Source organism: Winogradskyella maritima (assembly GCF_042650215.1).
Lineage (GTDB): Bacteria > Bacteroidota > Bacteroidia > Flavobacteriales > Flavobacteriaceae > Winogradskyella > Winogradskyella maritima.
In genome coordinates this window covers 1-115,343 of record NZ_JBHSAT010000022.1, presented here as the reverse complement: position 1 = coordinate 115,343, position 115,343 = coordinate 1, and the positions used below count along the sequence as shown (strand labels likewise).

Genomic DNA, 115,343 nt, shown 5'->3' with positions numbered 1-115,343 from the left:
TTGAAGGTCAAAAGTTACTTCATCACCTTCTCTAATCTCATCGATTAATCCAGAAAAATGTACGAAGTGGTCTTTTCCAACGCCTTCTTCAGTGATGAATCCGTAGCCTTTGCTGTCGTTGAAAAATTTTACTGTTCCTTTACTCATTGTAATTGTATTAAATTATTTATTTACTAAGTGCAAAGGTGGTGCCATTAATTGAATTGTCACTGATTTAATTCACTTATTTTCATGAAATTAGAAACTATTAGCGCTATCACTCGTTTAAAACCCTATTCGTAATTCCAAAATTTTGTTAAAATCGAAGGAATTCAAGCTGTTTTCAAGCATTCAAATGGAATAAAAGACCTCCAAAACGTCAAATTCACCTCATGCGTTACTTTATTACCAAATTTTAATCCGCTCCTCCTCTGTTCTATAATTAGCTTCACCTTCATTAACATCGAAGGCGTTGTAAAATGGTGTAAAGTTCATCAACGGACCATTGACACGCCATTGTGGTGGTGAATGTGGGTCAGTAGCCACATAGTTTCTTAAAAATTCATCACGCATCTTTACCCGCCAAATATTGGCAATAGATAAAAAGAAGCGTTGGTCTGGCGTGTAGCCATCAATCTTAGTGCTATCCTGCCCTTGTTCTGTTAATTTGAAAGCGTCATAAGCAATAGCTATACCGCCGTTGTCAGCGGTATTTTCGCCAACAGTCAATGCGCCTTTAAGTTTTACAGAATCTAAAACGGTAAACTGTCCATACTGTTCAATAATCTGATTAGTTTTTGCTTTAAATTTTTCATAGTCTTCTTCCGTCCACCAATTGGTCACATTTCCATCTTTATCATACTGTGCGCCTTGGTCATCAAAGGCATGCGTAAATTCGTGACCGATTACCATACCAATACCACCGTAATTCACGGCATCATCGGCATATAAATCAAAATATGGTGCTTGTAGAATCCCAGCAGGAAATACAATTTCATTTAACGACGGATTATAATAGGCCGTTACCGTAGAAGGCGTTGTCCCCCACTCGTCTCTGTTTGGGGCTTTACCGAGCTGTTGCAGTTCGTATTCGTAGTCATTTTTACGAAGTGCGACGACGTTTTCAAAGAATTGGTCGCGCAAAATATCAACATCGTACTCACGCCACACATCCGGATAACCTATCTTTTTATTAATCGCCCATAGTTTTTCTTTGGCTTTTACTTTGGTGCTATCGCTCATCCAAGTAAGATTCCCGATGCGCTTATCCAACGTCTTCTGAAAATTCTCCACCAAATCCAACGCACGTTTTTTGGCATCTTCTTTAAAATGGCGTTTAACATACAATTGACCAAGGGCAAAACCTAATTGACGGTCTACTCGCCTTGCCATCTGCTGTGCGCGCGACTGTTGTTCGGATTGACCCGATAAGACTTTGGAATATTCAAAGGCCACATCTTGCAACTCCTGACTCAGAATCCCATCATGAGAACCGATACTGTTGGCTTTAAGATAGAGTTTCCAATCGTCTAAAGGCACCGAAGTTATCATGCCATTCAAAGCATCATAATACGCAGGTTGTCTCACATCAATAGAATCCACATCAGTTTTTAAAATGCTTAACATCGTTGTCCAATCTAGATTTGGCTGACGCTCAGTTAAATCTGAAACAGCCATTTTATTGTAATTTTCTTTAACATTGCGTCGCTCAATTCGCGTTTTATGGGACTTAGCGAGTTGTTCTTCAATACTGTAAACCGTTTCCGCTTTTGCAGATGCATTCTCCTCGCCTGCCATTTCAAAAATTTTGGTCAAGTAGGTTTTATAGGCATTTTGAATCTCAGTCACAGCAGGATTATCACTAAAATAGTAGTCACGGTCTGGCAAGCCCAAGCCCGTTTGTACCACATGCAGAATATTTAATTGGCTATTCTTTTGGTCTGGAGAGATATATGGTCCAATCATGGAGCCGTCACCAGCAGTCAATTGTTCAGCCACAAAATTCATCATGGACGCTGTATTGTCAATGGCATCAATTCGATTTAAAATAGGTTGGATTGGCGTCATCCCTCTTTTATTGATACTTATGGTGTCCATACCAGAAGCGTAAAATTCGCCAACGAGTTGCTCAACTGAACCTTTGTCATGCTCACTTTGAGAAACCTCTTCCAATATATTTTGAAGTAGCTTTTGCTGTGGAATATTTAAAAACCGATAAGCTCCTACACCGACTTGGTCATCGGCAATAACGGCTTCTTCAAACCATTGTTTGTTGACGTGGTTAAAGAAATCATCACCAGGCTTTATGGACTCGGTAATGCCTGTGAATTTTGGCGGGTCTAATTCTAGTGTAGCTGTATCAGACGGCGACGTCTCATTTTTACAGCAGAAACAAAAGGCAATGAGGGCCGATAAAAGGATTGATTTTTTCATGATGACTTAGATTTATCATCAAATATAAGCGAAAATTTAATTGAAAAAATTTAGTGCCAAAAGCAAGACAAAAGTACTATACATAAAAATTAGAAACCACTCTAAGCGATATTTTTTAATGTTCAAAATTATTGCTTTAATCAACTTATTGAAATTTAAAACGCATGCATAGATTGACTGTTTGAAAATGTCGTTCAATGATCTTTGGAAATGCACGAGCAAAAATTACAATTAGAATGGTTACAAATAAAATAAACTTAATGAAAGCCTAGATTTTTTTAGTGAATACTAGGACGTTAAAAAGAAAAATAACGAATCTTTAGTTGATTTCCAACTTATACCCAACACCATGGATATTCCTTATTTTAATGGACGGGTCAGTACTCAGTTTTTTCCGAAGTTTTGCGATATAGGTATCCAAACTTCGGCCTACTACAACACCGTGGTCTTCCCAAACGCGTTTTACCAATTCTTCTCGCTTTACAATGCTATTGACGGACTCAGATAGAATATTAAGTAATTCCACCTCTTTATTGGATAATTGAATTTCCTGTGCTTCACGAATGAGCTTATTTTCATTCTGAAAATTGAGGAACTCACCTAAATAGAAACTTTAGTCTTCATCGACGCTGTGTTGTCTAAGGCATCACTGCAGTTTATTATGTTTTTATAAGATAGTATAATCAAGAAAACAAAAATCATATACGGCAATAATCATATATAATGCGCTAATAAAGATCTTATAGTAAAAGTAACTTTGATAAAAACAAAAAAATATGAATGAGAATTTAAAAAACCGATCAATTTTAATTACAGGTGCTTCTAGCGGCATTGGCAAGGCAACTGCTAAAAAATTGTCTAGCCATGGGGCTAATGTTACCTTAATGGCTCGGAGCGAAGACGAACTTAACACACTAAAAGGTGAGATAGAAAAATCAGGGGGACATGCTATAGTCGCCATTGGAGATGTCACTAAAAGAGAAGATTTTAAGTCTGCTGTAGATAAAGCGGTAGATACATTTGGAAAAGTAGATGGATTGATTAATAATGCTGGATTAATGCCATTATCCTTTGTGGAAAAACTTAAGACCGATGAATGGGATAAAATGGTGGATGTAAACATTAAAGGTGTGTTAAATGGTGTTTCTGCTGTACTACCCGAACTTAAAAAATATGATGACGGAGATATAATTAATGTGTCGTCTATGGCTGCACATAGATACTTCCCAGGAGGCGCAGTTTATTGTGCTACTAAATCTGCTGTTAAAATGTTTTCTGAAGGCTTGCGTCAGGAATTGGCCCCTAAATATAATATTAACGTCACATCCATTGAGCCTGGTGCAGTAGATACGAATCTCATGAGCACTATTACGGATGAAGATATTAAAGAGCAATTATCAGAAATGAAAGAAATGACAATGTTACAATCCGAAGATATTGCTGAGGCTATATATTATGCGTTATCGCAACCGAGACGGGTAAATATTAATGATGTGTACATCGTTCCTAGCGAACAAAAATAAAATTAAAAATATGGAAACTGAAACTAAAAAGGACAGTATTAAAACGGTAAATCCAAGGAATGGAGAAACTATTAGTGAATACCACTATATGACGGATAATAAAGTCGATGCGATTTTAAATAAATCTCATGAAGCATATTTACAATGGCGATTTAAAACCCCTGAGGAAAGAGGAGAGATTATTAGAGCCATTGGTAGAGAACTTAAAAACTATAAAAAAGAGCTCGCGCAACTCATGACTGACGAAATGGGTAAACTTATAAAACAAAGTCATCATGAGGTGGAATTGTGTGTAGCCATTTGCAATTATTCAGCAGATAAAGCGGTAGAAAGTTTAAAGGATGAAGAACGAGAATTGGAAGATGGTTCAAAAGGAATTATATCTTTCAGGCCTATTGGCATTGTCTATGGCATACAGCCATGGAATTATCCATCATACCAAGTCATAAGATATGCTATTACCAACCTTATGGCTGGGAATAGTGTCCTTTTAAAACATGCATCTAATGTAACAGGGACAGCAAAACTATTAGAATCTATTTTTAAAGTAGCAGGTCTCCCCGATGGTCTATTTACCACATTGGTTATCACCCATGAGCAGTCTGATGAAATCATAAAGCACAAACACGTTAGGGGCATTACATTTACAGGAAGTTCTGACGCCGGCCGAGGAATTGGCGAAAAAGCAGGTAAAGCTCTCAAAAAAACCGTTTTAGAACTTGGAAGTAATGATGCCTATCTCATTTTGGAAGATGCTAATCTAGAAGAAGCTATTAAAAAATGTGTACAAGGTAGAATATATAATAATGGTGAAACTTGCATTGCGGCCAAGCGGTTCATTGCAGTAGAAGCTATCTACGATGAATTTAGGGACGGATTTGTCAAAGCTATGAAAGATTTAACCCTAGGTGATCCAAATAAAGACGATACAGATTTAGGGCCGATGGCTAGAAAAGATCTGCTTGAAACTCTAGATGAGCAAGTTAAAGAGAGTGTAAAAAAGGGAGCTAGAATTGCCTGTGGTGGAGAACCACGATCTGGTGATGGATTTTATTATCCTGCCACTGTATTAGAAAATGTTACTCCAGGACAACCAGCTTATGAGGATGAGCTTTTTGGTCCCGTAGCTTCTCTAATTAAAGCAAAAGACGAAAATGACGCCATCCGCATTGCTAATGATAGTAGATTTGGATTAGGTGGTGGAATCTTTACTGAAAATATTGAAAGAGCAAAAGATATTGCTAAGAATCATTTTGATACTGGTATGATATTTATAAACTCCTTTGGTCTAGCAAAACCTAATATGCCCTTTGGAGGCGTAAAAAATTCTGGCTATGGCCGTGAACATGGTGGTTTTGGATTAAAAGAATTTGTAAATATAAAATCTACTTTAATCGGTTAATTCCTTACTTAATTCAATATAAGAACCACAACTTCTGTTGTGGTTTTTTTATGAAATTTCCAGCTTATACCCGACCCCATGCACATTGGAAATCTTAATGGAAGGGTCTGTACTCAGTTTTTTTCTAAGTTTTGAAATATAGGTGTCCAAACTTCGACCTACCACAACACCGTGGTCTTCCCAAACTCGTTTTACCAATTCTTCGCGCTTTACAATGCTATTGATAGACTCAGTAAAAATATTCAGCAGTTCTACCTCTTTATTGGACAATTGAATTTCCTGTGCTTCACGAATAAGCTTGTTTTCATTAGGAAGAAACATGAATTCACCCAAATAGAAACTTTCGTCATCATGATGGTGGTGATTATGGCGATCTAAATAACGACTGATATACACAAAGGCCAAGAAACCGATTTGCAGTAGCACCAAAATATAGAACCAGATAGTGTCTGATGCTTTCTCCATTGAACCCTGAAACAAAACCTGAATGGTATAGCAGGCTTTCGGCACAATGCGACCACCGCAAGGCACTATATTTTCAGAGGTTTCTGCCTTTATTAGGAAGCTATAGGCGATGATATCCGTATCGCACTCCACAACTTCGAGCAGATAATCTTGCGGTACATTGCTTTTTGAAATGACTGAGCTTGCAATGGTTTCAAGATTCGCCGGGTCAAAGGCCAAAGAGTTTTCAAATTGAATTTCAAACCTCGTATCGGTAAGTTGTACTACTTCTTTAACTCTGGAAATACTGTCATTTTCAGATAACAACAGCTCATGCCCTACTTGCCGAAGGACTACTTTTGCAGTTGGTGCGTCTACAAAGGATTCAGATGATTTGGCACAGCCCACGACAAGGCCTATAAGTATTGAACAGACGAAAATTTTAAACTTCAAGTGATTCGGATTTATGAACTACAAAGAAGCACTAATTTACTGAGATTTTACAGCCCTTGACAGTTCTTTTACATTCTTTTGACACTTTTAAAAGTTTCAGATTCTAGTTTTATCAAAAAATCTAAAATCATGAAAACATTATTGTATTGCCTCACATTTCTATGCAGTTTATCGGTCATTGACGCACAGACTAATTCTGACGAAACAACAAAAACCTACACGCTTAATTTAGATAAAAGTGTCATTAATTGGCGCGGATACTATCTCTTTCAAGTGGGAGAACACAAAGGGACTGTCAATTTTTCCAAAGGTGAACTTACTGCAAAAAATGGTAAAATTACTGGCGGAAGATTTACCATTGATATGACCAGTATCACCAATCCTGATTATGAGAAAAGTGGAAACGGCCCTGTTGCTCACTTAAAAAATGCGGACTTCTTTGACGTGGAAACACACCATACAGCTAACTTAGTTATTACTAAAGTGGTGTACCATCCTAATGAAAATCTACATCAGTGTTTTGCAGACCTCACCATTAAAGGCGTAACACTACAGACTGAATTTTGGGCGAATGCAAATTCGAAAACTAAAACCATGACAACAGATTTCAAAATTGACCGCACACGCTGGGGCATTGTTTATAATAACAAGGCAAAAGACCACGCCATATCTGATGGAATTGACTTTAATGTCATTTTAAAGTTCGATTAAATTGAGGCAAAAAGAAACCCACAAGTGTTAGGGACTTGTGGGTTTTTCTCGTCTTAGTAGTAAGATTGTTATTGCCTTGCTGAAGGCAAAATAATATTTTGTTGTGCCTCCAACACATCACCTTTCAATTCAGGCTTTAAAATGGAGTTGTAGTTTTTCTTCATCAAACGTTTTTTGCAACGCTTGGTCATATTTGGGTCACCTTCAAACAAAAAGCTATCGTAATCATAGGCAAAGTCATCAGACTCCACTATGACAGGATGAATGTGCTTTAGGCCTCTATCACGAGGATTTAATTCTTTTTCCGCAGGCCCAGGTACAAATGTATACAAGGTATAGTTTCCGTTAGCGTCGGTTTTTACCCAAGCGCGGTGATAGATTTCGTCATCTCTATCTTTATTAGGACGCAAAATTTTACCGGTTTCATCAGCTTGGTCAAAATAAACAATAACACCATCTGCAGGTGTGACGCCGTCCGCTTCATAAACCGTCCCGCTGATTTTTAATTTTTCTGGCTTGGATTCGTAATCCGGAATGTAAGCCGTACTACTTAAATTAGCTTCGTTATAATCGAAAATAGGATGTTGGTCTTCGTTCTGCGCGTAACCTAAAAAGCTACTACTTAAAAAAGCGAGAAGAACTGCTGTGTGAATAATCTGTTTCATGGGGCGTCATTTAAACTGAGTTAAAGTTAATTTCACTAAGCGCTTGATTCACAAAAAACTATATAAACCGAATTGTTTTTCCGACAAAACGATGAGCAATGCAAAAATCTTGGATAAACAACGGCAACGAAGAAGGTCCAAACAGAGTTTGAGCCTTTCAAAACAAATATTATATGAAGGTTAAGCTTCTCCTCTAGCAGGATACTCTTCTTTAAGTATATAATCTATTCCTGCCAATATATCGCTAAACCCAGGCCTTGCAAACGGCATGCTTTGCAATGACACCCAATATAAAGCCTGCTCTGGCGTGATTAGAAATAAACCCGGCTCCGCAAAATGGTCAGGCTCTTCTTTAATGCCTTCAGAAATGTAAAGTCCCCAATTTCTGGCTTCTTCTATGGACAAGCCATATCCGACAGGAATATCAGAAATGTCCCATTCATCGTAAGTTGCTTTCGCTACAGCTTCAGTATCTGTACTTACGGCAATAACGTTGACGCCTCGCTCTGTGAATTTGTGTAATTGCTTCTGAAGACTTTCCAATTGCTTTTTGCATAATGGACAATGCTTACCGCGATACACCAGAAGCATGGTAAAATGCTCTGGACTTTGCTCACTGAGTGTCCATTGGGTATCGTTGACTAGGTTTATGTTAAAGTCTGGTGTTTTTTCTCTTGGTTTCATGTTTTTAATTTTTTAAGCTTTCCATATCAATCACAAAACGATACTTTACATCGTTATCAGTGACACGGTCGAAAGCGTCGTTTATCTCTTGCATTTTTATCATTTCTACATCGCAGGTGATATTATTTTCCCCACAAAAATGAAGCATCTCCTGTGTTTCTTTAATACCTCCAATTAAGGAACCTGCAACGCGTTTTCTGCCCATAATAATATTACCACCGTTCATGGGCTCTAAAGGTTCAATGGCACCAACCATACACATTGTGGCATCACGTTTTAATAACTGTAAATAGGGATTTATATCGTGTTTTACTGGGACAGTATTCAGAAGAAAATCAAAAGACCCAGTATGTTCTTTCATAGCGTCTTCGTCTTTGGAAATAAGCACAGAATCCGCACCAAGGCGTTTGGCATCTTCTGCCTTACCTGGCGATGTAGTTATCATTACTGTTTCAGCGCCCATCACATGCGCAAACTTAATACCCATATGACCTAATCCGCCCAAGCCTATGACACCAACTTTGTCACCTTTTTTTACATTCCAGTGATTTAAAGGTGAAAATGTAGTGATTCCTGCACATAATAATGGTGCAACTGCTTTGGTTTCCAAATTTTCTGGAATTCGAAGCACAAAGTTTTCTGTGACTACAATTTCGGTACTGTAACCACCATAAGTAGTTTTTCCTAAATCTTTGTCTTTACTATTATAGGTCGCGGTCATACCTTTTTCACAGAATTGTTCTAAATCCTCATCGCAAGCAGAACAGGTTTGGCAAGAATCAACCATACATCCCACGCCAACTAAGTCGCCTTTACTGAATTTGGAAACTCCATCACCAACAGCTGTGACTTTTCCGACAATCTCATGACCTGGCACTAAAGGGTATTTAGCATTGCCCCAATCGTTTCTGGCGGCATGGATATCACTGTGGCAAACACCACAATATAATATATCGATTTGCACATCATTTTCTTTTAAATCCCTACGCTCAATATCTAGTTGTTCTAATTTGGCATCGGCCGCTTCGGTTCCGAATGCCTTTATGGTTTTTGTCATAATATTTTTTTTGAGTGAATTCAAAATTAAGGCGAAACAGTTCCAAAATTGACCCGATACGATTTGATTATTGATGGCATCGCACAAGACCTAAAAGCAATAATGTTTTCAGATAATGATTGAAGCATATCCGTCAACAGAACCGCACCTATTATCCTAATTTTATATCAAACAAATTATTATGAAAGACAAAAAAGAAAAATACAACCCTGAAGTTACAATGGATGATGTCAATGATTTGGGTGACCGAATTATTAATCAGAAAGAGGATGGTCAAGGAGACGATTCACAACTACAAAACAGAGTTCACGACGTAGATTTTACAGGAAAAGATTTAGATGTTCCTGGGCGCGATTTACCGAAAAACAGAACGGCACAACAACTTAAAGACGAAGAAAACCAACTTTATAGTCAAGGAAGCGGTCACAATGACCATCTTGAAGATGCAGAAAACCATTCAAAATAACAGCTATGCCATTTTTAACAAACGAAACTAAAGATCAAAATATAGACCTCTATTTTCAAGACTATGGTGAAGGTCAGCCTGTGATTTTAATTCACGGATGGCCATTGAGTCATAAAGCTTGGGAACAGCAAGTTTGGGCCATTGTTCAGGCGGGATATCGCTGTATTTCTTATGACAGACGCGGTTTTGGAGATTCTTCCGCACCATATAGGTCATATGATTACTCAGCTTTGGCATCGGATTTAAATGCTATTATAGACCAATTAGAGTTGAAAGATGTAGTACTCGTAGGATTTTCAATGGGCGGTGGAGAAATTGTTCGCTACTGTACCGATTACGGCACTAGTAACCTAGATAAGGTTGCTTTGGTGAGTTCTATAATTCCTCTAGTCGCTAAGAAGGACGACAATCCAGATGGCGTGCCTCAAGAAGATTTACAAGATATAATGGATGCTCTTGAAACAGACCGTGTTGGATTTTTACAAAATTTCCATAAGAACTTCTATAATTATAGTGAAGACAATAAAACGGTTAGCGACGCACAACTGCATTACGATTGGAGTATTGCCTCTTGGGCCTCTCCTATTGCCACGATTCAGGCGGCCAAGGCTTGGGCGGAAACAGATTTTCGACCAGAATTAAAAAATGTTGACATTCCTACATTGATTGTTCACGGGGATGCTGATAATATTGTACCCAAAGAGACATCTGGTGACCAGGCTTCGGAAGGTATAAAGCATTCAACTTATAAAGTTATTGCCAATGGACCTCATGGGTTGAATATCACCCATGCTAAAGAATTTAATGAAATTCTATTGGATTTTCTCAAATCCTAATAGAGTGTTTGATTGATTGATGAGAGAAAGCGATGCGAAAGTGTCGCTTTTTTTATGCAAATACAAGCCAGGTTACAATGATGAGAATAACAAACATAAAACTCAAGGCAAAAAACTGAATGGATTTTTGTACGCTTTTAAATTTACCATCAATAATCTTGCTTTCTGCATGAATCTGCTCGGCCAATTGTTCGTACAAAGCTTGCTCAGAACCGCAAATGGATATAAGATGTTTTACATAGTCTTCTACTGAACCAAAATCACGAGAGGCATTTCTAAAGAAAAAGACATTTGGTTTGTATTTCATTTCAATTTGTGGTTGAAAGCACTTAAAGCAGAAGTAAATAGAAATTAGCACAGAAATTAACCAGGAACTCAGTAATACCATTAACGCAGCGTTACCTAAGAAAATATCCTTGAAATTTTCAAGCCTATCAATAAAGAGACCTAAGATTAAACTATGGAAGGAAAACACTACCCCGGCTTTAAGTTCGGAAGCACGAATGAGTTTTTCGAGCCGTTCTAGTTGCTCCCAATAATTATTAGGATCTTGTCGCATGTATAGTTGGTTTTGTCTCAGCAATTTACAAAATTCAAATTAAGACCAAATAAAAAAGGATGCTCAAAAATGAACAACCTTTTTATATTTTCAAACTATTCAATTCTAATAATCGATATACCCTTTTGGTCCGGGTGTATAAAATAAGTCTGGATTAGGCGCTGTTAAATCCGCACCTTTCTTAAGCTTCTCTACCAAATCTGGGTTGGAGATAAAAGGTCGCCCTATATATGCTAAGTCAAACCCATCATCTATGACTTGCTCTCCTTTCTCTTTGCTATCAATATCACCACCTGTAATTACGGTTCCGACAAAAGCTCCTTTTATTGTGGCTTTAATATCTGTCTTAAATTCTGGTGCACCCATGGAACCCGTATGGTCTACGATATGAATGTAAGCAATGCCCAATTCTTTCAATTTTAAAGCGAGATAAGCATACATTTCCACTAAATCGTCATAATTATGCGACACGTCATTCATAGCACCGTATGGCGAAATTCTTATACCCACCTTACCGCTACCAACTGCATCGACGACTTTTTCAGCAGTTTCCAAAACAAATCGGGCTCTGTTTTCAAAGTTACCTCCGTATTCATCCTCACGTAAGTTTGAATTCGGATTTAGAAACTGATCCAATAAGTAACCATTTGCTGCATGAAGCTCCACACCGTCTACATTGGCATTGATAAGTAAACGTGCAGCGTTTACGAATTCATCCTGAGCTAAATCCAAATCACCTCTTGTCATTGCTCTTGGAGTCACGTGCGGTTGCATGCCATTTTCATCAGTGTACATTTCACCAGATGCCTGAGCCACACTTGGGGCAACAACTTCACCTCCATCAGGAAGGTTTTCGGCTGCGGCAATTCGTCCACAATGCATCAGCTGTACAAAAAGTAAACCATCATTTTCATGAACTTTATTCGCAATTTGTCGCCAGCCTACAATCTGCGCCGGACTATAAGCCCCAGGAATTCTGGCATAGCCAATACCATTGACCGAAGGTGAAGTGCCTTCAGAAATGATAAGTCCAGCTCCAGCGCGTTGCGCGTAATACTCTTCCATAAGTTCGTTGGGAATATTATCAATGGCTCTACATCTAGTCATAGGAGCCATTACAATTCTGTTTTTGAGGGTATAATCACCCAGTACATAGGGTTTAAATAATTCCATAGTATGTCTTTTTTTTATGATTCTTGAAGGTACTGGTTTGGCATAGTATTAACGTGCTTAAAACCATTATAAATGGATGCAAAACATAGACATCCAAATGCCTAAGTATTAACGTATGTTAAAGTTGTGCTCATACACACTATTTTTAACCCAAAACCGTTTTATTTGCGTTTTATCGATTTAAATTAAATATGAAATACCCCGTAATCACAGGCTTATTATATATGCTAAGCCTTATTGGATTTGCCCAATCCACGCCTACTAAAGACTCGCTTAAAATTGAAATACCAACAACGATTTTAGACAGTAAAGTCACTAACGACGTTATTATTCCTATCGTAGAAACGGATACTGTCCCTGTAATAGACATAAAGTCTGAGCATTGGGATACTACGGTATATAATCCGTATAAGAACGATTTAAACAAGTTCCCGTTACAGATTACTTTTAAGGATACCACATACGCTTCGCCAATCAAAAAGAAAAAGGTAATCACGTCACGTTATGGTTGGCGAAGAGGTCGACCACATCAGGGCATTGATATAGACTTAGTCACTGGTGATAGCGTGGTCTCCATGTTGCCTGGAATTGTTCGTTTTGCGAAGTACAGTTCTGGTCATGGAAAAACTGTAGTTGTAAGGCATTTTAATGGTTTGGAAACGACTTATGCGCACCTCTCCGCTTACGCTGTAAAACCAAATGATACGGTTGCGAAAGGCCAATACATTGGTAAAGGTGGTAATACTGGGCGGTCAACAGGAAGTCATCTGCACCTTGTGGTTGGCTATAAAGGTCAGTACATCCATCCTGAATATTTGTTTACGTTTGATGACGATAATGCCATAAGAGGTGACGAAGTATGGATTACTAAAAAACATACAACGGCTCGATTTCATAGTGCTTATCGTTTAAGTAAGCTCGATTTACTGTTAAATGAAGACGAAGCGCTCGCCCAGCAAGTTCCAAAATTGACCTATTATGTAGTAAAGCGTGGTGATACCTTATCCCGAATTTCACAACGTAACAATGTCTCAATTGCGAGTCTCCGTAAAACGAATAAGCTAAATAAAAGTGGCCTTATAAAAGTGGGGCAGAAATTGATGATTGTCAACTAAATGGTTTTTAATTTTACTGGAATATAAAAGTCCTCCTCAGAGTCTGGATGATTATTTTTATACGCTTTTCCCATAACCTGAAAATGGGGTCTGCTCGTATCGAGTTGAAAGTTTGATGCTGGCAACCACTCGCCCATAACATAATTCATTAGCTTTTCTACGCCTGTGCCTTTTAAAAGAAAAATAGCATAGTCGCCTTCTGGAATTCTATAGTTTGAAAGACCTTCTGGTTGATTTTCAAAAGAATCCACTTCAGCCAATGCCCACATATCAAATTCTGTTGTAGGATTTTCAGGATTAGATGTACTGTAATCTTGAAGCGCTATCAGTTCGTCAGAGTTTCTCGCTTTAATGGTTTTCAGTTGAGGCATAAAACTCCCCCAAAGCTTCCCGATAGCTTCAGGACGCATTGCTGTTCGTGTTTTCATACCGACCAAACGCTTTTCAGAAATAGTTTGTATAGATTTAAACATGGTGTAAAATACACAAATCTGAATGTGTTGCGAGATAACTTCAAAATTAATTCATATTAAAAAAAGATTAACTCAAAGACTGAATTGCTCCTAAACTTCTATTAAAATATTGGAAACAGATTGGTTTGTCCGTATCTTTAAGTAAACCCAAAAAATTAATCAAATGAACAATGTAATATACGAATACCACGATGTATCGGCGAGTGAACGCTTGGAGCAATATACAGAGAAGAAACTTCAGAAAATTTTTGACAGAAATGAGTTTGTCATTAGAGCGGACGTCTTCTTTAAGACTGAAAATACTTCATCTGATGAAACCGGAATGAAATGCGGTATCCGCTTAAGTGCTCCTGGCCCACGTTTGTTTGCGGAATCATCGCACGATACTTTTGAGGAAGCTGTAGATGAAACCATAAACGAACTATCGCGTCAATTATCTAAGCGCAAGGAAAAAATGAAATCATATTAAGATGGGAGTAATAAGTAGAGACGAAAATCAAGTTAATTTAATATTTGCAGGGTCTAGCACAACAGGTGGACAACTTAAAGGATTTTCAGAATCGTTTGAAAAACCATTACTCGCTATAGATATTGAAAAAACCATGCCGAGTAGTACGCAATGGCAAGAACTAGCTACCACCCTAAATAAAAGCGTGGCAGACTTTATAAACAGGTCTGAAGTTGAAGGTGCCAACGATGATGAAAATTATGATGAAGACGATTGGCTAAAGGTGTTGGAAAATAATCCTAAGGCCATGAAAGGCGCTATTTTAATTGAAGGCGATAAAACGACGTATCTCAATTCAGCCACCGATGTGTTTAAACATTTTAATGTGGATTCTTCGGGATTGGAAAAAACCATGCATACAGAACAGCCCAATATTGAAAAAACGTCGGGCAATGACCGATTTGTTGAAGAGTAAATCTTCATCACCTAATAATCAAAAAATCACCTTCTGAAAATTCAAAAGGTGATTTTTTATGTCCAAAATTAATATCTTTTATTGTTTTATCGGAAGACGTATTTGCGAAGGGAATTCTTTAGAATGATGAACCTTATTGTGGGCCACAACGGCTTCTGACTCATCATAATTGTTACCTCCCGTATTCAGATTGCGTGCAAAACGCGGAAAATTACTGCTAGAAATCTCCACTCTAATACGATGCCCTTTTTTGAAATAATTACTAGTAGACATAGGTGTTAAATCCACTTTGTAAACTTTTCCTTCCTCCATAAAAACTTCTTTGTCATAGCCTTCTCGATAGCGCACACGCTGTATAGTCTCATCTAAGTTGTAAGCTTTTCCGTCTGGATGCACATCAATAAGTTTAATTGTGAAATCTGTATCCTTCACGTCGGATGAAACGTAGAGTGTAGATTCTATAAACCCAGAAACTTCTACTCCTTCCTCCAAAATATCACTTGTATAGACCAAAATATCATTACGGGTTTCCATAACACGCTGGTCAAAGGAACCGCCTTTAACTGCATTTCCTGTACAACAGACATTTCCGCCGTAAGAAGTTACAGGATTCATTGGGTCATAGGTAAATGCATCAGGATTATCAGAAGATGGTTTTTTCGTGGTCAAATTTCCTTTTCCGAATAGACTATTTGCATTTCCATCACTGTTTAAATAATAGGTCACCATTGATGTATTCTCTGGAGGCCAAGTTTCTGATGATTGCCAAGTATTGCTTCCCATGGTGTAATATTGAACCCGTGGCGTCTTTTCCTTAAAGTCATTGGACTCACCTTTCAACCACATATCAAACCAGTCGTAAATCTGTTCGTCATAATTTAGACGAGCATAACCAATCTCGCGCTCACCAACAATTAAATTCTCTGTTGCCCTTGTATAACCACAGTGCAACGTTGGTGCAATAACTAGATACTGATTGTCTCGGATTTCATCATCTTCAGCATTTTCACGTACATGATTGAACAACGCCAAATTTGGGCTGATGGACACATCATACCATGAGGCAAACCAAAAACTCGGTACACCAAATCCCATATCATCGTGGTAAAGTCCACCTTTATACCAATCAGGGTCATTTGGTTTTCGTCGTACCATTTTATCAAATATTTCCTTCTTTCCGTTGATGTTTTTTAAAATATCCTGAATTGGAAGATGTTGCAAGGCTTCTGACATATCCACTCTTGGATTTTCAGGTGCCAAGTCATAAAAACGGGAGATACGGATTAAATCCTCTTGTGTGGCGTCTTTTGGAATTCTTGGTTTGAATTTATCATGCTCAACACCATATAGCCATGAAAAAAACAGAAGTTGCTCTACACCACCGCGATACCAATTGCCTTGTTCCATATAATCTCCAACACGACCAACACCAGCACCGTAGCCTTGTGGCACCATAGCGGCATGTGCAGGATGGTCTAAAGCGGCAACGGCCATCTGCCATTCTGCAGTGGAAGAACATCCTAAAGTGCCTATTTTTCCATTAGACCACGATTGGTCTTTCATCCAAGAAAACGCATCATACCCGTCAGTTAAAGGTACGCCCAAAATATCCCATTCACCTTCTGAAAAATACCGTCCGCGTTCATTCTGAACCACATAGGCGTACCCGCGTTTTACGGCTTCGTAAGCACGCTGTGCTGTACGCGTGCGTTGCTCTCCATCTCCCCAAGAATTGAAATTATATGGTGTCCGGGAAAATATAATCGGAACTTTCTTATCGGTTTTTGGTCGATAAATGTCAGTTGCCAAGCGGATACCATCACGCATGGGCATCATGACCTTTTGGTCAACAATTGCGATTTCAGATAGTTTTTCAAGAATGTCATCTTGTGCAAGAGCGCCTTGTAGGGGCATTAGCAGAAGAATGATTAATAGCGCTACGACGTGTCTAGACTTCATCAGTTTCAATTGGTTTGATTAGTAATGATTAAAGGTAACTAAAATTGCTGATACATTTTAAAGTGCCATTTTTAGGAATTCCGTTGAGATACATTTAAATTCACACAGATAAACCAATTACCATGAAATATTTTTCAATTCTATTCCTGTTGTTATGTCTCTCTTGTGACTCAGAAAACCTGAATAATTCTGAAGCCGACCAATGGCAAAAGCAAGCTGAAAACATCACCATTATTCGCGATAATTTCGGTGTGCCACACATCTACGGAAAAACAGATGCTGATGCCGTATTTGGATTACTGTATGCACAATGTGAAGACGATTTTAACCGTGTAGAACAAAACTATATTTGGGCGACAGGCAGATTGGCTGAAGTTGAAGGCGAAGAGGCCATTTATAGTGACTTACGCGCTAAATTATTCATGACTGAAGAAGAGGCAAAAGCGAATTATGATAAAAGTCCGGATTGGTTAAAAAAACTATGTGATGCCTTTGCCGATGGCATTAATTACTATCTATACACACATCCTGAAGTAAAGCCAAAACTCCTCACTCGATTTGAACCTTGGATGCCCATGTACTTTTCTGAAGGGTCTATCGGTGGCGATATTGAACGTATTAGAACCAGTAAAATCAAAGCCTTTTATGAATCGGATATGGAAATCCCACAATCCGATTTGATAGAACTCCAAGAGAAAGAAGCCATGGAAGAACCACAGGGTTCCAACGGTATTGCGATTTCGGGCGAATTGACGAAGTCTGGTGCTCCTATCCTACTCATAAATCCGCATACCTCCTTTTATTTTCGTGGTGAAGTCCATGCTGTTAGCGAAGAGGGTCTTAATGCCTACGGTGCCGTAACCTGGGGGCAGTTTTTTATCTATCAAGGCTTCAATGAAAAAACGGGTTGGATGCACACCTCCACTTATACGGACATCATCGATGAGTTCAAGGAAAATATCACAAGGCTAGATGATAACATCATGTACCAATATGGTGAGGAATTACGCCCTGTGACGTCTTATGAGGTAGAGCTTAAGTACAAGGATGGCGATAGTTTAAAATCGAAATCATTCCCAGCCTACAGAACGCATCACGGCCCTATTACTCATATCGAAGATGAAATGTGGACCGCCTCAGCCATGATGTGGGACCCAGTTAAGGCTTTAGAACAATCTTTTATTAGAACAAAGCAGTCGGGTTATAAAGGCTTTCGAGATATGATGGACATCCGAACCAACTCAAGTAACAATACGGTTTATGCCGATGCGGAAGGAAATATCGCCTATTTTCACGGGAATTTTATTCCGAAGCGCGATACAAAATTCGATTATACCAAACCTGTAGATGGTTTTAATCCTGAAACCGATTGGCAAGGCCTACACACCGTTGATGAAAATATATTGGTTTTAAATCCTGAAAACGGCTGGATTCAAAATTGTAACTCTACGCCCTATACTTCGGCTATGGAATTCAGTCCGAAGCGTGAAGACTATCCAAATTACATGTCTATAGACCAAGAGAATTTTAGAGGCGTGCATGCAATTTCGCTTTTGAAAGATGGTAAAGATTATACCATTGATTCCGTTATAGAATTGGCACATGACCCATTTTTACCAGCCTTTGAATCTTTGATTCCAGGGTTGGTAAAGGCTTATGATAAGAGTACAGATAAAGATGACAAACTTTCCGAACCCATTGAAGTTTTACGAAACTGGGACTATAAAACCTCAAAAGAATCAGTAGCTATGACTTTGGCACATTATTATGGAGAAGCCATGATGCGCAACAGAAACTACCCTGATGGACTTGATTTTATGGAACGCTTTGCCTTTTTCGGTACCGATGCTCCAAATAGTGAACTCTTAAAGGAATTCTCAAAAGTAGTTGAATATTTAAACGACACTTTTGGTAGCTGGAAGCAACCATGGGGTGAAGTGAATCGCTATCAGCGTTTAAATGGTGATATCCGTCAAGAATTTGATGATGCTAAGCCTAGTATTGCTGTTGGCCTTGCTTCAGGGCGCTGGGGTGCTCTGGCCGCCTACGGCGCTAGATATAGCAGTAAGAAGGCTAATAAACTTTACGGGACACGTGGTAACAGCTTTGTAGCTGTTGTCGAATTTGGAGACAAAGTAAAAGCCAAGTCTATGTTGGCTGGAGGCCAAAGTGGTGACCCAGATTCCCCACATTTTAACGACCAAGCTCAACGTTATGCGAACGTGGAGTTTAAAGATGTGCCATATTACAAGGAAGATGTAGATAAAGTTGCTGAAGAAACCTATAAGCCAGGACAACGGAATAAATAACTAACAGAATACAACTGTAAATACAGTCGCTTTTTTTTAGTTTGAATCATCAGTTCCCTCCTCCAAAGGACTTATAGTGCCTTGGTAGGTTATCGACTGTCTATTTGTAGTATTTACCGTTAACGTTGCATAATTTAAAGACCCTACACTTAAGGTATATTGCATAAAATCATGTTTGTTGTCTGCATCAAAATTAATGATAATCATGCCTTTACGTTCCTTAAGCTTTACTTTATAGTCTTCATATTCACCTTTAAATTCAATACCATTTGCTGTTCCATAAGTACCGACGGTTCTAAACACACGACCAAAAAATGGTAAGGCCACAGATAATGAATCATCTTGCATTTTAAGATAATTAGGATTAGACGTTAAATCCACAACATTACCTTGAAACACATTATTAGGCATTAAATTAAGACGCGAGATATCATTGCCCAATGGCAGGGCACGTCTTGCAACAAATTGATAGTTTCCAGAATCTATTAGGTCTTTCAGTTCTTTAAAAGCCTTTTCTCTTTTCTCCTTTTTTAAAGCTTTGCGTTCTGATCGAGTCTGTCCCGTAGCATAATTCACACTTAATGCTAATGCAAATACTAAAATCATAATCCTTTTCATAGCTTACTTTTTTAATTATGGAATACAAATTTTATACCGAAATAAATGTGGTTTTATTAAAGATACGAAATAATAAAATGCCATTTTTTATATGGGTGTTTATGATGTTACATTGTATGATAAAATATCAAACCTTGCATGTTTAAATTTTTCAATAGTAATCGACTACTTTTGAGATTATGGATGCCAAAACACAAATTGAACATCAGTTTTCAGGATTTCTAAAAACACCAAATCTTTGGTTGAATACTGCTCCTATTGGTGTACAACCATTTATTATTGAAGATTCCAATTTAAATTTTGAAGAAGATTTAAAACCACTAAACCAGCGTTTAGGCAAACGTATAGAAGAGTTCGTAGAATTTTGCTTGAATGGGTCCGACGTTATTTCACACCTAAAAAAAAGCCTTCAAATTAAATCTGGAAAGCAGACTATTGGCGAATTGGATTTCCTGTTTATTGAAAACAATAATCCCATTCACCTTGAAGTTGCCTATAAATTCTACCTGCATGACCCTAATCTTGGTGATTTGAAGACTATCGAAAGTTGGGTCGGCCCAAATAAAAAGGACAATCTCTATTTAAAATCAGAAAAGCTAAGGCTTAAGCAGTTACCATTGCTTTATCATAAAGAGTCTGCTCGTATTCTGGAAACTTTCCAGATGAATCCATCAAATATTACACAACGTCTTTCCTTTAAGGCTCAGTTATATGTGCCATACAACTCGGAAGTCAATGATTTTGGAGTGCTCAATCCAGATTGTGTTGCAGGTTATTATCTGCATCAGCATCAACTTTCGGTTTTGCAAGATTCAAACATTTATATCCCTAAGAAGTTAAATTGGGGGTCGGAGCCTCAAGCGACTGCTGACTATCGTTCGTTTCAAATTGTAATAGAAGAATTATTGGTAATGCTACAAAGCCAACGTTCCCCTCTACTTTGGTTAAAATCAAGTAATGGAGACTATTCTAGATGTTTTGTGGTTTGGTGGTAGACTTATTCTGCGCTTGTTTTTCTGTTATTAATCTTTTTATCTTTCGGGTTTAATACCAAACCATGACTAAACCAATCTTTGCTACCATATTGCTTTTCTGTTTTATGCTGTCCGTACATGCACAGCTGAAGAAAGGAGAAACACCGAACTGGGTAGCGTTTCAAGACTATTCCAAGACTCCAGATATTGATAGTGACGATATCTCTTACGGCCTATTGCAATTGCTACGTGATGAACAATTGCACGCGCAAAGACAAGAACGCTACATACGAAGTGTCATCCATATCTTAGAACAAGTCGGTGTGCAAGATGCTTCGTCCATTTCCATCAATTATGACCCAACGTATCAGACATTGATTCTTCATGATATTACAGTAATTAGAAATGAAGAACGAATTGATAAATTAAATCTGAATGATTTTCAAACCCTAAGAAAAGAATCCAACGCCGAGAACTACATCTACGATGGAAGTTTAGACGCCATGGTTAATCTCGCTGACATCCGTAAAGGCGATATCATTGATTTTAGCTACACGATTAAAGGCTTCAACCCTATGCATGGTGGTTCGTTTTCTGGTGGTTTTTCCATGGATGAATATCAACCTTTAGGACGTATCCATGCCAGAATATTATCCCAAACACCATTGAATTATAAGCTGGTGAATTCAAAATTGGCAACTCATGAAAGCCAGGTTAACGGCATGTACGAATATGCTTGGGAAGCGACAAACGTCCCAGCAGTTAATTTCGAATTCAATACTCCGGCTTCCGATTTTGTGTATCAGAATATTTTCTTTTCTAGCTATAACAATTGGGCAGAAGTTGCCAAATGGGCAATGCCAATCTATAAACCCGTAAAGCCTGATACAAAGCTTCAAAATAAAATAAATTCTATTAAAGCCACTTATGAAGAGGATTATGACCGCGTGTCTTCAGCTTTAAAATTTGTTCAAAATGAAGTACGCTATTTGGGTCTTGAAGATGGTATTGGCAGTTACAAACCGTTTTCGCCCAATAAAGTGTTTTCACAACGTTTCGGTGATTGCAAGGATAAAAGTTATTTGCTGATTACCATGCTTAAAGGAATGGGAATTAATGCCTATCCGGTTTTAATAAATTCAACCTATGGCAAGGCCTTGGATAAGTTTTTACCAAGTCCAAGAATTTTTGACCACGTCACTGTAAAAGTCGTATTTGACGATGAAATAGAAGTTTTTTACGACCCAACTATATCCAATCAAGGTGGATTGGCAGACAATGTGTATTTCCCCGATTACGGTTATGGATTAGTCATTCAGGAGGATACCGTAGCCTTGGAGAACATTGAGAATACCAGCACTAATATGGTAGAAGTATATGACACCTTTGCGGTTGATAATATTGGTGGTGGAGGTACTTTAAACATCTATACTGTCTATCACCAACAGGAAGCAGATGCGATGAGAGCGTCTTTGCAGTCTAATAGCCTCACCTCTGTATCTGAAGAGTTTTTGAGTTTTTATAATGGACTATACGACGATGTAGAAGTTTTGGAAAAACCCACCTTTGAGGATGATACTTTAAGCAATAAAATCACGATATACGAATCCTACAAAATCGGAAAACTTTGGACACCGATGGAAAATAGCGAGAATAATATCACTATGGTATTCACGCCGTATAACATCAGTAACATTATGATGGTACCAGAGTCAGAAGACCGAAAAACCAGTTACGACTTGGTCTATCCGTCAACACGTCAACATAATATTACGGTTAAATTACCTGAGCGTTGGAGTATTAGAACTGAAGAGTCCTCTATAAATTCTAAGAGTTTTTATTACACTTTGGAAATAAAAACCAATCCTGCTAAAAACATCCTCTACCTAAATCACTATTATAAAAACCAAAATACCTCAGTAGCACCAGAAGATTTTTCGGAATATTATTCCAATATCATGCAGTTGCAAAATAACCTATCTTACTTGGTGTATATAGATAAACGCAAAGCGGATGTTACAGTCGGGGATTCATCTTCAAACACGAGTTTGGGAACGACGAAATCCAAATCATGGATTCCTATGGTCTTGGCATTGTTGATTATTGGTGCTGTGATTGGTATTTATGTGGTACGCGCCAAACGTGCTTAGGATGTCGGAGCAAAGCCACCGTCACTACAAATTTTATAAGCCATATGGCTATTTAAGTCAATTCATCAACAACCAGAATAAGCGACGCTCTAAAAAGTTGTTGTCTGATTTGATTGATTTAGAAGACGTCATGGCTGTTGGCCGATTAGACGAGAAGTCCGAAGGCTTATTGCTTTTAACCACGGATGGTAAGTTCAGTCAGAATATCACCAGTTCTAAATTTGAAAAGGAATACCATGTGATGATTGATGGATTGATTTCTGAAGATGCTTTAGTACAATTACGAAACGGTGTAGCGATTAAAGTCAATTCGAAACCTTATACTACAAAACCATGTACCGTTGCACGTTTGAAAAACACCAGTCATATCATTGACCGTTTTGTACGTGCTAAGCGTCATGGCCCTATCTCATGGATTTCAATAACACTTACAGAAGGGAAGTTTCGCCAAGTCCGTAAAATGACTGCAAAAGTGGGATTTCCCACATTGCGATTAATCCGTGTAAGAATTGGTAATTACCATTTGGAGGATTTAAAGCCTGGTCAGCATCGATTATTAACAAAAATGCCAGAGTATTAAATTACTCTGGCATTTTCAATTAATCGCTAATTGAAACTAGTCTTGTTTAATTAGTTTAAAGGTCTTATTTGCCTCGCCCTGTACAACTCTAACGATATATAAGCCTTTAGGAATGCTATTGTCTAAAGCAACAGTACTATCATTATACTTATTGCTAAAGAAAACGCGTTTTCCTAAGGTGTCATAGATTGAAATAGTATACGACAAGCCAGTAGCTAAACCGTGAATTTTGAATTGATTAGAAGCAGGGTTGGGACTGAGTGTCAAATCAATGGATGGATTTAGAGACATTTCAGCATCAATACCATTAGATTCATTTTCGTTTCTTGAAGTATTATTCTTTTTAGGTTTATGAACAATAATTTGTCCCCCGCCGATCACAGTACTCGCATCTTCGGAGTCGGAGATACCTAGTTGATTATCATAAACAAGTCCGCCACCGTTACTATCCCAAATTTTTATTCTGAAAGTATCGCCGTCCGATCCTTTGTCGTTAGCAGTTAGTATAAACTTATAATCTCCTTGATTATTTATTGTGCCATTGCCCTTGAATTGACCTTTGTTTCCGGCAACAATAAGCCAATCATAGCTTGTACTCTTAAAATTGAAATTTCCAGCATTGAACTTAAAAGTAGTATTACCATCAGGTATAGACTGGCCACGTTTGTATTTTGAAACAAACCCAAAAGTTGCCTTTCCAGATAACTGCGGTTGATCCACTAACGCGCCTTCGGGAGAGGTAATCCAGCCACCACCCGTGACAAAGCCACCATTGGGATCATAGATAACCACATACTGAAAAATTGCGCTAGACACTAACCCACATTGGTTCGTCACATCGATCCGAGCTTCATATACACCAGCTTCTGCATAGTTATGGGTGCCACTCACTTGGTTGCCATCTACATTTGCTACAGTTGTAACGCCATCACCCCAGCTAATCTCGGCAGAAAAAGTTCCAGAGGTAGAAACGGTGGCGCTTGCCATAATTACTGTATTAATATCCTGAGGCTCATTAGGTAAACTAAAGTTTGAAATGGAAGCCGCATTGAGTTCGTATTCTGGTACAAATCCATCACAATCGTTATCCAATCCATCGCAAAGTTCTGGCGCATTGGGATATACGGTGTCATTGCTGTCATCACAATCATCCGCATTTGTGACAAATCCTGATGGTACGCTACAGGCATCCTGAGTTGCATTCGGGTCTCCGAAGCCGTCACCATCGGCATCGGCATAGAATGTTGTCGTAACATCTTCGTCAACAGAACCATCACAATCATTGTCCAAACCATCGCAAAGTTCTGGCGCATTAGGATACACGGTGTCATTGCTGTCATCACAATCATCCGCGTTGGCAACAAATCCTGCCGGTTCGCTACAGGCTTCCTGTGTTACGTTTGGATCTCCGAAGCCGTCACCATCGGCATCAGCATAGAATGTGGTAGTAACATCTTCATCAGCCGAACCATCACAATTATTGTCCAAACCATCGCAAAGTTCTGGCGCATTAGGATATACGGTGTCATTGCTGTCATTACAATCATCCGCGTTTGCAACAAATCCTACCGGTTCGCTACAGGCCTCCTGACTTACATTTGGGTCTCCGAAGCCGTCGCCATCGGCATCAGCATAAAATGTGGTAGTAACATCTTCGTCAACAGAACCATCACAATCGTTATCCAATCCATCGCAAAGTTCTAGCGCATTAGGATATACAGTGTCATCGTTATCATCACAATCGCCAGCTTTATCGACAAATCCTGATGGTACGCTACAGGCCTCCTGAGTTACATTTGGGTCTCCGAAGCCGTCGCCATCGGCATCAGCATAAAATGTGGTAGTAACATCTTCATCAATCGAACCATCACAATCATTATCCAATCCATCGCAAAGTTCTGGCGCATTAGGATATACAGTGTCATCGTTATCATCACAATCGCCAGCTTTATCAACAAATCCTGATGGTACGCTACAGGCATCCTGCGTTACATTTGGGTCTCCGAAGCCGTCACCATCGCCATCGGCATAGAATGTTGTAGTGACATCTTCGTCAACAGAACCGTCACAATCATTATCCAGCCCGTCGCAAAGTTCCGGAGCATTAGGATACACGTTATCTTTACTGTCATCGCAATCATCTGCATTAGCTACAAATCCAGCAGGTGCGCTACAGTCATCCTGCGTTACATTTGGGTCTCCGAAGCCGTCACCATCGCCATCGGCATAGAATGTGGTAGTAACATTTTCGTCAACAGAACCGTCACAATCATTATCCAGCCCGTCGCAGAGTTCCGGTGCACCCGAAAATATGGATGCATCATCGTCGTCACAATCCGTAAGAGAGTTTTCGCCATCACGATCCTTATCTTCTACTCTACAGTGTTCAATACGATTGAAAAATGCATCGCGTTGAGGACCAGAGCCTGCAGTAGAATTGAACATTCTAATCTTGGATACCGACTGATCGGGGTTGAAAAATAAATCCCGCTCAATAACGGTAATGGCTTGAGTTTGCTCATTAATGATCTCAACAGAAAATGTATCGGAGTCTGTTAGGGTAAATCTCAGAAATAAGCCTTCGTCCGTAAAGGCAACTCCTGTATTGCCAGTATCCGATAAGGCGTCACCACCTTTTAAGGTATACTGCGATTCACCGCTTTTAAAAAAGAATTCAATAAGATCTTGTCCTGCATTATTTTGAAGTCCAAACCCAACAGTTCCGCCATCTATAAAACCATTATCCATCTTTATGGAAAACGAATCACCGACACTCATGGCAAAATCAAAATCGCGCGTGGCACTCACAAAATCGCCACTGTTGGCATACATTCCCCAAGAATTTCCATTACCGGCATTGATATCACCATCGTTATTGGCATCGCCATCACCATTTTGATTTGAAGTAGCCACAAAAAATCCTCCTGTAGCATCATTATTGTTTTGGCGGAAAAAGTTCCAATCTCCGAAACCATCGCCTTCAAAATTTGTGTATCCGAATTCAGCATCGGAAAATTTGCAATCAAATGTTGGGGTTTGTGCGCTGACCGATAAGCTGAAAGTCATCAGAATACCGACAATAGACGCAACTAAGTACTTGTTTTTCATAAAATTTTTTATTGAATTAATAGTATGATTTAAACAAAGTAGAAAGTAAGCAGACTGGGAATCCGTCTGAAAAATAAATATTATTTAAGGAGAATTATTAAGGGTCTAGCAACGAAAACGTTTTCGTGTTGATAAAAACTTAATTTTAAAGCCAAAATTCGATGAAATGTGAAATAGACCTGTTAATTTACTTGGTCTAATTTTGTGCCGTTTTAGGCACAATAGACACTTTTTCGTTAACGAAAACAATTGTTGCTTTAACACCAGTAAGGAGATTCCATTCCTTATTAGATACAACGTTACCTTTGTCATCATACACAATGAACTCGGCTGTATTAGGACCAGAATCCCCCTGATTTAAGGCGAGGATATCAATTTTATTGATTCCGTCAGCTAAATCAATTTGAAGGCGTCTGTACTGGCCAGACAATAACACGTTGGGATAAATTATTTTTTCGTTTACAAGAATGCGCACCCGGTCTCCATCTGGATATTCGTGATCACGACAAACGATATTCACGAATTTACTATCTATACGGTGTTCGCCTAAAAATTGGTCGGACATGGTACGGCGAATACCTATTTTATTGGCTTCTTTGTTCCAGCGCTGTTCAAAGATTTCACCAGCACTTCGCAAACCGTCAGTTTCCGTCATGTTAAATGGCTTTTCAGAATCTTTGATGACCCACTTTTTAATGCTTTCCTTTTTGCCAGATGCATTCAATGAATCTTTTTTGTCTTCAGGTTTATTCTTTGGTGCAACCTTCGTTTTTACTGGTGTGGAGTCCTTTTCTTTAGGAAATTCAATGGCAGGAATACGAATAGACTTCTTCTCCTTATCAGGCCCTTGACCAAAACTGGCTAGGCTGAAAGAAAAGCAAATAGCTATAAACAAGTATTGAACTATTTTCAAATTAAACGTATTTCTAGTTTTGCTTGAAAGAAGCAAAAACCATACCTCTTTCAAATTAAACGTATAAAAAACGAAAACCTTTCAAAAAAAAGTTAAAACTTCCCGTTGAAACTGATGCGTAAACGTCTGTTATATTCTTCAAACAACCAGTCTTTATAGTTCTGTGTGCTATTCATAATGCAATAGCAATACTGCTTGATACGATAGCCAATTTCATCTTGAAGTTCTTTAATCAACTCCCTTGCTTCAAAGACATCCTCGCAGTTTTCAATACAGATTTGCGAGTGCTGTTCAATAGAACGTTCAATTACCGTGAATGATTTTTTACCAGAATTAAGTACGTCTTTGTATTCGGCCTTAACATCAAAATCCAAAGATTCCGACTTTTTGAAACGTTTACGCAATTGGTCTGGCATTTCGTAAGTAAAGTCGCGCTCAAGGGTTTCGTCATCTAGGATATTCTCTAAATAGAAATCTGGATATTTAAAGATATGTTGCCAATCCACAGGCTGGTCCCAAGAGCCAAAACGCGCTATATTGTTACCTAAATCCACCACTGTAAACTTTTTTCTGTCCTTGTAAATTCGGGAACCACGACCAATCATCTGGAAATATAAGGTTAACGAACGTGTTGCCCTATTCAGGATAATAGTTTCCACGGAAGGTTCATCAAAACCAGTGGTTAAAATGCTTACGGATGTTAGAATAGCATCTGGCGTTTTCTTAAACCATTGCAAAGTTTCCTTCCGCTCGTCCTTACTGGCAGTATTGTCTAAATGTCGGACATCATACCCCGCTTTTTTAAAGGTGTAATACACCTCGCGAGACGTATGGATTCCGTTATTGAAAATCAAGGTCTTCTTCCCTTTTGAAATCTCCTCGTAAGCTGATAACAACTTGGTTTGCATCAAGCTGTTGGTGTATAAGGCTTCCGAAGATTTCACGGTATAATCACCGTTTATTCCGACTTTTAAGGAGGTTAATCCAACATCGTAATTGTACAAATCTGCCTTGGCCAAAAACCCGTTAGAAATCAGAGTAGATATATCGTCACCAACAATGAGTTTTTGATAGTTGTCCTTCATCGGCAACTTAATGTTACTGCTCAAAGGCGTCGCGGTAACACCAAGGATGAAGCAATGTTCAAAGAACTTAAATAGCTTCCTAAACGAATTATAATGCGCTTCATCAATAATAACTAAGCCTACATTTTTTAATTCAAAATCCTGTTCAGATAATCGATTATTCAGGGTCTCCACCATCGCCACAAAGCATTGGTAGTCGTCTTGGTCTGGCAGGTCTTTTACCTTAGAATTGATAATCTTATTCTTAACTCCAAAACCAGACAATACATTCGATGTCTGTTTGCAGAGCTCAATACGGTGCGTTAAAATCACCACTTTTTTATTGTGGCGCTCAATATAACGACGTACTATTTCAGAAAAAATCACCGTTTTTCCACCACCGGTCGGGAGTTGGTAAAGGAGATTAAAATCATCATCGGAGTTGTCCATGACTTCAAAAATGCGTTTGAGGTCCGCAATCTGATAGTCATAAAGGCGCTTCTTGGTTGATTTTTCTTCTGAAATTATGGTGTCTGTAGACATATATGATATTGACGCTAAGTTAATTTTGCAAAAATAGCATATAATACTAGTTATTAGTGCGCTTGTTAACAACATTTGAAAACTACAAGACCAGAATAGCACTTATTGAGGCACATAAACCACGATTTTTCTAAAATCTCCCTTCAAATTGCTGAGTCTTTAACTTAAATGTTAAAGCATTCTAAAAATTGGTATCGTTTTTGTGATTTCTTTAACTCACCAATACATCAAATATCATGAAAAGACGCTATTCCCCAACAGTTAATGCAGGCTCTATGGCCGACATCGCATTTTTACTTCTTATTTTCTTTTTGGTCACCACAACCATTTCGGCTGAAAAAGGCATACTGAGAAAGTTGCCTTCGGAATGTCCTCCAGGGCAAATCTGTGAAGCCGAACTCCACGAGCGTAATGTGTTGCGCATCTTTATCAATGCCAATGATGACATTATGATTGAAGATGAAGAAGTTCAGCTTGAAGATATTGCACCACTCGCTAAAGCCTTTTTGGATAATAATGGCGACGGTTCTTGTTTATATTGTTCAGGACTTCAATCGCCTGATGCTTCAGACAATCCAAAGGAAGCCGTGATTTCCCTTCAGCATGATGCTACGACGAGTTATTCACGATTTATAGAAGTTCAAGATGAATTGACCAAAGCCTATTTTGGGCTACGGGAAGTTTATGCTAGAAAGACTTTTGACAAAGCGCCTGAAAACTTAAGCGATGACGAATTGCTTCAAACTAAGAAAGCATATCCTTTTATTTTGTCTGAGGCGAAGACGAAGCGGGAGTAAGGAGCCCCTCCTTCCCGAAGTGTCGGGACTAAACCCACTTCGACTGCGCTCAGCACAAGCTTGGGGAGGGATTCTTACTCATTCTTTATAGTTTTGCTTAAATTTTATATAGAGACTCACCGAATGTCTTAATTTCACATTGAATTTTCCGTGAAAACTCTGTGTGCCTCCGCGAAACTCCGTGTAATAATTATTAGTGAATCCCAAAGCGTCAGGCGTTAATTAGGGTTTTATTGAATCCCACGGCAACTCCGTTTTGTAGCATACCTTAATTTGGCGTCTACCCCACTCGCGAGCTTTTTTTACATCGTAACCCATGTAAACATCAATAGTATTTCGGTATCGGCGATTCATTTTGTCTTTAACTATCCAAATGCTATCCAATCCTTGAACGATGACTTCTGTATTGTATTTTAATGGCCCTCTCAATAAATCGCGTGATACTGCAATATACTTGTCGCCTGGCTTTAAGCTATCGCCAAATGCTGTGATAAATGGATTAGAACTTGTTTGTGACGCCAAGGAATTGTACGCCGAGGCTTTTACATCCATGCAAGTCCAATGCTGAACCACTGGCTCGGGCTTTTTTAGTTCACAAGAAAGTGTGCAAAGGCATAGAAGAATCAGAATGGAAATCCTTAGAATCATTACTGAAAAGTACAAATTCTTCAAGCAATACTATTTCGTTAAAAGCTGTTAAATCTGAAGACATCTCGTAACATTTTAATTTTTGGGTCGTCTTTTAAGTAGTAATCAATTAAAAATCAAACAATCATGAGAACATTAGACAGCAATCAGTTAACCCGAAAAATGAACGACTGCAAAGGTGCCAGTTGGAACAGTAAAAGACGTTACCGAATTTAATTCGTCGTCTATTCATCAATCATTTAAATCAATCACATTATGAAATCTTTATCAAAAATCGTAAACACCTCCAATTCGTTGGATGATGACTTAGAAAATTTCAAATTATGACTATTAATTTAAAGTTTTTAGAAACTTGAAAACCCTGAACATAGCGTCAGGGTTTTTTTATGTTTCTTAGTTTGTCTAATTTTAAAGCAAACTAATTCAATCATGACTTTAAAAACTACTTCCATTTTAGGCTGTATGCTTATTCTATTTTCAAGCTGTAAACAAGAACTCGACAATAGTCCAGAAGCTATTGAAAAAAGGGCGCGAGACATTCATGAGCGTGTCATTACGCTAGATACGCATTGCGATATAAACGTTCAGAATTTTACCGATTCTTTAAACTATACTCAAGATTTAGACACCCAAGTCACGCTACCAAAAATGAAAGCAGGCGGTTTGGATGTGGCTTGGTTCATCGTATACACAGGTCAGGATTCGCTTAATCTCGAAGGTTTTGAGAAGGCTTACGACAATGCCATGTCTAAATTCAAAGCCATCAATAAATTGGTGACTGAGATTGCTCCCGACCAAATTGAATTGGCCACAACATCAGATGATGTAAGGCGCATCATTAAATCTGGAAAGAAAGTGGCGATGATAGGAATAGAAAATGGCTATCCCGTCGGATTGGATATTGCGAACGTAAAAAAATTCTACGATTTAGGTGGACGGTATATGTCTTTGTCGCATAATGGTCATAGCCAACTCTGTGATAGCAATACTGGTGAAGCTGATGATGAGTGGTTGCATAATGGTTTGAGTGACTTCGGAAAGCAAGTCGTTGCCGAAATGAACAGAGTCGGGATGATGATAGATGTCTCACATCCTTCCAAAGAATCCATGCGCCAGATGATAGAACTAACCCAAGCACCAATTATAGCCTCGCACTCGTCGGCACGAGCATTGTGTGACCATAGCCGTAACCTGGATGATGAGCAATTGCAATGGATGAAAGATAACGGTGGTGTTGTACAAACGGTGGCCTTCCGTTCTTATTTAAATACAGAAAAATACGAAGCCCGAAATGAAAAATCCATGGAGATACGTCGGGCTATTGCAGATTCTTTGGGTCATAAATACTACAGCTGGCGTGAGTTCAGAGTGTTGGATAAAGCCGTTCAAGATTCTATCCGAGACTTAGATTACCTCGGAAAAGTCAACGACTTGGCAAACGTAAAAATTGAAGCCATGGATGATTTTCCTGAAGGTGTGAATGTGGAAGATTTAGTCAACCATATCGATTACCTTGTCGAAAAAATGGGTATTGACCATGTAGGTATCAGTTCCGACTTTGATGGTGGTGGCGGTATTGCTGGCTGGGAAGATGCTTCAGAAACCTTTAATGTTACGCATGAGCTGGTAAAACGAGGCTATACCGAAGCACAGATAGAACAATTATGGTCTGGGAATTTACTCCGGGTATTGGATAAGGTGCAGGCAGTTGCAGAGTCTTTAAAGTAAAGTCAATTATATATTTTAATAAAACCTGGTAGAATAACAAATAAAAAAGACCAGCAAATGCTGGTCTTTTTAGTTAGCGAAATCATCGCTTAGGATACTTTAATCTGTTTTAATGGTTTCTTTTTTGCTTCATCCCGCTTTGGCAGGGTTACTGTTAGAATGCCATCATTATACTTAGCGTTAATCTTATCACGCTCAACAGTTTCTGGTAGCGAAAATGTTCTCTTAAACGAAGAATAGCCAAACTCACGTCTTGTAAAGTTTTGGTCTTCCTCATTGTGTTCCGTTTGCGTCTCTGCGGAAATCGATAATAACTGATTGTCTAAATTAATGTCAAAATCGGATTTCTTCAGACCTGGTACAGCCATTTCCACAACGTATTCTTCATCTTTGTCCAACACATTAACCGCTGGCAACGTCATGCCTGTGTTAAAGTTTGAAACAAATTCATTTCCAAATCCTGTGTTTAAAAATTCGTCCATCCAAGATGAAATACTTGGAAGACTTCTAAAGCCCAAATTTGAGCTTCGTTCTGTGCCATTTTTAGTGGCAGGAATTAAATTACTCATAGGTTTTAAATTTTAATTAAACATCTATTTATATAAGTAAGTGCAAAGACAATACCAAGGCAAAACATCTGCAATTTTTGCAGTTGAGAACTGACAAAATTTCGGGATTTACGACTGAATGTTAATGGTTTATAAAAAAAGCGTTACCATTTCTGATAACGCTTCTCATTAACACTTCAAATTAAATTATTTTAATTAGAAGTAATTGTAATTGTGACTTCTGAACGTCTGTTTTGAGCACGTCCTGCATCTGTATTATTAGAAGCTACTGGTTCTGTTTCACCTTCCGAAGTAATCGTAATTAGGTTCTCAGATAAACCTTTAGATACTAAATAATCTTTAACGGCTTGTGCACGTCTCATTCCTAATCCTTGGTTGTATGCGTTACTACCGATGCTATCTGTATGCCCTTCAACTGTAATATTATAGATAGAGTTGTCTGCCATATTAACCAACTCGTCTAGTTTTTCCTTGGCATCACCGTCTAGGTAAGACTCGTCAAAGGCAAAGGTTACAGCTTTAGTTGTTGTTCCTGCTGGAGTCGTCTCCTCAACCTCTTCTTCCTTAGCTGGGCAACCATTTTCAGTACCACTTACTGTTGGGCACTCATCGATATTGTCTGGGTAACCGTCACCATCCGTATCAGGGCATCCGTCATAGGCTTGTAATCCAGCAACTGTTGGGCACTCATCATCTTTATCAGCAACACCGTCACCATCAGAATCTGGACATCCGTTTGTAGACGCTGGTCCGGCTTCTGTTGGACATGCATCCGTCTCATCCGGTATACCGTCTCCGTCTGTATCAATGACTTCAGCTTCTTCTGGCTCATTATCTTCTTTTGGCCCACCAAATTGCACCACAATACCTAAACTGTGTTGTGCGTGAGGCGTTAAGTAGTCTTGAAAAGAGTGCTTATACATCGTCTGTAGATTCACAGCAACCGCATCGGCAAACCAATATTTAATACCAACGGTTCCGTTTACGGTACCAGCACCAACTAAGTTATCTGTACCACCTGCTGTTGAAAAGGTATTGAATTGACCCTCCTCTATCCACGTGTAACCACCACCAAGACCGATGTATGGGTCAAATTTTGTGGTATTGAATAATCCAGTAAGACTATAGTTAATCATACCGTCTACACCGATATAGGTTAAATCATCAACAGCAACACTTTCATCGCCAGGTAATTCACCCCATTTTGAAATCTTGTTGTAAGAACCTCCAACCTGAATTGAAAAGTTGTTTCCTAAATAACGTGAAACCGTTAACTTCGGGAAACCGATATTCCAATGGTCGGTTAGATTGAAAAATTCATCAAAGTAAGGGCCTTGGGGCGCGTCTTCATTGACAGGGTAAACATCAACTGCGTTTACCTCCAAGCTTATAGCCCAAGGGTCGTTTTCAGTTTGCGCATACATACTATTTGTAGAGAATGCCAATAGCAACGCTACGGTAAAAAATGTGTAAATTCTTTTCATTGTAAAGTTCTTTTTAGAGTAATTAATTTAGAGCGTGAAGACATCTTATGACCTCTTACACTTTGCAACATTACTTCTAATGTGAGGTTTGAATTAACTCAAATTCCCACATTGTTACCTCAAATAATAGAAATTTTAAAATTTAATGGATTGCACTCATTTACTGGGTTGATTGAGCGCATCAGCGAAGCTATATGCGCAAAGTTTGAAGAAAAGGCTTACGGAATAGTGAGGTTTTGATGTAGAGGGTTTTGAAAACTTTTTTAGTATTGTTAATTTGAAAAAACCAGAACTAGATACTTGAACACATTTTTAAGACCATTCCCAACATAACACAGACAAGACCAAGAAGTATTATAAATCTCAACACTTTTTTATAAGATTCAACTGCTGATTTATTTGAATTATCGAAGTTTTTATGTTTCAGTCTTAATTTTCCAACATAGAGTAGAATCATATAGTCTTTAAAAGTTAGATTCCGCTTAACTTCGGAAAGGGCTAAACTTTCAACTAGTTGTTTATGATTTACATATTCAGAACTGCTCATCTTAAAATTTGCTATTCCATTTTCCTGAATTAAATAGGTAGAAATAAAATCTTCATGAGCCGAAAACTGCTGAACATTGATATAGCTACTATAATTAGATAAATCTATCGTCTTCCCAAAAGGATGGAATAGGGATGTGAATTTCAAAGTCTTTTCTTTACTATCAATTTTAATAGTCTTAAAATCTCTCAAAACCAACAGAAATATAATGTTCAGACTAGAAAAGAAGATAGAAAACAATATACTCACCAAATCATAATTTTCATGAAGCATAAAACCCCTAATGAGATATAATATAAATAGAAGCCAGAGAACCAGCATTGCAACAAAAAAAGCGCAATTTACTTTTCCTAAATTTTGAATGAATTAGCATTTAGTAAGCCAACAATTTCTCAATTGCATCCCCCAAATCCTTCTTAGGTAAATACTGAGCTTCCAATTGACCTACAAAAGGAATCGGCGTTTCTATACTCGCCAAACGTTTTACGGGAGCATCTAAATATTCAAAACAGTCTTCCATCAACATGGCGGAAATATCACTGGCAATTCCACCAAATAAAGAATCTTCTTGAAGGATTAAAGCTTTCCCTGTTTTCTTTACGGAATTGTAAATAGCATCCTTATCTAAAGGTTGTAGGGAACGTAAGTCAATAAGGTCTGCGGATACATTAGGGTTTTCATTGAGATAATCCAAAGCCCAATGCACGCCAGCGCCATAAGTAATGATGGAAATTTCATTACCTTCTTTTAAAACTGACGCTTTCCCGAATGGTATGGTGTAATAATCTGTTGGCACTTCTTGTCGGATACTGCGATACAAGGCTTTATGTTCAAAAAACAATACCGGATTTGGGTCGATTATCGCCGTATTCAATAAGCCTTTGGCATCGCTCGGAAATGCTGGATACACCACTTTTAACCCAGGTGTCTTTGTAAACCAAGCTTCATTGGTTTGCGAATGGAACGGTCCTGCGCCAACGCCTGCGCCACAAGGCATGCGCACCACAACATCTGCCTGCTGTCCCCAACGGTAATGGGATTTGGCCAAATAATTGACAATAGGATTAAATCCAGAAGACACAAAATCCGCAAACTGCATCTCCACCACAGCTTTCATCCCAGCAATGGATAAGCCCATGCCTGCCTCCACAATCGCTGATTCACAAATTGGCGTGTTTCGGACGCGCTCTTTTCCGAAGGCGTCTACAAAACCATCTGTGATTTTAAAAACACCACCATATTCGGCAATATCCTGACCCATGATAACCAAGTCTTCGTGCCGTTCCATGGACTGTTTTAAGCCTTCAGAAATAGCGTCAATCAATCGTAGTTCTTGGTTGTTTGAATTTTCTTTAAATTCTTGGTAATCATATGGTTTATAAACATCATTTAATTCAGTAGTTAAATCGGGAATAATGTCTTCTTCGGCAAAAGCGATTTCAAGATTATCATCGATTTCGGACTTAATCTCAGCAACCATTTCAGCATCTTTTTCAGAATTTAAAAGTCCTTCTTCAATTAGATAATTGCGATAATTATCTAACGGGTCTTTTTCTTCCCAATACTGCATTAAGTCTTCAGGGACATACTTGGTGCCACTCGCTTCCTCATGACCTCGGCGTCTAAAGGTTTTAAATTCCAACAATACCGGACGAGGATTCTCACGAATACTCTCCGCCAAGGCATTCACCTTCGTGTAAACCTCAATGATATTGTTACCATCAATAATATGACTTTCCATACCATAGCCTTCGCCACGTTGTGCTAAATGCTCGCAGTTATATTGTTCAGACGTTGGTGTGGATAAGCCGTAGCCATTATTTTCAATACAAAACAGCACAGGTAATTGCCAAACAGAAGCCACATTTAAAGCTTCATGGAAGTCACCTTCACTCGTACCGCCTTCACCTGTAAATACGGCTGTGGCTTGATTATTTTTCTTTAGAAGATTCGCCAAAGCAATCCCATCAGCAACGCCCAATTGCGGGCCTAAATGCGAAATCATACCAACAATCTTATACTCTTGCGTTCCAAAATGAAAGGAACGGTCACGCCCTTTGGTAAAACCACTAGCTTTGCCTTGCCATTGCCCAAATAAACGATTTAGTGGAATCTGACGCGTGGTAAATACACCGAGATTTCTATGCATTGGCAAAATGTATTCATCATTCTGCATCGCCATAGTCACGCCTACAGAAATTGCTTCTTGACCTATGCCCGAAAACCATTTTGAAATTTTCCCCTGTCGCAATAAAATTAGCATCTTCTCCTCTATTAATCGAGGTTTCAGCATGTTGTAATACAATCGCAATAAGATGTCATCAGACAAATCAACACGATTATAACTAAGTTTTTGCGAGGTTTCGGTCGGCATAAATATGGTTTTATTTACTGTCTCAAATGTAATTAAATTTGAAAGACTACAAAGGTTGAAATATCCTTTTTGGGGTCGCATTTCCATTATTTGTTTTCCCTATAATTGCTTACTTTTGTTTAACGTTGAATCAATACAAAAACCCAATGGATAGAATACCTAGCGTAGATTTAAAAGATTTTGTCTCTGGAGACCCACATAGAAAACAGAAATTTGTAAATGATATCGGAAAAGCCTATGAAGACATAGGTTTCGTCGCCTTAAAAGGTCATTTTTTAGATGATGAATTAGTCGATAATCTTTATTCTGAAGTCAAGAATTTCTTCGACTTACCGCTTGAAACCAAAGAGAGTTATGAAATAGAAGGTATCGGTGGCCAGCGTGGATATGTCTCCTTCGGAAAAGAAAGTGCCAAAGGCAGAAAAGAAGGCGATTTAAAAGAGTTTTGGCATTTTGGGCAATACGTCGACGATGACCCAGAACGTCGTAAGGAATATCCCGAAAACGTTGAAGTCAAGGAACTACCAGAATTTAACAAGATTGGTAAAGAAACCTACCAAATGCTTGAAAAGACAGCGAAATACGTCTTAAGAGCCTTGGCCTTATATCTCGATTTGGAAGAAACCTATTTTGACAATTACATCCATAACGGCAACTCCATTTTAAGACCCATTCACTACCCGCCAATTACGCAAGAACCTAAAAATGCGGTCCGCGCAGCGGCCCACGGAGATATCAATCTCATTACTTTATTGATGGGTGCTCAAGGCCGTGGCTTACAAGTGCAAAATCATAAAGGCGACTGGATTGACGCCATTGCTGAACCAGATGAATTAATGATTAATGTGGGCGATATGTTGTCTAGACATACCAACAACAAATTGAAATCAACGATTCACCGTGTCGTTAACCCACCTCGCGAATTATGGGGAACGTCTCGCTACTCTATTCCATTCTTCATGCATCCCGTAAGCGAAATGAAGTTGGATGTTTTGGAGAGCTGTATAGATGAAGACCATCCAAAATCATACGATGATATCACCGCCGGGGAATTTTTAAATCAACGTTTAATAGAACTCGGATTGATAAAGAAATAGAAAAGCCAACTTCCCCGAAGCGTTGGGATTCTCTAGGGGAAGAAACTGTTACTCAAAAAATAGAATCTTAATGCAAATAGCAGATATTATAGGCATGAGCCTTACTGATGTTCTGGTTTGGTCTAAAATTGAAGTTAATGGACTTGATGAAGCTGAAGTTTTCATTGAATTAGACGAAAAAGTCACAATTCGTATTCCTTGGAATTTTGATTCTGACGAAATTGAACAAAAACCCAGAAAAAAATCAATCAGTATTTTCAAAGGTATGAGTGAACATAAATTACACGCAATAAGAAACCAAAAGATTATTGATTTTTTAATGCTTGAAGATTCTGACTCAGCAGGAGTTATTGAACTTGAAAATGGGTTTCTTTTGACAGAAACTTCAATGTTTTTTCATGGAACTGGATTAGCAGGGTTAAACTATTATGAGAATTTACAGGATTTTGAAAAAGATAATGGCATAGATTATCTTAGATTTCGAACATAAATAATTCAACGAACCGGTATCTCCCCCACGGGGAGACCAAGAGGGGCTTATGGATTTACAAGACCAACTAAAAAACTTATTTCCAGAACACGTATCTGAAGAACCCGAAACGGTAGAAGACACTTCCGATGGCCTTTGGTTGCAAGACGACCCCATTATTTGTAAGTACGAAAAGCGCAAAGGCAAGCCAATTACTATTTTAGAAGGCTACACTGGTGCGGATTCCGACTTTAAACAATTAGCAAAAGATATCAAGAAACAACTTAGTGTTGGCGGGAGTTTTAAGGATGATAAAATTATCATTCAGGGTGATTATCGGGATAAAATTATGGCTATTCTTAAGGCCAAAGGATTTAAGGTTAAACGCGTAGGCGGTTGAAAACAAAACGAATATTACACATCACCAACGGTCAAGTGTTGACCGATTACCTTCAATCTTTAAAGTATGAAGGCGACACCCTTACATGGCAAGAAATGCTATGTGAAGGTCCTACAATTGCAAAGATAGATTCTGATGAATTTTTAGACGTTAGAAAAGCCTTTCTTAAGGAATACTACGACATTGAAGTCAATACAGCCGAAGTAAAATCAGAAATCTCGAAACTAGATTCAGCCAATGACTATGACGAAATCGTGCTTTGGTTTGAGTATGACTTATTCTGCCATATAAATCTCATCGGCGTGATGAACCTTATTCATCAAAAGGAAATCACAACGCCCTTAAGTCTGGTCTGTAGTGGACGTGTTGACGGTAATGACCGACTTACCGCTTTGCCAGAATTGAAAGAACGTCAACTCCATCAGCATTACAAAGCGCGACGTTTACTAACTGAAGATGACATGCAATTAATGATTGCACTTTGGCGTACCTATAACAGTAAAGACCACAATATTTTTAAGATGTACATCACCGAGCGTACGGATTTTAAATATTTGAGCAATTGCTTGAAGGCACATTTAAAACGCTTCCCGGATTCAGTTTCAGGCCTTTCGACGCTAGAAACTAATATTCTCAAGTTGATTGATGAAAAACGTATTGTTTCCGAAGGTCAATTACTTGGTTATTGCCTAAATCACCAGGGTTATTACGGTTTTGGCGATTTACAATTCAAGCGTATGCTAAAATACCTGGCTTCGTATTTTGAAATGAAAGACAAATCCTATCAACTTACGGAACATGGTAAACGCGCCATTACAGGTATAACCAATGAAGCTTCAATCGTTAAAAATACTATGATTTATGGCGGTGTAAATCGATTGGATTATCATTTTGATGTGGCTCAAAACAAACTCATAAATCCCAAAGCTTAATGCCCATAAAAGAATCGGAATTGATTTTAAACCCCGATGGTAGTGTCTATCATCTCAACTTAAAACCAGAACATATTGCAAATACCATCATCACAGTTGGTGACCCCGACCGTGTTGACCAGGTGACCTCCTATTTTGAAACAATTGAATTTTCAACCCAAAAACGTGAATTTCATACCCAAACTGGGACTTACAAAAGCAAACGCTTAACTGTTATATCCACTGGAATTGGCACTGATAACATTGATATAGTTTTCAATGAGTTGGATGCTTTGGTTAATATCGATTTGAAGGCACGAGAACTGAAATCAGATTTAAGTGAACTGACCATTGTAAGGATTGGAACTTCAGGCTCTATTCAAAAGGAAATTCCTGTGGATTCGTTTTTAATTAGTGATTATGCGGTAGGCTTTGATAGTTTGATGCATTTTTATGATAGCGATTCTATCCTGCATCAGGACATATCTGAAGCTTTGATTGCCCAGACCAATTGGAATTCGAAAAAATCAGCACCTTATATTGTGCGCTGTGATTCCGATTTAATGACAAAACTAAGTTCTGAAAATACACATATTGGCTTTACTGCCACTAACGTTGGTTTTTACGGCCCTCAAGGGCGTGTGTTGCGATTAGCTGTTGAAGATTCAAAACTGAATGATAAATTGGCTAGCTTTAATTTTGAAGGAAAAGCCATCACCAATCTCGAAATGGAGACTGCCGGCATCTACGGTATGTCAAAGCTTTTGGGGCATAAGGCCCTATCTATGAATGCGATTATTGCCAACAGAGCAACAGGGCAATTCAGTACTGACCCAGCGAAAGTGGTCGATAATTTGATAAAATATACGCTTGATAAATTGGTTGAATAAACCGTTGATTTAAGACAGATGATAAAAGTAAATATTGGTGGCGTACCCGAACATTTTAACCTCGCATGGTACCTCACTTTAAAAAATGGCGAATACAAATCTGAAGGCATCAACTTGCGTTGGCATGATTACCACGGCGGTACTGGAGCCATGTGCAAAGGTCTCCGCAGTGGCGATATAGATTTGGCTGTGATTTTAACGGAAGGTATTGTAAAAGATATCATTGACGGAAATCCTTCAAAAATCGTTCAAACGTTTGTACAATCGCCTCTGGTTTGGGGCATTCATACAGCTGGTCATTCCGAGTTTAAAACTGTGGATGAGTTACGAGGAAAAAGGGTAGCCATAAGTCGTTATGGTTCGGGCTCGCATTTAATGGCCTATGTTAATGCCAAAAATGAAGGCTGGGATTTAGAAAAAGACCTGAAGTTTGAAGTTATTAAAAACCTAGACGGTGCCGTAGAAGGCTTGACGAATAACGTAGCTGATTACTTTATGTGGGAAAAATTCACCACCAAGCCCTTGGTGGATGATGGTACGTTTAATCGGGTTGGCACTTGTCCAACACCTTGGCCCTGCTTTGTGATTGCCGTGCGAAATGAATTTTTGGAAAATAATGAAACGGATGTGAAAACAATTCTAGACATCATTAACGGTACCACTGAAGAATTCAAGGATATCCCAAGCATAGACCGCACCATTGCCAATAGATATGACCAGCAGTTGGAAGATGTGCAGGAATGGTTGAGCATCACCGAATGGTCACAAGAATTGATTGATGAAAAAACCTTAAGCGCCGTTCAAAACCAGTTGTTGGACTTGGATATTATTCCTGAGAAATGGGCTTATGATAAGCTGACGAAGATATTGTAATCATCCTGTCACGCAACCTTTTTCAACATTCTGTATCTACAAGTAGAACCTAATAATCAATCAAGATGAAACCCTTTTCCATTCTGCTTATGTTAACCTTTTCCTTATGTGCAAGTTTGTGCTGTCCAGGAGAAGAAGAAGCTACACAATTCAATATTAGCAATGATAATCTTGTTCAAATTGAAAATAATGCGACTGTGTTCGCAGTAGACGATTTTCTGGTAATTGAAACCATTATCCCGAACAATCAAACCACAGTTGATGGACAAACTATTCAATTAAGCAATTTGTTTTATGACGATGTACTTTCGGAATCGTTTTTAGAACACTCCCTAAGTCTTTATCTCGAAACCCAATTTGGCACACGTTCACCGATACAATTAACCGAGGAGGTCGTTTTTGCAGATGAAGGGATGGTAAATCTATCAAATGAAATTATCCGAGTGCTTCAAGGTTATGATGAAGCATCAAATAGTTTTAGAAGTCGAATACGCATTCAACTAAAGGAATCTGGAACTCTGTTTTTAGGAGGAAGAGGCAGTTTTGCCCAGAGCAACGCCATTGAAATTTACGGCGGTATTTATGAGTTAGGTTTTGCCAATATTAGTACTACCATTAGAAATGCAAATGCCCAAGGACTTTACGAGTTTGTAGTTGAATAACTTATTTAATCGTCCAATTTATAGGCGTTTTTTTAATCGATTCTAAAAACCTATTCGTTTTACTGAAATGCTTATTCCCAAACCAATAGCCTCGGTTGGCACTCAATGGCGACGGATGTCCAGAGGTTAAAATATGATGCTTGCTACTATCTATTAATTTTGCTTTCTTTTTAGCAAAACCACCCCACAATAAAAACACCACATTTTCTTTTTGAGCGCTTATAGTTTTAATGACAGCATCCGTAAAAGTTTCCCAGCCTTTGCCTTGGTGACTTCCGGCTTGGTGTGCACGTACCGTTAAGGTGGCATTGAGCAATAATACGCCTTGATTGGCCCAAGGCATCAAATTCCCACTTTTAGGATACGGCATATTGATATCCGTCATTAGTTCCTTAAAAATATTAATCAAGGATGGCGGGTGTGTGATTCCATCATGAACAGAAAAGCACAGGCCATTCGCCTGATTAGGTCCATGATATGGGTCCTGCCCTATGATGACGACTTTTGTGTTATCAAACGATGAATGGTTAAACGCATTGAAAATATCACCTCCTTTTGGATAGCATGTATGCTTGGTGTATTCCGACTTTACGAATTCAACCAAATTTTGAAAATAGGATTTTTCAAACTGAGATTGTAAATGCGGTTTCCAAGATGGGTGAATGTCGACGTTCATAAAATAAATACGCTTTTCAAGTATAAAATACTTCATCAAAGATAAAAGATGCATCACCGATTCCACATTTTTAATACCGATTTATTACCAATCTAATGGTTAACTTTGCTTTTTTAAATTTGAAAAGAGATTCCTGCTTTTGAAGGAACTTACGATGATAAATATCCACGAAAAAACATTAAAGGATTTAGAATTCCCAACAGTTCTTGAGCAAGTTTCCGACTTGTGTGTTACACAGTTGGGTGCTTCCGAAGCTTTGTCTATTGCGCCATTTAAGGATGCTGATAAACTGAAAATTACACTTCAGTATACCAATGAATATGTAGCATCTTTTGATAACGACAATCGTATTCCCAATCACGGATTTGATGCTATTGATAGGGAAATTAAACTTCTGAATATTGATAATACATATCTAGAAGTCCAAAGTTTGAAGAAGCTTGTCAGCATGTCTTTGACTGTAAATGCAATTCTGAAGTTTTTCAAAAAGTTTAAAGATTATTATCCAAATCTTGAAGCCTTTTCCAGCCAAATTGAAGAGACCAAAGTTATCATTGAAACGGTTGATGCTGTTGTGGATAGATTCGATGATATCAAAGATGATGCGACGCCTGAGCTGGCCTCAATCCGGCAAGGCATCAATAAACTAAAGTCAAAAATCAATACCAGTTTCAGTTCCGCTTTAAACACCTATCACAATCTAGATTATTTGGACGACATCCGAGAGTCTGTAATGGATAATCGCCGTGTATTGGCCGTAAAAGCCATGTATCGCCGAAAGGTGAAAGGTGCCATTATGGGCGGAAGCAAGACGGGAAGCATAGTTTATATAGAGCCTGAAACGACGCTGAATTACACGCGAGAACTCAACAATCTTGAGTACGAAGAGAAAGAGGAAGTCATCAAAATCTTGAAACAGGTCACTGATGTGATGCGTCAGTTTTTACCGCTTTTAAAGCAGTATCAGGATTTTTTAATTCAGATTGATGTCATTTCAGCCAAGGCAAAATACGCCCGAAGCATGAATGCCATTCTTCCAGAACTGACGGAAGAACGGGAAATGTACCTTAAAGATGCCTATCATCCCCTGCTCTATCTTAATAATCAGGAACTCAAAGAAATAACTTATCCACAAAGTATCGGTTTGGACGAGGACAGTAGAATCATAGTCATTTCTGGGCCAAACGCTGGTGGAAAAAGTATCACCTTAAAGACGGTAGGATTACTTCAAGTGATGTTGCAATCTGGTTTTCTCATTCCGGTGCATGAACGTAGCAAAGTTTGTTTATTCGAACGGATTTTGAGTGATATCGGCGATAACCAATCCATAGAAAATCATCTGAGTACCTACAGCTACCGTTTAAAGCAGATGAATTACTTTTTAAAGAAGTGTAATTCTAAAACGCTTTTTCTGATTGACGAGTTTGGAACAGGCAGTGACCCTGAACTCGGTGGTGCTTTGGCAGAAACCTTTTTAGAGATTTTCTACGACCGAAAAGCCTTCGGGATAATTACTACCCACTACTCCAACCTTAAGCTCTTGGCCAACGAATTGCCGTACATGAAGAATGCCAATATGCTCTTTAACGAAAAGACCTTGGAACCAATGTACAAGTTAGTTGTAGGGCAAGCTGGAAGCTCTTTCACCTTTGAAGTCGCCCAGAAAAATGGCATTCCGTATAGTCTCATCAATAAATCGAAAAAGAAGATTGAACGCGGTAAAGTGCGGTTTGATGCAACGATTGCAAAGCTTCAAAAAGAACGAAGCAAATTAGAGCGTACCGAACGCTCGCTTAAAGAAAACGAAAAGAAAAAACAATCTGAAGCTGATAAGCTCGAAGAAACAAATCAAAAAGTTCAAAAGAAATTAGAGAATTATCAGGAGTTGTATGATAGCAACCAACGTCTCATCTACCTCGGACAGAAAGTGAATGACTTGGCCGAAAAGTTCCAAGAGAATAAGCGCAAACGTGAGTTGATGGGCGAACTCTTCAAATTAGTTCAGATAGAAAATTCCAAACGGAAAAAAGTATCTACTAAACAAAAGCGCGCCGAAAAGGCCAAAGAGAAACAGATACAACAAGAGGCTGAAAAAAAAGTTGAAGCCATCCGAAAAAAGAAAAAGCAAGCCAAACAAAGAGAAAAAGAGAAGCCTGCACCACCAAAACCTGTTTTAAAAGTCGGCGACCGTGTCCGCATGCACGACGGACGTGCCGTAGGTTCTATCGATACTATAGAAAAAAACAAAGCCATAGTGAACTACGGCTTGTTTACGACTAACGTAAGTGTGGATTTGTTGGAGTTGGTGGAGGCTAAGAAAAAGAAATAATCACTTTTATAAGTCTTATCTTTGTTAGGTGATAGAACAAGTTCCAAAAAACAAACAACTCATTCTTTTCGACGGTGTCTGCAACCTTTGCAACAGTTCCGTGACCAAGGTTATAAAAAACGACCCAAACCAACACTTCCTATTTGCGCCATTGCAAAGCAAGGTGGGACAAGCAATTATCGCTAAATACAACATAAATACCGAACAAACTGATTCAATAATACTTTATAGTGCAGACTCTGGGATAAAAACCAAATCATCAGCCGCTCTTCATGTCGCCAAAAAGATGGCTTTTCCTTATAATATGGCCATAGTGTTTTTTATTGTTCCGCCATTCATCCGAAATTGGGTGTATGATTACGTAGCAAAACATCGCTACAAATGGTATGGAAAAAAAGAGTCGTGTATGATTCCTACGCCTGAGTTGAAGGCTCGGTTTTTAGATTAATAGGTTTACTCACGCAAAAGCTAGGTTAACGTCTAAAAGTATCTACTTCACTCACTATCAATTTTAAAAAATAATACTAAAACTTACTTTAGATAAACGTTTTAGAGTTGATGGTTTTAATACGTTCAAAACCTCAAAGCAAGATTATGATAGTTTGAGCCCAGCTTCTGTTAGTTGGGAATGACTCAAATTCTTACACGGCGCATGTCTAACGCTTGGTAAGTGTCAATGATGATGAAAGATTGATAATGTCGCGCTTTGAGGTTTTTCTATAAGGTCGCCAATTGTGCATTCTCTAAGTAATCCCCATACATTTGACGATATGCCACTTTCTTTTCAATAGCTTCAATGACTGGCAAAAAGAAGTCCTCATCATACATTTGTGTTGATACATTTAATCCGCCTGGACTGAAGACATTAATTTCCATAAGTTTATCACCTACAATATCAATACCTACAAGGAACATCCCATCCTGTACTAATTTAGGACGAACGATCTCTGCCAATTTCATAATCTGGTCGGTCATTTTAACAGCCTCTGGTCGACCACCAGCATGTATGTTACTGCGGATATCATTTGAAGCATTGACCCGTTGCATCATCGCATATTTTCCGTTGGCCATCAGTGGTTTTCCGTTCATTAAAAATAAACGTGTGTCGCCTTTGGTCGCCTCGGTAAGATACTCTTGCGCAATAACATAACCATCTCTTGCTATGGCTTCAACGGTTTGAGATAAATTGTGCTCATTCTTTTTGTCCATCATAAAAACGTTGGTGCCTCCTGAACCTTGCAAAGGTTTCAGAATCATTTTTTGCTTCTGCTTACTAAAAAATTCTTTAATTTCATCTAAATCCCGTGATACAATAGTTTTCGGCCTTACGATTTCCGGAAAATGCTGAAAGTACATTTTATTGATAGCGCCCGCCAAACTAGACGGATGATTTAAAACCAAGACGCCATTTCGCATGGCAATTTCACCAAAAATAAAGGCGGCGTTCTGTGCCCAATCGCGCGAACCAATTTCGTCGGCTGGATTATTCCTTAAGAACAAAACGTCTAATTCTTGCGACGTAATTCTAGTGAATTCTTCGTTTTGTACAGCTTTAAAATAAGTCTCTTGTGAGTTGAATTTTTTACCAGAAATAGTTTTACATCGTACCGACAGATGCCCCTTTGACGCATAAGACAATTCGCCAACACCTATAAAATAGACGTCATGGTCGCGCTTATAAGCGCTATGTCCCAATCCTGGAGTCGTATAATTGGGTTTTTCGGTGGCGTGGTCGTTAATGATAAAGGCAATTTTCATGTGCTTGGTTTAATTTTCTGTAAGATACCTGCACATAAAAGTCTCTGTTGTCCTATTCCATTAATTTATTAACTCTGTTATGTCAATTCCCTTGCGAAGTTTCTTTAATCGCTTCTGGACATCTTTCCGTTCTAAAAAACGAGGTAATTCTGCTTTCACCAATACACCGCGATACAATAGTTCCTCTACCAATTCAATATGATTTACATTGAACTTACCCGTATAGAGGTAGTCTAGCTTTCCTCCTTTTTCAATATACTCCAAAACATCCATCAAGCCTGCGAGATAAACAGCATCCTTTGTAAGACCTCCCCCACGATAAACACGCATGGAGATATAATAAGCAATTCGTTCCGAAAAATTATAACGTCTCCTTAATAGCTGAAAGGTTTCAATAAAATCCGCACCATCCGACATAGATTTTACAGCAATGACGCGAGTGGCCAACAAGCGCATACGGTTCACAGTAAGGCCACCAACCAAGTATTCCGCAATAACGGCAAGACCTTCCTGTAATTGGTCATAGCCTTCAAAGCCTTCATACATTTGGCAAAGTGGTTGTCTACGTCCATTACAATAAGTTAAAATATGTGTTCCAACTTCATGTTGAATTAAGGCGTCGGCACGTCTTTCATCAAACGACACTTCATCGTTAATGAGTAGTTTTGTTTTTGATACCATGATGCCCGCGACATCATTTCTAATTTCAATGCTCAAATCTAAATCTGGAAATTTGTCATTGTAATAGTCCATTTCCTTTTGTGCCAATTTCGCAAACTGATGGCAATTGAGACGGACTGCGCCTTTCTTGGTTTCGCGCTCTGGGAATTTTTTCAATATTTTCCGAGCGGCCCGGTACACTGATTTCTTTGTAGTCCCATAAAGACTGTTACCGACAAACCTGAAATTTTTTGTGCCACGCTCTTCTAGCATGGTCAACTGCTTCTCAATCTCCAATCGCTTTCCCCTAAGGATATAAGCGATAGCAGGATCGTCAACTTTATCTATTGGTATGTTGTAAAGACGTCGTTTTTCCAACTCGGGATCAAGGGCAATCAGTCGGTATTTAAAATTGGGTAATTTTCTAAAATTATTCTTTTTGAAACGTTGCCATTCCTCATTACTGTTCACCGGTGTTGCCCTTAAGAGGAATGACATGCCTTCATTAATTAAAGCCAATTCTTTATCAGCTTTCTTAGTAACTTCATCAATACTGGTTTTTCCGAGAATCAGATAATTTTCGAATAAATCTGCATTCTGAATTCTAATAAACTCATAAGCGGCACGTTTTACGGTTTCAGAAAACACAGTGTAAAATTCCCTGAAAAACAGGGCATAATGTGATGTGTTATCCAAACTACGATACAAAGGCTTAATGGCAATTCCTATGATTAAGATTCCTTTTTTCTTGCAATCGTCATCATAGATTATTGGCTCTAAGTGTGCCGGACAACGAGTTTCACTTTCTTCAATGACTGCCGCAATGTTAGGATATAAGTCGTTTAAGGATTCAAAGCCTTCTTTTAAGGCATTCATCGTTCCAGGTGCTTTGGCTTTAGGGCAACTGATGGAAAACTCTGCTTTTTCTGAATTTGGTTCTGGCCAAAATTCCATAATTAGGAATGAGGAGAAATCAGTGGAAATAGCATCTTGAATGGTATCAATCAACGGTGCTATATCTATGGAATCATCTACAATTATAAAGGTTGCTTGCGTTTTTAATAGCTTCGCAAAATGTGGGTCGTAATCCTTATAGCGATAGACACAAATAAAAGGAAGTAACTTGTCAATAAAAAGCAGGCCATTGTTTGGCAACTCCTGAACAACAGGTTTTCCTTGCTTCAAGCGCTCCTTAACAGAGTCTATTATAAATGAATCGATGGCAGTTGCCGTGTTGGGCATAAATCAATTTTTGAACGTTCTTTGAAATGTTAAAGCATGATTCGGTATCAAAGTTTTTAATCGTACCTCCACAACGTCAACGACTTCGGGAAAAATAATTTGCTGATATTCTTCGCAATAAATCTTTGCGATTTCAGTCGCCAAAACTAAGGTATTTTCAAAGGTATTTGTGATGTATTTCAGAAAAAATCCATTGCCCTGAAAGGTGTCATTGATTTTGGCCGTTTGCTTGATCGCATGTGGCAATTCTATAGACGCTAAATTCTTTCGCCAAGACTCCACAAAGTTCCCAAAACGGTCATTATCTATATTTGATGTACCCAAATTCCATGTCGGTACTTCCCTATCCCAACGTTGCCAATTATAGCTATGCATATCGTAAACGATGCAATGCCCATGGATTTTTTCTAAGGTTTCAATCAAGGCGTGAACTACCTCATAAAATGCACTATGCTTGGCTAGACTTTTGCTTTTTTCCTGTTCAGACAAGGGTGTTTTCCAAAGTTCTTTTCCCCAAGCCGTATCAAAGACGGCATTTTCGGGATCACGGTTTAAATCGTACTCAAAACGGGAGTCACAACCTGCAATTACAATAGGATGCGATTGTACCATTTGCTTGGTGCAAGGATCTTCTTCGTACCAACGTTCGTATTCAGTATGAAGACAATTCTCCCAGAGTTCTTTTCTAAATTGATGGCCATCGTGTACCGCGCCACATACATAGTGGACGTAGTTATCAATTTTTAGTGTAAAAGAATAATCTTCTGCAACAGCATGAAAAATCTCTTGATTCTTAATTTTTGAAATGATGGTATCTACCGACAATCGTTTCATATTATTTCAATAAGTTATTAAGTGACCGTAAGAGTTGTTGTTCATTAAGCGTGAATTCGCCATCTGAAAAAAGTAAAGCTTTTATTTCAGCCAAAAGAATATTACTGTCTTCTTTAGAAAAATTGTGCGCTTCCATACCAGCCATAATCTTCTGAATGCTTTGATAGTCGTTATCGGCATCAAACTCATCATGGATTTTTTGAAAGGTTTGCATATCGACTTTTGAAATGATCACATTTCGCTCGTGGTTATCTTCCTTAAAATCGGAATGTGCGGCGTACAAAAGTACGTAAGCTACAAGTTCATCTTTAGTCCAATTGGTTTCCATTATTGTTCTGTTAATGTACTGTATTCTGTCCAAGACCCATCATAAACTATGACGTCATCGTAACCTGCTATAGTCGCTCCGAGCGCTAAAATACAGGCGGTAATACCACTGCCACAGCTGGTGACTATGATTATTCCATCTTCTACAATACCGTTAAAGATAACTTCCAATTCTGACTTGGATTTCATTCTGTTGCCCTCAAGCAAATTGCTATATGGCAAATTGAAGGATTTTGGGATTGTACCACTTCTTAAACCTTTTCTTGGTTCGGGAACATCGCCATTAAATCGAGCTTCAGGACGTGCATCCAATAATCTGGATTCTGGATTTAAAGTGTGTTCTAAAATACCTTCGAAATCCGTGAATTTTTCTGTATTGACTTTAGCTTCAAAATTTCCTATTTCAGAATCTGAATTTATATTCTCAGTCGTTTCACTACCGTTCGATTCCCATTCAGGTAACCCACCGTCTAAAACCGCTACGTTGGTATGTCCAAAATGTTTAAAAAGCCAAAATGCACGTGGTGCTGAATACATACCATGTCTGTCATAGCAAACGATTAAGCTATCTTTATTGATTCCTAGAGCTTGAGCTTCTTTTTCGAATTGATTGACACTTGGCAAGGTATTCGGGAAATCCGAATCTTGTGCACTGAATTTTTTCTTTATATCAAAAAATCGTGCGCCAGGAATATATCTGGCTGGTTCTAGCAAACAGCCTGAGACTTTTGGAATTGTAGCATCCAAGACAACTAAATGTTTTACCTTAAGATTGGATTTTAACCAATCAACGGATACCAAAGGCGTCTCTAATTTTTTCATAACGGTTATGCGTCTTCAACTGTTTTTCGCAGTCTTGTGCGACGGTCAAACGCTTGTAATTGATCCAAAACTTTACTTTCTAAAAAGTCAATGACCTTTTCTTCAATGCGGTATTTATTTTTATAAACTTTATTGATATAGGTAATGCCACCTGGAGACATCACGTTTACTTCAACGAGTTTTCCTCCAATTACATCAATCCCTACAAAATAAAGACCGTCTTTTACCAATTTTGGGCCAATCTGTTTGCATAATGCCTTTTCAGACTTAGTTAAGCTGTGTTTTTGTACTGAACCACCCGCAGACACGTTAGATCTGTGGTCATCAGATCCTGGTACACGTTTCATGGCGCCTACAGGTTCTCCGTTTAATAATAATATCCGCACATCGCCTTGGTCTGCACCTTCAATATAATCCTGAAGAATAACGTAATTCGAATCACCATCACCAGTCGATGAGATGTAGAAATCCAATAAGGAATTTATATTGTTCATCGCTGATTTTTCGATCAAAATCACACCTGAACCCCCGAAACCATTCAAAGGTTTCAGAATCATTTTATCTGATTTAGATTCTTTAATCTGCTCTATGAGATAGTCCTTATTTTTTGAAACATGTGTATTTGGAATGATGTTGCTATGTGCATCACCAAAAGCAGCGGTATATAATTTGTTGTTTGCCTCTCGCATGCCTTGAAGCGAATTCACAATAAAAACATCATCTTTAACCGAATCTAAAAAGTTCAGCATTATAGGGTCTAATGGCGGATTGGCTCTAAAGAAAATAGCGTCGAAACCTGCGAGAGGTAGCATTTCATCTCGAAGTTGTGCTTTATTATAAAATGACTTTAAGGTGGATGGTACTTTTTCCATACGACCAATCACTTTGCAAAACGCATTGGTCACACTGTCTCTAATGGTAAGGTTTGCAGGCGTACACATGGCAACGCCATGACCTCGTTTTGCACATTCTTTAATTAGCGCTAAACTGGTGTCATTTTCTGGGTCGATATCCTCCCAAGGATACATGATAAAACAAATATTCATGGTAAATGGTTAGTTTTTAATGTTTAATTACCTCTAAAAGATATGAACTTAAAAGCGCTTATTAAAATTATTTTACAGCGTCATAATTATCGTCCCATTCTTTGGGTTTTGGTTCGTGAAGTTTATCCAAAGATTTTGCAACAATCATAGATACAGTAGCATCACCCGTAACGTTTACCACAGTTCTACACATATCTAACGGACGATCTACCGCAAAAATCAATGCCAATCCAATTGGTAATAATTCCGCTGGAAAACCAATAGATTCCAAAACAATAACTAACATTACCATCCCGGCACTAGGAACAGCAGCACTTCCTATTGAAGCTAACAACGCAGTACCTACAATAATCAATTGATTAGTAAAGGTTAAACCTTCTGGCCAAATCACTTGCATAATAAATACGGCAGCAATGCCTTGATACAAACTGGTACCATCCATATTCACAGTTGCTCCAACCGGCAGTACAAAGCCTGAAACTTCTTTATCCACACCTAAATGCTCTTCTACCCGTTCCATAGTTACCGGCAAAGTTGCTGCGCTAGAACTTGTTGAAAATGCTAATAGTTGCGCAGGGCTAATTCTATTTAAAAACCATAGTGGCGATTTGCCGGTTAGCATTTTTACCAAGATGAGATAGAACCCAATCATTAAAATTAAGCCGCCCACAACGCATAACGCATATTGAAGTAATTTCAGCAAAATCTCAGTATCATCGAAAGCGATAATTACGTTTGCCAATAAAGCGAAAACAGCATATGGCGCGAAAAGCATGATGAGATCCACCATTTTCATCACCACTTCATTAAGCGAATCAAAAATGTCAATCATTGGTTTTGCTTTCTTTTCGCCTATCAGTAACAAACAAATACCTACAAACAGGGCAAAGAAAATAACTTGAAGCATCTTGGCTTCGCCCATAGCTTCAAATATATTACTTGGGAAAATATCTACTAAGGCCTGCAATGGCCCGGCTTCTCTTTGGGATGATGCTTTTACTAATTTATCTGTGACCCCGGCATCGCTTTCGTAGCGTAGTTTAATCTTTTCTATGGTATCTTGAGGCATGCCTGCACCAGGTTTAACAATATTTACGATGGAAAGACCAATAACAATAGCAACCACTGTCGTGCCCACATAAATTAAAATTGTACGAAGCCCCATGGATTTTATTTTGGAGATATCCTTTAAATCGGAAATACCTTTTATCAGCGAAGCCAAAATCAACGGTACTGCAATCAATTTCAATAAATTGATAAATATCGTCCCAAATGGTGCAATCCAATCCCTAACGAATCCTTGTTGCTCGTAGGCATTCAAAATAAAGCCAAAAATGATTCCGAGAACCATCCCAATGATAATCTTCCAGTGTAATGCTAGTTTTTTCATATCCATTCCCCGAGACATCGGGGATATATTTTAGTTCAACTTTTCCAGCATACCGATGTTTTGGTTGCGGGAATCTTATTGTTATTTTTATTCAAGTGATTTTATACCCTACCAATTAATAATAATTACTATTAACAAGAAAACAAAAATGTATAAAAAGCATCCGTAGCTTCTTGCCTGTTGGGCTTCTTTATATTTTTGATGAAATCCAAACTTCTTAAAACGTTCTTCTTCCGTTTCATTAAATGTATTAGTGTCTAATCCAATTCGGTTTGTAGAATAAAAGGGGGAAAATAAAAATGTTAACCATTCCTCTTTTGTTAAAGACGCATTGCTTCTTTCCTTTTTATTCCTTTCTTCTAAATCCAACGACAACTAAATTTTTATATGAGATTCCTAACTTCTCAGCTATATTACCAATCCTTTGTCTCCTGTCGTCGTAACAACACATAATCAGCCATAACCAAAGCCGCCATAGCTTCTACAATCGGTACGGCGCGCGGAACCACACAAGGATCATGGCGACCTTTACCCTGCATTTCAATGATGTCGCCGTCACTATTTAAGGCGTCTTGTTTTTGAAGCACGGTAGCGACTGGCTTAAAAGCAACCCTAAAATATATATCCATGCCATTGCTTATACCACCTTGTACGCCTCCCGAAAGATTCGTCTTGGTGGTGCCGTCATCATTAAACAAATCGTTGTGCTCACTACCTTTCATTCTGGCGCCACAGAAACCGCTACCGTATTCAAAACCTTTAACGGCATTGATGGATAGCATGGCTTTGCCTAATTCAGCATGGAGCTTATCAAACACAGGTTCGCCCAATCCTACTGGTACGTTTTGTATCACACAGGTAATTGTGCCACCAACGGTATCGCCTTGTTTTTTTATCTCTTGGACTTTAGAAATCATTTTTTCGGCTGTAGCGTCATCCGGACAACGAATAGCATTAGTCTCTGTTTTACTGAAATCTAAATCCTGATAAGGTTTCTCACAAAATATATCGCCTACCGAAGACGTATAAGCATTGATTTTTAACTCGGAAAGCATCTGCTTTGCTATCGCGCCTGCGACAACACGACATGCGGTTTCGCGAGCAGAGCTTCGTCCACCACCTCTATAGTCGCGACGTCCGTATTTCTTTTCATACGTGTAATCCGCATGACTAGGTCGATATACATCTTTTATGTGGGAGTAGTCCTTTGACTTTTGATTGGTGTTATGAATGACGAAACCAATAGGGGTTCCTGTAGTTTGACCTTCAAATATTCCGGAGTAAAATTCGACTTCGTCCGCTTCTTTGCGTTGGGTTACGATTTTGGATTGACCTGGTTTACGGCGGTTCATTTCGTTCTGAATGGCTTCAAAATCAATTGTAATCCCAGCAGGACAACCATCTATAATACCGCCAATAGCTTTGCCATGCGATTCGCCAAAAGTGATTAACTTGAATAATTTTCCGAAGGAATTTCCGGCCATACATCTATTTTTACGCTAATGTAATTGGTTTATTACAGAATTGAAAGTGACAACTTATAATCTTGACTTAATACCTATATATTATTCAGAATTATGGTGATTTCAATATTGAATTAAATGGCTTATCATTAAGTTTAATGTAATAACCAACTGTGGTTTACGTTAACATATTTAGTCATACGGTTAAAGCCATTTAATGGCAATACTGTATTTTTGAATCAATTAAAAAAACAAATCATGAAAATTAAGTACCTACTACCTATACTATGTTTATCCATAGTCGCTGTGTCTTGCTCTGGGAGCGATGATAATGACGGCCCACAAGAGCCGGTTGAAGCAAACTACTATCCTTCTGAAGCATCAAACACTTGGTTCTATAATGTAGAAAATGAAAGCACTACAAATCCGGAAGTTAATTTTTCAGAATCAGATTTAGTGACTATCGCTTCATCTAATGGTGGTTCTTTTACCATTGACGTTAATAATGATGCGGCACCATCTTATGGTCTTATGAATTCCATATTAAACACCGGAACTATTACGAGAGGTGCTTCTACCTTAAGTTTAAACGGAAGCCTTCCTATCCCTTTGGAATTAGATGGTTTAACAACAACTGACATTGTTTTATCTAACTTTGTTTTATATGACTTAAATGTTGGAAATAACTCACAACTAGCTGCGACCAATGGTGTTATCAATGAAACGGTAAATGTTGATGGTACAGATATACCCTTGACGGCAACGTATACTATAACAAACACGAGACGCTCAGATCTTAATTCATTAACAGTTGATGGTGAATCGTTCAGTAATGTTATCGTTACTGATATCGTTTTAAATCTTGAAATAACTGCAACAGTAAATGTACTTGGTAATCCAACAACGCAGACCCTATTGGTAGCCCAAGATGTTTTGACTATTAGAAATTATTTTGCACAAGATGTAGGTTTAATTAAATCTGAAGCCGACCAGTCTTACGAGCTTAATCAGGAGTTGATTACTTTATTAGAACTTGGAGGTTTAACAATAGATTTTCCAACAGAATTATCTGTAAGTAACACGCAAGATTTAGATAGTTATTCCGTAGGAAACTAAAAAATTGAACTATTATAATTAAGCGCGAATCTTTAGATATCGCGCTTTTTTATTTCAAAGCTTGTCTCAAAATTGAAACGGGATGCAACGCCACTCTATCTGTCCCATCTTTAATTTGATGTCTACAACTTGTACCATTCGCTGAAATAATCACAGAGGCATCCGCTTTTTTAATCGCGGGAAACAGCGTCTGGTTACCAATGGCCATACTCACTTCATACTTATCCTTGGTGTAACCGAAGCTTCCCGCCATTCCACAGCAACCACTAGGTATTATGGTTACTTTGTAGTTTGAAGGCAAATTCAAAACATCAAAACTCGATTTTTGATTACCCAATGCCTTTTGATGGCAATGGCCGTGGAATTTTACCTTTTTTGATTCGTCGGTAAACTGGTCGGCTGTAATATTTCCGTTTTCAATCTCTTGAGCTAAAAAGTCTTCAACCAGCATCATTATTTCTGAAAGTGCATTCGCAGAATCCTTATCCTCTACCAATCTCGGATATTCATCTTTAAAACTAAGGATTGCTGACGGCTCTATGCCAACCAATACATCGTTTTCACTGAGAAGAACGCTTAATTCCGACACATTAGTCTCCGCAATGGCCTTAGCTTCTTGTAAGAATCCTTTGGAGAGTTGTGCCCTTCCACTTTCCAAATGAGTAATAGGATTTACAGAATAGCCTAAAGCAGTTAGAAGTTCATAAGCATCTTGTGCAATTTCGGACTCTAAATAGTTAGTAAACTCATCGACAAAAAGATATATGGTGCGTTCTGAAGCTTGAGTTGAACTCTGTTTAATTTTGAAAGACTTTGAAATTCTTGGTAAACTTCGTTTGGGATGAATACCAAAGAAAGATTTAATCATTCCTGAAGTGACTTTATTTGAAAACATAAAATTACTCAGTCCGGAAAATTTAGAAGCCAAACGATTGTACTTCGTCGCATTGGCAAAAAATCGGTCTTTAAAACCATACCCATTTGCCTCTTGATATTGATACTGAAATTCAGCCTTTAAACTCGCAACGTCAACACTGCTAGGACATTCTGAAGCACAAGCCTTACAACTCAAGCATAAATCGAAAACCTCCTTTAATTCTTCATGATTGAATTTGTTTGCTTTATCGGAGTTGGTTAAATAATCTCGTAATGCGTTTGCTCTCGCTCGTGTGGTATCTTTTTCGTCTTTCGTTGCCCTGTAACTAGGACACATGGTACCACCAAATTCTGGTAATTTTCTGCAATCACCAGAGCCATTACATTTCTCTGCTTCACGCAGAATCCCTTCGGACTTTGAAAAATCTAGAAGTGTTTCAATTTGAGGTTCTTCTCTATTGGGTTGATACCTCAAATTTTTATCCATAGGAAGCGCATCGATAATTTTCCCTGGATTCATGATGTTGTTCGGGTCGAACGTTGTCTTTATTCGTTTTAGAATTTCAAAATTCTCTTGACCAATCATCGTTGGAATAAATTCAGAACGTACAATACCATCACCATGTTCACCAGACATAGCGCCGTTGTACTTCTTTGCCAAGTATGCAACATCTGATGTTATTTGCCTAAAACCTGAAACATCCTGCCCGTCCTTCAAATTTAAAATGGGACGCAAATGGATTTCGCCAGCTCCGGCATGTGCATAATACACTGGGTTTTGGTTGTAGCCCTTCATCAGTTCGGCAAATTCATCAATAAATTGGGCTAGTTTGTCCAGTGGTACTGCGGTATCTTCAATACACGCCACCGCCTTTTTATCACCAATCATATTGCCCAAAAGCCCAAGTCCTGCTTTACGTAATTCAAACGCTTTATCGATATCGCTACTTCTTAAGGTTGGGAAATGGTAGGCTAAATCTTGTTCTTTAATGGTTTTGGTAAACGTTTCAATCTGTTCCTCTAAACCTTCTTCATTATGGTCACGTAATTCGCAAAGCAATATGGCCGTAGGATTGCCTTCTACAAAAAACCGATTGGCTTGCTGTGTTTTGTTATGCTTGGTGAGGTTTAAAATGGTATCGTCCATCATTTCACACATGTACAAATCGTGTTGCATCAAACCTTCAACCGCATGCATACAGTCTGAAATGGATTTAAAATGAAGCGCCAACATCGCCGAATGTTCTGGTGGCATGTCATCTAATTGCAACGTGATTTCTGTGGTAAAGGCCAAAGTCCCTTCACTTCCAGATAATAATTGACAAAGATTGAAATCAGCTCCCGATTGTTCAAAAGGCTTCAATTTAATGAGTTCATCGATAGCATAGCCGTTATTTCTGCGATGTACCGAGGCATCAGGAAACTCCTTTTTTATATTATCCTGGACAGCTTCTGGCGTTAATTCAGTTTGAACTGTTTTGTAGATAGCACCTTCTAACGTATTCAGATTGCATTTTTCTTCAAATTCTGAAGAATTAATTGATTTAAAAGTAGTTTCACTCCCATCACTCAAAATCGTTTTTAGTTGTAGAACCTTATCACGCGTTACACCGTATTTAATGGATGTTGTCCCTGACGAATTATTACCTACCATACCACCAATCATACATCGGTTAGAGGTTGAGGTATTTGGTCCAAAAAACAAACCATAGGGCTCTAGATAATTGTTTAACTCATCACGTACCACACCAGGTTGAAGGGTAACCGTTTTAGCTTCTCTATCTACCGCTATAATTTTTGTAAAGTATTTTGAGACATCGACTACAATGCCATCACCGACGCATTGACCTGCTAGGGATGTTCCTGCAGTTCTGGGTATGATACTCAACTGATGCTTTGTGGCAAAGGCAATGATTGATTTTATGTCTTCAGACGTCTTGGGATAGGCAACTGCTTTAGGAATTATCTTATATACAGAAGCGTCTGTAGCGTAAATTCGCCTGTGCAAATCATCAAAAAACAAGTCACCTGTTAATGCTTGTTTTAATTGATTAAGGTCTAAATCGTCTAATTTTGGCTTTTGGGTTAACAATCTTATGAAGTGGATTATTATTCAGAACCAAAATAAAAGCTTTACATTCAATTTTGCTATAAATTTGGCGTTAAATAGATAGGGCTTTGGCCTTTCATTTTATCAATCTAACTTTTAAATTTAAAAATTATGAAAAAATTAATGCTTATAGCAATTGCCTTCATTGGCTTTACAGCAGTATCTAATGCTCAACTTATAGCAGACAACGCTATAGGTCTTCGTCTAGGCGATAGTGATGGTTTTGGTGCAGAAATCTCTTACCAAAGAGCCTTAGGTGACAATAATAGATTAGAGCTAGATTTAGGTCTTAGAAGCGGAAATCGCTATGATGGCTTTAAATTAGCAGGTCTTTACCAATGGGTATGGAACATAGACGGTGGCTTTAACTGGTACGCTGGTGTCGGTGGTGGTGTTGGTGCTTATGAGTACGATAGCCCTTTTGACAATGGTGATGATAGCGAAACTTTTATTTTCGCCGCTGGTGATATAGGAATTGAGTACAATTTTGACATTCCATTAATGCTATCTTTAGATGCACGTCCAGAATTTGGATTTGGAGATTTCAATGATGATTTAGACTTTGATATCGCTTTAGGTATTAGATATCAGTTCTAATTACGAGATATAACTAATTAGAAAAGCCATCCGTTCGGATGGCTTTTTTGTTGCTCTAAAATTAAAAGTTTATGAGTTTACAATAAAAGCGTGAATCACTCCTGGAATCCAAGCTAATAAAGTCAATAGCAAGCTGATGACAAAAGTTGTTCCTATTCCGTGTTGCATTGCTACCGCTAATGGTGGTAATAAAATATTTAAAATGATGGTTAATAATGACATGTTTTTCAATTTAAGTTTATAATACAATCTATTTGTATTTCATCTCAAATTACAAACATTCAAAGTGTTCTATTTGTCCTAATCAATAAAGCTTTTGTTCTATCGGAGCCCGACATAAATGCCTTGGATTTTATACTAATTTTAGCATCTCATTTTTGTGTCCATCTTGGCTTTTTCTTATCTTATAAACTATGACAAACAATAATAACCACATTCACGATATACCAGAATCCGTAAGGCCAGAAATTGAAAAGGCCTTGTCTTATTACCCGCAGTTAAAGGATGTTCCAATTCGATTTTTATTTAAGAAGAATATTAAGAAATCTACCATGCAGGCACAACCGACTTGGGGTAGTTTTTTTAAACCACGGTCATCTCGAAGCTATATCATCTTGATGTCTGAACGTTTTAAGATTTCAGGAAAATCATTTAAAACAAAGGATATTCCATCGGATATATTTATCGGTTGGATTGGCCATGAGTTGGGTCATGTTATGGATTATCAAAACCGAAGTAATTGGAATCTTATTGATTTCGGTGTTAGGTATCTTTTATTCGAATCCCACATCGTTGAAGCAGAACGTACTGCCGACAGTTATGCCATTCAACAAGGCATGGAAGACTATATATTAAAAACAAAAGATTTTATTTTGAATCACGCCGACATAGACCCCAAATATGTTGAGCGCATTAAAAAATACTACTTATCTCCAGAAGAAATTATGGAACTAGTACAGAATAGAGACACCGTTCTAAGTTAACTGACGAAAGCCTCCCATTCGGCAAACTTATCTTCGCCCATAACACGTTCCATTTTTACTTGCCCTCCTTTTTTCTTATTTTTCCCATTCCAGTCGTGGAATTTACTTGGAGGAACAGTATTTACCTTCACGCCATGAAGTGCTTTAGTACGAGCGACCTTGTAATTTTTATTGGCATTTTTTAGACTGGTATCCAATGCTTCTGACAATGCCTTATTATCTGTATTTTCAGCATCGGTTCCCAAATACCAAAAATGGTAAAATTCATCGTCTTCACCGCGTTTGGCACAAATGGTATACTCTGGAATTTTTATATCAAATTCTTCTTCTAGTTCCCTGATGGCAGTATCCATCTTATTCACGGACAACTGTGAACCTACTGTATTTAAAAAGAACTTTGTACGTCCCGTGATTTTAATTTCAGCACGTTTAACATCTGTAAACTCAATGGTATCCCCAATTAAATAGCGCCAAGCACCACTAACCGTTGATATGATGAGAACATAATCTTGGTCTAGTTCAACATCCCTTAATGTCAAAGCTGGCGCATCCTGTGTTAAACTTCCATCTTCATTAATGTATTCTGGCTTAAACGGTACAAATTCAAAATAGATGCCATTATCCGTATTCAGTTGCATAGCGTCGGTTTCTGGTCGAACTTGTGTAGCGATATAGCCTTCCGAAGCGAGATAGGTATCAATAACGGTAATCGGCTTACCCATCAAGGCATTAAAGCTTTTTTCATAGGGCCCAAAAGCAACTCCTCCTGAAGTATAGACTTGTAAATTTGGCCAAATCTCATGAATGTTATTCAAATTGTGATGTTTAATCACTTCTTGCAACATTAATTCTATCCAAGATGGAATTCCGCTTAATGCACCAATATCCCATTCTTTAGCTCGTTTTACAATGGCTTCTACCCGTTCGTCCCAATCATCTATTTGCGCAATATCTTCTCCAGGCTTATAATAGCTTTTGAACCATGATGGGATATTACTGGCGCTGATGCCACTGATTTCACCTTCTTTATGACTTTCCTTTTCGTCTAAATCCGTAGAACTGCCCAACATCATCATTTCCTTTTCAAAAAAATCTGCTGGTAAATCGAAATTGCTTAGCGCAAAAACTTGTTTTATTCCGGCATCTCTAATGGCAGAAATCATTTCATCCGTAACAGGAATACGTTTACTTGTTTTTCCTGTAGTCCCAGAACTTAGTGCAAAATATGAAGGGCTACCTGGCCAAGTTACATTGGTTTCGCCCTTATGAAGTTTAGACCACCAAGCATCATTTATAGAATTGTAATCAAAATAAGGGACTTGGCGAGCAAAGGCTTCTGAAATATTATCGGCATTTAGAATGCCTTCAAACAAATAATATTTTCCGAATTGCGTATCCTTCGCAGTTTCTAATAATTGTTTCAGTACATTTTCCTGATTTTCAATATGATTGGGTTCACTCGTGAATGAATCCTTTATATCGATTACACCTTTTATTATTGAGCCTAGAATTGCCATGGAATAAATTTTTTCGAAAGGTGTAAAATTCTTAAAGATGATATTAGTCGAATGACACCTTTGTTTGATGCATTTGACCTAAGGTTGCTTTTCGGACAAGTATTTCCAATAGCGTTTGGGCACGTGACGAATATGAAGTTTCATGTTTTTACGCGATTCAATATTTGTGCTATTAAAATAATCTTTCCATAACTGCTGAAAATCCAGTTCCTCTTCGGTAAAAGTTGAAGCATCGGTTTTAGAGACATCCAAGGATTTAGGTAAATCCATAGAGACGATTTCAACTTTTTCAAGATTATAAAACAACCCGAATTGACGTTCCAAATCATAAATTAACCACTGCTGGTCGGCGTAGCGTTTTTCAAAATGTTTTGAAATCAATGGCAAGACATTAAAATCAGGAGTTACGGCAGAAAAATAAATATTGTCCTTGGTGAGTTTGAAACGTACAAAAGCTTCCATACGATGCTTTTCTCGATGAACGGAACGTGCCATTTGAGCCACTTTTAAAACCGCAGAATATGTGAAGTCGTTTTCTATGTTGGTCTTGCTTTTAAAAGCATAAGCAATAGTTTCAAACAATACATTCTCAATATCCTTTTGTTCACTAAGAAAAGTGTAATAAAGTCGACTCCTCCCCTTTTTTGAGAAATACTGCTCTATCCCTTTCCAAACTCTATCCGATTTTTCTTCGTCAGTAATCACGTCATGAATCTCATTAAAAAGATTAACCTCGCCGTGCTTAGGATGGATGAAATCAAATAATGTCAACTTGAGGTCATAGATATCAAACACAGCGGTTAAAAACCCTTCAAAAGAGCCATCGTATTTTAAAGACACAGCCATTTAAAACAAACTCAATTGATTGCTGAAAGTTTTTCGGTATTTGCTAGTAGAATTTTTCAATATTAAATCCTTGATTTGATAGGGCGATAAATCTTTAGAAATGAATTCGCGCGAGTCACAAGTCATAAAATATTGCGCACGATTTAAAGCTACGCCTATCTTTTTGAGATGCTCCCAATTTAATCGTCGGTATTTTCTAGCATTTAAGATTTTGTAAACAGATTTCATTCCCAAACCGGGAATACGAGCCAACATACGTTTGTCCGCAGTATTTACATCTACTGGGAAATGCTCCATATTCCGAAGTGCCCAGCCCAGTTTTGGGTCAATATCCAAATCGAGATTACGATGGTTATCATTAAGGATTTCACTCATTTCAAATCCATAAAAACGCATCAGCCAGTCGGTTTGATATAAACGATTCTCGCGCATCATGGGTACTTCAGTCCCAATTTGAGGTAAACGCGAATCATAAGAAATTGGCACATAGCCTGAATAGTATACCCGCTTCAGGTTATAATTTTTATAAAAATCATCCGAAGTTTTCATAATCTCAAAATCACTTTCATTGGTCGCTCCAATAATCATTTGAGTACTTTGTCCGCCAGGTGCATACTTCGGGGTGCTTTTAATGATTTTCTTTTCCGCCTTAAACTGAATAATTTCATTCTTTACCTTTTCCATTGGTTTAATAAAATCCTTTCGATTTTTATCGGGCGCTAAGAGTTTTAGTCCTTTTTCGGTAGGTATTTCAATATTAACACTTAAGCGGTCTGCGTATAGCCCTGCTTCCCGCATTAACTCATCCGACGCCCCTGGTATTGATTTTAAGTGAATGTAGCCATTGAAATTTTCTTCCAATCGTAATTTTTTGGCCACAGCGACCAAGCGCTCCATGGTATAATCCGCATTTTTGAAAATTCCAGAACTAAGGAAAAGGCCTTCAATATAGTTTCGGCGATAGAAATTGATGGTTAAATCCACCACTTCCTGAACCTTAAAGGCCGCACGTTTTATATCGTTGCTTTTTCGGGTAACGCAATAGGCACAATCGAAAATACAATGATTGGTCAATAAGATCTTTAATAGAGAAACACAACGCCCGTCCTCAGTATAAGAATGACAAATCCCCATACCTGAGGAGTCCCCTAGCCCTTTATTGACATTTCTTCGTTTACTACCGCTAGAGGAACACGAGACATCATACTTGGCAGCATCGGCCAAGATTTTTAGCTTTTCTTGTATACGTTGGAAATTCAATTATTGAGGCGTTATTTGGGGATATTTAATTTAGTCGAAATATAACTAATATTGATAGTAATGATTGCAACAATTTGTAGCAAAAATAAAATTTACTCAATAAAGTTAGCCCATTCGACAAAACGTTTTGCCAGTATAGCCACAACCTGTTATAAAGCTGAAAATATATTATATTTTTCAGAATGGATTCAAAACTAAGAACAGGACTTTTCATTTTTGGCGTTATCGCTATCATCCTCACTTTCATGCCATACATTAGCGCCGACTATTGGTGGGTTAGGATGTTTGATTATCCACATTTACAACTTACGGGTCTGACGTTATTGGCACTTCTCCTTTACTTTATAAAGTTTGATTTTCGTTTTTACGGTGATTATATCTTTGCGGGATTCCTTCTCTTTTGCTTTGTTTGGCAGTTACAGAAGATTTATCCTTACACAGAATTTAGCGACTATGAAGTACTGAATGCTTCATCAAATCCCAAATCTTCATTAAAACTCTATGCCGCGAATGTTCTTCAAAAAAATGAAGATTATGAAAAAGCCATAAAGGATATGCTCAAAGAAGATGCTGACATTATGGTTTTTACTGAAACTAATACCATTTGGCAAAATGAAATCCGAAAGGCGCTTCCTGCATCATATACAGAAAAGGTAGAATATCCGCTAGACAATACTTATGGTATTTTGATGTACTCAAAACTTCCACTTATCAATCCTGAAGTAAAATTTTTAGTGAGTGACAGTGTTCCTTCAATTCATACCAAAGTATCCTTAAAAGACGGAAGCCTTATACAACTCTATTCTATTCACCCAACTCCACCAATGCCTCAGGAAAATCCAACATCAACCGATAGAGATGCGGAAATGATGATGATTGCCAAAAAAAGTTTAGATTCTGACTTACCTGTTATCGTATTGGGCGATTTTAATGACGTTGCCTGGTCGCAAACTTCAAGATTGTTTCAGTCTGTAAGTCGTTTGTCGGATGCGCGGATCGGACGTGGACTTTATAATACTTTTAACGCTAAAAATGTTTTAATGCGCTGGCCTTTGGACCATATATTTATTTCAGATGAGTTTAGAATTAAAAGTCTCTCTTTGGGAGAAGATATAGGGTCAGACCACTTTCCTATGGTGGCCACGCTAAGTTTTGAACCCGATGGCATAGATGAGCAAGGATTGGATAGTCCTACAGAAGCAGAACTAGAGCAAGCCAATACCATAATTCAAAATTTTAAGGAAGATTAAATACTATTTCGAAACCATTAAATATTGCTTCAGGGTGTTTTCATAGAAGGCCTCATACTCTGGAACAATCGCTTGTAAATCAAACTTTAAGGATTGCAGTTTGGCGTTTTCTTTAAATTTTGAAAGTGTCTCAGCATCTTTTAAAATATGAAGCGCATTCTTGGCCATACTGTCTATATCTCCCACATCACTTAAATAACCTGAATAACTGTTGACATTAACTTCAGGTAGACCACCAGCATTTGAAGAAATCACAGGAACACCAGAAGCCATAGCCTCCAAAGCTGCCAAACCAAAACTCTCGGTTTGTGATGGCAACAGGAATAAATCACTAAAACATAAAATGCGGTCAATTTCATTGCTGTTTCCAAAAAAGACCACCTTTTCAGTAATACCTAATTTGTCCACCATTTCTTCTGCAACAATCCTTTCAGGCCCTTCACCGACCATCATGAGCTTTGCAGGAATTTCCTTCTGAACACGGTAGAAAATCTCCACAACATCTGGAATATTCTTTACTTCCCTAAAATTACTTATGTGCGTTAGAATGACTTCGTCATCACTCGCCATCATACTGCGTTGACAGTCCGTAAAGCTATGTTGGTGTTTTTGTATGTCTATAAAATTCGGGATTACCTGAATATCTTGTGTAATATTGAATAGTCTTAAGGTGTCCTTCTTCAAACTTTCAGAAACCGACGTAACAGCATCCGACTTATTAATGCTAAAAGCTACGGCAGGTTTGTAAAATGGGTGACTTCCAACTAAAGTGATATCGGTACCATGAAGTGTAGTAACGATAGGGATTAAAATACCTTCATCTTTCAACATTTGTTGTGCCATGTACGCGGCATAGGCATGAGGAATGGCATAGTGCACATGCAGCAATTCCATACCATGAAACTTCACCATGTCTACTAGTTTGCTGGACAACGCCAATTCATAAGGTTGGTAATGAAATAGTGGATATTCTGGCACATGTACTTCATGAAAATGTAAGTTTGAACTTAGAAGTTCTAGACGTACCGGTTGTTTATAGGTGATAAAATGGATTTGATGACCACGTTTTGAGAGTTCCAATCCGAGTTCTGTAGCCACAACGCCACTTCCTCCAAAGGTTGGATAACAGACAATTCCTATTTTCATGGATTGATTGAAGTTGAATTAGACCCCTAAGTTAAGCAACACACTAATTCTTCAATCTTAAAAATGATGCTTTAATTCTATTTTAACTATTGAAGAAAGTTATTCTATAATGGATTCATAGATAAGTCGCTGAATCTCCGTTCTTACATTTTCACGTAATAACAAGTTTTTACCAGCTACGGGATAGGTTCTGTTGGCTAGAAAAACATATACGATTTCTTCATCAGGGTCCGCCCAGGCATACGTCCCTGTAAAACCTGAATGCCCAAAGCTTTTCATTGATAGACAGCCACAAGTTGGTCCCGAATCACCGAGCTGTGGCTTGTCAAAACCAATACCACGCCTATTATTGTTTTTACAATAATAGCAAAAATTAAACTTATCAATGGTCTCCGCATTTAAATAGCGTTCACCACCATAGAAGCCTTTTTGCAAGTACATCTGCATAATCTTGGCAACATCATTGGCATTACTAAACACACCTGCATGACCGCCAACTCCGTTTTGCATGGCCGCTCCCATGTCATGCACATAACCATGCACTTTTTGGTAGCGGTAGTAATTGTCTATCTCGGTCGGAACGATTTTCTTCAAACTAAATTTATCCCTTGGATTATAAGTGGTATAATTGGCACCGAGTGATTGGTAAAAATGATCCTGAACCAATTCATCCAAACCTTTATCGTAATAATCTTCTATATAATTTTTCAAAATATAATAGGGTAAATCACTATAGCGATAACGTAAACGTGATAATAAATCTGATTCCCGAATAACTTTCTGGATTGAATCTTGGTAATCCTTGCGCATAAAAAGATTATTGGTCACTTCAACTGAATACAAGTCAGACTTTTCTTTACGATAGTATTTTCTTGATGGCATATTGGATACCGTATCCAACGTAGCCGTATAAAATGGCACCCACGGCTTTAAACGTGCATAATGCGATAGCATTTGCTTCAACGTTACATTCGCTTTGTTGGTGTTTTTGAATTTTGGAAGGAGGCTTCCTAGTTTAGAATTGAGCGAAAGCGTTTTTTTTTCCTCCAATTCCATCAAAAGTGGTAAGGTTGCTAGGATTTTGGTAAGCGAAGCAACATCATAGACATCATCGAATTCTACTTTTTTTTTACCCTCGTAGGTATGTTGTCCAAAGTTTTTACTGTAAACTACTTTTCCCTTGCGAGCCACTAATAATTGAATACCTGGCGTCATTTTTAAATCTACTGCACGTTGGGCTACGGAATCTATCTTCGCTAAACGCTTGGAATCGATGCCTACACCTTCTGGCACTCCGTAGCTTAGCCTCAAAATGCTGTTATATCTTAAGCCATCACCTTCATTAAAATGTGGCGCCGTTGATACAGGTAACTTACCTTTAGCACCGACAGCTCCAAAAATAACCTGAGCCGATTTCTGCTGAGCGATTTCCGAGTTTTGATAACTCATAACGATGCCTTCAATATTTTCAATAGTTGACAAATCCATCAAAGCATAAGGCATTGCAAAAACATCTAGGATAACATTATGCTGGCGCGCTATTTCCTGAATCCAGGTTTTATCTTTCGTCGTAAACTTATAGCCTTGCCACGGATTTTCATTCGGCTTATGAAACCCAATAATAACGGTATTATAATTTTGAAGTGACTTTAAAGTCTCTGTTAAACTTTTTGCATCAACTTTGTGAACCTTGGTATACTTTTTCAATTCGTTATAAAATGCCGAGCCATCATCACTTCCTAATTGAACGTAAGCAATTTTTTTAGTTTCTAATTGACGGATTGGAAGTATACCTGATTCGCTTTTCAAAACAGTAATTGCATTTTCCATTAAATCCTCATACAAGGCATCATCAGTAATTCGGTTTAAATCTGTCGCCAAATTAAAGATGTTAATCGGCTTGTAATTATTCAATCCGACTTTGTACTTAGCCATTAATATTTTCTTTACAGAATGAGCTAGTCGCTCTTTTGATATTCTTCCATCTTCAACAGCGTTTCGTATTTTAGTGGCGCCTTTAGCTACATCTACAGACATTAACATAACATCGTTACCTGCCATAAAGGATGCCAAATCAATATCCCCAGTTTCTGCAAAATCGGCCGCACCCTTCATGGTTAAGGCATCCGTAAAGATTAGGCCTTGAAAGCCCAATTTCTCCTTTAGAATGTCGGTGACAATATGTTTTGATAAGGATGAAGGGTAACCCTCACGTGATTCCAAACTCGGTACGTTAAGGTGTGCAACCATTACACTAGATAAGCCTTCGTTTATGAGTTTTCGGTAAGGATATAATTCTACTGAATCGATACGCTTTTCAGAGAAATTAATAGTTGGTAAAGTGTGGTGGGAATCTTTATCCGTATCACCATGACCTGGGAAATGCTTTGCGTTGGCCAAAACACCGGCGCTTTGCATGCCTTTCATAAAGGCTAAGCCTTTTTCGGTAACATTATCTCGGTCTTCCCCAAAAGAGCGATTGCCAATAATAGGGTTCTTAGGGTTTGTGTTAATATCTACAACCGGTGCAAAATTAAAATGCACGCCTAGACGTTTACAGTGCTCTCCGATATACTTGCCTGTCCTTCTGATTAAGTCATTGTCTGAAATAGCGCCCAAAGTCATATTCCAAGGAAACGCATAGGTAGAGTCTAAACGCATGCTCAACCCCCATTCGGCGTCCATTCCAATAAGCAATGGGATTTTTGAAGTATACTGTAAATCGTTATTTAAACGTGCTTGACGATAAGGGCCACCGTTGGTGTAAATAATCCCACCGATGTGTTCGTTCTTAATAAGGTTTACAATCTTAGTTTCGTCTAAATTTTTCTTTTCAGAATATACCTGAACCATAAACAATTGCCCTACTTTTTCTTTAAGGCTCATCTGATTATAAACGCTATCAACCCACTGTTTTTGACCAGCAAGGTCGTCCGCTAGTAAAGGATTATCCAACGGATTGGTTTGGGAGAAACTAATGTGTACGAAAAAATATATAAGAAGTGTTAAGCTATATCGCATTTAGAGGGGTTTTGACATTTACGTATGTATAACGAATACTATGCCAAAATAGCATAAGTGGTTTGAAGATTAAAGGACTTTATGAGGGATTTATGAAGACTTTAATTAACAAGCGCTCAATAAAAAACTCAATGTGCTCAATCCACCAAATCGATGTGCCTATCATGATAGCCCAACAAATAGAGCACCCCATCTAAATCGACGTTAGAAATAGAACTTTGGGCTGAATCCCTAACTTTTGGCTTGGCGTGATAAGCAATACCTAAGCCTGCCAAATTCAGCATTGGCATATCATTAGCGCCGTCACCAACCGCAATGGTTTGTCCAATATCTAAACCAAGCTCATCGGCTAGTGCCTGTAAATGTTCTGCTTTTTTCTGGCCATCCACAATGTCACCGATATAATTTCCAGTTAGCACGCCATCCTTAATTTCAAGCGTATTGGCGTGTACATAATCGATATCCAATTTTTCTTTGAGATAATTCCCAAAATAGGTAAACCCACCTGATAATATTGCTGTTTTGAATCCATAACTATGCAACGTATCGATAAGTCGTCTCGCACCTTTAGTTATAGGTAAATTTTCTGCGACGTTTTGTAATTCGGATTCTGGAAGTCCCTTGAGTAATTTCATTCGGCGTTTAAAGCTTTCATTGAAATCAATTTCCCCTTGCATGGCTGATTCTGTAATAGCCTTTACTTCTTCTCCAACCCCAGCCAATTCAGCCAACTCGTCTATGACTTCAGTTTGAATTAATGTTGAATCCATATCAAAACATACCAAGCGTCGGTTACGTCTGAAGATACTATCCTCCTGAAAAGCAATATCCACATCTAGGCGTTTTGAAACTTGCATAAACTGTTCTGTAAGTTCAGCCTTGTCCTCAATTTTTCCTCTAATAGACAATTGAATGGAAGCACGAGGCATAGTATCCGTTTTTACCAATGACGTCCTACCTGTCAAGCGCTTAATAGAATCGATATTAAGATTTCTATCAGAGAGAATTTTTGTAACCTCAGAAATCTGTTCGGCCGCTAGTTTCTTGCCAAGAATGGTCACAATGTAACGGTCTTTACCTTGAAGTGTTACCCAATGCTCGTAATCCTCAAGGGTAATTGGACTGAACTTCGCTGTGATGCCCAATTCATAACTCTTAAACAATAAATCCTTAAGAACACCAGCAGATTTTTTACCGGCCTTAATTTCGAAAAGAATACCCAAAGACAAGGTGTCGTGAATATTTGCTTGACCAATATCCAATACTTTGGCGCCGTATTCCGCCAAAACACCTGTAAGAGTCGAGGTTAAACCTGGTTTATCTTGTCCTGAAATGTTGAGTAGAAAAATGTCCGTTGCCATAGTGCAGTAAAAATGGCTATTTCAAATTAGAAATGAAAGTAAAGATGAGTGTGATATTCTTAAAAATATATGGCTACTATTGAAAAATCTCTATTTCAAAAAGCGATTATGCCAACTTTCACTGGCAGGCACTTCCCAGTTCTCCTTAAATTCTGCAATGTTAGTCACCAAATTATTAAATACGATGGTATTTTTAGATACTGCTTTTTGCTTTGCCATCTTTTTAAAATCCATCAATGGCTTGTAGGCAATGAACTCACCTTGTTTGTAAGATACGTTCATTTTGTCCATTAAATCGACGTTATAGTCTTGCTCAAGTTGCTGAATAAATCGAACTGAAGCATCGATGGAACAGCCTGTAGCCATATTCAAATTTTGATTTAAGGCAATCACTATAAAGCGCTTATAAACAAACTTATAACCAGCTTGTAAATCTTGACCATGTGCTGTCCAAGCTTCTAAAAATACTTTTAGTTTGTCTTCAATTTCTGAAATTTCTTCAGGCGAAAACGAACGGTTGGCTTGGTATATCCAAACTCGGGATTCTTCGGGTAACGTATCAAAATCTACGAACATAAATCAATCTTCAGTTTTATTCTTGTTAAAGTAGTAATAGCGTAAGGCTCCAGTTCCCGCAAAGAACAAAAACCAGAGTGGTGCATAAACCCAGTTTATTTGGCCATTTTTAAAATAGGTCAACACCAAAAGCAAAGCAGTGAATATTAGTCCGTTCCTAAGAGCGGTCTGCAACATCTTAGAATCCAAGAAGTCTAAATTTAATGGTTACTGGTCTTGCGCTATCAACTCCGCCACATCCAAAACTTGAATGCTTCCCTCCTTTTCTTTGGCTTTAACGCCATCGGTCATCATGGTATTGCAATATGGACAACCCGTTGCAATGATATCAGGCGTGGTTTCCAAGGCTTGCTCAGTTCGCAAAACATTTACGTCTTTATCCCCTTTTTCAGGTTCTTTAAACATTTGTGCGCCACCTGCACCACAACACATGGCAAAGTTTTTATTCTTCTTCATCTCCACCAAATTGGCATTGGTGTTTTGAAGTACGGTTCTTGGTGCATCATATTCGCTATTAGCACGACCTAAATAACAAGGGTCATGAAACGTAATACGTTTGCCTTTAAAAGTATCGCCTTTAACTGAAAGTCTACCGTTATCGATTAGCTCCTTGATGAATTGTGTATGGTGTAAAACCTCATAATTACCACCAAGTCCAGGGTATTCGTTTTTAATACAGTTGAAAGAATGTGGATCGCAAGTGACAATACGCTTAATTTCGTAAGCATTCAATACCTCAATATTCATCATGGCTTGCATCTGAAACAAGAATTCGTTCCCCGCACGCTTAGCCACATCGCCCGTATTGCTTTCTTCGGCACCCAATACGGCAAAATCAACACCTGCATTATTCAACAGCTTTACAAAAGCCTTTGAGATCTTCTTTGCTCTATCATCATAGCTTCCGGCTGAACCAACCCAGAAAAGTATTTCGGGTTGTTTGCCTTCGGCCATAAAGTCTGCCATGGTTGGCACTTTCAATTCTTCGCTCATAATCGTTACTTCAAAGTTTATGGTTCTAAGTTCAAAGCTGATTTTTCACAAACCTTGAACTTGAACTTTGAATTTGTATTATTCCTTAGCCCAATTCAAACGGTCTTGTTGGTTATAAGGCCAAGGCGCACCGTTGTTTTCTATATTGGTCATCATATTGTTCAATTCCATTGGCGCTGCACTTTCTTCCATCACCAAGTAACGACGCATATCCATGATAATAGACAATGGATCGATACTCACCGGACAAGCCTCAACACAAGCGTTACACGTGGTACAGGCCCATAATTCCTCATGCGTTATGTAATCACCTAAGAGTTGTTTTCCGTCAGACACATATTCACCTTTATTGGCGTCAATGTTTTTCCCGACTTCTTCCAAACGGTCTCTCGTATCCATCATTATTTTTCGTGGGGAGAGTTTCTTTCCTGTTTGGTTGGCAGGACATTCGCTTGTACAACGCCCGCATTCAGTACAGGTATAAGCATTCAATAATTGTATGCGAGATAAATCCATCACATCACTAGCACCAAATTTTACAGGGACTTCGTCATCACCAGCATCTTCAGCAGGTGTTGCAAATGGATCTGCATTGGGGTCCATCATTAGCTTAACTTCTTTAGTGACGGCTTTCAAATTGTTGAATTGCCCTTTTGGCGTCACACGACCATAAAATACATTCGGGAAGGCTAAAATGATATGTAAGTGCTTCGAAAAGTATAGATAGTTTAAGAAAATCAGGATACCGACAATATGCAACCACCATGCGGTGCGTTCTATGGAATGTAAGGTGCCTTCAGACAAACCTGAAAACCAAGAAGCGATATGTCCACTGACTACATTACCAGAATCCATAGTTTGAAATGGAACATCGGTAGCATTCATAATTAGAAAAAGGCACATTAAGACAACTTCAAAATATAGAATAATATTACCGTCACTTTTAGGCCATCCTTTGAGGTCGTTACTAATAAAGCGACGAATATTCATGATGTTTCTGCGCGTCCAAAACAATATAACCGATACCAAAACAAGTACCGCCAATACCTCAAACGAACCGATTAAAAAACCGTAAACTGAATCTGGCAACACTTTAGTAAACACACGATGTGTTCCGAATAAGCCATCGATTATAATTTCTAAAACTTCGAGATTTATAATGATAAAACCAATGTAAACAATAACGTGTAATGCACCAGCAATGGGACGTTTAACCATTTTGCTTTGACCAAGCGCGATTTGAACAACGTTTTTCCAACGTTCTGATTTATTATCACTGGCATCAACTTCGTTACCGAGCTTAATGTTTCTAATAAGTTTCTTTACATTTTTTGAAAAGTAACCAATGCCCAAAATCAAGACAATGGCAAAAAGTATGTTAGGGATATATTCCATAGTTTAGGATGGACTAGTCGTCTTTATTGTTGTTGATTTGTTCCTCTGTCGGAGGCTCATAAGGAATTTCTCGCTTAGAAAGAATTCTTCTATAACGTGCCGGATGTAATTTGATATCCAACAGCAATAATTCCAGTTCTTTTGAAGCACCTTCGAGGTTATTGTAAAGCTTGTCATCATTGAGTAATTTACTCATTGAGCCGTCACCATTTTTAAAGTCGTTCATCAGGCTATTGACATTGTCCAAAGTCTTATCTAATCTCGCAACAGTCTCATCAATTTTAACATCCTTTAAACCATCAGTAATGCTTGTGAGGTCTTTACTTGCCGCATCAAAATTTTCTAAAATAGACGCTACTTTAGAATCGTTTTGTTTTACAACATCTTGAATGGAAAACGATAAACTTCGGAACGACGTCAGCGTTTTATTCAATTCGCTAATAGTCGTTTTTAGTCCAGCTTCCGTATCATCATTCAATAGGCTGTTAAGACTTATCATCAATGTATCAGCCGAACGCAAGGTTTTGTCCAGATTTGTACTCAACCCTGTGAAGTTTTCTTTTAAGGACGAAACCAAGCCTGGCTGAATTTCAGACTCAATAAAATCACCCGCTTTTGCTACTTCGCCTTCATATGAATCTATAATGGCTAAGGCGTTACCACCCATGATGCCTGTTTCGTACAATCTGATTTTACTTGTTTTTGAAAATTCGAGTCGTGGGTCAACTGAAAATGAAACACGGGTTTTTCCGGTTTCGAAATCATATTTAATGTCTTCAACTTTACCTACATTATTTCCTTTAATTGTCACTGGTGACGAGCTGGATAGTGCATTGTAGTCGAATTCTGTAAAGAAATTACGTTCGTCTTTAAAGAGGTTTCTTCCCTTTAAAAAATTAAACATAAAAACAAGTAGGAGAACGCCAGCTATAACAAGAATGGCAGTTTTAATTTCTCTGGATAGTTTCAAGGTCGATTTGCTTTGTTCAAAAACAAAATTAGCAATTTAATTGACAAGCTAGTGCTATTTTGAAGCAGATTTTAAAGCCTCTTCTACGCTGATTTGCTTTCCGTCTTTAAAGGCAACGATAAAGCAGGATGAGTAGCCTTTTAGCGCAGCGGTATTCTTCATTTCTTTTATTAATCCATAATCTGAAGTTGCACCATGGTAATATTTATAGAGATTACCCACTTTAGTTCTAGAAATGTCCGATAAGCCTTTAAAGTTATAGCCTTTGGGCTCTAGAGCACGAGAACTCGCCGCAATCTGGACTTTAAATGTCACGCCAGGGACTATTTTCTCATCACGCTCTGGCAATGCGATGGGGTCTTCAAGTTTATCATCTAAAATGAAGGAGTCGCCTACGTTTTGGTCTAATTCTTTTTTGTACTCTAAAATGGCGTCTTCAATCTGCTTTGCAATTTTGACTTGCCCTGATTTTGAATTAAGATAAGCGCCTTCTTTTTTATTTGTTATGAAACCTGTTTCTACCAAAACACTAGGCATATATGTGTTATGCAAAACCCATAGGCTAAGTTGTTTTAGACCTCTACTTTTACGCTTGAGCTTTTTTGAAAAGTTATCTTCAATCTTTCTCGCTAAGATTATGCTTTGTTCAACATATACTTCTTGCTCAATACCAATTGCTATTGTAGATTCAGGTGAGCTTGGGTCAAATCCAGCGTAGTTCTTTTCATAATTATCCTCTAGAAAAATCACTTCATTTTCAGCTTTTGCAATTGCTAAATTCCTGTCAGTATTCTTTGCACCCAACACATAGGTTTCAGTTCCATAGGCCTGAGTGTGATGTGCATTACAGTGAATGGAAACAAATAAATCCGCATCAGCTTTGTTTGCTATAGCCGCACGTTCATGTAACTCTAAAAACTTATCAGTCTTTCTGGTATAAATTACTTTAAAATCAGGATTCTTTTCTAAGGCTTTACCTAGCTCCAAAACAACTTTTAAAGCAATGGTTTTTTCCTTATACCCATTTTTAGTTGGTCGTCCTGGATCTTTTCCACCATGGCCTGCGTCTAACACGACCACAAATTTATCGTCATTCTGGGCATGAGAAGATGTTAAACCTATGATAAATAAAAAGGCTAGAAATACTATGGAATGTTTATACGTCGTTTGCATCATTGTTTAACGGACATTGTAAGCGGATTATTATTAGTTTTTAAAGGCAAAACCACAATTTCTGAGATTAATACGTTTATTAAATCATCAACAAAAAAATATATGTAATTTTGGCGTTTCAAAAACCGAGCCATACTTTAGCAAAAATACATTTAAAAGGTTTGCGCAACAACAGTCTCCAGATACTTTTCGCCCTTAGTTTTACAGTGCTTATCAACACTTTGGGCTTTGCGCAAGAGCTTCCAGCAAAAAAGCCGGTTATAAAACCAGACACCCCAAAAGATACCACGGTGGTGAAGGTTGATTCTTTGTTAAAACCACCCGTAAATATCAAAGAGATTGATACAGTAAAAACGGATAGCATTCAGAAAAAAGGATTGTTGACTGATCGGGTTAAATATGATGCTTTGGGTTATGTTTCCTTACAAGCCAAAAAGAACCGGATTGTACTTTATGACAAGGCCAAAGTGAAATATCAGGATATGGATATTGAAGCGGGCATTATTGTCATTGATAACAACACTAATCTAATATATGCTGGCCGCTTGAAGGATTCCACAGGTTATTCTCAAGCACCAGTTTTTATTCAGGGCGCCAATAAGGTGGAGCCCGACTCTATCATATTTAATTCGGATACCCGAAAAGCCCTAATTTATAATTCCCGTACCGAAGATTCCGGTATGAACATTTTTGCCCCAGTAACTAAGCGCGAAAATGACTCTGTCATCTTTATGCAAAAAGCACGTTTTACTACCGCGGAAGATTTGGATGACCCCGAATATCAATTTATATCAGAAAAAATTAAACTGGTGCCAGGGAAAAAGATTGTAGTTGGCCCTACCTATATGGAAATTTATGGCGTCCCTACCCCTATTGCCTTACCGTTTGCTTATTTCCCTTTGAGCAAAGATCAAACGTCTGGAGTGATTTTCCCAACCTTTGGTGAGGATACCGGAAATGACCGTGGTTATTTTGTTCAGAATGGAGGGTACTATTTTGCCATTAGTGATTATTTTGATTTAGCGGTTCTTGGTGACTATTACACCAATGGCAGTTATGGATTTAGAGCTGAAAGCAATTATGCAGTGCGCTATCGTTTTAGCGGTAACTTTAGTTTTAGATATGAGAATTTATTGAATAGCGAACGTGGTTTCCCCGACTTTGCACAGAATAAAATATACAACATAAGATGGTCTCATGCGCAAGATGGCAAAGCCAATCCGAGTTCGCGTTTCTCTGCTTCGGTAAACTTAGGAAGTAGCCAATACTATCAGCAATCCATTAATCAGTTAAACCAGTCTAATTTCTTGAATAATACCTTAGCCTCTTCGGTGTCTTATTCTAAAAGTTTTCAGGGTGAACCGCAAGTCAATTTAAATTTAGCGGCAACACATCGACAAAACACTCAAACCGAAAGCATTGATTTAACCTTGCCAACACTTCAAGCTTCTGTGAGTCGAATTTATCCTTTCGCACCAAAAACAGGTACCAAGAAAGGGATTATTCAGAATATCAACTTACAATATAATTCCAGAGCGGAATACCGTATTAGTACAACGGATTCATTGTTCGGAAAAAGCGAAATGTTTGAAGACGCCTTGGCTGGCATGCAACATAACATTCCAATCGCAACCAACTTTAAGGTGTTCGATTATTTTAGTGTTACTGCAAGTAGTTCCTTTCAGGAAACATGGACTCTAAATACTATAAATCGATTTTTCGATACAGTTAATGAAGAAGTTGTGACAGAAGATGTCAAAGGCTTTGATGCGTTTAGAACGTACAATTTTAGTACAAGTGTTGGAACAACGCTTTATGGTATGTTCGATTTCACCAAAGGCGGCAAAAAAGACCCAAGAATTCAGAAAATTAGGCATGTTGTGCGTCCTAGCTTAAGCTATACGGTGACACCAGCTTTTGATCAGTATTACGAAACATTTGATATTATTGATGCGGATGGTACTACATCGGATCAAGTGGAATTCACCCGTTTTCAAAATGGCTTGTTTGGAGCACCTGGCAATCGGTATTCCAGTTCCATAGGGTTTGGTTTGGGTAATAATATTGAAGCCAAACTTAGACCGAAGGATTCTACGGACGTCAATGCTGAGCCGAAAAAAATCATTCTTATCAATAACCTTAATTTTTCTACGGCCTACGATTTGGCTGCCGACAGTCTCAATTTCGCTCCTGTTAGAATGAGCGGTGGCACACAGATTCTCAATAACAAAATGAGTATCAACTTTGGTGCAACTTTAGATCCTTATGCCTTAGACCGAAATAACAATAAAATCAATACCTTTAATATTAATAATGGCGGTAGTCTGTTCAGATTAACATCCGCTAATATGAATATTTCATATACGCTAAACAATGAAAGCTTTAGTGGCAAAGACCCTTCCGACCTCAATGATAATGCTTTGGACGAATCCTTACGTTCTGGTGGACGAGCTGATGATTTATTTGGAAAGCCTCAAGATTTTTCTAATCAGATTATAAGCAATAATGTAGGACGGACTGACGAGGAGAAGAAGAATGAGAAAAGCGAATTGTACAACTATACTATTCCATGGTCCGTTCGCCTAGCGTATGCCGTAAACTATAGCAATACGCGTAGAGATGATCGTATTTCTTCTCATTCCTTAATGTTTTCTGGAGATATTGAATTATCGCCTAAATGGTCTGTTGGCGGTTCTTCGGGCTATGATTTTCTAAATCGTGGATTTACATATACACAATTGCGTTTTGAGCGCGACCTTCTTAGTTGGCGTATGAATTTTAGCTGGATACCTTTTAGTGATCGTTCTTCATGGAATTTCTTTATCGGTATAAAATCAAACTTCCTGAAGGATTTAAAATACGAACAACGTCGTCAGCCGGATAGGCGTTTGGGAAATTAATTTTTAGTGTTTAGTCTAAAGTGTAGAGTCAGTAGTTTATAGATAGTGTTCTCCTTGAAACTCGGTGTTGAATCAGCGCGTCTCCGTATAAAAGTTTTCTAGAAAGTTTCCGTAATTTTGAATTACTAAATCTTACAATCTTGAAAAAAATAATCAACACCTCCAAAGCCCCTGCTCCTATCGGGCCTTACAATCAAGCTGTTTTATCTGGTAATACCTTGTACACTTCAGGGCAAATTGCATTGCATCCTGAAACCATGGAATTGGTAATAGACGACATTACTTCTGAAACCAAACAAGTCATGGAAAACATGAAAGCCGTTTTAGCCGAGGCCGATATGACTTTTGAAAACGTCATTAAAACTTCCATCTTTATTAGTGATATGGAAAACTTCGGAGCCATCAACGCCGTTTATGGCCAATATTTTGACGAAGCCACTGCACCAGCCCGTGAAACAGTGGAAGTTGCCAATCTTCCTAAGTATGTGAATGTGGAGATTAGTATGATTGCGGTAAAGTCATAAATTCTTTCGCGTTTTAAACGATATTCCAGGGCGTTTAAAAAAGGACTTTCATATAAAATATTTCATTTTTTTAAAATCTAAGGTAGGGTAAACCAGAATTAAGTTGTCTTACTTATAGAAACACCGAAATATTCGGAATAAATTAAAAACAATGAAAACTATAGCATTTGCACTTATAACCCTTTTTGCCCTAAACCTAAGTTACGCACAAGCTGAATCAAAACCACAAGAAGACAACCGCGCCTCATATTACGAAAAGCGCGCACAAGAAGATGCTAAATTTGAACAGCAGTTTACATCTGAAGACGCCGAACGTGAAGAAGCGTTTTGGGAATCGCAACGCGAATACGAAAAAGACTTAAAAAAGCGCGACCGCAAAGCCTACAGAGCTTATATGCGAGGTAAAAAAGATGCTTACAGAGAACATTACGCACGCTGTGATGCGCATTGCCATCACAACGCCAATTATTACCATCATGCGTCATTTTACTATTATGGCTACCGTAATTACTATTACGAACGCTACCCAAGACGTTCATCTACCATAAATACTAGAGTGCGAATTGGAACACCACGTGTACGCATAGGTATTCTATAAATATTTACTCATAATTTTGAGTTAGTTTAGTTAGTTGATTAGTTAAAAAACCGCTTTATTGAAAGCGGTTTTTTTGATGTAATATAAGCCGTAATTTAGCACTTCAATCCCAATGATTTGAAACTCAAAAAAGCAGAACTCCAAACCTTTCTCGACGAGAAAGTTGAGCTATACAACAACCCTAAGTTTATTGATTCGGACCCAATCCAAGTGCCACATCAATTTACAAAAAAAGAGGATGTAGAAATAGCCGGATTTTTAAGCGCTACTATTGCTTGGGGCAATCGCAAGAGTATTATCAACAATGCCAAGCGCATGATGCAGTTGTTAGATGAAACGCCCTATGATTTCATAATGAATCATCACGCTTCTGATTTAGAAAAATTATCACCTTTTGTACACCGCACGTTTAATGGCTATGATTTTATTCAGTTCGTTAAAAGCTTAAAGCATATTTATCAAAATCACGGTGGACTTGAAGCTGTGTTTTCCAACTATGCTGAAGCAAATTCGCTTCAAACGAGCATTCACCAATTGAAAAAGCACTTTTTTGAAGGCGAGCATTTGGCCCGTACTCAAAAGCACATTTCGGACCCTTTAAAAAATTCTTCGGCAAAACGGATTAACATGTTTTTGCGCTGGATGGTCCGCAATGACAATCGTGGTGTGGACTTTGGAATTTGGCAAAGCCTCTCGCCTAGTCAACTCAGTTGTCCTTTGGATGTGCATTCAGGTAACGTCGCCCGCAAATTGGGTCTTCTTAAGCGTAAACAAAACGATGGCAAAGCTTTAGTTGAATTAGACGAAGCTCTACGAAAACTTGACCTCAGCGACCCAGTAAAGTATGATTTTGCGCTTTTTGGGCTTGGTGTGTTTGAAGGGTTTTGAATTCTTACGTACCTTTAAAGCTAACTATCTTTTTAATCTCAATATAAAATGATAAAAGGGCTCTACGAAACCCACTTATTTGTAGAAAATCTGGACCGTTCTATAGATTTTTATTCTAATGTTTTGGGCTTAGAGCTATGCCGAACTAATGATGACCGCCCTGTTGCCTTTTTTTGGATTGGAAAACCAAAACAACAGATGCTTGGCTTGTGGGAAAAGCCTAAGAAGGAAATTGATATACGCCATTTTGCTTTTGACTGTGAACCAGACTGGATTTTAAATGAATCTGTCAATTTTCTCAAAAGTCATAAGCTGGCTTGTAGAAATTTCCTTAATGATGGCACAGAAAGACCAATGGTTTTTGCCTGGATGCCTGCCATAGCTATTTACTTTAATGATCCTGACGGCCATGATTTAGAGTTTATTGGTATACTTGATGGAAAACCACAACCCGAAAAAGGTGTTCTCTCCTATGATGATTGGAAAGCACTGCAATAAAGTAAAATTTAAAACGCAATTTAAACATGAAAATCAATCTATTTGTTATCGCTCTACTAGTTAGTGCAGTTGGTAATTCACAAATGCTTCAAACCCCAACAGACACAGCTTATGTGACCAATCATAACGTCCGCATTAGAGGTCAATCAGTCGACTATCGTGCGGAAACCGGATTTCAACCCGTGTGGAATACAGAAGGCGAAGTCGTTGCTTCACTCTATTATACGTATTACAAGCGCACCAATGTAAGCAAAGGAAATGAGCGCCCCTTGATTGTATCATTTAATGGTGGCCCAGGTTCAGCTTCCGTTTGGATGCATGTGGCTTACACAGGACCAAAAATCTTAAAAATTGATTCTGAAGGCTATCCCGTGCAACCCTACGGCATAAAAGACAATCCGAATTCTATTTTAGACGTTGCCGATATTGTTTTTGTAAATCCTGTAAATACGGGCTATTCCAGAAAAGTAAAAAAGATGAATGGCGAGTATGAAGATGATAAAACTTTCTTTGGAATAAATGCTGACATCAGATACTTGGCGGGTTGGATTAATACGTTTGTCACTCGTCAAAACCGATGGGAATCCCCAAAGTATATTATTGGTGAAAGTTACGGTGGTACTCGTGTTATGGGCTTGGCTTTAGAATTGCAGAACAGCCAATGGATGTATCTCAATGGTGTAATCATGGTTTCGCCTGCGGATTACAAAGTATTGCGTGTTGGAGGGCCTGTGTCGTCTAGCTTGAACTTACCATATTTCACGGCTACTGCCTGGTATCATAAAATGTTACCGGCAGACCTTCAGAATAAAGATTTATTAGAAATTCTCCCCGAAGCGGAGGAGTTTGCAATTAATAAATTGATTCCAGCCATAGCAAAAGGAGGATTTATTTCTGACGCAGAACGAAAAGCCATTGCAAAACGATACAGCTATTATTCTGGTCTATCCGAAAAAGTGATTTTACAGCAAAATCTTGATGTGCCCAACCGTTTCTTCTGGAAAGAACTATTAAGAGACAAAACTGGGCAAACTGTTGGACGATTAGATTCTAGATACTTGGGCATAGACAAGGTAGAGACAGGCACCAGTCCTGATTACAGTGCTGAATTAACGTCTTGGTTACATTCGTTTACGCCAGCCATTAATTATTACATTCAAAACGAATTAGGTTTTAAAACCGACGTGAAGTATAATGTGTTTGGTAATGTTGGGCGCTGGGATAATTCCAACGATAATGTCCGTGATGATTTGCGTCAAGCTATGGCACAAAATCCCTATTTAAAAGTGCTGACGCAGTCGGGATACTATGATGGCGCTACTACCTATTTCAGCGGAAAATACAATCAGTGGCAAATCGACCCGAGTGGCAAGCTGAAAGACCGTATGTATTTTAAAGGCTATCGCAGTGGTCACATGATGTATTTGCGTAATGAAGACCTCATTAAAGCCAATGATGATTTGCGGGAGTTTATCAAGAATTCTTTGGCTAATGGGAAGTCGGCGAAGTATTAGGTCATGTCGAACGGATGTGAGACATCACACAAGATTTTTCTTTTCGTATCCAGTTTAGGATGAAGTTTAATGACTAAGTATGATGAGATTTCTCACTGTGTTCGAAATGACCAAAAGATGACTTAGTCATATCGAGCGAACGTGAGATATCGCACATGCTGGATTTTATGAACTATCGTAAAAAATGTATGTAATGACTTAAATGATGAGATTTCTCACTGTGTTCGAAATGACAAAATATGCCACTATATTTGACGCAGATTAATTTAGCGAAGGTGAGATATCACAATAGAAATTGTTATGCTCTATAACCATTTTGTCTATATAACAACAAATGAATACCGAACGACATTATACATCGGTGTAACCAACAATATTCAAAAGCGTCTAGAACAGCATCAATTTGATAGTCTAAATGCTAAAAAAACATTTGCTGGAAAGTATAATTGCATCTACCTTGTTTATTACGAAGGATTTGAATCGCCGAAGGATGCCATCAACAGAGAAAAGGAATTGAAAAAATGGCGAAGAGAAAAGAAGAACAATTTGATTAGAAGTTTTAATCCCAAAATGGAAACACTTAATCATCAAGTAATTTAGTATATGAGATTTCTCTCTATTTTCGAAATGACCAAATGATGACTTAATCATATATAACAAAGGTGAGATATCACACTAGATTCTTCGCTTCTTATGCAGTTTAGAATAGAATTTATTGACTAAGAATGATGTGGTTTCTCTCTGCGTTCGAAATGACCAAAAGATGACTTAGTCATATCGAATGGATATGAGGTATCACAAAAGCATTTTGGCATCATAGTATTTTTTTGTTTAAATGAAATGGTACAGAGTGATGTGATTTCTCACTGCGTTCGAAATGACACATAAAAAAAGAGACTTCAAACGAAGTCTCTTTTCTTATACGTATTCAAACTAAACCTTGAACACTAAACTTTGAATATTAAATTCTGTTACCCTTTCAACCATGCATTACGCAATTCAATCTGCTCCGCTGTAGCATTTGGGTCTTCCAATAAACCATTAGAAACTGCGATTGCTTTAGTGAGAGTGCCTTTTAAATCAATAGTTTCATCTCCACGTTGAATTTTCATTTCAAATTCTTGACCAGCTTGCCAGCCGAACATACCTCCAATAACTTCTTGGGCGTTCTGCAAGGTCAATTCCTTACCATTTACGGTCTTAACTACATCACCAGCCTGAATACCCTGAGATTTCCAAAACGAATTCTTCAAAGCCATATCCGTAAAGAAAATGCCTTTTTCTGGGTCACCACTGAAAATAATATTCTGTCCACCTGCAAAAATATAATTGGTTTCTACTTCAGCCTCGCCATTTTTCAATCCTACCATAGCAAAAAACTCTTCGTAGTTGATTGGCACGTCACCAACAACATGTGTATTTAAGAATTCACCAACGCTTGGATAGGTCATTTCCGTTATTTCTGCAATGAGCTTGTCATCTTCAAACGGTTTGTCTTTTCCGTATTTGGCCGATAATTCTTTCATCAAAGACAGCATGCTTCTATTACCATCGCTTTCTTTTCGCATTAAAATATCAATACACATCCCAATTAAAGCACCTTTCATGTAAACGTTGTAATACTGGTCTGCATAAGGTTCTTTCAAAACATTTTCACTCATCACGGTAAAGCTCATGGCATCATCTAAATTCTTAGAGGTCGCAATCTTTTGCATAATTACGCCATAGAATTCCTGTGGCTCAATCAAACCTTCAAACACCTGAAAATGCTGTGCGAAGTATTCTGTAACCCCTTCATACATCCAAAGATGCTTAGAGAATGTTGGGTTAGCATAGTCGAAATAATGAACGTCTTCAGAGTGAACAGACAATGGCGTTACAATATGAAAAAACTCATGTGCCACTACATCAATCATGGATTTTGCCAAGCCTTCTCTTGAAGATGCTTCAGGTAAAACAACTACCGTTGACGTATGATGTTCCAAAGCGCCATAGCCTTTAGGAGAAGTTTCAGCACCGTCTGATAAATACAAGTAAATATCATATCGTGGTGTAGTATTGACATCACCTAAGTAGGCCTTTTGCGCTTTCATCATATCGAACATTGTCTGCTTTAAACTTTCTGCTGAATGCGTTTGGTTTGGTGAGTAAACGCTCAACACAATTTTAATATCGCCGACCATGAATTCTTCAACATCGAGTTTCCCATACATCATCGGGTTATCGGTGATATCAAAATAACGCTGTGCGAAATAGCTTGTCGTAGCCGTTTGACCATCTTCAGAGGTTGTTGTACCTCTATCTTCAAGAGCAGAAGTTCTTACAAAATCTGCTGGTGCTGTTACATTAAGGGCGTACTGATTGTTCTTTAGAGAATCAAAATAGCCGATAAAACCGTGTAGATTTAATACGTAATTATTTTCTTCAATATTTGTTCCAGCCGGAGAGAACGGATTTTCACCACCGATACCTCCAGAAGTTTCAGTATCGAACGTATCATTCACATAATACTCAATTCTATCTAAATCCGATGCATTAGAAATGGTCCACGTATTTTTGTCTACAGACACTGTGGTCAAAGCATTGCCATTATAATCATAAGCTTTAAAATCTTCGACATACTTCCCGAAATCACTTACAGAGTACGTCCCCTGAACAACCTTAGGAATACGATAGGTTACCGTCTCTTGGGTAAAACGCCCAGGATTAATCACCACAGGAACACGGTCATTATCGACCTTTGTTAAGTCCATTGAGGTTACAATTGGATTGTTTGGGGCAGAATCATCCACCTTAGGTTTTGTTGGCCCACAAGCCGAAATTAATACGGCAATACTTGCCAGTGCAACTAATCTTTTCATTTTTTGAATTTGAATTAAGTGCGACAAATCTACAATTCTACGTAGCTTAGAGCATCAAGAAATTGTTAAAATCTTGATGTATCTTCGTGTAAAATTAAATTTCAAAATAATGAATTTCCTTCATGCTATATTATTAGTATTGGTTGCGCCTTCTTTCTTATTTTCACAAGGGACTTGTAGCAAAAAGTTGCAGTCTTCCGCAAAAATGGGTGACTTAGACCAACTAAAACATCTAATTACATCTAAGGAAAGCATCAATTGTATTGGTGAATGGGAACAAACATTACTAATGAAAGCCATTCAAAACAATCGTAATGATATTGCGCACTATTTAATTAACAATGGTGCTGATATTTTTAAAGTAGATGATGAAGGGAGCGATGCTTTATTTAAAACAGCTTATTACGGTATGGTTGAGGTGGCGAAACTTCTGATAGAAAAAGGTGCCAACGTTAACCAAAAAGGTTATTTGGGTATGACGCCATTAATGATGGCTTCTAATAGGGAGCAATTGAAGCTCATGGAACTACTTTTATCACATAGTGCTAATATCAACAGCCAAAGCAATTCTGGATATACTGCCCTTATGTACGCCTCTAACCCAACAACCGTAACTTATTTGCTGAATCAAGGTATTGATAGTTCACTAAAAAATTCACAAGGTGAAGATGCGCTTGCTTATTTTAAGTCTGAATTAAAACGCTTTGAGGACTATGGTTCCGAAGACATGAAAATGAAAACGAGAGCGATTATTAAAATAATCGAAAACAGGAATAATAAGAAGTGATAGAAAATCCGGTTAGCATTCTCACTCCTTTCAAAAACTCGGAAAACTACTTGGCCGAATGTCTAGACAGTATTCTGAATCAGACCTACCAGAATTGGGAACTTCTCATTGTCGACGACCATTCTACGGACAATTCTTATGATTTAGTAAAATCCTACGCCGAGAAAGACACGAGAATTAAACTGTTTAAAAATGAAGGCTCTGGAATTATCGAAGCCTTACGTTTGGCTTTTTCGCAGTCCTGTGGAAGTTTTATAACGCGCATGGACAGTGATGATATTATGTCTGAAAACAAATTGGAAGTCATGGTAAACCAACTTGAAGCTCATGGCAAAAATCATGTGGCTTTAGGCTTGGTAAAATATTTTAGTGAAACGGGTATCAGCGATGGCTATGCCAAATACGAAGCGTGGCTCAATCGATTGACCAAAACCGGAAGCAATTATTCCGAAATCTACAAAGAATGTGTGATTGCCTCTCCCTGTTGGATGCTTTACCGTAAGGATTTAATCGCTTGCGGTGCTTTTGAACCCAATGATTATCCAGAGGATTACGACCTCACCTTTCGGTTTTACGAAGCGGGTTACACCTGTATTCCATCAAACGAACTTCTGCATTATTGGCGGGATTATAGTAAACGAACATCGCGCACCCACGAGCATTATGCGCAGAATTATTTCCTAGACATTAAATTAAAATACTTTTTAAAGCTCGATTATGACGCTAACAGACCCTTAACCATTTGGGGCGCCGGCTACAAAGGAAAAACCATCGCCAAGGCTTTGGCAGAAAACAATATTCTATTTCACTGGATTTGCGACAATCCAAAGAAAATAGGAAAAGATATCTACGGACAATTACTTCAACCATTTAAAGTACTTAAAACCATTGAAAATCCTCAAACCATTGTTACAGTTGCTAACGCTGATGAACAAAAGGCGATTGTCGAATATTTTAAGAGTTTGGAAATGCAACCGATGATGGATTATTTTTTCTTTTGCTAGGGAGTCCCTCCTTCCCGAAGCGTCGGGACTCCCCAAAGGGGAGGAATTTTTACTCATGAGTAATAACCCCTCAGTATAAATTATTTATCGTATTAGTGAATCCCGAAGCGTCGGGAGTGAAATTATCGCCTTCTCACATTACTTAACAATTTGTGAAAATCCATGCAATTCGTGTGGACTTTATCTATATTTACCCAACAAAGCCACTAAAACCTAAACCACAGGAATGCAGTTTAAACATCCGGAACTTCTTTGGGCCTTACTCCTACTGCTCATTCCTATTATCATTCATTTATTCCAGTTACGCCGTTTTCAGAAGGTCGCTTTTACCAATGTGAAGTTTCTTCAAAATGTGGTACAACAAACCCGAAAGAGCTCCCAGATTAAAAAGTGGTTGATTCTGTTTACACGTTTGTTTCTTTTAGCATGTTTGGTCTTAGCGTTTGCACAAACTTATACGTCGAATTCTGAATCATTTAAAACCAAGAATGAAACCGTTATTTATTTAGACAATTCCTACTCCATGCAAGCGAAAGGGCCTAATGGCAGTCTGATGAATGATGCGGTTCAGAGCCTGATTTCCAGCTTGCCGAGTGATGAAAAATTTACACTTTTTACCAACGATTCCGAATTTAAAAACACTACCACAAAAACGGCAAATAATGCTTTGGTGACTTTGAAGTATTCAACGAAACAGTTGCCCTATGACGCAGTAATGTTGAAAGGGAAGCAATACTTTTCAAACGATGTTTCGACCTTGAAGAATTTTGTGGTGGTATCCGATTTTCAACAGCAAGACCGTCCGCTTGAGTTTGAAAAAGATAGCACGATTCAACTTCGATTGGTGCAATTAAAACCGAATGACATCCCAAATATCAGCATCGATTCGGTGTACGTCAATAAAGTGGAACAAGGGAATTTGGAATTAAAAGTCATGCTTCAAAACACAGGAAACTCGAGTGATAACAGCTCCATCTCCTTATATGATGGCGAAGAATTATTGGCAAAGACTGCCGTAAACCTTAATGAATCTGACGAAGCAACCTTCACTATTCCTGAAAACAAGACCATTAACGGACGATTAACCGTAGATGATAACGCACTTCAATACGACAATACCTTTTATTTCAACATCAATCAAAAAGATAAAATTAAAGTCTTAGCGATTAATGAAGCTAATGGCGATTTCCTATCCAACCTCTACACCGATGACGAATTCGAGTTTGAAGGGCTCCCACCAAACAATGTGAATTACAATCGTTTTTCTGAACAAAATCTTATTATTCTGAATGGCTTAAAACGTATCAACAATGCTTTAAATACGTCACTTTTAAGCTTTATGAATGACGGCGGAAATGTATTGATTATTCCTTCAAGCGAAAGTGATTTAACATCATATAATCAACTACTTAACCGTTTAAAATTATCTACGTTCGAATCAACTGAAAGTCCTGAAAAGCGCATCACAACCATCAACTACGACCATCCTTTAATTTCGAATACGTTTTCGAGTAGAGTGGATAATTTTCAATACCCGAAAGTCACTAAAAGTTTTAAGTTTAGTTCGTCTTCAAATTCGGTATACAATTATGATGATGGGACGTCATTTTTGAAAGGCAACAATGGTGTTTATGCGTTTTCTGCTGGTATAGATGATGCCAATAGTAATTTTAAAAATTCGCCATTGATTGTTCCTATTCTTTATAATTTAGGAAAGCAGAGTTTAGAATTGTCGGAATTGTACTATACTGTCGGTGCTTCAAATTCGGTAGATGTCAACGTGCAACTGGGACAGGATGATATTTTATCTTTGGAAAAAGATGGTGAATCTGGTATTCCATTGCAACAGACCTTCAGTAAAAAAGTAAATTTAAAACTAGAGGATTTCCCAGAAACGGCGGGTATTTGGCAAGTTAAAAACAAGTCGAATACCCTCCAGAACATCAGTTTTAATTACAACCGCGACGAAAGCAATCTCGCCTATTACACGCTCAATTCTACAGGCGATTACGACATCAGCACGGCGTTAGATTCTGCGATTGCCGACATAAAAAGTCAGACAAATGTTAATGAGCTATGGAAATGGTTTGTTATTTTTGCCCTGATATTTCTGCTAACAGAAATGCTCATTTTAAAATATCTTAAATGAACGCACTCCTAAAATCTGCAACAATAGTTGATTCTAAAAGTGATTTCCATAATTCTGTTGTAGATATTTTAATTGAAAAAGGAACGATTTCCAAGATTTCAAAACGTATTTCCAATCCTAACAATTATCAAGAAATTAAGCTAGACAATCTGCATGTATCGCAGGGCTGGTTTGATTCTTCAGTGTCTTTTGGGGAACCTGGATTTGAAGAGCGCGAAACGATTTCCAACGGTTTAAAAACAGCTTCAAAATCTGGGTTTACTGCGGTAGCTATAAATGCCAACACTAACCCGGTTGTTGATTCCTACGCTGATATTTCATTGATAAAATCGAAGTCTGAAGGCTTTTTAACGAAAGCTTTACCAATCGGTGCGCTAACCATGAAAGGCAACGGCGAAGATTTGGCTGAGCTTTATGACATGCATAATGCAGGAGCAGTAGGTTTTTACGATTACCAATGCCCGATTACCAATCCCAACCTCATGAAGATTGCTTTGCTTTACGCCAGTAATTTTGATGGGCTTGTGTTTTCATTTCCTCAGGAATCGAAAATTTCAGGATTAGGAGTGATGAACGAAAATATCAACAGCACACGACTCGGCTTAAAAGGAAATCCAGCTTTAGCAGAAGAACTTCAGATAGCGCGCGATTTATACATTTTAGAATATACCGGTGGAAAATTACATATCCCAACCATTTCTACTGCTGGTTCTGTAGAATTAATCAAATCCGCCAAAGCCAAGGGTTTGGATGTGACCTGCTCTGTAGCCATTCATAATTTGGTCTTGACGGACGATATGCTTGAAGATTTCAACACCAACTACAAAGTCTTACCGCCATTACGAACACAAAAAGATACAGACGCTCTAATTGCAGGACTTAAAGACGGTACAATCGATATGGTCACAACAGACCACAACCCTATTGACCAAGAACATAAAAAGGTAGAATTTGACCATGCATTGTATGGCACCATTGGTTTAGAATCTGCTTTTGGTGCGCTTCAAACGGTCTTTACGACTAAGAAAAGTGTTCAGTTATTGACGCAGGGCAAAACACGATTTGGTTTGACCAATAATCATATTGCAGAGGGTTCAAAAGCAGACTTATCGCTTTTTAATCCTGAAGGTTCTTCCGAATTTTTACTAGAGGATATTCATTCCAAATCCAAAAATTCAGCTTTTTTAGGACAAGAACTCAAAGGAAAGGTCTACGGTACAATCGCCAACAACACTATAGAACTGAACTCATAATGACAGAAAACGACATCAGCGAAGGCAAAACCTATGCGTTTGTGGCCTATCTCACACTCATTGGTACCTTGGTAGCTTTTTTTATGAATCAAGAAAAACGTAATCCGTTTACCTCATTTCACGTCAGGCAAGCTTTGGGCTTATGGTTACTTTATATGATTTTAGGCTATGTCGTAGGTGGTTTTGATTCTTGGATGCTAACGATGTCTTTCTGGATATTTTTTTCTGTACTTTTTATCTACGGCATTGTCGGTGCATTGCAAGGCAAACTTAATAGCGTTCCGCTTGTTGGACCGTTTTTTCAGAACTTGTTTAAATCTATCGGACAATAATTTATGGCAATGACCTTAACCCACGTTACCCGACCATCAAGCTTACCTGATAATGCACCAGCCATTATTTTATGTCACGGCTACGGAAGTGATGAAAATGATTTATTCTCCTTTGCTACGGAATTACCTGAAGAATTGTTTGTGATTTCGTTGCGTGCACCTTACCCGATGCAACCTTACGGAAATGCCTGGTACGCCATTAATTTTGATGCCGAAAAAGGGAAATGGAGCGATAACGAACAAGCTAAACAGTCTAGAGATTTGATAGCACTGAGTATTGACGAAGCTATAGCTGAATATCCAATCGACCCGAAAAACATTACGCTTCTTGGCTTTAGTCAAGGCACAATACTAAGTTATGCAGTTGCATTAACCTATCCTGAAAAAGTCAAAAATATTGTAGCCTTAAGCGGTTATATCAATGAAGATATTCTACCGGAATCAATTGACGCTTCAAAATTGAAAGCGGTTCAGTTTTATTGCTCGCACGGAAGTGTAGACCAAGTCATTCCTGTGGATTGGGCTCGAAAAGCACCAGAATTCCTAAAAACCTTAGGCATCGAACCAAAATATTCTGAATTCCCTGTCGGGCATGGCGTTGCGCCACAGAATTTTTATGAGTTTAGAACTTGGTTAGAAGAAAGAATATAAAAACTGCCCTACCTAGCCTCCCCAAAGGGGAGGAATTTCACTCATACGGCATATCTCCTCAGATTAAAACTTACTTGACTTTTCGATGTTTTGAACACTAAGTATAGGGACAACCTATAACACATTGGGCTATTTTTACACGAAGTTGCATAAAATTTTACGCAAAAAATCAGATAAGAGTAAGAGTCCCTCCCCTCTGGGGAGTCCCGACGCTTCGGGAAGGTGGGGCCTCTAATACTGATTCACCGGATACAAAAAGTACTCCCCTAAATCATAGGTTAAACCACCTTTATCGTCCAGCTCGTAGGTTACAAAAATTTCACCCCAATGCTTACCATCAGTAAAATTGGCAAGTATCCATTTGTGATTTAAAATCCGTACTCGATTAATCAAAATCTGCTGGTCGGTCATAGAAGCATAAGGTACAATGGGGTGGTCGTCGCCTTCATAATTGTTCATGTTGTAGAGACCATCTCGTATAGCGGGAATCAACTCTTCCGTTTTGTAGCCCAAACTTTCAAAATAACTCAAGGCGTCTTCGTTGCCTTCTACCCTGAAGTAACTTAGGTCTTCATTAGCCTCTTGTAATTGAAGGGTCTGTTCCTCTAAGACTTTATTCTTACCTTTTAATTTGGTAATGTCTTCTTCGTATTTATCCAGAATGTTTTTTGAATTCACATACTGAAATACAACCGCCAGCAGTGCAAAAATGAACAAATACATAAAAATTCTACTCTTCATGGTCTATTGTAATTTGAAGGTTATCGTAAGCTAAAAAAACGTTCTCTGGTAAATTTTGTTGCACCTCGTCATGAAAGCCTAACAAGTGACTGATATGCGTTAAAAAAGCGCGCTTAGGCTTGACTTTTTTTATGAAATCCAGTGCTTCTTCAAGATTAAAATGCGATTGGTGTGGCGATTCCCTTAAGGCATTTACTACTAAAACATCTAAATCTTGAAGTTTCGCCACTTCTTCATCAGGTACTATTTTCATATCTGTGAGATAGGCGAATTTTCCAAATCGAAATCCGAATACTTGCAATTTATCATGCAAACCATCGATTGGAACGACATCTAAATTCCCAAGGCGAAACGGTTTGTTTTTAACTTCATTGATGACAACACTCGGCGCTCCAGGATATTTGTTCTTCGTTTGAAATATATAATCAAATCGATGAGCTAGAGCCGTTAAAACACGCTCATGGCCATAGATAGGAATATCGCCCTGCCTGAAAAAGAATGGCCGAATATCATCCAAACCCATAGTATGGTCCGCATGCTCGTGCGTAAACACAATGCCGTCAATGCGTTTGCATTCGGCATTAAGCATCTGTTGACGAAAATCTGGGCCACAGTCCACAACATAGGCATAATCATCCCACTCTACCAAAACCGAAACGCGTAAGCGCTTATCTTTTGGATTTTCACTTAAACATACTGGATGCTCACTCCCGATTATGGGAATGCCTTGTGATGTTCCGGTACCTAAAAATGTGACTTTCAAAGGGCTTAATTCTTTCACAAAAATAAGTTTATTTTTTTGTTCTAATAGCTAAAACCGTACCTTTGTAAGGCTAATTAATTCAAGCAATATGGCTGAAATCACATATAAATCAGACAAGAATATTGAGAACATTCCGTCCTTAAAGGATAAGTGTCTTCGTATTAATCTCAACGAGGATATTTATGGCACTTTTGCAGAAATTGGTGCAGGGCAAGAAACGGTTCGTAATTTTTTCAGGGCTGGTGGTGCATCGGGCTCTATTGCCAAGGCTATGTCGGCGTACGATAAAGATTTTAGTGATGCCATTTATGGTATTGAATCCGATAAACGTTATGTGACCGAAGCCCGATTACGTAAAATGCTCAACCACGAAATGAACTTAATGGAAGAGCGTATAACTCGTGACAAGCATCCCAATAAAATTTTCTTTGCCTATGCCAATACAGTAGCGACTATTGATTTCGCTAAGAAATACAAAGGTCACGGTTGGGTCGGCATTAAATTTCAGGTAAGCCCGGACCAGGATTATAATGATATTGTGTTGCACATTCGTTTTAAGGAAAATGATGCGCGCTTACAGCAGGAAACCCTAGGAAAATTAGGAACTAACCTGATTTATGGTGCATTTTACAAATACAATGAACCTCGAAAATTATTGCGTTATCTCTACGACCATTTGGATAAAGACCAGTTGGAAATAGATACTATTAACTTTGCAGGCCCTGTTTTTGATGATGTGGACAACCGTTTAATGAGTTTACAACTTGTGAAGAACGAAATGACTGACGCCGTAATGTTTGCGCCAGACGGAAACAATGTGCTTCCGGCGCGCGTGCTCTACAAAAAGAACATTTTGGCCTTACGTGGTAGCTTTAGACCGGTAACCAAAGTGAACATGGATATGTTTGAAAAATCATACGAAATGTTCATCAAGGAAAATAAAGTTGAAAAGGACCGCACACAGGTTATTTTTGAAATCACGTTGTCTAATCTTCGTGCTGAAGGTGAAATCGATGAGCAAGATTTCATGGACCGTGCACGACTGCTCTGTTCTTTAGGGCAAACGGTGCTGATTTCAAACTTTAAGGAATATTATAAGCTCGTAGAGTACTTCTCTCAATATTCTAAAAACAGAATGGGACTGGCCATGGGTGTCAACAATCTAGTAGACATATTCGATGAAAAATACTACCGTCACTTGAGTGGTGGTATTTTGGAAGCCTTCGGAAAGTTATTCTTTAAGGATTTACGTGTCTACCTCTACCCGATGCAAAATGAAGATGGCACCTTAACCGATAGCGAAAATCTCAAAGTGCATCCACGCATGAAGGAGCTCTACAAGTTCTTTAAATACAACGGAAAAGTAGTAGACATCACGGATTATGATAAGTCTATCTTAGCCATATTCTCAAGAAAAGTTTTAGCTATGATTGCTGATGGCGAGGACGGTTGGGAACCGATGTTACCAGAAGGCGTATCACACTTAATCAAAGAAAAGAGTCTCTTTGGTTGTGAGACGGAGGAAGTTTATCGGGATAAGTAAGACGTAAAATTTAGTCTGTAGTTGGCAGTCACATTACTATACACAACTAATTAACTTCCCAAAATCTGCTCTGCGTGTGCTTTGGTTTTTACCTTAGTAATGACCTCTTCAATTTTACCGTTTTCGTCAATAACAAATGTCGTTCTGTGAATGCCATCGTACTCACGGCCCATAAACTTCTTTGGTCCCCAAACCCCGAAGGCTTCTATCACGGATTTATTTTCGTCCGCCAATAATGGATACGGAAAATCATATTTGTTTTTGAAATTGGATTGTCTCTTTTGACTATCAGCAGACACGCCCAAGATATTATACCCTTGTTTTGTAAATCTTGAATAATTATCGCTCAAATCACAGGCTTCAGCCGTACAACCTGGTGTACTGGCTTTTGGATAAAAGAACAAAACTAGTTTTTTGCCTTTGTAATCGCTAAGTTTTATAATATTGCCATCTTGGTCTAGAGCTTCAAAATTTGGAGCGGTATCGCCTGCTTTTAAATGTGTCATATTGTGTAAATTTGTTTTACAAAAATACAATGAATGACTAAGCAAGAAAAGGTTGATTTCGTTATAACTACGTTAAAAGACCTATATCCTACCATTCCCATTCCCCTAGACCACAAAGACCCTTATACTTTATTGATTGCAGTGTTGATGTCTGCCCAGAGTACGGATGTACGTGTCAACCAAATTACACCTCTACTTTTTGAACGCGCCAGCAATCCATACGATATGGTGAAATTGAGCGTTGAAGAAATTCGTCATATCATAAAACCCGTAGGGCTTTCGCCAATGAAGAGCAAGGGCATTCATGGTTTATCGCAAATTCTCTTGGATAAACACGACGGAAAAGTACCGCAAACTTACGAAGAGCTAGAAGCCTTGCCAGCAGTCGGTCACAAGACCGCGGCCGTGGTCTTGTCCCAAGCGTTTGGGATTCCAGCCTTTCCTGTAGACACCCACATTCATCGCTTAATGTATCGTTGGAATTTAAGTAACGGTAAAAACGTCGTACAAACCGAACGTGATGCTAAACGCCTTTTCCCTGAAGAACTTTGGAACGACCTTCACCTTCAAATTATATGGTATGGTCGTCAATATTCGCCTGCGCGCGGTTGGGATTTAGACAAGGATATCATCACCAAAACCATTGGACGTAAGTCCGTCATTAATGACTATTACAAAAAGAAAAAGTAGTAGTCATACCTTGGTATAAAATTTGTGCGTGTTGCGTAAACACCAAGCCATGAAACCACACTACTTAGTTCTTATTGTCTCAATTTTATTTTCATCTTGTATTCCGGTGAGCTTTGCCCCGAATATCAAAAACCAAAAAGTGATGAAAGGCAAGCGCTTTAAACGAAGCTTTCCTAAAACCGAGACCTTCATCTTTCACGACCACAAAAAGGCGAATGAGATTTATAAATACATGAACATTAAGTTTGAAAGAAACGGCGTTGACATCGACCGGAACGTTCCTTTTGAGCATAACGGAAAGCAATACACAATTTCATTTTATGAAGCCGAACGAAGTACACAAACTCTCAATTTAGCACCAGTAGCAATTGATGTAGCTTTAGAGCGTAACGGCATGAGCCCTATGCTTGAAGATGCCTACACCTCCAGAAAAGGCAAATGGTACGTCGGCATGATTGTAAAAGACGAAAACGGTAAAAATTGCTTAAAAGACAACCATCCGGATAGAGCAGAAATCTTTAAATTTCTAGTTGACCTTCGGGAGGAGTATTTAACGACCTTTGAGTATGAGGAGTTGTTACTGAAGAAGAAGCCATAATACCTACTTATTGTCACCCTGAGCTTATTTCAGGGTCTTTTTCAAACGGACTCAGGGCAGAGAAAATTCTGAAACAAGTTCAGAATGACATATTAACGTTAGAAAGTGAGATTAGGTAAATAAAACCTAAAAAAACAATAAAAAAACCCCGACGATTATGTCGGGGCTAAAATTAATTTAGAAGTGCTTCAAACTTCATATTTTTATAACACTTAACACTTAAAGCCTTAGAATAATTCAAGAGGAAACTTATTGTTTCATCTTTTGGTTTTAGGTTGTTCTTTTTTGGGGTACAGTCAGAGTAAATTTTTGCCATTAGTTGTTTTTTGAGTTAGTATACCCTAAAAACGTGGCTTTTTTTACTTTATTGTATTAATTCGTTAAAACGATATTATTGGCATCAATAACCTTGCGTAAATTAATCAACGCATAACGCATTCTTCCCAATGCTGTATTGATACTCACACCAGTACGCTCGGAGATTTCTTTAAAGCTCATATCCTGATACATACGCATCATCAACACCTGTTTTTGGTCTTCAGGTAATTCTTCGATAATACGTCGAACATCCGACTCAACCTGATCTTTGATTAACGCTTTTTCGGCATTCAACGACGAATCGCTAATCACAGAAAAAATGCTAAATTCGCCACTGTTATCAAACTTCGGCATGCGCTTGTTGCGTCTAAAATGGTCAATGACCAAATTATGGGCAATACGCATGACCCAAGGCAAAAACTTACCTTCTTCATTATATTTTCCTCGCTTTAAAGTTCTGATGACCTTAATAAAAGTATCCTGAAAGACATCTTCAGTAATATCACGGTCGTATACTTTAGAATAAATAAAACTGTAGATTTTCTGTTTGTGACGTTCAATTAAAATTGAAAGTGCATTTTCGTCGCCTTTAATGTAATTGCTGACTAGAACTGCGTCTTCGATAAGTTGCTGTTTCATAATATTAGTACTTTAAGGCTAGAAGCGGACTTCTTAGCTTGGGGTTTAGCTGAATTCTTAAAGTAATATTATGCTATATGCAGTTCTGTTTTTAATTAGAATAGTTTCAAATAAACAAGAATCATTCCGAAAAACCAAAATTTACCAATAAAATTTAACATTTAATCTAACATTTGTCCATTTCACACTATGAAATCATTGTCGTAACTTCGCAAAATTATCTCCAAAAATAGCTATGTCAGACACGGTTTTAGACGTTAACCCAAAGGAAAATATCATCATTAAAGGCGCCAAACTCCACAATCTCAAAAATGTGGATGTTGTGATACCTCGCAACAAACTTGTGGTGATAACGGGGCTTTCGGGCTCTGGGAAGTCCAGTTTAGCATTCGATACGCTCTACGCAGAAGGCCAGCGCCGTTATGTGGAAAGCCTCAGCAGTTATGCACGTCAGTTTTTGGGACGACTCAACAAACCAAAGGTCGATTACATTAAAGGTATTGCGCCGGCTATCGCTATTGAGCAAAAAGTTAATTCTACCAATCCGCGCTCAACGGTAGGTACGACCACTGAGATTTATGATTATTTAAAATTACTCTTTGCTAGAATCGGGAAGACCTATTCGCCTATTTCTGGTAAACGCGTAAAGAAACATCGCGTATCGGATGTCATAGAGCACATCGCAAAACATAAAGAAGGGTCTAAACTCTTACTTTTAGCACCCATTTATCTGGAAGAAGGTCGAGCCATAGACGATAAATTGAGCACCTTGTCTAAACAAGGTTACGCCAGGTTAAAATATAAAGACGAGGTTGTTCGAATTGAAAAAGCGCTCGATTTAAGTATAAAAAACATTAAAGATTTGTATTTGGTCGTGGACCGAATCGTTTATAAAGATGATGAAGACTTTTTGAATCGTTTGGCGGATGCTATTGAAACTGCGTTTTTTGAAGGCAATGGTTCTTGTATTATTGAAGCTTTGGAAGACAATAAGCAAACCATGTTTAACAATAAGTTTGAACTGGATGGCATCACCTTCCTAGAACCGAACGCACACCTTTTCAGCTTTAACAATCCTTACGGTGCATGTCCAAAATGTGAAGGCTATGGCGATGTCATAGGTTTGGACGAAGATTTGGTGATTCCCAATACTGCACTTTCGGTATATGAAAACGCCATTTTTCCTTGGCGAGGCGAAAGCATGTCTTGGTACCGCGACCAATTAGTTAATAATTCGCATAAGTTCGATTTCCCCATCCATAAACCATATTTTGAATTAACCGATACCCAAAAACGCCTCATTTGGAAAGGCAATAAATATTTTGAAGGCTTAGACAGTTTCTTTTCAGAATTAGAATCGAAGGCGTATAAAATTCAGAATCGGGTGATGTTATCGCGCTATCGAGGTAAAACTAAATGCAGTGAATGTGGCGGAAAACGACTTCGGGAAGAAGCCAACTATGTTAAGATTACAGATAAAACGATTACCGATTTGGTGGATTTACCGTTAGATGAATTGGCCAACTTCTTCAAGGATTTAAAATTAAATGAGTACGATGCTAAAGTCGCCAAGCGATTATTGAAGGAAATCAACTCAAGATTGGAATTCCTATCCAACGTAGGGTTGAACTACCTAACGTTAAACCGTAAATCGAATACCTTATCTGGCGGGGAAAGTCAACGCATCAATCTGGCAACCTCATTGGGTAGTAGCTTGGTGGGTTCCATGTATATTTTAGACGAACCGAGCATTGGCCTACATCCTAAGGATACCGAGCGGTTGATTGATGTTTTAAAATCGCTTCGTGATTTAGGAAACACCGTTATTGTTGTAGAGCATGACGAAGATATCATGAAATCCGCAGACGAAATTATTGATATCGGTCCAGAAGCCGGAACCTTTGGCGGAAACGTTGTCGCTACAGGAACCTACAATGATATTATTGTTTCGGACACCTTAACTGCGAAATATTTGAATGGACAACTAGAAATTGAAGTTCCAAAAAAACGTCGCACTTCAAAATATGCTGTTGAGATTATTGGGGCGCGTGAAAACAATTTGAAAAATATTGACGTCACCTTCCCTTTGGGTATGTTGACCGTAATTACAGGCGTTTCAGGTAGTGGGAAAAGTACATTAGTTAAAAAGATTCTGTTTCCCGCATTGCAAAAGAAATTGACGGGATTTGGCGATAAAGCCGGACAATTCACGGAACTCAAAGGGAATCACAGCAACGTAGAACAGATTGAGTTTGTAGACCAAAACCCAATAGGGCGTTCTTCGCGCTCCAATCCTGTGACCTACATCAAGGCTTACGACGATATTAGAGCCTTGTTTGCGAGTCAGAAATTATCCAAAATCCGAAACTACCAAGCCAAGCATTTTAGTTTTAATGTGGACGGAGGACGTTGCGAAACCTGCAAAGGCGAAGGCGAAGTGACGATTGAAATGCAGTTTATGGCCGATGTACATCTCGTCTGTGATACCTGTAACGGAAAACGCTTTAAAAAAGAAGTTTTGGAAGTCACGTTTGAAGGTAAATCCATAGACGACATCCTCAATATGACGATTGATGATGCGGTCAGTTTTTTCGATGAGAATAGTCAAGACAAAATTAAAACAAAGCTTCAACCGCTTCAAGATGTTGGTTTAGGCTATGTTACTTTGGGCCAAAGCTCCTCTACCCTTTCGGGCGGTGAAGCACAGCGTATTAAGTTGGCATCATTTTTAGGAAAAGGGACTAAGGGTGACAAAACGCTTTTCATATTTGATGAACCGACGACCGGACTTCATTTTCATGATATACAGAAATTGCTGACTTCTTTTCAGGCATTGATTGGCAAAGGCCATTCCATTATTGTCATTGAACACAACATCGATTTGATTAAATGCGCGGACTACATCATCGACCTTGGGCCAGAAGGTGGTCGTCACGGCGGACAGCTTGTTGCTCATGGCACACCTGAGGAAATCGCTTCAAATCCTGATTCTGTGACGGGGAAGTATTTGGTGGAGAAATTGTAGTCTTCTCGGCTTGTCATGCTGAACTCGATTCAGCATCTATCCTATAAATTTATAAAGATTCTGAATCGAGTTCAGAATGATAAGAAAATTTCAAATCACAAATACCTCTGCTTAATCACATTATTATGATGGTTCTCATGACCGGAAATGATATGCCCAATAGCTCGCACAGAAATCTGTGAACCACTTGCTGTGCCAACAGATTCCAACTCTTTTTCTGAGAAGGTTTTAAACATGGTAATCGTTGCGCTTCTAACGGCTTTGTATTCGTCGATAAGACTATTGAGACTGCGCCCGGTGGCTTTTCCTGCAACTACGTAATCATCTTGCTCAAATCCCGCCATTTCAACTTTGTCTTGTCGAGCTATACGTAAAGCACGATAGGCAAAAATACGTTCCGTATCTATAAGATGTAACAAGATGTCCTTAACTGTCCATTTGCCTTCGGCATAGGCATAATCGTGCTTATCCTTTGGGATTTGGTTGTAAAATTCGGGTACGGAAATCTGATTTTGCGATAAACTATGGGAAATGGAATCCCCTTGAGTGGATAACGCAATGTAAGGCTCGTAGTATGGGTTGTATTCGTTGGAAGGCAGTTTCATGTAGAAGTTAAATTTTAAATAAAAGTATCAAAAAACCCCCAACATTTCTGCTGAGGGTCTTAATAAATCGGTTTTCGATTATAGGTCGTTGAAAATCGTGTGCATCAAACGCTTTTTGTCGTTGAGGCTTTCCTCCAAAGAAATCATGGTCTCAGTACGGTAAACGCCTTCAATATCGTCTAACTGAAAAATAATATCCTTAGCATGACTTGTATTTTTTGCCCTAATCTTACAGAAGATATTAAACTTTCCTGTTGTGATGTGGGCTACGGTTACAAAAGGGATATCTGCAATACGCTCCAATACAAACTTGGTTTGTGACGTATTTTGAAGGAATACCCCGACATAAGCGATAAAGGAATAGCCCAATTTCTTATAATCGAGTGTCAATGAAGACCCCTGAATAATACCTGCTTCTTCCATTTTCTTTACCCTAACATGAACAGTACCTGCTGAAATCAACAATTTCTTAGCGATATCCGTAAATGGAATACGCGTATTATCGATGAGCATATCTAATATTTGGTGGTCAATTTCGTCTAGTTTAAACTTTGCCATAAGTGATTTTTATTGAATATAATGCAAAGTTAAGGCAATTACGTTGAATAAAAACTACGAAAAATTAAAATCTTTAAGATTTTATCAAGATTTTTTCAGAATTTAACGTTACGAAAACGATTTCGTTATCGACACTCAATTTGTCTCCATATTCTGAAAGTATGAGACCTCCTTTTCTTTCGAATTCTTTATGCCCAAAATGATTTTGTAGATTACCGATTTGAGCCACTTTTGGGATAAAATCAATTTGCTTATGAGCTAATCGTTCTTCAAACTGAAAAGCAACATCTGTAGATTCAGTATTTTCTGATACTTTCACATTCCTGAAAATGACATCATAAAAGCATTTAGCATTTAGTGGTAATGCCTTGTAGACGTTGGCTTTTTCCAAGTCTACGCCATTGGCAATAACCTCCAAAGCTTTGAACAGAGCTCTAAATATATAGTAGCGCGTCACTTCCCTATCATAGTCTTCCGGATAATGTCCTGCTTCAAATAGAATCGTCGGTATTCCTTTATTTTGAAAGGTATCGCCTACGCAATTGATATTGAATGCATCATCATAAAGACCAATCTTACCACTGAGCTCCACTTGTAAATCCTTAACAATACTTCCGATGATGGCCATGGCTTCCAATCGGGTGTCATTAGTATCACAGGACTCATTGAATGCTGGCGCCAAAAATGATACAACGGCAGATTGACCTTCTGTTCCTGCACCAAAGATGGTACGTTGCCCATGAAGGTTGAAACAATAATTTGGTTTAAAATCTTCAAAAACAGCTTTTAGAACTCTACTTTCTGGCTGTGACAAGTCCTGCGCATCACGATTCAAATCAATTGAATTGGCATTTACACGTGTGTAATGCTCTGCGCCATCAGGATTTAGCATAGGTATGACGCATAACGTACATGTTTCTAAAATGACGGAATACGACTTGGAATTCATAGTCATGTCATGCAACAGGTCCAAAATGGCTTTTGTAGTTGTGGACTCGTTACCATGCATTTGAGACCAGAATAATACCTTTTTTTGTCCATCCCCAATTTGTATGGAATGGATTGGACGCCCTTCTACGGAATTTCCAACAACAGTAACCTGACATTTTTTAGACAACTCCTCCAAAATAGGTGTAATCATTTCAAGTGAAATGTAGCGCCCGAAAAGGGTGTTGCGTTTTAATTTTTCAAACTGTTCTAACGTTAGGTTTGGCATGGACTGACACATTGTAAAACACAAAGGTATACAATTGTAATTTTACATTTGTAAACACTGAATTGTACACAAATAACTCACTTATTTTACAATTGTACACGCTAAAAGGAATCTAAATGAATTGTTAATTGAAAAATTCGCATTATCTATTAAATCATAAATATTATATACTATATATCAGCTATTTATAGACTTAAATTAAAGTAATTATTTATTTAATTAAAACTTATTTCATAATTAATGACATGCATTTGGGTAATAGTTTTTACATTTGTAACGTTCTAAATACAGAATCCCAGATTTACAATGATAAACAGCGAAAAATTTGTTGAACGCCTACAAAAAGTCATTCATTTTTATGGTGAAAGTGCCTCGGGCTTTGCTGAAAAAATTGGTGTTCAGCGCTCCAGTATTTCGCATATTCTTTCGGGTAGAAATAAGCCGAGTTTAGATTTTGTGATGAAAGTCCTTCATGCCTACCCCGAAGTAGAATTGTATTGGTTGATGAATGGCAAGGGTAGGTTTCCTACTGAAACGAAAATTGATAAGCCTGTTGAAAAATCATCAAATTCTCCTATTCAAGATTCTGTCTTAGCTACTGAGCATGCTTCGGAAGTTGAAAAAATCATCATTTTTTACAAGGACGGTAGCTTTAAGAGTTACGAAAACAAGAAATAAAGCTCAAATTCTTTCGTCTGGTTGCTATCTTTGCACTGATGAAGAAATTAATAGTCCTTAGCCTAATCCCCTTTTGTTTCAGTTGCTACCAGATAGAACGCAACTGCGCCGATTTTAAAATCGGAACTTTTACGTTTAATTATGTGGTTGATGGCGAAGAACGCACCGGAACCTTTGTACGTACCAATGACTTAAACATTGATTATTTTGAAAATACGGTAGATTCCGCTTCTATACGCTGGGTGAATGATTGTGAATTTATTCAAACTAAAATCAACCCAAAAACCACAGCTGAAGCTGAGGCCATACACATGAAGATTCTGTCTACCACCGATTCTTCCTATACCTTTGAGTATAAATTGGCCGTAAAAAAAACGAATAGCGCCTTGCGCGTTGAAAAGGGAACCGCCTATTTAAAACAGTAGTATGTTAGAATTTTTAATGAGCAGTGACGCCATTATGGCGCTGATTACCTTAACCTTTCTGGAGATTATTCTCGGAATTGATAATATTGTGTTTATATCCATTGCGGCCAATAAATTGCCGGAGCATCAGCGCAAAAAAGCCACAAACATCGGCTTGGTACTGGCTATGGTACAGCGTATTATTCTTTTGTTTTTTGTATCGCTTTTAGTAAGTCTTAGCGAACCTTTTTATGTATTTGAAAGTGATTGGTTGACTTTAGCTCTAAGCTGGCAAGCCGTTATTCTATTGGCTGGTGGTTTATTTTTGATTTATAAAAGTACCTCCGAAATACGGGAGAAAGTGGAAACGCCACAAATGGATGAAAACAATACCCGCGCCCGAAAAGTCAGCTCGTTTAAAAATGCTATTGTACAAATACTGATTATCGATTTTATTTTTTCCGTAGATTCAATTTTAACCGCAGTGGGTATGACGAATGGCTTGCATCCAAATACCAATTATACGTTGGTGCTGATGATTATTGCCGTTGTGATTTCCATTATTATTATGATTGTCTTTGCGAATACCATCCGTGAGTTTATCAACCGCCATCCGAGCATGCAAATACTTGGGTTGTCTTTTTTAATCCTGATAGGGTTTATGCTTATTACCGAAGCGGCTCATATTTCTGAAGTTAATTTCTTTGGAAAGGAAGTTGGCGCTATTCCTAAGGGTTACCTCTACTTTGCGATTGCATTCTCGCTTTTGGTGGAGTTTATCAATCAGAAGATTGCTAAGGGGAATAAGAAAATATGATTCTAAACAGTACTAATTTCCTCTTATTTCAGATTCGATATCAACCCATTTTATTTTCCAATCATTATTAGATTTGCCCGTAGTAAAGAAAAGATATTTATTGCTTGGGGTTACGTAAGGATTTCCTTGCCCAAAACTATTTATTGAATCACTAAACGCTTTTGTATTAGTCCATTTACCCGCGCCATCGTTAAAAGTCACTTTTAAATTAAGTTGATTTTCAACAGAAGCGAAAATCAGGAAATCTTCTTTTGGAGAAACGAAAGGCGTAGATTTAGCATTTTTGGAGTCATTTTCTATCAAAACCTTTTCAGCTTCGATAAATTTCCCATCAATCTGTTTAGCGCTATATATATCCATATCGCTGTAATCCAAGTTGCTTGAATGAAAATAAAGCGTTCCCGAATTAGCAATTGTAGGATGAGACATTAATTTACCCCTTAAATTAGGTATATCAACGAATTTTGGCTCTTGCCACTTTCCATTGCTATTTTCCGACTTCCATATGTGCCACGTTAAATCAATATCATCAACGTTTATTGGCCTTGTTGAACTAAAATATAGTGCATCTCCGTTTGGGGAAAAACTCATCCCATGCTCATTATATTTGGTATTGAAGAAGGCTTTTTCAGGCTTAGACCACATTTTTCCTTCTCTACACATCACATAAACATCAAAATTCTCAAAGTTTTTATCGGATAAAGTGTAGTATAACGACTTTAAATCTGGACTGAAAATGCCTTTATGAATAAGTTTATCATCAGGAACAATAATTTGTTTAAATTCAATAGGCATGTCCGCTGGAATCTCATTAACTAAAAATGGCTTTTCATAATTATTTAAGTCACTGTTGCAACTAAAAAGACTAAATGCAAATACCATGATGAATTTGAATTTATTCATTTACAAATTTCCAGAAAAAAATTTTAAAACAAACTCGCCTGCCCAGTTTCATCAACGCTACCATCTTCTGGCGTATCTGTATCGGTTTCAGGTTTTGGGTCTAGCTCTACTTCTACTTTACCTTCGGTAGGTACTGTAGTTACGGGTTTTGATATTGTTTCTTCGTCGACGACTTCAATCTCTTGTGCTGGCACGTCTTCTGGCGCTTCGTAAGGCAAAGATTCTAAGAGACTGATTTGATTGATTTTGTCCTTAGTCAATTGATTACCTAATGCTGAAATCCCTTTAATAGCAATGAATTCTTCCAAATTCACTTCCATATTAGGTTTTCGGTCTTTACCACGTTCTTTTGTGAATTCTACCTCCGCCATAGGTTTCCAATCTGTGGATACAATTTCCAATTGTGAATTCGGGTGTTCTGAAATAAAGACCTCTTCTTTACCCTCGTTTTCAATCAGGAAACGTTTAACATAGTAACGTTCTTTTTCACCATCGTAATAAATGGCGGATATTGGTTTTTTGGGAATCCATTTTTCGAGGACAATCATTTCGCTATCAAAACGCGTAGTCAATTCCGGAATAATAGTTTTTACAATACCAGTTTGCAAGATAATCAGGAGGCGGTCTTCGCCTCTAAATTCGCCAATAAGTTCACCACGACCATCAACATTGAGACGTTGTACGGTATCATCAAACCAGATTTTGCGTGGTTTCAAGGTAGAAACACCTTTTTCTTTAAGTTCTACGCGCTTCAATGAATACTTTGTCACTAGATTTCCTTTTGAGCTTCGCCCTTTAATAAGAATGTCGGCAAAATCTAAATCCCACTTTAATTTTTTCACGCTACCGGACTGACGTAAATTAATCGTTACGACTTCAGCTTCTCCATTAGGATTCGCTGAGAAATAATGTACCATTGAACCTTTGTTGCCATTGCACATATCGTACTCCCGGTCTCGCGTAACACTAGTCACAGCGAAACGTTTAACGTAGGATGGCCCAGATTTACCATCGCGATAAATCATATTATAAATGGTGCGCTTGTCCTTTTTCTTAAAGACCGCCACGTGAATGATGTTTTTGCCGACAAAGGCTTTAGAATCGACTTTAGTCACCATCATGGTGCCGTCTTTGGTGAACACAATTATATCATCAATGTCCGAACAATCGCAAACGTATTCATCCCTGCGCAACGAGGTGCCGACAAAACCTTCTTCCCGATTCACATAAAGCTTCGTATTACGAATAACCACTTTTGTAGCATCTACATCGTCGAACATTCGGATTTCGGACTTACGTTCTTTGCCCTCGCCGTACTCTTTCTTTAAACGTTCAAAATAAGCAATGGCATAATCGATGAGATGCGCTAAGTGATGCTTCACTTCAGCAATATCCGCTTCTAAAGCGTCTATTTTTTGTTGCGCTTTATCAATATCGAATTTTGAAATACGCTTGATTCTAATTTCAGTCAGACGGGTGATGTCTTCCTCGGTCACCGCACGCTTTAAATGCGTGGTGTGTGGTTTTAAACCTTTATCAATGGCAGAAATAACACCTTCCCAAGTTTCCTCCTCTTCTATATCACGATAGATACGGTTTTCAATAAAAATACGCTCTAGCGACGCAAAATGCCATTGGGACTCTAACTCGCCGAGTCTTATTTCCAATTCTTGCTTAAGAAGGTCAACCGTATTATCGGTAGAACGGCGCAACATCTCCGTAACGCCAATAAACAAAGGTTTGTTGTCTTCAATGACACAGCCTAATGGCGATATGGACGTTTCGCAATTGGTAAATGCATATAAAGCGTCAATAGTTTTGTCTGGCGAAATACCACTTGGCAAATGCACCAATATTTCAACCTCAGCTGCTGTGTTATCTTCAATCTTCTTGATTTTTATTTTTCCTTTGTCATTCGCCTTCAAAATGGAATCAATCAAGGAAGAGGTTGTTGTAGAAAATGGGATTTCAGAAATGACCAAAGTATTTTTATCTCGTGCTGCAATTCGTGCACGACAACGTACTTTTCCACCACGATTACCGTCGTTATAATCGGTTATATCTATGATACCGGCAGTAGGGAAATCAGGCAGAATGGTGAATCGCTTGCCTTTGAGGTGCTTTATAGACGCATCAATCAGTTCTAAAAAATTGTGTGGTAAAATCTTGGTTGAGAGTCCGACAGCAATACCTTCACCACCTTGGGCAAGCAACAGCGGGAACTTCACCGGAAGATTAATTGGCTCCTTTCTGCGACCGTCATAAGATAACTGCCACTCGGTAATCTTTGGGCTAAACACAACATCCGTCCCAAATTTTGAAATTCGGGCTTCAATATATCGTGATGCGGCCGCTCTATCTCCAGTTAATATATTTCCCCAGTTTCCTTGGGTATCAATCAATAAATCCTTTTGGCCAATCTGCACCATAGCATCCGCAATACTCGCGTCACCATGTGGGTGATATTGCATCGTGTGCCCAACGATATTGGCCACTTTGTTATAGCGCCCATCATCCAAATCCTTCATGGAATGCATTATACGACGTTGTACGGGTTTAAAACCGTCCTCAATCGCAGGGACAGCACGTTCTAGAATTACGTAAGAGGCGTAATCTAAAAACCAATCCTTGTACATCCCAGTAACCTTGGTAATCGTTTCTTGATTACCCTGGTTCTCGTTTTGCTCATCCTCATTTAAAATATGGTCTAGTTCTTCACTCATTGATTGTCACTATTCTTTCTATTCTCCCGCAACATTTTGTTTAGGGATTTTCTAATATATTTTCTTTTTTTCTTCTGAACCAGTGTCACATTAAACACACAGTTCTTTGATTTTCCGTTTGAAGATCTCAGTTTTAATTTCAGGCTTTTATAAACGAGGTAGTCGTTAAATTTGAAGCCCAGAAGATCCTTTTTATAAAACTCAACTCGTTTTTCGCGGTAATTAAAACGGTCACTCAATAATAAGCCACGATTTTCTACCACAACCTTAACACCGTCGCTATCATATTCAAAATATTTAGAGACCAAATAGAATATGATAAACACTAGAACAAACGCTACAGAAATTACAGCAAAGGTCTTATAGGCATTGTCCGTTAAATCCTTAAAAGCACTGAAGACCGTTGCTAAAACCAAGGCCAATACAACCATTATAAAATAGATGGAAACAATGACTCCTCTAACTTTACCGTTGTCCGTTCTCATAAATCTTCAACAACGTCTAATTCAACCTTTAAGTTTTCTATGATGAACTCCTGTCGGGTTGGTGTATTCTTACCCATGTAAAACGAAAGCATTTCCTCAATAGAAGTCTCCCGGTCTAGCATTACGGGATCTAAGCGAATATCTGGCCCGATAAAATGCTTAAACTCGTCTGGCGAAATTTCACCAAGCCCTTTGAATCGAGTGATTTCTGGTTTGGGCTTTAATTTTTCAATAGCCTTGACACGTTCTTCTTCGGAATAGCAATAGATGGTTTCCTTTTTATTTCTCACACGAAACAGTGGCGTTTGAAGAATATATAAATGCCCTTCCTTAATCACTTCAGGAAAAAATTGTAAAAAGAAGGTAATCAACAACAAACGAATGTGCATTCCATCCACATCGGCATCCGTTGCTATTACAATGTTGTTATATCGAAGATCTTCGAGAGATTCTTCAATATTAAGAGCTGCCTGCAATAGGTTAAACTCTTCGTTTTCGTAAACGATTTTCTTGGATAGTCCATAAGAATTCAAGGGCTTACCCTTCAAACTAAAAACGGCTTGGGTATTGACATCTCGTGACTTCGTGATACTACCTGATGCGGAATCACCCTCTGTGATAAAAAGTGTAGACTCTAAATTGCGTTCATTCTTGGTATCGCCAAAATGTACACGGCAATCTCGTAATTTTTTATTGTGAAGACTAGCCTTCTTAGCACGCTCCTTTGCCAATTTTCGAATGCCTGATAATTCTTTTCGTTCTCGTTCCGCTTGAAGGATTTTGCGTTGTACTTTATCCGCAATTTCAGGGTTTTTATGCAGAAAATTATCGAGATTCGTTTTTACAAAATCATTGATGTATGTTCTAACCGTTGGCAAATCGCCACCCATATCTGTAGAACCGAGCTTGGTCTTTGTCTGACTTTCAAAGACGGGTTCCATAACTTTAATAGCTATAGCCGAAACTATTGATTTACGGATATCAGAAGCATCGTAATTCTTCCCGAAGTATTCACGAATGGTCTTTACCACCGCTTCCCTAAAGGCCGCTAAATGCGTACCACCTTGTGTAGTATTTTGACCATTGACAAAGGAATGGTACTCTTCGCTATATTGGGTTTTGCTATGGGTTATAGCAACTTCAATATCATCACCTCTCAGATGAATGATGGGATAAAGCATATCCGATTCATTCATATTATCCTGGAGCAAATCCTTAAGCCCGTGCTCACTGAAATACTTTTCGCCATTAAAAAGAATCGTCAACCCTGGATTAAGATACACGTAGTTTTTGAGCATCTTTACCACATACTCGCTTCGGTACTTATACTTCTTGAAGATACTATCATCTGGTACAAAAGAGACTTTGGTGCCTTTTCTACGCGACGTATCGTCTAAATTTTCTTGATTCGTGAGTTCCCCCTTTTCAAACTCGGCAGAAGCTGATTTTCCATCTCGCGTCGATTCTACCCTAAAGTAAGATGATAATGCGTTAACGGCTTTGGTACCAACACCATTCAAGCCTACCGATTTTTTAAAGGCTTTAGAATCGTATTTTCCGCCAGTATTCATTTTGGACACAACGTCCACAACTTTTCCCAATGGAATGCCACGACCATAATCCCGAACGATAACTTTTTCACCAATGATAGATATCTTAATCTGTTTCCCAGCTCCCATCACAAACTCATCAATAGAGTTGTCGATAACCTCTTTAATCAAGATATAAATACCGTCATCTGGCGAAGAACCGTCCCCCAACTTACCGATATACATGCCAGGTCGCATTCGGATGTGTTCTTTCCAATCGAGCGAGCGTATGTTATCTTCGGTATAATTAGTCTGTTCAGCCATAAAGTTCAGTAAATAAAGGATGGAAGGCTAATATAAGGCTATACCCGAATTAATGAAACAGGGATTTTGGAAAGTAATCAACAATAATATGGGGTGATTGTTGAAAAAAGGTCTTTTATTCTGTTCATTTTGTCTTGAAACAAAACGAACCAAAAATTCAATATGATTTATAGGAAATCGCTGAAGCGCCATTCGCTGATGATTCATTAATTTTCAATTTGAATACAAAAATCAATTAATCCTCAATTTTGTACTTAACTTTATTCTGAGCTCATTATTTCTGAAAATCATAGCTTCCGACTATGTCGGAATTCCAAGATGTCTGAGAAATTTCAAATTATAAAATAATAACGTGGGGATAAAGTTTGTCTTAAGAATACTCAGACATTACAAGTCTTATGACTCTGCAAATTTTTTCAAAGCACCATTTCTAGTCTCAAGCAAATCAGTCATATAACGCTTTAAAAATAGCCAATTGGCAAACTTACCAAGAAAACCACGAGGTGATTCAAACTCAAATAAATCAGTCATTTCTGTTTGGTTATCTGAAACTTTGCCAAATATATGCTCATGCTTAAAAGATTCAAAAGGTCCTGAAGCCTGTTCATCTACAAAATAGTTAGGGAAATCAAATTCAGTAATTATTGAAGTTAGGCGCTGTTTTACACCAAAGTGAATAGCTTCCCAAGTCACAGATTCACCTAACTCTATTAATCCTGAAGTTCTGCCCGCTATAGCCCTTTCTTTTGAATGCTCAAGAGACTTTTGATGTAAATTGATATCCCTTGCCAAATTGAAACAGGTCTCAATATCAGAATTGATGATGGTCTTAAGTTCTATGATTGGCATTGAATTATTGTCTTGTTAATGCAAACTTAATACCTAAATCCCAATACCTCATGCCTATCTAAACATTAAACAAGAAATGCATCACATCGCCATCCTTAACAATATAGTTTTTGCCTTCAACACGCATTTTTCCGGCCTCTTTAACTTTGGCTTCGCTTCCGTAAGATACATAATCGTTATAGGCAATAACTTCAGCACGGATAAAGCCTTTTTCGAAATCGGTATGAATCACACCTGCCGCTTGAGGAGCAGTAGCGCCAATGCCAACGGTCCATGCGCGGACTTCCTTAACACCTGCCGTAAAATAGGTTTGCTGTTTTAATAACTGATATGCTGCACGAATCAATTTCGCTGAACCAGGCTCATCCAATCCAATATCCTCAAGAAATAGCTGACGCTCTTCGTAATCGTCTAATTCATTAATATCTGCTTCTGTACCTACAGCCAGAACCAAAACTTCTGCATTTTCATCTTTAACAGCCTCCCGTACTTTAGCTACATAAGCATTACCCGTATTTGCAGCGTCTTCGTCAACATTGCATACGTACATCACAGGCTTATCAGTGATAAATTGTGATGGTTTTACGTAATCAGCATAATCTTCATCTGAAAATTCCAACGCTCTTACAGAAGTTCCTGCTTCTAAGCCCGCCTTGATTTTAAGTAACACCGCTTCCTCGGCTTGGGCTTCTTTGTTTCCGGTCTTTGCCGCTCGTTTTACCTTGTCCAATTTCTTTTCAGCCGTTTCAAGGTCTTTGAGTTGCAGTTCCATATCGATTGTTTCCTTATCCCTGATTGGGTCTACAGAACCGTCAACATGAACAATATTATCATTATCAAAACAACGCAAAACATGAAGAATGGCATCCGTCTCACGGATGTTAGCCAAGAATTGATTTCCCAAACCTTCACCTTTGCTCGCCCCTTTTACCAAGCCGGCGATATCCACGATTTCTACGGTTGCTGGAATCACTTTTTCTGGATTGACTAATTCTTCCAACTTAGACAATCTCGGGTCTGGTACATTTACCACACCTATATTAGGTTCTATGGTGCAAAACGGAAAGTTGGCACTCTGCGCTTTAGCGTTAGATAAACAATTGAATAAGGTTGATTTTCCGACGTTTGGTAATCCTACGATGCCTGCTTTCATGTGATAAAAATTTGCGAGTGCAAATGTAAGTATTTAGTCGTACATAAAAATGAAACTCTTTTCAATTATAAATATTTATAAACCCAAAAAGAATCAAAAATTAAAGACAGCCATGTTATAAAAACACGACTGTCTTTTTTAGTGCAAAAATTTGCTATTAATCAATGCATGCTCGGGAGTTTAATAACCGTTAGATATTGCACGTTTTGTTATTACATCCTTGTTTGTTGATAGTTTAACAAAATACATTTGCGAGATCATTCGAGACATATCAATCTTGATGTTTGCATTTGTATTGGACTTATAATCCTTTATTGTTCTATTTAGCACTACTGTTCCTTTAATATCATACATAACTATGTTGATGTCGGTGTCGTAACTAAATCCGTACTCAATATTAAGCTCATTATTGTATGGTACTGGATGCATTATGAAGTCACCAGTTGGTTCAACATTAAGCTTGTCATTCATTACATCTGGCTTATTAAACGAGTCAGTAATTTTTGCAGTTGGACTAGCAAATGGAACAAACGTACAAACATCAACTTCGGCATGTACTATTATTGAAATATTACTGAGACAGCCACTAATACTTGACTTTTTATGGCCAATATTATTGACCGTAACAGACCCCATATCACTGCCCCCTGCATTACTAGAACTTGTATATTGACCAGGCGCTACAGTGTACTCTGTTTTTCCTCTTCTCTTTTTCTTTGGAAATGGTTGACCATCACAAGCAACATTTAGGTGTAAGCCATACAAACTATAGTACTCATCGTCTGGCGATTCACTAACATCGTAGTATGCTACAATAGAATTGCCTTCTCTTGTAACAGTCACATTACCTACTAATGTCCCTGGGCCGTCAGTTGGATCACAATCATTACCATTACCAGCATAAAGGTTATACACATAGCTGTTATATTGGGCTCCTGCCTCGTCAGAAATATCTGTTTCAAAATCTAAGCCTTCAATAGCCCAGCCCCATCTATCGAAATTATTATATTGGTTATCTAAGAAACATATGTTAGACGTGTCTTGGCCAGAATTGGCATTGTAAGCAAACGCCGTTTCAGAATCACAACAGTCATAAATAACAACATTATAACTACAAGTTTTGGAACAGGCTGTGTCTTGATAAGTTACTGTTAGAGATACTTCATAATTGCCAACGCCATTAGGCAAAACAGTTACAGAATCTCCTATAGTACTACCAATAATTTGACCAGACCCTGTAACTTTCCATAGTAAATCAATATTTTCAGATCCACCAGTATAATTATAAGTCTGTTCCAAATCAACACAAACATCTGTTGGTCCTGAAATACTACAAGCCGGGTTGGGATTGACTTCAACTACGACTGGTATTCGTGCATCTATACTTAAATCAAAACACCCATTACCAATCACCTGTACTACAAAAAACGTTGTTGAGGATGTTGGTGCGTCTGGAGCATTAGGACTACCCACTTCATCTGGATTATCTCCTGTAGTATACCACAATACCGATGCTAGTTGTTCAATACCGTTGTCATCAATATAAGTCCCAGGATTAACAAAACTAGACAAGTCACCACTTGCATCATCTGCACAATATTCAATTGGTAATACCGAAAGTCCTGTATTTGACAAATTAGGTTCAAAAGTCACTTCTATGGTGTCACTACAATTAAATTCGTTAATGAAAGTATACCTAAAGGGCGCAAAGAAGCCTAAATTAGGATTAACCGATGTAGCATCATCAATATCAACATACTCATTGGCTACGCTATCAAAATACGACCATTGCCCACCTGTTTCATTTTCTACTTCCAATGCTGTAAGATCTACCATTGGATCATTAAACGGACAGAACATTTGATCAGGTATGGCCGTCAGGTCTGGAAGTGGATTGATCGTCACGGTTAAATCATCTGACTTGGCATCACATGGACCGTCCGGATCATTCGTCGTATATGTCAAGTCCACCGTTCCTGCGGCTATGTCACCCGATCCTGGCGTGTAAACATTACCG

General features: G+C 38.3%; 105 protein-coding genes (1 of these 105 running past the window's edge). 47 read left to right on the top strand and 58 right to left on the bottom strand.

What is annotated here, in order from left to right:
- The 3 genes from ACFOSX_RS12450 to ACFOSX_RS12440 form a co-directional block, all read right to left on the bottom strand.
- A protein-coding gene (locus tag ACFOSX_RS12450) for a cold-shock protein (RefSeq protein ID WP_386101623.1) crosses the window boundary here: on the bottom strand, positions 1–147 show its 5' portion. The gene continues 45 nt to the left of window position 1, outside the view; 147 of the gene's 192 nt are visible here — the first part of the coding sequence; its start codon is at positions 145–147; its stop codon lies off the left edge, out of view.
- A 237-nt stretch (positions 148–384) separates the two neighbouring features.
- On the bottom strand, positions 385–2,412 hold the full coding sequence (locus ACFOSX_RS12445) for a M13 family metallopeptidase (protein WP_386101620.1): 2,028 nt from the start codon (positions 2,410–2,412) through the stop codon (positions 385–387).
- A gap of 319 nt (positions 2,413–2,731) precedes the next feature.
- Complete coding sequence (locus tag ACFOSX_RS12440; protein ID WP_386101977.1) at positions 2,732–2,959, bottom strand: winged helix-turn-helix domain-containing protein; 228 nt, start codon at positions 2,957–2,959, stop codon at positions 2,732–2,734.
- A gap of 229 nt (positions 2,960–3,188) precedes the next feature.
- Here ACFOSX_RS12440 and ACFOSX_RS12435 point away from each other — a divergent pair, with 229 nt between their 5' ends.
- Together ACFOSX_RS12435 and ACFOSX_RS12430 are read left to right on the top strand one after the other, a co-directional pair.
- Positions 3,189–3,935 carry an SDR family oxidoreductase gene (locus tag ACFOSX_RS12435; RefSeq protein WP_386101617.1) on the top strand — a complete coding sequence of 249 codons (747 nt, stop codon included), beginning with the start codon at positions 3,189–3,191 and terminating at the stop codon, positions 3,933–3,935.
- Positions 3,936–3,945: 10 nt separating this feature from the next.
- A complete protein-coding gene (locus tag ACFOSX_RS12430; RefSeq protein WP_386101614.1) occupies positions 3,946–5,337 on the top strand; it encodes an NAD-dependent succinate-semialdehyde dehydrogenase in 1,392 nt (463 codons plus the stop codon).
- Positions 5,338–5,385: 48 nt separating this feature from the next.
- Here the strand turns inward: ACFOSX_RS12430 and ACFOSX_RS12425 are convergent, their stop codons facing one another.
- The gene (locus ACFOSX_RS12425) at positions 5,386–6,234 is read right to left on the bottom strand and encodes a winged helix-turn-helix domain-containing protein (RefSeq protein WP_386101611.1); all 849 of its coding nucleotides are present in this window, start codon (positions 6,232–6,234) and stop codon (positions 5,386–5,388) included.
- Positions 6,235–6,363: 129 nt separating this feature from the next.
- On the opposite strand from ACFOSX_RS12425, the gene ACFOSX_RS12420 reads away from it, so the two are divergent.
- The gene (locus ACFOSX_RS12420) at positions 6,364–6,945 is read left to right on the top strand and encodes a YceI family protein (protein ID WP_386101608.1); all 582 of its coding nucleotides are present in this window, start codon (positions 6,364–6,366) and stop codon (positions 6,943–6,945) included.
- A 68-nt stretch (positions 6,946–7,013) separates the two neighbouring features.
- Here the strand turns inward: ACFOSX_RS12420 and ACFOSX_RS12415 are convergent, their stop codons facing one another.
- The 3 genes from ACFOSX_RS12415 to ACFOSX_RS12405 all read right to left on the bottom strand — a co-directional run bounded on the left by ACFOSX_RS12415 (position 7,014) and on the right by ACFOSX_RS12405 (position 9,351).
- Positions 7,014–7,610, bottom strand: coding sequence for a hypothetical protein (locus ACFOSX_RS12415; RefSeq protein ID WP_386101605.1), 597 nt, complete (start codon positions 7,608–7,610; stop codon positions 7,014–7,016).
- Positions 7,611–7,790: 180 nt separating this feature from the next.
- The gene (locus ACFOSX_RS12410) at positions 7,791–8,294 is read right to left on the bottom strand and encodes a peroxiredoxin-like family protein (protein ID WP_386101602.1); all 504 of its coding nucleotides are present in this window, start codon (positions 8,292–8,294) and stop codon (positions 7,791–7,793) included.
- A 4-nt stretch (positions 8,295–8,298) separates the two neighbouring features.
- Positions 8,299–9,351 (bottom strand): NAD(P)-dependent alcohol dehydrogenase, encoded by a 1,053-nt coding sequence (locus ACFOSX_RS12405; RefSeq protein WP_386101599.1) that lies wholly within the window; start codon positions 9,349–9,351, stop codon positions 8,299–8,301.
- Between the two features lie 181 nt (positions 9,352–9,532).
- Here ACFOSX_RS12405 and ACFOSX_RS12400 point away from each other — a divergent pair, with 181 nt between their 5' ends.
- Together ACFOSX_RS12400 and ACFOSX_RS12395 are read left to right on the top strand one after the other, a co-directional pair.
- Positions 9,533–9,817: a hypothetical protein gene (locus ACFOSX_RS12400; RefSeq protein WP_386101596.1), complete on the top strand. Its 285-nt coding sequence runs from the start codon at positions 9,533–9,535 to the stop codon at positions 9,815–9,817.
- A 5-nt stretch (positions 9,818–9,822) separates the two neighbouring features.
- Entirely contained in the window at positions 9,823–10,653 is an 831-nt protein-coding gene (locus ACFOSX_RS12395; protein WP_386101593.1) for an alpha/beta fold hydrolase, read from the top strand.
- 52 nt (positions 10,654–10,705) lie between these two features.
- Here ACFOSX_RS12395 and ACFOSX_RS12390 read toward each other — a convergent pair whose 3' ends face one another.
- A complete protein-coding gene (locus ACFOSX_RS12390; protein ID WP_386101590.1) occupies positions 10,706–11,212 on the bottom strand; it encodes a Pycsar system effector family protein in 507 nt (168 codons plus the stop codon).
- Positions 11,213–11,317: 105 nt separating this feature from the next.
- Positions 11,318–12,385: an alkene reductase gene (locus ACFOSX_RS12385; protein ID WP_386101587.1), complete on the bottom strand. Its 1,068-nt coding sequence runs from the start codon at positions 12,383–12,385 to the stop codon at positions 11,318–11,320.
- Positions 12,386–12,576: 191 nt separating this feature from the next.
- Between ACFOSX_RS12385 and ACFOSX_RS12380 the strand changes: the two genes are divergently transcribed.
- Positions 12,577–13,500, top strand: a complete 924-nt coding sequence (locus tag ACFOSX_RS12380; RefSeq protein WP_386101584.1) for a peptidoglycan DD-metalloendopeptidase family protein — start codon at positions 12,577–12,579, stop codon at positions 13,498–13,500.
- Here ACFOSX_RS12380 and ACFOSX_RS12375 read toward each other — a convergent pair.
- A complete protein-coding gene (locus tag ACFOSX_RS12375; RefSeq protein WP_386101581.1) occupies positions 13,497–13,973 on the bottom strand; it encodes a GyrI-like domain-containing protein in 477 nt (158 codons plus the stop codon). The genes ACFOSX_RS12380 and ACFOSX_RS12375 overlap by 4 nt on opposite strands.
- Before the next feature lie 163 nt (positions 13,974–14,136).
- On the opposite strand from ACFOSX_RS12375, the gene hpf reads away from it, so the two are divergent.
- Together hpf and ACFOSX_RS12365 are read left to right on the top strand one after the other, a co-directional pair.
- Positions 14,137–14,442: a ribosome hibernation-promoting factor, HPF/YfiA family gene (hpf, locus tag ACFOSX_RS12370; RefSeq protein WP_386101578.1), complete on the top strand. Its 306-nt coding sequence runs from the start codon at positions 14,137–14,139 to the stop codon at positions 14,440–14,442.
- Position 14,443: 1 nt separating this feature from the next.
- Complete coding sequence (locus tag ACFOSX_RS12365) at positions 14,444–14,896, top strand: hypothetical protein (protein ID WP_386101575.1); 453 nt, start codon at positions 14,444–14,446, stop codon at positions 14,894–14,896.
- Positions 14,897–14,974: 78 nt separating this feature from the next.
- Here ACFOSX_RS12365 and ACFOSX_RS12360 read toward each other — a convergent pair whose 3' ends face one another.
- Positions 14,975–16,855 (bottom strand): CocE/NonD family hydrolase, encoded by a 1,881-nt coding sequence (locus ACFOSX_RS12360; RefSeq protein WP_386101572.1) that lies wholly within the window; start codon positions 16,853–16,855, stop codon positions 14,975–14,977.
- Positions 16,856–16,977: 122 nt separating this feature from the next.
- Between ACFOSX_RS12360 and ACFOSX_RS12355 the strand changes: the two genes are divergently transcribed.
- Positions 16,978–19,164 (top strand): acylase, encoded by a 2,187-nt coding sequence (locus ACFOSX_RS12355; RefSeq protein WP_386101569.1) that lies wholly within the window; start codon positions 16,978–16,980, stop codon positions 19,162–19,164.
- Positions 19,165–19,200: 36 nt separating this feature from the next.
- Here ACFOSX_RS12355 and ACFOSX_RS12350 read toward each other — a convergent pair whose 3' ends face one another.
- A complete protein-coding gene (locus ACFOSX_RS12350) occupies positions 19,201–19,782 on the bottom strand; it encodes a DUF4251 domain-containing protein (RefSeq protein ID WP_386101566.1) in 582 nt (193 codons plus the stop codon).
- 179 nt (positions 19,783–19,961) lie between these two features.
- Here ACFOSX_RS12350 and ACFOSX_RS12345 point away from each other — a divergent pair, with 179 nt between their 5' ends.
- The 3 genes from ACFOSX_RS12345 (at position 19,962) to ACFOSX_RS12335 (ending at position 23,486) form a co-directional block, all read left to right on the top strand.
- Positions 19,962–20,777, top strand: a complete 816-nt coding sequence (locus ACFOSX_RS12345; protein ID WP_386101563.1) for a DUF1853 family protein — start codon at positions 19,962–19,964, stop codon at positions 20,775–20,777.
- A 62-nt stretch (positions 20,778–20,839) separates the two neighbouring features.
- The gene (locus ACFOSX_RS12340; protein WP_386101560.1) at positions 20,840–22,906 is read left to right on the top strand and encodes a DUF3857 domain-containing transglutaminase family protein; all 2,067 of its coding nucleotides are present in this window, start codon (positions 20,840–20,842) and stop codon (positions 22,904–22,906) included.
- Position 22,907: 1 nt separating this feature from the next.
- The gene (locus ACFOSX_RS12335; protein ID WP_386101557.1) at positions 22,908–23,486 is read left to right on the top strand and encodes a pseudouridine synthase; all 579 of its coding nucleotides are present in this window, start codon (positions 22,908–22,910) and stop codon (positions 23,484–23,486) included.
- Positions 23,487–23,522: 36 nt separating this feature from the next.
- Here the strand turns inward: ACFOSX_RS12335 and ACFOSX_RS12330 are convergent, their stop codons facing one another.
- From ACFOSX_RS12330 to ACFOSX_RS12320, 3 genes are all read right to left on the bottom strand, one after another.
- A complete protein-coding gene (locus ACFOSX_RS12330) occupies positions 23,523–26,594 on the bottom strand; it encodes a MopE-related protein (RefSeq protein WP_386101554.1) in 3,072 nt (1,023 codons plus the stop codon).
- A 196-nt stretch (positions 26,595–26,790) separates the two neighbouring features.
- Entirely contained in the window at positions 26,791–27,507 is a 717-nt protein-coding gene (locus ACFOSX_RS12325) for a hypothetical protein (protein WP_386101551.1), read from the bottom strand.
- Between the two features lie 92 nt (positions 27,508–27,599).
- Complete coding sequence (locus tag ACFOSX_RS12320) at positions 27,600–29,114, bottom strand: DEAD/DEAH box helicase (RefSeq protein WP_386101548.1); 1,515 nt, start codon at positions 29,112–29,114, stop codon at positions 27,600–27,602.
- Between the two features lie 236 nt (positions 29,115–29,350).
- On the opposite strand from ACFOSX_RS12320, the gene ACFOSX_RS12315 reads away from it, so the two are divergent.
- Entirely contained in the window at positions 29,351–29,911 is a 561-nt protein-coding gene (locus ACFOSX_RS12315) for an ExbD/TolR family protein (protein WP_386101546.1), read from the top strand.
- A 222-nt stretch (positions 29,912–30,133) separates the two neighbouring features.
- Here the strand turns inward: ACFOSX_RS12315 and ACFOSX_RS12310 are convergent, their stop codons facing one another.
- A complete protein-coding gene (locus ACFOSX_RS12310; RefSeq protein ID WP_386101543.1) occupies positions 30,134–30,583 on the bottom strand; it encodes a 3D domain-containing protein in 450 nt (149 codons plus the stop codon).
- A gap of 405 nt (positions 30,584–30,988) precedes the next feature.
- On the opposite strand from ACFOSX_RS12310, the gene ACFOSX_RS12305 reads away from it, so the two are divergent.
- The gene (locus ACFOSX_RS12305) at positions 30,989–32,287 is read left to right on the top strand and encodes a dipeptidase (RefSeq protein ID WP_386101540.1); all 1,299 of its coding nucleotides are present in this window, start codon (positions 30,989–30,991) and stop codon (positions 32,285–32,287) included.
- Positions 32,288–32,376: 89 nt separating this feature from the next.
- Here ACFOSX_RS12305 and ACFOSX_RS12300 read toward each other — a convergent pair whose 3' ends face one another.
- From ACFOSX_RS12300 to ACFOSX_RS12285, 4 genes are all read right to left on the bottom strand, one after another.
- Positions 32,377–32,856, bottom strand: a complete 480-nt coding sequence (locus tag ACFOSX_RS12300) for an Hsp20/alpha crystallin family protein (protein WP_386101537.1) — start codon at positions 32,854–32,856, stop codon at positions 32,377–32,379.
- Positions 32,857–33,047: 191 nt separating this feature from the next.
- A complete protein-coding gene (locus tag ACFOSX_RS12295) occupies positions 33,048–34,340 on the bottom strand; it encodes an OmpA family protein (RefSeq protein ID WP_386101534.1) in 1,293 nt (430 codons plus the stop codon).
- Positions 34,341–34,632: 292 nt separating this feature from the next.
- A complete protein-coding gene (locus ACFOSX_RS12290) occupies positions 34,633–35,034 on the bottom strand; it encodes a hypothetical protein (RefSeq protein WP_386101531.1) in 402 nt (133 codons plus the stop codon).
- Positions 35,035–35,260: 226 nt separating this feature from the next.
- Positions 35,261–37,261: an alpha-ketoacid dehydrogenase subunit alpha/beta gene (locus tag ACFOSX_RS12285; RefSeq protein WP_386101528.1), complete on the bottom strand. Its 2,001-nt coding sequence runs from the start codon at positions 37,259–37,261 to the stop codon at positions 35,261–35,263.
- A gap of 146 nt (positions 37,262–37,407) precedes the next feature.
- On the opposite strand from ACFOSX_RS12285, the gene ACFOSX_RS12280 reads away from it, so the two are divergent.
- From ACFOSX_RS12280 to ACFOSX_RS12250, 7 genes are all read left to right on the top strand, one after another.
- Complete coding sequence (locus ACFOSX_RS12280; protein ID WP_386101525.1) at positions 37,408–38,358, top strand: isopenicillin N synthase family dioxygenase; 951 nt, start codon at positions 37,408–37,410, stop codon at positions 38,356–38,358.
- A gap of 70 nt (positions 38,359–38,428) precedes the next feature.
- Positions 38,429–38,848, top strand: coding sequence for a hypothetical protein (locus ACFOSX_RS12275; protein WP_386101522.1), 420 nt, complete (start codon positions 38,429–38,431; stop codon positions 38,846–38,848).
- 49 nt (positions 38,849–38,897) lie between these two features.
- Complete coding sequence (locus tag ACFOSX_RS12270) at positions 38,898–39,227, top strand: translation initiation factor (RefSeq protein WP_386101519.1); 330 nt, start codon at positions 38,898–38,900, stop codon at positions 39,225–39,227.
- A complete protein-coding gene (locus tag ACFOSX_RS12265; RefSeq protein ID WP_386101516.1) occupies positions 39,224–40,159 on the top strand; it encodes a DUF1835 domain-containing protein in 936 nt (311 codons plus the stop codon). The genes ACFOSX_RS12270 and ACFOSX_RS12265 overlap by 4 nt, the downstream gene beginning before the upstream one ends.
- Positions 40,159–41,028, top strand: a complete 870-nt coding sequence (locus tag ACFOSX_RS12260; protein WP_386101513.1) for a nucleoside phosphorylase — start codon at positions 40,159–40,161, stop codon at positions 41,026–41,028. Before ACFOSX_RS12265 ends, ACFOSX_RS12260 begins: the two co-directional genes overlap by 1 nt.
- Before the next feature lie 18 nt (positions 41,029–41,046).
- Positions 41,047–41,901 carry a substrate-binding domain-containing protein gene (locus ACFOSX_RS12255; protein WP_386101510.1) on the top strand — a complete coding sequence of 285 codons (855 nt, stop codon included), beginning with the start codon at positions 41,047–41,049 and terminating at the stop codon, positions 41,899–41,901.
- A 65-nt stretch (positions 41,902–41,966) separates the two neighbouring features.
- The gene (locus ACFOSX_RS12250; protein ID WP_386101507.1) at positions 41,967–42,563 is read left to right on the top strand and encodes a hypothetical protein; all 597 of its coding nucleotides are present in this window, start codon (positions 41,967–41,969) and stop codon (positions 42,561–42,563) included.
- 1 nt (position 42,564) lies between these two features.
- Here ACFOSX_RS12250 and ACFOSX_RS12245 read toward each other — a convergent pair whose 3' ends face one another.
- Positions 42,565–43,239 carry a uracil-DNA glycosylase gene (locus tag ACFOSX_RS12245; RefSeq protein WP_386101504.1) on the bottom strand — a complete coding sequence of 225 codons (675 nt, stop codon included), beginning with the start codon at positions 43,237–43,239 and terminating at the stop codon, positions 42,565–42,567.
- A 154-nt stretch (positions 43,240–43,393) separates the two neighbouring features.
- Between ACFOSX_RS12245 and ACFOSX_RS12240 the strand changes: the two genes are divergently transcribed.
- Together ACFOSX_RS12240 and ACFOSX_RS12235 are read left to right on the top strand one after the other, a co-directional pair.
- Positions 43,394–45,568 (top strand): endonuclease MutS2, encoded by a 2,175-nt coding sequence (locus ACFOSX_RS12240; protein WP_386101501.1) that lies wholly within the window; start codon positions 43,394–43,396, stop codon positions 45,566–45,568.
- A gap of 28 nt (positions 45,569–45,596) precedes the next feature.
- Positions 45,597–46,016 (top strand): thiol-disulfide oxidoreductase DCC family protein, encoded by a 420-nt coding sequence (locus tag ACFOSX_RS12235; RefSeq protein ID WP_386101498.1) that lies wholly within the window; start codon positions 45,597–45,599, stop codon positions 46,014–46,016.
- A 269-nt stretch (positions 46,017–46,285) separates the two neighbouring features.
- Here the strand turns inward: ACFOSX_RS12235 and ACFOSX_RS12230 are convergent, their stop codons facing one another.
- The 9 genes from ACFOSX_RS12230 to aroC form a co-directional block, all read right to left on the bottom strand.
- Positions 46,286–47,326 carry a glutathione synthetase gene (locus ACFOSX_RS12230; RefSeq protein WP_386101495.1) on the bottom strand — a complete coding sequence of 347 codons (1,041 nt, stop codon included), beginning with the start codon at positions 47,324–47,326 and terminating at the stop codon, positions 46,286–46,288.
- Positions 47,327–47,386: 60 nt separating this feature from the next.
- Positions 47,387–49,228: a flavohemoglobin expression-modulating QEGLA motif protein gene (locus ACFOSX_RS12225; protein ID WP_386101492.1), complete on the bottom strand. Its 1,842-nt coding sequence runs from the start codon at positions 49,226–49,228 to the stop codon at positions 47,387–47,389.
- Positions 49,229–49,231: 3 nt separating this feature from the next.
- Positions 49,232–50,062 (bottom strand): N-formylglutamate amidohydrolase, encoded by an 831-nt coding sequence (locus tag ACFOSX_RS12220; protein WP_386101489.1) that lies wholly within the window; start codon positions 50,060–50,062, stop codon positions 49,232–49,234.
- Position 50,063: 1 nt separating this feature from the next.
- Positions 50,064–50,390, bottom strand: a complete 327-nt coding sequence (locus ACFOSX_RS12215; RefSeq protein WP_386101486.1) for a hypothetical protein — start codon at positions 50,388–50,390, stop codon at positions 50,064–50,066.
- A complete protein-coding gene (locus ACFOSX_RS12210; RefSeq protein ID WP_386101483.1) occupies positions 50,390–51,211 on the bottom strand; it encodes a sulfurtransferase in 822 nt (273 codons plus the stop codon). Before ACFOSX_RS12210 ends, ACFOSX_RS12215 begins: the two co-directional genes overlap by 1 nt.
- 5 nt (positions 51,212–51,216) lie before the next feature.
- Positions 51,217–52,257: a glutathione synthase gene (gene gshB / locus ACFOSX_RS12205; RefSeq protein ID WP_386101480.1), complete on the bottom strand. Its 1,041-nt coding sequence runs from the start codon at positions 52,255–52,257 to the stop codon at positions 51,217–51,219.
- 67 nt (positions 52,258–52,324) lie between these two features.
- Positions 52,325–53,647, bottom strand: a complete 1,323-nt coding sequence (locus ACFOSX_RS12200; protein ID WP_386101477.1) for a dicarboxylate/amino acid:cation symporter — start codon at positions 53,645–53,647, stop codon at positions 52,325–52,327.
- Between the two features lie 108 nt (positions 53,648–53,755).
- Positions 53,756–54,016 carry a hypothetical protein gene (locus ACFOSX_RS12195; RefSeq protein ID WP_386101474.1) on the bottom strand — a complete coding sequence of 87 codons (261 nt, stop codon included), beginning with the start codon at positions 54,014–54,016 and terminating at the stop codon, positions 53,756–53,758.
- A 44-nt stretch (positions 54,017–54,060) separates the two neighbouring features.
- Positions 54,061–55,131: a chorismate synthase gene (gene aroC, locus ACFOSX_RS12190; RefSeq protein WP_386101471.1), complete on the bottom strand. Its 1,071-nt coding sequence runs from the start codon at positions 55,129–55,131 to the stop codon at positions 54,061–54,063.
- A 237-nt stretch (positions 55,132–55,368) separates the two neighbouring features.
- Between aroC and ACFOSX_RS12185 the strand changes: the two genes are divergently transcribed.
- Positions 55,369–56,226: a hypothetical protein gene (locus tag ACFOSX_RS12185; RefSeq protein WP_386101468.1), complete on the top strand. Its 858-nt coding sequence runs from the start codon at positions 55,369–55,371 to the stop codon at positions 56,224–56,226.
- 49 nt (positions 56,227–56,275) lie between these two features.
- On the opposite strand, the gene ACFOSX_RS12180 is transcribed toward ACFOSX_RS12185, so the two are convergent.
- A complete protein-coding gene (locus tag ACFOSX_RS12180; RefSeq protein WP_386101465.1) occupies positions 56,276–59,194 on the bottom strand; it encodes an FAD-binding and (Fe-S)-binding domain-containing protein in 2,919 nt (972 codons plus the stop codon).
- A 129-nt stretch (positions 59,195–59,323) separates the two neighbouring features.
- On the opposite strand from ACFOSX_RS12180, the gene ACFOSX_RS12175 reads away from it, so the two are divergent.
- Positions 59,324–59,809 carry a hypothetical protein gene (locus tag ACFOSX_RS12175; protein ID WP_386101462.1) on the top strand — a complete coding sequence of 162 codons (486 nt, stop codon included), beginning with the start codon at positions 59,324–59,326 and terminating at the stop codon, positions 59,807–59,809.
- Positions 59,810–59,878: 69 nt separating this feature from the next.
- Here the strand turns inward: ACFOSX_RS12175 and ACFOSX_RS12170 are convergent, their stop codons facing one another.
- Positions 59,879–60,031 carry a YqaE/Pmp3 family membrane protein gene (locus ACFOSX_RS12170; protein WP_386101459.1) on the bottom strand — a complete coding sequence of 51 codons (153 nt, stop codon included), beginning with the start codon at positions 60,029–60,031 and terminating at the stop codon, positions 59,879–59,881.
- A 191-nt stretch (positions 60,032–60,222) separates the two neighbouring features.
- Here ACFOSX_RS12170 and ACFOSX_RS12165 point away from each other — a divergent pair, with 191 nt between their 5' ends.
- Positions 60,223–60,792 (top strand): hypothetical protein, encoded by a 570-nt coding sequence (locus ACFOSX_RS12165; RefSeq protein WP_386101456.1) that lies wholly within the window; start codon positions 60,223–60,225, stop codon positions 60,790–60,792.
- On the opposite strand, the gene ACFOSX_RS12160 is transcribed toward ACFOSX_RS12165, so the two are convergent.
- The 3 genes from ACFOSX_RS12160 to ACFOSX_RS12150 all read right to left on the bottom strand — a co-directional run bounded on the left by ACFOSX_RS12160 (position 60,789) and on the right by ACFOSX_RS12150 (position 64,415).
- Entirely contained in the window at positions 60,789–62,309 is a 1,521-nt protein-coding gene (locus ACFOSX_RS12160; protein ID WP_386101453.1) for a GH3 family domain-containing protein, read from the bottom strand. The two genes, ACFOSX_RS12165 and ACFOSX_RS12160, sit on opposite strands and share 4 nt — an antisense overlap.
- A 78-nt stretch (positions 62,310–62,387) precedes the next feature.
- A complete protein-coding gene (locus ACFOSX_RS12155; protein WP_386101450.1) occupies positions 62,388–63,155 on the bottom strand; it encodes a TIGR03915 family putative DNA repair protein in 768 nt (255 codons plus the stop codon).
- Positions 63,156–64,415, bottom strand: coding sequence for a putative DNA modification/repair radical SAM protein (locus ACFOSX_RS12150; RefSeq protein ID WP_386101447.1), 1,260 nt, complete (start codon positions 64,413–64,415; stop codon positions 63,156–63,158).
- A gap of 182 nt (positions 64,416–64,597) precedes the next feature.
- Between ACFOSX_RS12150 and ACFOSX_RS12145 the strand changes: the two genes are divergently transcribed.
- Positions 64,598–65,665 carry an endonuclease/exonuclease/phosphatase family protein gene (locus ACFOSX_RS12145; protein WP_386101444.1) on the top strand — a complete coding sequence of 356 codons (1,068 nt, stop codon included), beginning with the start codon at positions 64,598–64,600 and terminating at the stop codon, positions 65,663–65,665.
- Between the two features lie 3 nt (positions 65,666–65,668).
- Here ACFOSX_RS12145 and bshA read toward each other — a convergent pair whose 3' ends face one another.
- The 8 genes from bshA to ACFOSX_RS12105 all read right to left on the bottom strand — a co-directional run bounded on the left by bshA (position 65,669) and on the right by ACFOSX_RS12105 (position 76,303).
- The gene (gene bshA / locus ACFOSX_RS12140) at positions 65,669–66,811 is read right to left on the bottom strand and encodes an N-acetyl-alpha-D-glucosaminyl L-malate synthase BshA (RefSeq protein ID WP_386101441.1); all 1,143 of its coding nucleotides are present in this window, start codon (positions 66,809–66,811) and stop codon (positions 65,669–65,671) included.
- Between the two features lie 99 nt (positions 66,812–66,910).
- Positions 66,911–69,832: a glycoside hydrolase family 3 N-terminal domain-containing protein gene (locus ACFOSX_RS12135; protein WP_386101438.1), complete on the bottom strand. Its 2,922-nt coding sequence runs from the start codon at positions 69,830–69,832 to the stop codon at positions 66,911–66,913.
- Between the two features lie 137 nt (positions 69,833–69,969).
- Positions 69,970–71,193 carry a phosphoserine phosphatase SerB gene (gene serB, locus ACFOSX_RS12130; RefSeq protein WP_386101435.1) on the bottom strand — a complete coding sequence of 408 codons (1,224 nt, stop codon included), beginning with the start codon at positions 71,191–71,193 and terminating at the stop codon, positions 69,970–69,972.
- Positions 71,194–71,283: 90 nt separating this feature from the next.
- Positions 71,284–71,769, bottom strand: coding sequence for an ABC transporter ATPase (locus ACFOSX_RS12125; protein ID WP_386101432.1), 486 nt, complete (start codon positions 71,767–71,769; stop codon positions 71,284–71,286).
- Positions 71,770–71,976: 207 nt separating this feature from the next.
- Positions 71,977–72,762 carry a (Fe-S)-binding protein gene (locus ACFOSX_RS12120; RefSeq protein ID WP_386101429.1) on the bottom strand — a complete coding sequence of 262 codons (786 nt, stop codon included), beginning with the start codon at positions 72,760–72,762 and terminating at the stop codon, positions 71,977–71,979.
- A 78-nt stretch (positions 72,763–72,840) separates the two neighbouring features.
- Positions 72,841–74,157 carry a 4Fe-4S dicluster domain-containing protein gene (locus ACFOSX_RS12115; protein ID WP_386101426.1) on the bottom strand — a complete coding sequence of 439 codons (1,317 nt, stop codon included), beginning with the start codon at positions 74,155–74,157 and terminating at the stop codon, positions 72,841–72,843.
- A 13-nt stretch (positions 74,158–74,170) separates the two neighbouring features.
- On the bottom strand, positions 74,171–75,127 hold the full coding sequence (locus ACFOSX_RS12110) for an MlaD family protein (protein WP_386101423.1): 957 nt from the start codon (positions 75,125–75,127) through the stop codon (positions 74,171–74,173).
- A 54-nt stretch (positions 75,128–75,181) separates the two neighbouring features.
- The gene (locus ACFOSX_RS12105; RefSeq protein WP_386101420.1) at positions 75,182–76,303 is read right to left on the bottom strand and encodes an N-acetylmuramoyl-L-alanine amidase family protein; all 1,122 of its coding nucleotides are present in this window, start codon (positions 76,301–76,303) and stop codon (positions 75,182–75,184) included.
- 107 nt (positions 76,304–76,410) lie between these two features.
- Here ACFOSX_RS12105 and ACFOSX_RS12100 point away from each other — a divergent pair, with 107 nt between their 5' ends.
- The 7 genes from ACFOSX_RS12100 to ACFOSX_RS12070 all read left to right on the top strand — a co-directional run bounded on the left by ACFOSX_RS12100 (position 76,411) and on the right by ACFOSX_RS12070 (position 83,822).
- Positions 76,411–79,200 (top strand): putative LPS assembly protein LptD, encoded by a 2,790-nt coding sequence (locus ACFOSX_RS12100; protein WP_386101417.1) that lies wholly within the window; start codon positions 76,411–76,413, stop codon positions 79,198–79,200.
- Between the two features lie 140 nt (positions 79,201–79,340).
- Positions 79,341–79,724 carry a RidA family protein gene (locus tag ACFOSX_RS12095; RefSeq protein ID WP_386101414.1) on the top strand — a complete coding sequence of 128 codons (384 nt, stop codon included), beginning with the start codon at positions 79,341–79,343 and terminating at the stop codon, positions 79,722–79,724.
- Positions 79,725–79,875: 151 nt separating this feature from the next.
- Entirely contained in the window at positions 79,876–80,322 is a 447-nt protein-coding gene (locus ACFOSX_RS12090; protein ID WP_386101411.1) for a hypothetical protein, read from the top strand.
- A 117-nt stretch (positions 80,323–80,439) separates the two neighbouring features.
- A complete protein-coding gene (locus ACFOSX_RS12085) occupies positions 80,440–81,210 on the top strand; it encodes a TIGR02757 family protein (RefSeq protein ID WP_386101408.1) in 771 nt (256 codons plus the stop codon).
- Between the two features lie 48 nt (positions 81,211–81,258).
- Positions 81,259–81,708: a VOC family protein gene (locus tag ACFOSX_RS12080; protein ID WP_386101405.1), complete on the top strand. Its 450-nt coding sequence runs from the start codon at positions 81,259–81,261 to the stop codon at positions 81,706–81,708.
- Between the two features lie 26 nt (positions 81,709–81,734).
- The gene (locus ACFOSX_RS12075; RefSeq protein WP_386101402.1) at positions 81,735–83,222 is read left to right on the top strand and encodes a S10 family peptidase; all 1,488 of its coding nucleotides are present in this window, start codon (positions 81,735–81,737) and stop codon (positions 83,220–83,222) included.
- A gap of 300 nt (positions 83,223–83,522) precedes the next feature.
- Positions 83,523–83,822: a GIY-YIG nuclease family protein gene (locus tag ACFOSX_RS12070; protein ID WP_386101399.1), complete on the top strand. Its 300-nt coding sequence runs from the start codon at positions 83,523–83,525 to the stop codon at positions 83,820–83,822.
- A 371-nt stretch (positions 83,823–84,193) separates the two neighbouring features.
- Here the strand turns inward: ACFOSX_RS12070 and ACFOSX_RS12065 are convergent, their stop codons facing one another.
- The gene (locus tag ACFOSX_RS12065) at positions 84,194–86,083 is read right to left on the bottom strand and encodes a M61 family metallopeptidase (protein WP_386101396.1); all 1,890 of its coding nucleotides are present in this window, start codon (positions 86,081–86,083) and stop codon (positions 84,194–84,196) included.
- Positions 86,084–86,192: 109 nt separating this feature from the next.
- Between ACFOSX_RS12065 and ACFOSX_RS12060 the strand changes: the two genes are divergently transcribed.
- The 6 genes from ACFOSX_RS12060 to ACFOSX_RS12035 all read left to right on the top strand — a co-directional run bounded on the left by ACFOSX_RS12060 (position 86,193) and on the right by ACFOSX_RS12035 (position 92,259).
- The gene (locus tag ACFOSX_RS12060) at positions 86,193–86,870 is read left to right on the top strand and encodes an ankyrin repeat domain-containing protein (protein WP_386101393.1); all 678 of its coding nucleotides are present in this window, start codon (positions 86,193–86,195) and stop codon (positions 86,868–86,870) included.
- Positions 86,870–87,874, top strand: coding sequence for a glycosyltransferase family 2 protein (locus ACFOSX_RS12055; RefSeq protein WP_386101974.1), 1,005 nt, complete (start codon positions 86,870–86,872; stop codon positions 87,872–87,874). Before ACFOSX_RS12060 ends, ACFOSX_RS12055 begins: the two co-directional genes overlap by 1 nt.
- A 226-nt stretch (positions 87,875–88,100) precedes the next feature.
- Complete coding sequence (locus tag ACFOSX_RS12050) at positions 88,101–90,023, top strand: BatA domain-containing protein (RefSeq protein ID WP_386101390.1); 1,923 nt, start codon at positions 88,101–88,103, stop codon at positions 90,021–90,023.
- On the top strand, positions 90,020–91,276 hold the full coding sequence (locus ACFOSX_RS12045; protein WP_386101387.1) for a dihydroorotase: 1,257 nt from the start codon (positions 90,020–90,022) through the stop codon (positions 91,274–91,276). The genes ACFOSX_RS12050 and ACFOSX_RS12045 overlap by 4 nt, the downstream gene beginning before the upstream one ends.
- Positions 91,276–91,608, top strand: coding sequence for a DUF4870 domain-containing protein (locus ACFOSX_RS12040; RefSeq protein WP_386101384.1), 333 nt, complete (start codon positions 91,276–91,278; stop codon positions 91,606–91,608). The genes ACFOSX_RS12045 and ACFOSX_RS12040 overlap by 1 nt, the downstream gene beginning before the upstream one ends.
- Before the next feature lie 9 nt (positions 91,609–91,617).
- Entirely contained in the window at positions 91,618–92,259 is a 642-nt protein-coding gene (locus ACFOSX_RS12035) for an alpha/beta hydrolase (RefSeq protein WP_386101971.1), read from the top strand.
- Between the two features lie 231 nt (positions 92,260–92,490).
- On the opposite strand, the gene ACFOSX_RS12030 is transcribed toward ACFOSX_RS12035, so the two are convergent.
- Complete coding sequence (locus ACFOSX_RS12030; RefSeq protein ID WP_386101381.1) at positions 92,491–93,000, bottom strand: hydrolase; 510 nt, start codon at positions 92,998–93,000, stop codon at positions 92,491–92,493.
- Positions 92,990–93,763 carry an MBL fold metallo-hydrolase gene (locus tag ACFOSX_RS12025; protein WP_386101968.1) on the bottom strand — a complete coding sequence of 258 codons (774 nt, stop codon included), beginning with the start codon at positions 93,761–93,763 and terminating at the stop codon, positions 92,990–92,992. The genes ACFOSX_RS12030 and ACFOSX_RS12025 overlap by 11 nt, the downstream gene beginning before the upstream one ends.
- An 88-nt stretch (positions 93,764–93,851) precedes the next feature.
- On the opposite strand from ACFOSX_RS12025, the gene ACFOSX_RS12020 reads away from it, so the two are divergent.
- Positions 93,852–95,306, top strand: coding sequence for a TonB-dependent receptor (locus ACFOSX_RS12020; protein WP_386101378.1), 1,455 nt, complete (start codon positions 93,852–93,854; stop codon positions 95,304–95,306).
- A 50-nt stretch (positions 95,307–95,356) separates the two neighbouring features.
- Here ACFOSX_RS12020 and bcp read toward each other — a convergent pair whose 3' ends face one another.
- Entirely contained in the window at positions 95,357–95,812 is a 456-nt protein-coding gene (gene bcp / locus ACFOSX_RS12015) for a thioredoxin-dependent thiol peroxidase (RefSeq protein WP_386101375.1), read from the bottom strand.
- Positions 95,813–95,845: 33 nt separating this feature from the next.
- On the opposite strand from bcp, the gene ACFOSX_RS12010 reads away from it, so the two are divergent.
- Both ACFOSX_RS12010 and ACFOSX_RS12005 read left to right on the top strand, forming a co-directional pair.
- The gene (locus tag ACFOSX_RS12010; protein ID WP_386101372.1) at positions 95,846–96,502 is read left to right on the top strand and encodes an endonuclease III domain-containing protein; all 657 of its coding nucleotides are present in this window, start codon (positions 95,846–95,848) and stop codon (positions 96,500–96,502) included.
- 49 nt (positions 96,503–96,551) lie between these two features.
- The gene (locus ACFOSX_RS12005; protein WP_386101369.1) at positions 96,552–97,100 is read left to right on the top strand and encodes a hypothetical protein; all 549 of its coding nucleotides are present in this window, start codon (positions 96,552–96,554) and stop codon (positions 97,098–97,100) included.
- A 372-nt stretch (positions 97,101–97,472) separates the two neighbouring features.
- Here the strand turns inward: ACFOSX_RS12005 and ACFOSX_RS12000 are convergent, their stop codons facing one another.
- Positions 97,473–98,057, bottom strand: coding sequence for an RNA polymerase sigma factor (locus ACFOSX_RS12000; RefSeq protein ID WP_386101367.1), 585 nt, complete (start codon positions 98,055–98,057; stop codon positions 97,473–97,475).
- 235 nt (positions 98,058–98,292) lie between these two features.
- On the opposite strand from ACFOSX_RS12000, the gene uvrA reads away from it, so the two are divergent.
- The gene (uvrA, locus tag ACFOSX_RS11995; protein ID WP_386101365.1) at positions 98,293–101,082 is read left to right on the top strand and encodes an excinuclease ABC subunit UvrA; all 2,790 of its coding nucleotides are present in this window, start codon (positions 98,293–98,295) and stop codon (positions 101,080–101,082) included.
- A gap of 95 nt (positions 101,083–101,177) precedes the next feature.
- Here uvrA and ACFOSX_RS11990 read toward each other — a convergent pair whose 3' ends face one another.
- From ACFOSX_RS11990 to ACFOSX_RS11980, 3 genes are all read right to left on the bottom strand, one after another.
- Positions 101,178–101,687, bottom strand: coding sequence for a DinB family protein (locus ACFOSX_RS11990; protein ID WP_386101362.1), 510 nt, complete (start codon positions 101,685–101,687; stop codon positions 101,178–101,180).
- A gap of 78 nt (positions 101,688–101,765) precedes the next feature.
- Positions 101,766–102,245, bottom strand: a complete 480-nt coding sequence (locus ACFOSX_RS11985; RefSeq protein WP_386101359.1) for an Lrp/AsnC family transcriptional regulator — start codon at positions 102,243–102,245, stop codon at positions 101,766–101,768.
- Between the two features lie 73 nt (positions 102,246–102,318).
- Entirely contained in the window at positions 102,319–103,461 is a 1,143-nt protein-coding gene (locus tag ACFOSX_RS11980) for a M14 family metallopeptidase (RefSeq protein ID WP_386101356.1), read from the bottom strand.
- Between the two features lie 306 nt (positions 103,462–103,767).
- On the opposite strand from ACFOSX_RS11980, the gene ACFOSX_RS11975 reads away from it, so the two are divergent.
- Genes ACFOSX_RS11975 through ACFOSX_RS11965 form a run of 3 tightly spaced genes read left to right on the top strand, consistent with a single transcriptional unit; the run spans position 103,768 to position 105,360 of the window.
- Positions 103,768–104,139, top strand: a complete 372-nt coding sequence (locus ACFOSX_RS11975) for a helix-turn-helix domain-containing protein (protein ID WP_386101353.1) — start codon at positions 103,768–103,770, stop codon at positions 104,137–104,139.
- Between the two features lie 38 nt (positions 104,140–104,177).
- Positions 104,178–104,564 carry a hypothetical protein gene (locus tag ACFOSX_RS11970; RefSeq protein ID WP_386101350.1) on the top strand — a complete coding sequence of 129 codons (387 nt, stop codon included), beginning with the start codon at positions 104,178–104,180 and terminating at the stop codon, positions 104,562–104,564.
- Position 104,565: 1 nt separating this feature from the next.
- Positions 104,566–105,360 carry a TerC family protein gene (locus ACFOSX_RS11965; RefSeq protein WP_386101347.1) on the top strand — a complete coding sequence of 265 codons (795 nt, stop codon included), beginning with the start codon at positions 104,566–104,568 and terminating at the stop codon, positions 105,358–105,360.
- A gap of 12 nt (positions 105,361–105,372) precedes the next feature.
- Here the strand turns inward: ACFOSX_RS11965 and ACFOSX_RS11960 are convergent, their stop codons facing one another.
- The 7 genes from ACFOSX_RS11960 to ACFOSX_RS11930 all read right to left on the bottom strand — a co-directional run.
- On the bottom strand, positions 105,373–106,263 hold the full coding sequence (locus tag ACFOSX_RS11960; RefSeq protein ID WP_386101344.1) for a hypothetical protein: 891 nt from the start codon (positions 106,261–106,263) through the stop codon (positions 105,373–105,375).
- Positions 106,264–106,286: 23 nt separating this feature from the next.
- On the bottom strand, positions 106,287–108,986 hold the full coding sequence (locus tag ACFOSX_RS11955) for a DNA gyrase/topoisomerase IV subunit A (protein WP_386101341.1): 2,700 nt from the start codon (positions 108,984–108,986) through the stop codon (positions 106,287–106,289).
- Positions 108,983–109,471 (bottom strand): hypothetical protein, encoded by a 489-nt coding sequence (locus ACFOSX_RS11950; protein ID WP_386101338.1) that lies wholly within the window; start codon positions 109,469–109,471, stop codon positions 108,983–108,985. The genes ACFOSX_RS11955 and ACFOSX_RS11950 overlap by 4 nt, the downstream gene beginning before the upstream one ends.
- Positions 109,468–111,324, bottom strand: a complete 1,857-nt coding sequence (locus ACFOSX_RS11945; protein ID WP_386101335.1) for a DNA topoisomerase IV subunit B — start codon at positions 111,322–111,324, stop codon at positions 109,468–109,470. The genes ACFOSX_RS11950 and ACFOSX_RS11945 overlap by 4 nt, the downstream gene beginning before the upstream one ends.
- A gap of 396 nt (positions 111,325–111,720) precedes the next feature.
- Complete coding sequence (locus ACFOSX_RS11940; protein WP_386101332.1) at positions 111,721–112,173, bottom strand: SRPBCC family protein; 453 nt, start codon at positions 112,171–112,173, stop codon at positions 111,721–111,723.
- A 58-nt stretch (positions 112,174–112,231) separates the two neighbouring features.
- Entirely contained in the window at positions 112,232–113,326 is a 1,095-nt protein-coding gene (gene ychF, locus ACFOSX_RS11935; protein WP_386101329.1) for a redox-regulated ATPase YchF, read from the bottom strand.
- A gap of 180 nt (positions 113,327–113,506) precedes the next feature.
- On the bottom strand, positions 113,507–115,343 hold a 1,837-nt coding region (locus ACFOSX_RS11930), incomplete at its 5' end, for a T9SS type A sorting domain-containing protein (RefSeq protein WP_386101326.1).

Excerpts from the sequence above, each read along its gene's own strand:
- ACFOSX_RS12230 (WP_386101495.1), bottom strand. The coding sequence starts at position 47,326 with ATGAAAATTGCCTTTATCATTAACGACCACGCCACCGAAAAACCCAAT.
- ACFOSX_RS12155 (WP_386101450.1), bottom strand. The coding sequence starts at position 63,155 with ATGGCTGTGTCTTTAAAATACGATGGCTCTTTTGAAGGGTTTTTAACC.
- ACFOSX_RS11955 (WP_386101341.1), bottom strand. The coding sequence starts at position 108,986 with ATGAGTGAAGAACTAGACCATATTTTAAATGAGGATGAGCAAAACGAG.
- ACFOSX_RS12345 (WP_386101563.1), top strand. The coding sequence starts at position 19,962 with ATGGATGCCAAAACACAAATTGAACATCAGTTTTCAGGATTTCTAAAA.
- ACFOSX_RS12225 (WP_386101492.1), bottom strand. The coding sequence starts at position 49,228 with ATGCCCAACACGGCAACTGCCATCGATTCATTTATAATAGACTCTGTT.
- ychF (WP_386101329.1), bottom strand. The coding sequence starts at position 113,326 with ATGAAAGCAGGCATCGTAGGATTACCAAACGTCGGAAAATCAACCTTA.
- ACFOSX_RS12245 (WP_386101504.1), bottom strand. The coding sequence starts at position 43,239 with ATGAACGTCGACATTCACCCATCTTGGAAACCGCATTTACAATCTCAG.
- aroC (WP_386101471.1), bottom strand. The coding sequence starts at position 55,131 with ATGGCCGGAAATTCCTTCGGAAAATTATTCAAGTTAATCACTTTTGGC.
- ACFOSX_RS12005 (WP_386101369.1), top strand. The coding sequence starts at position 96,552 with ATGAAACCACACTACTTAGTTCTTATTGTCTCAATTTTATTTTCATCT.
- ACFOSX_RS12040 (WP_386101384.1), top strand. The coding sequence starts at position 91,276 with ATGACAGAAAACGACATCAGCGAAGGCAAAACCTATGCGTTTGTGGCC.
- bshA (WP_386101441.1), bottom strand. The coding sequence starts at position 66,811 with ATGAAAATAGGAATTGTCTGTTATCCAACCTTTGGAGGAAGTGGCGTT.
- ACFOSX_RS12065 (WP_386101396.1), bottom strand. The coding sequence starts at position 86,083 with ATGAAAAGATTAGTTGCACTGGCAAGTATTGCCGTATTAATTTCGGCT.
- ACFOSX_RS12120 (WP_386101429.1), bottom strand. The coding sequence starts at position 72,762 with ATGAGCGAAGAATTGAAAGTGCCAACCATGGCAGACTTTATGGCCGAA.
- ACFOSX_RS12280 (WP_386101525.1), top strand. The coding sequence starts at position 37,408 with ATGGATAGAATACCTAGCGTAGATTTAAAAGATTTTGTCTCTGGAGAC.
- ACFOSX_RS12445 (WP_386101620.1), bottom strand. The coding sequence starts at position 2,412 with ATGAAAAAATCAATCCTTTTATCGGCCCTCATTGCCTTTTGTTTCTGC.
- ACFOSX_RS12355 (WP_386101569.1), top strand. The coding sequence starts at position 16,978 with ATGAAATATTTTTCAATTCTATTCCTGTTGTTATGTCTCTCTTGTGAC.
- ACFOSX_RS11970 (WP_386101350.1), top strand. The coding sequence starts at position 104,178 with ATGAAGAAATTAATAGTCCTTAGCCTAATCCCCTTTTGTTTCAGTTGC.
- ACFOSX_RS12050 (WP_386101390.1), top strand. The coding sequence starts at position 88,101 with ATGCAGTTTAAACATCCGGAACTTCTTTGGGCCTTACTCCTACTGCTC.
- ACFOSX_RS12385 (WP_386101587.1), bottom strand. The coding sequence starts at position 12,385 with ATGGAATTATTTAAACCCTATGTACTGGGTGATTATACCCTCAAAAAC.
- ACFOSX_RS12430 (WP_386101614.1), top strand. The coding sequence starts at position 3,946 with ATGGAAACTGAAACTAAAAAGGACAGTATTAAAACGGTAAATCCAAGG.
- ACFOSX_RS12145 (WP_386101444.1), top strand. The coding sequence starts at position 64,598 with ATGGATTCAAAACTAAGAACAGGACTTTTCATTTTTGGCGTTATCGCT.
- ACFOSX_RS12405 (WP_386101599.1), bottom strand. The coding sequence starts at position 9,351 with ATGACAAAAACCATAAAGGCATTCGGAACCGAAGCGGCCGATGCCAAA.
- ACFOSX_RS12365 (WP_386101575.1), top strand. The coding sequence starts at position 14,444 with ATGGGAGTAATAAGTAGAGACGAAAATCAAGTTAATTTAATATTTGCA.
- ACFOSX_RS12330 (WP_386101554.1), bottom strand. The coding sequence starts at position 26,594 with ATGAAAAACAAGTACTTAGTTGCGTCTATTGTCGGTATTCTGATGACT.
- ACFOSX_RS12080 (WP_386101405.1), top strand. The coding sequence starts at position 81,259 with ATGATAAAAGGGCTCTACGAAACCCACTTATTTGTAGAAAATCTGGAC.
- ACFOSX_RS12255 (WP_386101510.1), top strand. The coding sequence starts at position 41,047 with ATGATAAAAGTAAATATTGGTGGCGTACCCGAACATTTTAACCTCGCA.
- ACFOSX_RS11980 (WP_386101356.1), bottom strand. The coding sequence starts at position 103,461 with ATGCCAAACCTAACGTTAGAACAGTTTGAAAAATTAAAACGCAACACC.
- ACFOSX_RS11960 (WP_386101344.1), bottom strand. The coding sequence starts at position 106,263 with ATGAATAAATTCAAATTCATCATGGTATTTGCATTTAGTCTTTTTAGT.
- ACFOSX_RS11950 (WP_386101338.1), bottom strand. The coding sequence starts at position 109,471 with ATGAGAACGGACAACGGTAAAGTTAGAGGAGTCATTGTTTCCATCTAT.
- ACFOSX_RS12400 (WP_386101596.1), top strand. The coding sequence starts at position 9,533 with ATGAAAGACAAAAAAGAAAAATACAACCCTGAAGTTACAATGGATGAT.
- ACFOSX_RS12240 (WP_386101501.1), top strand. The coding sequence starts at position 43,394 with ATGATAAATATCCACGAAAAAACATTAAAGGATTTAGAATTCCCAACA.
- ACFOSX_RS12295 (WP_386101534.1), bottom strand. The coding sequence starts at position 34,340 with ATGAAAAGAATTTACACATTTTTTACCGTAGCGTTGCTATTGGCATTC.
- ACFOSX_RS12305 (WP_386101540.1), top strand. The coding sequence starts at position 30,989 with ATGACTTTAAAAACTACTTCCATTTTAGGCTGTATGCTTATTCTATTT.
- ACFOSX_RS12165 (WP_386101456.1), top strand. The coding sequence starts at position 60,223 with ATGACAAACAATAATAACCACATTCACGATATACCAGAATCCGTAAGG.
- serB (WP_386101435.1), bottom strand. The coding sequence starts at position 71,193 with ATGGCAACGGACATTTTTCTACTCAACATTTCAGGACAAGATAAACCA.
- ACFOSX_RS12320 (WP_386101548.1), bottom strand. The coding sequence starts at position 29,114 with ATGTCTACAGACACCATAATTTCAGAAGAAAAATCAACCAAGAAGCGC.
- ACFOSX_RS12090 (WP_386101411.1), top strand. The coding sequence starts at position 79,876 with ATGAAAACTATAGCATTTGCACTTATAACCCTTTTTGCCCTAAACCTA.
- ACFOSX_RS12220 (WP_386101489.1), bottom strand. The coding sequence starts at position 50,062 with ATGAAACGATTGTCGGTAGATACCATCATTTCAAAAATTAAGAATCAA.
- ACFOSX_RS12010 (WP_386101372.1), top strand. The coding sequence starts at position 95,846 with ATGACTAAGCAAGAAAAGGTTGATTTCGTTATAACTACGTTAAAAGAC.
- ACFOSX_RS12060 (WP_386101393.1), top strand. The coding sequence starts at position 86,193 with ATGAATTTCCTTCATGCTATATTATTAGTATTGGTTGCGCCTTCTTTC.
- ACFOSX_RS12035 (WP_386101971.1), top strand. The coding sequence starts at position 91,618 with ATGACCTTAACCCACGTTACCCGACCATCAAGCTTACCTGATAATGCA.
- ACFOSX_RS12070 (WP_386101399.1), top strand. The coding sequence starts at position 83,523 with ATGCTCTATAACCATTTTGTCTATATAACAACAAATGAATACCGAACG.
- ACFOSX_RS12315 (WP_386101546.1), top strand. The coding sequence starts at position 29,351 with ATGAAAAGACGCTATTCCCCAACAGTTAATGCAGGCTCTATGGCCGAC.
- bcp (WP_386101375.1), bottom strand. The coding sequence starts at position 95,812 with ATGACACATTTAAAAGCAGGCGATACCGCTCCAAATTTTGAAGCTCTA.
- ACFOSX_RS12410 (WP_386101602.1), bottom strand. The coding sequence starts at position 8,294 with ATGAAACCAAGAGAAAAAACACCAGACTTTAACATAAACCTAGTCAAC.
- ACFOSX_RS12340 (WP_386101560.1), top strand. The coding sequence starts at position 20,840 with ATGACTAAACCAATCTTTGCTACCATATTGCTTTTCTGTTTTATGCTG.
- ACFOSX_RS12200 (WP_386101477.1), bottom strand. The coding sequence starts at position 53,647 with ATGAAAAAACTAGCATTACACTGGAAGATTATCATTGGGATGGTTCTC.
- ACFOSX_RS12350 (WP_386101566.1), bottom strand. The coding sequence starts at position 19,782 with ATGAAAAGGATTATGATTTTAGTATTTGCATTAGCATTAAGTGTGAAT.
- ACFOSX_RS12020 (WP_386101378.1), top strand. The coding sequence starts at position 93,852 with ATGGCTGAAATCACATATAAATCAGACAAGAATATTGAGAACATTCCG.
- ACFOSX_RS12395 (WP_386101593.1), top strand. The coding sequence starts at position 9,823 with ATGCCATTTTTAACAAACGAAACTAAAGATCAAAATATAGACCTCTAT.
- ACFOSX_RS12260 (WP_386101513.1), top strand. The coding sequence starts at position 40,159 with ATGCCCATAAAAGAATCGGAATTGATTTTAAACCCCGATGGTAGTGTC.
- ACFOSX_RS12380 (WP_386101584.1), top strand. The coding sequence starts at position 12,577 with ATGAAATACCCCGTAATCACAGGCTTATTATATATGCTAAGCCTTATT.
- ACFOSX_RS12185 (WP_386101468.1), top strand. The coding sequence starts at position 55,369 with ATGAAAATTAAGTACCTACTACCTATACTATGTTTATCCATAGTCGCT.
- ACFOSX_RS12250 (WP_386101507.1), top strand. The coding sequence starts at position 41,967 with ATGAAACCCTTTTCCATTCTGCTTATGTTAACCTTTTCCTTATGTGCA.
- ACFOSX_RS12135 (WP_386101438.1), bottom strand. The coding sequence starts at position 69,832 with ATGCGATATAGCTTAACACTTCTTATATATTTTTTCGTACACATTAGT.
- ACFOSX_RS12275 (WP_386101522.1), top strand. The coding sequence starts at position 38,429 with ATGCAAATAGCAGATATTATAGGCATGAGCCTTACTGATGTTCTGGTT.
- ACFOSX_RS12360 (WP_386101572.1), bottom strand. The coding sequence starts at position 16,855 with ATGAAGTCTAGACACGTCGTAGCGCTATTAATCATTCTTCTGCTAATG.
- ACFOSX_RS12415 (WP_386101605.1), bottom strand. The coding sequence starts at position 7,610 with ATGAAACAGATTATTCACACAGCAGTTCTTCTCGCTTTTTTAAGTAGT.
- ACFOSX_RS12215 (WP_386101486.1), bottom strand. The coding sequence starts at position 50,390 with ATGGAAACCAATTGGACTAAAGATGAACTTGTAGCTTACGTACTTTTG.
- ACFOSX_RS12375 (WP_386101581.1), bottom strand. The coding sequence starts at position 13,973 with ATGTTTAAATCTATACAAACTATTTCTGAAAAGCGTTTGGTCGGTATG.
- ACFOSX_RS12300 (WP_386101537.1), bottom strand. The coding sequence starts at position 32,856 with ATGAGTAATTTAATTCCTGCCACTAAAAATGGCACAGAACGAAGCTCA.
- ACFOSX_RS12170 (WP_386101459.1), bottom strand. The coding sequence starts at position 60,031 with ATGTCATTATTAACCATCATTTTAAATATTTTATTACCACCATTAGCG.
- ACFOSX_RS12115 (WP_386101426.1), bottom strand. The coding sequence starts at position 74,157 with ATGGAATATATCCCTAACATACTTTTTGCCATTGTCTTGATTTTGGGC.
- ACFOSX_RS12125 (WP_386101432.1), bottom strand. The coding sequence starts at position 71,769 with ATGTTCGTAGATTTTGATACGTTACCCGAAGAATCCCGAGTTTGGATA.
- ACFOSX_RS11940 (WP_386101332.1), bottom strand. The coding sequence starts at position 112,173 with ATGCCAATCATAGAACTTAAGACCATCATCAATTCTGATATTGAGACC.
- ACFOSX_RS12105 (WP_386101420.1), bottom strand. The coding sequence starts at position 76,303 with ATGATGCAAACGACGTATAAACATTCCATAGTATTTCTAGCCTTTTTA.
- uvrA (WP_386101365.1), top strand. The coding sequence starts at position 98,293 with ATGTCAGACACGGTTTTAGACGTTAACCCAAAGGAAAATATCATCATT.
- ACFOSX_RS12285 (WP_386101528.1), bottom strand. The coding sequence starts at position 37,261 with ATGCCGACCGAAACCTCGCAAAAACTTAGTTATAATCGTGTTGATTTG.
- ACFOSX_RS12075 (WP_386101402.1), top strand. The coding sequence starts at position 81,735 with ATGAAAATCAATCTATTTGTTATCGCTCTACTAGTTAGTGCAGTTGGT.
- ACFOSX_RS12030 (WP_386101381.1), bottom strand. The coding sequence starts at position 93,000 with ATGAAGAGTAGAATTTTTATGTATTTGTTCATTTTTGCACTGCTGGCG.
- ACFOSX_RS11945 (WP_386101335.1), bottom strand. The coding sequence starts at position 111,324 with ATGGCTGAACAGACTAATTATACCGAAGATAACATACGCTCGCTCGAT.
- gshB (WP_386101480.1), bottom strand. The coding sequence starts at position 52,257 with ATGAATATTTGTTTTATCATGTATCCTTGGGAGGATATCGACCCAGAA.
- ACFOSX_RS12175 (WP_386101462.1), top strand. The coding sequence starts at position 59,324 with ATGAAAAAATTAATGCTTATAGCAATTGCCTTCATTGGCTTTACAGCA.
- ACFOSX_RS12420 (WP_386101608.1), top strand. The coding sequence starts at position 6,364 with ATGAAAACATTATTGTATTGCCTCACATTTCTATGCAGTTTATCGGTC.
- ACFOSX_RS12000 (WP_386101367.1), bottom strand. The coding sequence starts at position 98,057 with ATGAAACAGCAACTTATCGAAGACGCAGTTCTAGTCAGCAATTACATT.
- ACFOSX_RS12435 (WP_386101617.1), top strand. The coding sequence starts at position 3,189 with ATGAATGAGAATTTAAAAAACCGATCAATTTTAATTACAGGTGCTTCT.
- hpf (WP_386101578.1), top strand. The coding sequence starts at position 14,137 with ATGAACAATGTAATATACGAATACCACGATGTATCGGCGAGTGAACGC.
- ACFOSX_RS11965 (WP_386101347.1), top strand. The coding sequence starts at position 104,566 with ATGTTAGAATTTTTAATGAGCAGTGACGCCATTATGGCGCTGATTACC.
- ACFOSX_RS12335 (WP_386101557.1), top strand. The coding sequence starts at position 22,908 with ATGTCGGAGCAAAGCCACCGTCACTACAAATTTTATAAGCCATATGGC.
- ACFOSX_RS12160 (WP_386101453.1), bottom strand. The coding sequence starts at position 62,309 with ATGGCAATTCTAGGCTCAATAATAAAAGGTGTAATCGATATAAAGGAT.
- ACFOSX_RS12210 (WP_386101483.1), bottom strand. The coding sequence starts at position 51,211 with ATGAAAAAATTAGAGACGCCTTTGGTATCCGTTGATTGGTTAAAATCC.
- ACFOSX_RS11990 (WP_386101362.1), bottom strand. The coding sequence starts at position 101,687 with ATGAAACTGCCTTCCAACGAATACAACCCATACTACGAGCCTTACATT.
- ACFOSX_RS12045 (WP_386101387.1), top strand. The coding sequence starts at position 90,020 with ATGAACGCACTCCTAAAATCTGCAACAATAGTTGATTCTAAAAGTGAT.
- ACFOSX_RS11985 (WP_386101359.1), bottom strand. The coding sequence starts at position 102,245 with ATGGCAAAGTTTAAACTAGACGAAATTGACCACCAAATATTAGATATG.
- ACFOSX_RS12390 (WP_386101590.1), bottom strand. The coding sequence starts at position 11,212 with ATGCGACAAGATCCTAATAATTATTGGGAGCAACTAGAACGGCTCGAA.
- ACFOSX_RS12270 (WP_386101519.1), top strand. The coding sequence starts at position 38,898 with ATGGATTTACAAGACCAACTAAAAAACTTATTTCCAGAACACGTATCT.
- ACFOSX_RS11975 (WP_386101353.1), top strand. The coding sequence starts at position 103,768 with ATGATAAACAGCGAAAAATTTGTTGAACGCCTACAAAAAGTCATTCAT.